Raw genomic sequence first — 111,767 nt, 5'->3', positions numbered from 1 at the left:
CGTTCTGTGCCCTGTCAGTCCTGCTCGGCGTGGCCGCTTGCGCTCTGGGAGGGTTCTCCCTGCGCCAAATGCGCCGCCAGGCAGGGATGTCCGGCAAGGGCATGGCGATCACGGGGCTCATCTGTGGCGGGGTCGGCATCATCGGGGCGATCTCCGGGCTGGCGCTGGCGATCCTGCTCGCCGCGCAAATGGCGTGATTACCCTCACCGATCCAAATTGCACGTGGGGTTAGCGCAATCACCGAGTAAACTGGCGTCTCAGAGTTGCCTTAACGACGGCTGCAAAGGTTGGCCAAGGCGGGATCGATAGCCCCGTTTTGACCAGCGGGCCGAAGGTTAGGTACTCTTTTCCCTCGTGCCCAGGCATGCCTGGGCTCCTCGTGCGTGCACGACGTACTGATGGGCTGACATCCGCCCTGACCAGGCGTGCAACACGACAAAGACGAAACATCCGACAGCTCGAGCAATCGAGCCGCCGGGCCCGTGTGCCGGACGACACGCCCGACCGCGGGGGTCGGCAAGCAGGTTTCTGCTTGCGGATCACAGCAGTTCGGGCCGCATGTGCGGCCATGGCCAAAAGAAGTTTCGCGGCAAAAGTGCCGCGGGAAGAACAGGGAGCGGAGACCCGGTGCCCACAATCCAGCAGCTGGTCCGTAAGGGCCGACAGGCTAAGACCGGCAAGACCAAGACGCCGGCGCTGAAGGGGAGCCCCCAGCGGCGCGGCGTGTGCACACGCGTGTACACGACTACGCCCAAGAAGCCGAACTCGGCACTGCGGAAGGTCGCTCGCGTCAAGCTGAGCAGCCAGATTGAGGTGACCGCGTACATCCCGGGTGTCGGCCACAACCTGCAGGAGCACTCCATCGTGCTCGTCCGTGGCGGCCGTGTGAAGGACCTGCCCGGCGTTCGCTACAAGATCATTCGTGGTTCCTTGGACACCCAGGGTGTCCGTAACCGTAAGCAGGCGCGTAGCCGCTACGGCGCGAAGAAGGAGAAGAAGAGCTAATGCCGCGTAAAGGCCCGGCCCCGAAGCGTCCGCTCAACGCGGACCCGGTATATAACTCTCCGCTGGTGACCCAGCTGATCAGCAAGATCCTCAAGGACGGAAAGCGTCAGCTCGCTGAGCGCATCGTCTACGGCGCCCTCGAAGGCTGCCGTGAGAAGTCTGGCACCGATCCGGTTGTCACGCTCAAGCGCGCCATGGACAACGTGAAGCCGACCCTCGAGGTCCGCAGCCGCCGTGTTGGTGGCGCGACCTACCAGGTGCCGGTCGAGGTTCGCCCCGCCCGGGCGACCACCCTGGGACTGCGCTGGCTGACGTCATACGCGGTTGCCCGCCGGGAGAAGACCATGATCGAGCGGCTCATGAACGAGTTGCTCGACGCGAGCAACGGTCTTGGTGCCGCTGTCAAGCGCCGCGAAGACACCCACAAGATGGCGGAGTCCAACAAGGCCTTCGCTCACTACCGCTGGTAATCACCAGCTGTGCCAATCTTTCTGAAGGGATCGTAAAGTGGCCGCCGTAGACGCCGCGCTCGCCAAGACTCGCAACATTGGCATTATGGCGCACATCGACGCCGGTAAGACGACCACGACCGAGCGGATCCTGTTCTACACCGGTATCACCTACAAAATCGGTGAGGTCCACGAGGGCGCGGCCGTCATGGACTGGATGGAGCAGGAACAGGAGCGGGGTATCACCATCACCTCCGCTGCTACCAAGTGTGAGTGGAAGGGCCACACGATCCAGATCATCGACACCCCGGGCCACGTTGACTTCACGGTTGAAGTCGAGCGGTCGCTGCGGGTGCTCGACGGTGCCGTAGCCGTCTATGACGGTGTGGCCGGTGTGGAGCCGCAGACCGAGAACGTCTGGCGTCAGGCTGACAAGTACAACGTTCCGCGTATGTGCTTCGTCAACAAGCTGGACCGTACTGGTGCGGACTTCTTCCGCTGTGTCGACATGATGGTCACTCGTCTTAACGCGACGCCGCTGGTGCTGCAGATCCCGATCGGGCTCGAAGGCGACCACATCGGTGTCGTGGACCTCCTGGGCATGCGCGCGCTGACCTGGCGTGGCGAGACCCAGAAGGGTGATGACTACGCGATCGAAGAGATCCCGGCTGGCCTCAAGGACCAGGCTGAGGAGTGGCGCGTCAAGCTGCTGGAGACACTGTCCGAAGCAGACGACGAGATCATGGAGAAGTATCTCGAGGGTGGCGAGTTCACCGTTGAGGAACTCAAGCCCGCGATCCGTCGCGCCACCATCGCTGGCAAGCTCAACCCGGTCGTGTGCGGCTCCGCCTTCAAGAACAAGGGCGTTCAGCCGATGCTCGACGCGGTGGTTGACTTCCTGCCGTCGCCTTTGGACATTCCGGCCATCGACGGAACGTTGATGGACGGTGAGACCAAGGTCGAGCGTCACCCTGACTCGACCGAGCCGTTCTCCGGCCTGGCGTTCAAGATTCAGACTGACAAGCACCTCGGCAAGCTCACCTACGTCCGCGTTTACTCGGGCAAGGTTGAGTCCGGCACCCAGGTCATCAACTCGACCAAGGACCGCAAGGAGCGCGTTGGCAAGATCTACCAGATGCACGCGAACAAGCGCGAAGAGCGCGAGTTCGCCAGCGCTGGCGACATCATTGCCGTGCAGGGCCTCAAGCAGACCACCACTGGTGACACGCTTTGCGACCCGCAGCACCCGGTGATCCTCGAGTCGATGACGTTCCCGGAGCCGGTTATCTCGGTTGCGATTGAGCCAAAGACCAAGGCTGACCAGGAGAAGCTGGGCACCGCGATCCAGAAGCTCGCTGAGGAAGACCCGACGTTCCGCGTCAAGCTCGACGAAGAGACCGGCCAGACCGTCATCAGCGGTATGGGCGAGCTCCACCTGGAGATCCTCGTCGACCGCATGAAGCGCGAATTCAACGTCGAGGCCAACGTCGGCAAGCCGCAGGTGGCTTACCGCGAGACGATCCGCCGCGCGGTGGACAAGGTCGAGTACACGCACAAGAAGCAGACCGGTGGTTCAGGTCAGTACGCGAGCGTGATCATCGGTCTGGAGCCGCTGCCGCTGAACTCCGAGGCGACTTACGAGTTCGCCAACGAGGTCACGGGTGGACGTATCCCGCGGGAGTTCATCCCGTCGGTCGACGCCGGTGCGCAGGACGCTATGCAATATGGCGTGCTCGCCGGGTACCCGCTGGTGGGTGTGAAGATGCGCCTCATCGACGGTAAGTACCACGAGGTTGACTCGTCAGAAATGGCGTTCAAGATCGCTGGCTCGATGGCGCTCAAGGAAGCGGCCCGCAAGGCCGACCCTGCCATCCTCGAGCCGATGATGGCCGTTGAGGTTGTCACCCCGGAAGAGAACATGGGTGACGTCATCGGCGACCTGAACTCACGCCGTGGAATTATCCAGGCGATGGAGGAGCGGGGCGGCGCTCGCGTCGTTCGTGCTCTTGTGCCGCTGTCAGAGATGTTCGGTTACGTCGGCGACCTGCGGTCGAAGACGCAGGGCCGGGCGAGCTACAGCATGCAATTCGACTCCTACGCGGAGGTTCCTGCGAACGTCGCCAAGGAGATCATTGCCAAGGCGACGGGCGAGTAATCGCCCGTCCGCCTCGGCGGTTAAATAAACAGCAAGGTCCTAAAGCGCCAGTTGGCGCCGTCGGGCGTATGAACCAAGACAGTCCACAGGAGGACACCAGTGGCGAAGGCGAAGTTCGAGCGGACTAAGCCGCACGTCAACATCGGCACCATTGGTCACATCGACCACGGTAAGACGACGCTGACGGCAGCTATCACAAAGGTCTTGCACGACAAGTTCCCCGACCTGAACCCTTACACGCCGTTCGACGAGATCGACAAGGCGCCGGAGGAGAAGGCTCGCGGTATCACCATCTCGATCGCTCACGTTGAGTACCAGACCGAGAGCCGGCACTACGCACACGTCGACTGCCCCGGGCACGCCGACTACATCAAGAACATGATCACCGGTGCCGCTCAGATGGACGGCGCGATCCTGGTGGTCGCCGCGACTGACGGCCCGATGCCGCAGACCCGTGAGCACGTGCTGCTCGCCCGCCAGGTTGGCGTGCCCTACATCGTTGTCGCCCTGAACAAGAGCGACATGGTGGAGGACGAGGAACTGCTGGAGCTCGTCGAGCTTGAGGTTCGCGAACTTCTCTCCGCTCAGGAGTTCCCGGGCGACGACCTGCCGGTCGTTCGCGTTTCGGCGCTGAAGGCGCTCGAGGGTGACGCCAAGTGGACCGAGGCTCTGCTCGGCCTGATGGACGCGGTCGACACCGCGATCCCGCAGCCAGAGCGTGAGACCGAGAAGCCGTTCCTGATGCCGGTTGAAGACGTGTTCACGATCTCTGGTCGTGGCACCGTCGTTACGGGTCGTGCCGAGCGTGGCGTTCTCAAGCCGATGGAGGAGGTGGAGATCGTCGGCATCAAGGAGAAGTCGATGAAGACGACCGTCACCGCCATCGAAATGTTCCGCAAGGTCCTCGACGAGGCCCGCGCCGGTGAGAACGTCGGTCTGCTGCTTCGCGGTATCAAGCGTGAAGACGTTGAGCGCGGCATGGTTGTGGTGAAGCCGGGCACGAACACCCCGCACACGGAGTTCGAGTCGCAGGTTTACATCCTCTCCAAGGAGGAGGGTGGCCGCCACACGCCGTTCTTCAACAACTACCGTCCGCAGTTCTACTTCCGGACCACGGACGTTACCGGTGTGGCCACTCTGCCCGAGGGCACCGAGATGGTCATGCCCGGCGACAACGTCGCCCTGACGGTCAAGCTGATCCAGCCGATCGCTATGGAGGAGCAGCTCCGCTTCGCCATTCGTGAGGGTGGACGCACCGTCGGCGCCGGCCGGGTCACCAAGATCCTGAAGTAACACCTAAGGGCGCCTTGCCTCCGGGTAAGGCGCCCTTACGCTGCACGTCTATGAAGTGCGGCACCCTGATTTCACATTGCTGCACCTAGTGCGGCATAATGAACAGGTTGCGTTGCGAACGGCTGTGTTCACTTGCCGTTTCGTGGGCGCCGGGCTCGAATCTTTCGAGACTGGCGCGAGCCTCTGTGATCGGGCGCGACGCCTGCTGAGCCAAGGAATCCGACAAGGGTTAATTCTGGTTCAGCGCGCGACACGCCCGACCGCGGGGGTCGGACAGAGCGGTAGCGGAAAACGCTACCGCTGCAGGTAGCGGCTTGAGAGAAGGAACGAGAAGCGATGGCGGGACAGAAGATCCGCATCCGGCTCAAGGCCTACGACCACGAGGTCGTCGATTCCTCGGCACGGAAAATAGTCGAGACGGTGACGCGGACTGGAGCGCAGGTTGCTGGCCCGGTGCCACTGCCAACGGAGATCAACCGTTTCTGCGTTATCCGTTCGCCGCACAAGTACAAGGACTCGCGCGAGCACTTCGAGATGCGCACACACAAGCGTCTGATCGACATCATCGACCCGACCCCCAAGACGGTTGACTCGCTTATGCGGCTCGACCTACCGGCTGGCGTCGACATCGAGATCAAGCTGTAGGGACCGGACACATGGACAGGCAAGTAAAGGGCATCCTGGGCGCCAAGCTCGGCATGACCCAGGTCTGGGACAACAACAAAGTTGTTCCCGTGACTGTGGTTCAGGCCGGCCCTTGCGTCGTCACCCAGGTTCGCACCAATGAGACGGACGGCTATTCGGCAGTCCAGCTGGCGTACGGCGCGATCAACCCGCGCAAGGTGAACAAGCCCCGTTCGGGCCACTTCGCCAAGGCAGGTGTCGCACCCCGTCGCCACATCGTTGAGCTGCGCACGACTGACGCGGCCGACTACGAGCTGGGCCAGGAAGTCACTGTTTCGACCTTCGCCGCGGGCGAAGCGATCGACGTGACAGGCAAGACCAAGGGCAAGGGCTTCGCCGGTGTTATGAAGCGCCACGGCTTTAAGGGCCTGGGCTCAGCACACGGTGTGGAGCGCAAGCACCGCTCCCCGGGTTCGATCGGCGCCTGCGCCACCCCGGGTCGCGTTTTCAAGGGCGTCCGCATGGCGGGCCGCATGGGTGGCGTGCGCTACACCGCGCAGGGCCTCACCGTCCAGGCTGTGGACGTTGAGAACAACCTGATCCTGGTGAAGGGTGCTATCCCGGGCCCGAAGGGCGCGCTGGTGCTCGTTCGCACGGCTGCGAAGCAGAAGAAGAAGGGCGGTGTGGCGAAGTGACGAAGATTGACGTTATCGACGCCTCCGGCAAGAAGAGCGGCTCGGTTGAGCTGCCCGCCGACATCTTCGACGTGCAGGCCAACATCCCGTTGATGCACCAGGTCGTGGTGGCCCAGCTGGCCGCCGCGCGCCAGGGCACTCACAAGGCCAAGACTCGCGCCGAAGTGGCGGGTGGCGGTAAGAAGCCGTACAAGCAGAAGGGCACCGGCCGGGCTCGTCAGGGCTCGATCCGCGCTCCTCAGTTCACCGGTGGTGGCGTCGTGCACGGTCCCGTGCCGCGCGACTACAGCCAGCGGACCCCCAAGAAGATGAAGGCCGCCGCTCTGCGCGGTGCTCTGTCGGACCGGGCCCGCAACGGCAAGCTGCACGTGGTTTCCAGCTTCGTTGGTGCCGACGCGCCGTCGACCAAGGCCGCCCTGGCTGCCTTGAAGGCGGTTGCCGGTGAGGCGAAGCGGGTGCTGGTGGTGCTGGGTCTTGAGGACGAGCTCAACTGGATCAGCCTGCGCAACCTGCCCCAGGTGCACCTGCTTGAGGCCGGCCAGCTGAACACCTATGACGTTCTGGTCAGCGATGAGGTCGTGTTCACTGCCGACGCGCTGAACGAGTTCCTCGGTATCAAAGCCGTGGAGACCGGAGGGACCAAATGACGACCGTTGCCGATCCGCGCGACATCATCATCGCTCCCGTGGTCTCTGAGAAGAGCTACAGCGAGCTCAACCGCAACTGGTACACGTTCCTCGTGCACCCGGATGCGAACAAGACCGCCATCAAGATCGCCATCGAGCAGATCTTCGATGTCCGAGTCCTGACCGTCAACACGCTCAACCGCGAGGGTAAGCGCAAGCGCACCCGTACCGGCTGGGGTCAGCGGAAGGCCACGAAGCGCGCCATGGTGAAACTTGCCGATGGTGACCGCATCGATGCCTTCGGCGGACCGGTGAGCTGAAGGGTATAGACGAAAATGGGTATCCGTAAGTACAAGCCGACGACGCCCGGTCGCCGTGGCTCCAGCGTCGCCGACTTCGCCGAGGTCACCCGGTCGACGCCGGAGAAGAGCCTGGTTGTTCCGCTGCCCAAGAAGGGTGGACGTAACTCCTACGGCCGTATCACCACGCGTCACCAGGGCGGTGGCCACAAGCGCCAGTACCGTCTTATCGACTTCAAGCGGGTGGACAAGGACGGCGTGCCGGCGAAGGTCGCGCACATCGAGTACGACCCGAACCGCACCGCACGCATCGCGCTCCTGCACTACGCGGACGGCGAGAAGCGTTACATCGTTGCGCCAAAGGACCTGAAGCAGGGCGACCGCGTGGAGTCCGGCCCGGGTGCTGACATCAAGCCGGGTAACAACCTCCCGCTGCGCAACATCCCGGTCGGTACGACCATCCACAACGTGGAGCTGAAGCCGGGCGGCGGTGCCAAGCTGGCCCGTTCCGCAGGCGTCGGCATCCAGCTGCTGGGCCGTGAGGACGACTACGCCACGCTGCGTATGCCGTCAGGCGAAATCCGCAAGGTTGATGTCCGTTGCCGCGCAACGGTTGGCGAGATCGGCAACGCCGAGCAGTCAAACATCAACTGGGGTAAGGCCGGACGTATGCGGTGGAAGGGCAAGCGCCCAACCGTCCGTGGTGTGGCCATGAACCCGGTCGACCACCCGCACGGTGGTGGTGAGGGTAAGACCTCCGGTGGTCGCCACCCGGTTAACCCGCAGGGTAAGCCGGAAGGCCGGACCCGTAAGAAGGGCCAGGCCAGCGACAAGCTGATCGTCCGCCGCCGCTACGCGAACCGCAAGCGCGGGTAAAGGGAGCTAGGAAAATGCCTCGCAGCCTTAAGAAGGGCCCGTTCATCGACGACCACCTGCTCAAGAAGGTGGAAGTCCAGAACGAAAAGGGCTCCAAGAACGTCATCAAGACGTGGTCGCGTCGTTCGACGATCATCCCCGAGATGCTCGGGCACACGATCGCCGTGCACGACGGTCGCAAGCACGTTCCAGTCTTCGTGACGGAGGCGATGGTCGGGCACAAGCTCGGCGAGTTCGCCCTGACCCGGACGTTCAAGGGTCACGAAAAGGACGACAGGAAGAGCCGCCGTCGCTGACGGTGGACCGAAGGATTTAGGGGAAACACGATGCCAACAAAGGAAGCGCAGACCGCGCCGGGTGCCCGTGCGGTTGCCCGCCACGTGCGTCTGTCTGCAACCAAGGCACGCCGTGTGATCAACCTCGTCCGCGGTCTACCCGCGAAGGAGGCTCTCACGGTGCTGCAGTTCGCGCCGCAGGCGGCCAGCGAGCCCGTTTACAAGGTGCTGGCGAGCGCTATCGCCAACGCTGAGAACAACGAGCGGCTCGACCCGGACGCCCTGCTGGTCAGTGCGGCCTATGTGGACGAAGGCCCGACGATGAAGCGGTTCCGGCCGCGCGCCCAGGGCCGGGCTTACCGCATCCGCAAGCGGACCTGCCACATCACGATCGAGGTCGAGGCCGTTCAGGTGAAGGCCCGTCCGAAGAAGACGGTCGCTCCGAAGGCGGCGCCCGCGCCGGTCGAGGAGCCAGCGGCCGAAACCAAGCCGGCCAAGAAGGCTGCGGCTAAGAAGGCGGCTGCCCCCAAGGCAGAGGCTGCTGAAAAGGCTCCGGCGAAGAAGGCCGCTGCCAAGAAGGCGCCAGCTAAGAAGGCTGCCGAGCAGGAGGAGACCGAATAATGGGTCAGAAAGTCCACCCGATTGGGTTCCGGCTCGGCATCTCGACCGACTGGAAGTCCCGCTGGTACGCAGACAAGGCCTACAAGGAGTACATCGGCGAGGATGTCAAGATCCGCCGCATGATGGCCAAGGGTCTTGAGCGCGCCGGTATCTCCAAAGTGGAGATCGAGCGCACCCGCGACAAGGTGCGCATCGACATCCACACCGCCCGGCCGGGCATCGTCATCGGCCGTAAGGGCGCGGAGGCCGACCGTCTGCGCACGGAGCTGGAGAAGCTCACGGGCAAGCAGGTTCAGCTGAACATCCTCGAGGTCAAGAGCCCCGAGTCGGATGCGCAGTTGGTCGCACAGGGCGTTGCCGAGCAGCTGAGTGGTCGTGTGGCGTTCCGTCGCGCGATGCGTAAGGCGATGCAGTCGGCGATGAAGAACCCGCTCGTGCGCGGAATCCGGATCCAGGTGTCGGGCCGCCTCGGCGGTGCCGAAATGAGCCGGACCGAGTTCTACCGCGAGGGCCGGGTGCCGCTGCACACGCTGCGGGCCAACATCGAGTACGGCTTCTTCGAGGCTCGTACCACCTTCGGCCGCATCGGTGTGAAGGTTTGGATTTACAAGGGTGACGCCGTGCCGGGTCGTGAGATCCAGCAGGACGCGGGCCGTCCGCGCCGTGGCGAGCGTCCCGAGCGGGGAGACCGGCCGCGCCGGGGCCGTTCGGGTGCGTCAGGCACGACGGGCGCAGGCACCGAGGCTGGCCGTGCGGCCGCCGCGGAGCTCACCAAGGAAAGCACCGACGCGGTTCCGGCCGCGGCCGCTGCTGAGACGCAGGAGGGCTGACAGATGCTGATGCCGCGTAAGCCCCCGAAGGGCTTCCGCAAGCCGCATCACCCGGATCGTTCGGGTAAGAGCAAGGGCGGCAACCGGGTGGTCTTCGGCGAGTTCGGCATTCAGGCGCTCGCGCCTGCATATGTCACCAACCGCCAGATCGAGTCGGCGCGTATCGCGATGACCCGGCACATTCGGCGTGGTGGCAAGGTCTGGATCAACATCTTCCCGGACCAGGCCATCACCAAGAAGCCTGCCGAAACCCGTATGGGTTCCGGTAAGGGTTCGCCGGAGTGGTGGGTGGCGAACGTCAAGCCGGGACGGATTCTCTTCGAGATGACGTTCCCGAACGAGGCGGTCGCTCGCGAGGCCATGCGCCGCGCGATCCACAAGCTGCCCATGAAGTGCCGAATCGTGAAGCGTGAAATAGGTGAGGCGTGATGGCAACGGGTAGCAAGCCAGCAGAGCTGCGTGAGCTCTCGGGCGAGGAACTCGTCACCCGGCTGCGGGAGTGCAAGGCGGAGCTGTTCAACCTCCGCGTGCAGGGCGCGACGGGGCAGCTGGACAACAACCGGCGGCTCCAGGTCATCCGACGTGACATCGCCCGGATCTACACGATCATGCGCGAACGCGAGCTTGGGCTCTCGGCCGCGCCGACTGAGGTGGCGTAGGGAACATGAGCGAGACCAACGAGAACGCAGTCGAGCGGAACCGGCGTAAGGTACGTGAGGGTCTGGTCGTCAGCGACAAGATGGACAAGACCGTTGTCGTGGTGGTCGAAGACCGCGTCAAGCACCCGCTGTATGGCAAGGTTATGCGCCGCACAGCGAAGCTGAAGGCGCACGACGAACAGAATTCGTGCGGCATCGGTGACCGCGTGCTTCTGATGGAGACCCGTCCGCTTTCCGCTACAAAGCGGTGGCGCGTCGTGGAAATCCTCGAGAAGGCTAAGTAAAGCCAAGTTCCGCCAGGCTCCGGTTTGGACTGGAGAACCGGCAGACATTAGGAGATTGACGTGATTCAGCAGGAGTCGCGACTTCGAGTCGCCGACAACACGGGTGCCCGGGAAATTCTGTGCATCCGCGTGCTCGGTGGCTCGGGTCGGCGCTACGCGAGCATCGGCGACGTCATCGTGGCCACTGTCAAGGACGCCATCCCCGGCGCCGGTGTGAAGAAGGGCGATGTCGTCAAGGCAGTCGTCGTCCGCACGGTGAAGGAGAAGCGGCGGCCGGACGGCTCGTACATCCGCTTTGACGAGAACGCCGCTGTCATCATCAAAGATGGCGGTGACCCTCGCGGCACTCGTATTTTCGGCCCGGTTGGGCGCGAGCTGCGGGACAAGCGGTTCATGAAAATTATTTCGCTTGCTCCGGAGGTGCTCTAGCTCATGAAGATTAAGAAGGGCGACACCGTTCGGATCATCGCTGGCAAGGACAAGGGCAAAGAGGGCAAAGTCCTCGCCGCCTACCCGCGCCTCGAGAAGATCCTGGTTGAGGGCATCAACCGGGTGACGAAGCACGAGCGGGTGCAGACCAGCCAGCGTGGTTCCAAGACCGGTGGCATCACGACCAAGGAAGCTCCCATTCACGTGTCTAACGTGATGTACCTGGAAGACGGCATGCCGGTCCGGGTGGGCTACAAATTCGGCGAGGACGGCCGCAAGGTCCGCATCTCGCGTAAGTCCGGCAAGGAGATCGGCTGATGTCGACCGCGACCGAAGCTAAGACCATGCCGCGCCTCAAGGAGCGGTACCGCAGCGAGCTCGCCGGCGAGATGCAGAAGCAGTTCGGTTACACGAACGTCATGCAGATCCCGGGCCTGGTCAAGATCGTGGTCAACATGGGTGTCGGTGAGGCTGCCCGTGACTCGAAGAAGATTGACGGCGCGTTGAAGGACCTGACCGCGATCACGGGCCAGAAGCCGCTTGTCCGCCGGGCGACCAAGTCCATCGCGCAGTTCAAGCTGCGTGAGGGCATGCCCATCGGAGCTAAGGTGACGCTGCGTGGCGACCGGATGTGGGAGTTCCTGGACCGGCTGCTGTCGATCGCGCTGCCGCGTATCCGTGACTTCCGCGGTCTGGACGGGCGCAAGCTCGACGGCCACGGCAACTACACGTTCGGTCTGACTGAGCAGTCGGTCTTTCACGAGATCGACCAGGACAAGATCGACGCGGTTCGGGGCATGGACATCACGCTCGTGACGACCGCAAAGACCGACGACGAAGGCCGGGCGCTGCTTAAGCTCCTGGGCTTCCCGTTCAAGGAGAACTGAGCATGGCCAAGAAAGCGCTGATCATTAAGGCTGCGGCCAAGCCGAAGTTCGCCGTACGGGCTTACACCCGCTGCCAGAAGTGCGGCCGGCCGAAGGCGGTCTACCGCAAGTTCGGTCTCTGCCGCGTCTGCCTGCGGGACATGGCTCACAAAGGCGAGCTGCCCGGTGTATCCAAGGCATCCTGGTAATTCACAAGCTTCCCCTTCGCCGAAGGCCCGGACGGGCTCCGCGGAACCGCGGCGAGAAAGGCTGATTTAACAATGACCATGACCGACCCAATCGCAGACATGCTGACGCGTCTGCGCAACGCCAACCAGGCGTACCACGAGCAGGTGAAGATGCCCTACTCGAAGATCAAGGCGAACGTCGCCGAGGTCCTCAAGGCCGAGGGTTACATCGCCTCGTGGGCAGTCGAGGATCCCGAAGAGGGTGTCGTCGGCAAGAAGCTGGTCGTCGAGCTGAAGTTCGGACCGAGCCGGGAGCGGAGCCTCGCTGGCATCCGCCGCGTCTCCAAGCCCGGTCTACGGGTTTACGCCAAGTCTCAGGAACTGCCGCGTGTTCTCGGCGGCCTGGGTGTGGCGATCATTTCGACGTCTCAGGGACTGCTCACCGACAAGCAGGCCCGCAAGCGAGGGGTGGGCGGGGAAGTCCTCGCCTACGTCTGGTGAGGAAGGTCTGCCATGTCGAGAATTGGACGTAAGCCGATCACGGTGCCGAGCGGCGTCGAGATCAAGATCGAGGGCCAGACTGTAAAGGTCAAGGGCCCCAAGGGCGAGCTGCAGCAAACCATCCGCGAGCTGATCAAGGTCGCTCAGGAAGGTAGCGAGCTGGTAGTCACCCGGGTCAACGACGAGCGCGAGGCCAAGGCCCTGCACGGTCTGTCCCGGACGCTGGTCGCCAACATGATCGTTGGAGTGACCGAGGGCTACAAGAAGAGCCTGGAAATCAACGGAACTGGTTACCGTGTTGCCGCTAAGGGCAGCGACCTGGAGTTCGCTCTGGGGTTCTCGCACCCGGTTGTCGTGCAGCCCCCGGCCGGGATCGCTTTCTCCGTGGAGAAGCCGACCCTGTTCCACATTTCCGGGATCGACAAGCAGCTCGTGGGTGAGGTCGCCGCGAACATTCGCAAGATCCGCCCGCCGGAGCCGTACAAGGGCAAGGGCGTCAAGTACGTCGGTGAAGTGATCCGCCGGAAGGCTGGTAAGGCCGGCGGTAAGGGAGGTAAGAAGTGACCGCCAAGCTGCTCAAGCGCAGTGGTGGTGGCGATGTCGCCGCCAAGCGCGTGGTTGGCCGGGCACGTCGGCACTTCCGCATCCGCAAGAAGGTCAGCGGATCCGCCGAGCGTCCCCGCCTGGTTGTTACCCGTTCGCTGCGCCAGATCACGGCCCAGATCGTCGACGACACCAAGGGTCACACCCTCGTGTCGGCGTCGAGCCTGGACGCCTCGATCCGGACGACGGACGGTAGCAAGAGTGACATCGCTGGAAAGGTGGGTTCGCTCCTCGCGGAGCGCGCCAAGGCCGCCGGCATCGACAAGGTCGTCTTCGACCGTGGTGGTAACCGCTACGCAGGCCGCATCGCGGCGCTGGCGGATGCTGCTCGCGGCGCTGGACTCGAGTTCTAGGAAGGGTGGCTGGGAATATGCCAGGTCCACAACGCCGGGGCACGGGTTCCGGTACAGGTAGCGAGAGCAATGATCGCGGCGAAGGCCGCGGCCGCGGCGAGCGCCGGGGTCGTGGCGAAGGCCGCGGCAACGCGCCCGCTGAGAAGACACCGCATCTTGAGCGCGTGGTGACGATTAACCGCGTCGCCAAGGTGGTCAAGGGTGGCCGTCGCTTCAGCTTCACCGCGCTGGTCGTGGTGGGCGACGGCGAGGGCACCGTTGGTGTCGGCTACGGCAAGGCGAAGGAGGTGCCCGCGGCGATCGCCAAGGGTGTCGAGAACGCCAAGAAGGCCTTCTTCAAGGTTCCGAGGATCGCCGCCACCATTCCGCACCCGGTTCAGGGTGAGCGGGCCGCTGGTGTCGTTCTGCTCAAGCCGGCGTCGGCTGGTACCGGTGTTATCGCCGGTGGCCCGGTGCGTGCCGTGCTGGAGTGCGCGGGGATCCACGACGTGCTGTCCAAGAGCCTTGGTTCGTCCAACCCGATCAACATCGTGCACGCGACCGTGGCCGCGCTCAAGATGCTGGAATCCCCGGAGGCCATCGCGGCCCGCCGTGGGCTTCCCGTCGAGGACGTCGCGCCGCAGCGGCTGCTTGAGGCGCGTGCGGGAGCAGGTGCGTAATGGCTCGTTTGAAAGTCACCCAGGTCCGGTCCAACATCGGTGCCAAGCACAACCAGCGTGAGTCGCTGCGTTCGCTGGGCCTGAAGCGGATCAACGATGTGGTGGTGCAAGAGGACCGTCCCGAGATTCGGGGCATGATCTTCAAGGTGAACCACCTCGTGAAGGTCGAGGAGGTCGAATAATGACGATCAAGGTCCACCACCTGCGTCCCGCGCCCGGGGCCAAGACCGAGAAGACCCGTGTGGGTCGCGGTGAAGGCTCAAAGGGCAAGACGGCAGGCCGCGGTACCAAGGGTTCGAAGGCCCGTAAGAACATCTCCGCCGCGTTTGAGGGTGGGCAAATGCCCCTCCACATGCGCCTGCCGAAGATGAAGGGCTTCCGGAACAAGTTCAAGGTCGTGTTCCAGGTCGTGAACCTGGACCGGCTCGCCGAGCTGTTCCCGAACGGTGGCCAGGTTGGCCCGCTGGAGCTCGCTGAGGCTGGTGCGGTCCGCAAGGGCCAGCCGGTCAAGGTGCTCGGCACCGGCGACCTGAACGGCGTCAAACTCCAGGTGTCGGCGCACGGTTTCAGCGCCTCCGCCAAAGAGAAGATCGCCGCTGCCGGCGGCTCGGTTACGGAGCTGTAGCAATCGCATAGCATGGCGCCTTTACCCGAACGGGGAGGGCGCCATGCTTTTCGATAGGGTGGCACAGATATATGTCCACCAGACCTGACCGATACGGGTCCGGACTGTTAGAGTCCGAATCCAGCTACGCGTGAAATCGCGCCGTAGCTGTTAGTCACGCCCCCCGAAGTTGCCACCGGCCCCCGGTGCCCTCGCGCAGGAGGAAAGAGTTGCTCTCCGCGTTTCTCAGTGCGTTCAAAACGCCTGACCTGCGCAAGAAGATCCTTTTCACTTTAGGGATCATTGCGATCTATCGCTTTGGCGCCACGCTGCCTAGCCCTGGTGTTGCCTATGGCAACGTCCAGCAGTGCATCGCGGTAATGCAGGAGGGCGATACCAACGGGGTCTTCACTCTGCTGAATCTCTTCTCCGGCGGCGCTTTGATGTCGCTGTCGGTCTTCGCGCTGGGCATCATGCCCTACATCACCGCGTCGATCATCTTGCAGCTGCTAACCGTGGTCATCCCGCGTCTAGAGCAGCTCCGCAAAGAGGGTCAGGCCGGCCAGGCGAAGATCACGCAGTACACCCGTTACCTGACCCTGGGTCTGGCGATCCTGCAGTCCTCGGCCTTCGTGGCCCTGGCGCGGTCCGGCCAGCTGTTCCAGAACCAGTGTGACGACTACCCGATCGTTCCTGAGACCTCGCTGCCGACGTGGGTCACCCTGACCGCTCTGGTCACCACCATGACCGCCGGAACCGGTGTGGTCATGTGGCTTGGTGAGCTCGTGACCGACCGTGGTGTCGGTAACGGCATGTCGGTCCTCATCTTCACCTCGATCGCCGCCCGCCTTCCTTCAGAGGGCTGGACGATCCTGAAGAACCAGGGCGCCTGGGGCTTCGCCGGCATCATCGCCGTCGTGCTCGTGGTCATCGCGCTCGTGGTTTACATCGAACAGGCTCAGCGCCGCATTCCGGTGCAATACGCCAAGCGCATGGTGGGCCGCCGCATGTATGGCGGAACGTCGACCTACATCCCGATGAAGGTAAACCAGGCTGGTGTTATCCCGGTGATCTTCGCGTCGTCGCTGCTCTACATCCCGCGCTTGGTGCTCGACTTCCTGCGCAGTGACAACCCCAGCTCGACCTACATCTTCGTCGAGAAGTACTTCGCTGACCCGACCTCGTGGAGCTACATCACGCTCTATGGTCTGCTGATCATCTTCTTCACTTACTTCTACGTCTCGATCACGTTCAACCCGACCGAGATCGCGGACAACATGAAGAAGTACGGCGGGTTCGTGCCGGGCATTCGCCCAGGCAAGCCAACCGCTGACTACCTCGGCTTCATCTCGTCGCGGATCACCGCGCCTGGTTCGCTCTATCTCGCGGCTATCGCGGTACTGCCGAACCTGTTCTTCATCGCGCTCGACAGCCAGCAGTATCAGAACTTCCCGTTCGGTGGAACGGCTGTGCTGATTATGGTTGGCGTGGGCTTGGAGACCGTGAAGCAGATCGAGAGCCAGCTGATGCAGCGCAGTTACGAAGGATTCCTGCGATGAAGCAGGGCACTTTCGCCCAAAGCGAGGGGCCTTAAATATGCGGTTGGTTCTGGTAGGTCCGCCGGGTGCGGGCAAGGGAACCCAGGCGGAGTTCATCGCCGCCCACCTCTCGGTGCCCAAGATTTCGACGGGGGACATCTTCCGGGCCAACGTGTCGCAAGCAACGCAGCTTGGGCTCGAGGCTAAGCGCTACATGGACGCTGGCGGGCTCGTGCCGGACGAGGTCACGATCAACATGGTTCGTGGCCGGCTGGCTGAGCCCGACGCCCTCGATGGGTTCCTGCTCGATGGGTTTCCGCGCACGGTGCCGCAGGCGGTCGCACTCGACAAGATGCTGACCGACAGCGGCTCCACGCTCGATCTGGTGCTGGAGCTCGTCGTGGACAACGACGAGGTCATCCGGCGGCTGTCCGGGCGCAGGACGTGCCGTGGCTGCGGGAAGATCTGGCACGTGGAGTTTGACGCCCCGAAGAACGAGGGTGTCTGCGATCGGTGTGGCAAAGAGCTTTACCAGCGTGATGACGACAAGCCGGAGACGATCGCCGAGCGCCTCAAGGTCTACGCGCGTGACACCGCGCCTCTGATCGATTACTACGGTGCTCAGAGCAAGCTCGTCGGGATCGACGCTGAGGGACCGGTTGAGGATGTGACCGAGCGCGCAATTGACGCACTGCGGTCATATAGCGCGTAACTTTGCTTCCGTGAGTATCGAGCTGAAGTCCCCTGAGCAGCTTGGCCTGATGCGCCAAGCCGGGCTTGTCGTGGCCGCCGCCTTGGAAGCGACGCGGGAGGCCGTCAAGCCCGGTGTCTCCACGGCTGATCTCGATGCGATCGCCGAGGAAGTGATCCGGTCACGCGGGGCGATTCCGAGCTTCAAGGGCTATCACGGATTCCCGGCGACGATCTGCTCCAGCGTCAACGAGCAGGTCGTGCACACTATCCCGAACGCTAAGCACGTGCTGCAAGAAGGCGATCTGATCTCCATCGACTGTGGTGCCATCCTCGATGGCTGGCACGGCGATGCCGCGATCACGGTGCCGGTCGGCGAGGTCAAGCCCGAGCTGATCCGCATGACCGAGGTGGCTGTGGAGTCCCTGTGGGCGGGCATTATGGCTGCGGCGAAGGGCGTGAAATCAGGCAAAGGAAGACTCACTGACATCTCATACGCCATCGAATCCGTGATCGTGAAGGCACCGAAACTGAGCTCATCGCTTTCCGGCGCAAGCGCCGGAAAGTACGGCATCGTCAAAGGCTATGGCGGACACGGCATCGGGACCGAGATGCACCAGGACCCGCACATCCTCAACCATGGCCGTCCGGGCCGAGGCCCAGCGCTCATCCCCGGCATGGCGCTCGCGATCGAGCCGATGATCACCTTCGGTTCGCCGAAGACCATCGAACTCAGCGACGGCTGGACGGTCATCACCCAGGACCGGTCAGTGGCCGTGCATGTGGAGCACTCGATCGCCCTCTACGAAGACGGCGTCGTCGTGACCACGGCCGAAGACGGTGGCGCCGAGCGTCTCGGTGATCTGCTGAGCAGCGCTTTTAAGGGCTAGGACCACCTTTTTCGCCGGCCCGCCGTGGTCCAGACCGCGAGCTCCCGCGCGGCACGCCATGTCCGCGCCGCTCCTGCCAAACCCTCGGCCAGTCGAGTAGATCCACATCCCCAGAGACGTGATCAAACTGCCTCTTGATCACGTCCGGCGGGCTGTGGATCACCTATATGGATGTGGATCACGATGAACCACCAAGGGGCAAGGGTCGCAAAAGTAGCCGAAGCCGCGAGGTGGGGGTGGGCATCGTGGCGATCGCGAGCCAGGGACGCGCGGAGTTTGACGGCCTCGCGGGAGGCGCGGTCGCGCCCACGACGGACATCGGAAATAAACGATCTAATCGTGTGGTCTCGCGGCTGGTCGTTTACCGGCATAATTCAAAGCCCGCGCCCTGCGGATTGAGTCGCTGGCAGAGACTCGCGCCACACGAGATGGCGAAGTAACAGCCCAGTTTGTATTCACGTTGGTGCGCGGCGTAGACTGGCCAACCGGCGCACCGCGTCCTCTCTGTCATGCCGTCCGCGCTTCGGCGGGCTGACAGACCGCGGCTGGTTTGGGAGCAATCCCGAGACGGGCAACGTGAGCCGAACTATCCACCCGACGTCAGGTAGCGGAGGACATGCCAAAAAAGGATGGGGCCATCGAGATCGAGGGCCGTGTAATCGAGCCACTCCCGAACGCAATGTTCCGGGTTGAGCTCGCGAATGGTCACAGGGTCTTGGCCCATATCAGCGGAAAGATGCGTCAGCACTACATCCGCATCCTGCCCGAGGACCGGGTTGTTGTGGAGCTTTCTCCCTACGACCTGAGCCGCGGGCGCATCGTCTATCGCTACAAGTAACTGAGAAGGCGAGCCGTGAAGGTCAAGCCGAGCGTTAAGAAGATCTGCAACAAGTGCCGCGTCATTCGACGGCACGGCCGGGTCATGATCATTTGTGACGACCCGCGCCACAAGCAGCGCCAAGGCTGATTGCAGACACCTAGTAATCGCTCGTCCCGGCCGCGGGGACGTCCCTAAAGGGGAAACTCCTGTGGCCAACCCCTGGTCTCCAGGCCAGGGCTTTATCTGGGCAGATAAAGGCAGGGACGGGTTCAAACCTGGAGCCGACACAAGGAGAACAGCCCACTTATGGCACGTCTCGTTGGTGTGGATCTGCCGCGCGAAAAGCGCATGGAGATCGCACTCACTTACGTCTTCGGCATCGGCCGGACTCGTGCTCAGGAAACCCTGAAGGCGACCGGCATCGACCCGAACAAGCGCGCTAAGGACCTCACGGACGAAGAGGTCGTGCAGCTTCGGGATCACATTGAAGCTAACTACAAGGTTGAAGGTGACCTACGCCGCGAGGTCGCCGCTGACATCCGCCGCAAGGTGGAGATCGGTTGCTACGAGGGCATCCGGCACCGCAAGGGCCTGCCTGTCCGTGGACAGCGGACCCGCACCAACGCCCGCACTCGCAAGGGTCCGAAGCGGACGGTGGCCGGTAAGAAGAAGGCCGGCAAGAAGTAGCAACGTCAGATCTCTTTAAAGGAGCGCACTAAGCAATGCCACCTAAGGCACGCACAGGCGCCGCGGCCGTTAAGAAGGTCCGGCGTAAAGAACGTAAGAACGTCTCCCACGGGCAGGCGCACATCAAGAGCACCTTCAACAACACCATCGTGTCCATCACGGACCCGACCGGTGCCGTCATTTCCTGGGCTTCCGCCGGTCAGGTGGGCTTCAAAGGATCGCGTAAGTCGACTCCGTTCGCCGCGCAGCTGGCCGCTGAGGCCGCCGCTCGCCGGGCGATGGAGCACGGCATGCGCAAGGTTGATGTGTTCGTTAAGGGTCCGGGCTCTGGCCGTGAGACCGCTATCCGTTCGCTGACCGCTGCTGGTCTCGAGGTCGGGCAGATTTCCGATGTCACGCCGCAGCCGCACAACGGATGCCGTCCGCCAAAGCGCCGCCGGGTCTAAGGGAGATAGAGAACTATGGCTCGTTATACAGGCGCTGACTGCCGCCGTTGCCGTCGCGAGAAGCAGAAGCTGTTCCTCAAGGGCAGCAAGTGCGATGGGCCGAAGTGCCCATTCGAATCACGTCCGTTCCCTCCGGGACAGCACGGCCGTGGCCGCACCAAGGAGTCCGAGTACCTGCTGCAGCTTCGTGAGAAGCAGAAGGCCCGCCGCATCTACGGCGTGCTGGAGCGGCAGTTCCGTGGCTACTACGAGGAAGCCAACCGTAAGTCCGGCAAGACCGGTGAGGTTCTGCTGCAGATCCTCGAGTCGCGTTTGGACAACGTCGTTTACCGCGCCGGCCTGGCGAAGTCGCGTGACCACGCGCGTCAGCTCGTCAAGCACGGTCACTTCATCGTTAACGGCAAGAAGGTCGACATCCCGTCGTACCGCGTGCACGCCCACGACATCGTCGAGGTGCGGGAGAAGTCGCGCGAGATGACCCCGTTCATCGTCGCGCAGGCCGAAGCCGGTTCGCGCATGGTGCCGGCGTGGCTGGAGACCATCCCAAGCCAGTTCAAGGTGCTGGTGCACTCGATGCCAGTCCGTGGAGCCATCGACACCCAGGTGCAAGAGCAGCTGATCGTCGAGCTCTACAGCAAGTAGTAATTCATTTGGGAGGGCGTCATATAGCGGGCGCCCCAAACCAAGGAGTAATGAATGCTCATCACGCAACGGCCTTCGCTGACGGAAGAGTCCATCAGCGAGACCCGGTCCCGGTTCACCATCGAGCCGCTGGAGCCTGGCTTCGGGTACACGCTGGGTAACTCGCTTCGGCGTACCCTGCTCAGCTCCATCCCCGGTGCCGCGGTCACCAGCATCAAGATCGACGGCGTCCTGCACGAGTTCACCACCATTCCTGGCGTTAAGGAAGACGTGGTTGAGCTGGTCATGAACGTCAAGGAGCTGTGCACCTCGTCGGAGCACGACGAGCCAGTCAGCATGTACCTGCGCAAGCAGGGCCCTGGCGACGTGACCGCGGGCGACATCCAGCCTCCGGCTGGCGTCACCGTGCACAACCCGGATCTGAAGCTCGCCACGCTCAACGGCAAGGGCCGGCTGGACATGGAGCTGACGGTCGAGCGGGGTCGTGGCTACGTCACGGCCGCCCAGAACAAGAACGCTGGCGCCGAGATCGGCCGGATTCCGATCGACTCGATCTACTCGCCGGTGCTCAAGGTGACCTACCGCGTTGAGGCGACCCGTGTCGAGCAGCGCACCGACTTCGACCGTCTGATCATCGACGTCGAGTCGAAGGCGTCGATCTCGCCGCGGACCGCTCTGGCGAGCGCGGGCTCGACCCTCGTGGAGCTGTTCGGCCTGTGCCGTGAGCTCGACGAGACGGCTGAAGGTATCGACATTGGACCGTCGCCTCAGGACGCTCAGCTCGCCGCCGATCTGGCTCTGCCGATCGAGGAGCTGGACCTGACGGTCCGTTCGTACAACTGCCTGAAGCGGGAAGGTATCAACTCGGTTGGCGAGCTCATCGGCCGTACCGAAGCGGATCTTCTCGATATAAGGAACTTTGGCCAGAAGTCGATCGATGAGGTCAAGATGAAGCTGGCCGGGATGGGCCTGGGGCTGAAGGACTCGGCTCCAACCTTCGACCCGGCGAACGTTGTGGACTCCTTCGGTGAGTCTGACTACGACAATGACGACTACCGCGAGACCGAGCAGCTCTAAGCAGTTGCCGGCCTGAACAAGGAGTACCAATGCCTACGCCCACCAAGGGTCCCCGCCTCGGGGGCAGCCCCGCGCACGAGAAGCTGATCCTGGCGAACCTCGCCCGGGAGCTTTTCAAGCACGGCCGGATCCAGACGACCGAGACCAAGGCCAAGCGGGTTCGCCCCCTGGCTGAGCGTCTGATCACCAAGGCCAAGCGCAACGACCTGGCGGCCCGCCGCGAGGTTCGTAAGACGATCAACGAGAAGGACGTTTTCATCGCCCTTTTCGAGGAGATCGGCCCGCGCTTCGCCAACCGCGATGGTGGCTACACCCGCATCGTGAAGACCGGCCCCCGCAAGGGCGACGCCGCTCCGATGGCGATCATCGAGCTGGTCGAGGAGCTGGTGGTGGAGCAGCCGAAGAAGGCGGCCAAGGCCGCTGCCAAGAAGGCTGCGCAGAAGGACAAGGTTGCCGTTCTTTCCGGCGAGGCTGACGAGACGACTGACGCCGCCGACGAGGCGAAGGCCTAAGTTTGCTCGAGCACGACACTGGGCCGGTTCCCGAAAGGGAATCGGCCCGCATTCGTTTGGACGTCGCCTATGACGGGACAGAGTTTTCCGGCTGGGCGATTCAGCCTGCCCGGCGCACGGTGGCCGGCGAGATCACGGCTGTCCTGCAACGGATCTTCCAGACGGAAGTCAGCCTGACGGTCGCAGGGCGTACCGATGCGGGCGTCCATGCAACGGGTCAGGTTTGCCACGTTGACGTCCCAGCGGAGCGCTGGGAGTCGTTAAAGGACACTCTGGTGCGGCGGATGGCGGGATTGCTGCCGCTGGATGTGCGGATCTCCCGGGCTGTGCGCACGAGTCCCGATTTCGATGCCCGGTTCTCCGCGCTGTGGCGCCGGTACGAGTACCGCGTGACCGATGACCCGGCAGGTGCCAGCCCGCTGCGACGGCTCGACACCCTCGCCTGGCCACGCCAGCTCGACTTGGCCCGGCTCAACGAGGCAGCCGCTGGCCTGCGCGGTGAGCACGACTTCGCCGCCTTTTGCCGTCGCAAGGAGATGGCGACGACGATCCGTGAGGTGACCCGGCTCGATTGGCGGCACGAGGAGCCGAACCTGTTCGTGGCCACGGTTCAGGCGGACGCGTTTTGCCAGCAGATGGTTCGCAGTTTGGTTGGCGCGATGCTGGCCGTGGGCGAGGGACGCCGTCCTGCCCAGTGGCCGGCCAGCTTGCTGCATCTGACGGAACGTTCTAGTGATGTGCCTGTCGCGGGGGCGCACGGCTTGACGCTGGTCGCGGTCGGCTACCCGGAGGAAGCCGCGTTCGCTGAACGGGCCGGCGCCACGCGACAGCTAAGGACTCGGCGTTCCTGACGGGGCCGGTGTCGCCGCCCCTTCGGTCACGGGATCGAAGGCGCGCTGTTCCAGCACGATTCCCTTGAGGTAGGTCTTCACGATGTCGAACATGATCTGCTCGGCATAGGGGTCGTCGTTCTTCACCGCTTGACCGTCCTTGCGAGCGATCACGCAATAGGCGAGATAGTGACCCTTGATCGTCCAGCCCACCGCGGTCGAAGACAGCGCCAGGTTCTTGGTGCGTTCCTTGTCCGCGGCCGGTGAGTTGATGACGTATCCGACGAAGCGGCCCTTCTTGTCTTTGACAATCGGGTTGATCTGCTCGTAGGCCTTCTCCGCGCCCTCTTCGTTTTCGAGGTTCATGATCCCGGCCGTGACGACGTATCCCGGGATCGACTCGGGCGTGGCCATCGTGGCGCGAATGACCTGGCTGCAGTTCAGGCCGCCGATGAGCTTGTTGATCTCGCCGTCGGTGGCTGAGTTGCAGTTCGTGAGCTCCTGCGGGGCACCGATCATCGTGTAGACGAGTTCGGGCCGGGCGGGATCGAGCACGATCGTGCCAGCGGGGAAGACCTCAGCGGTGGTCAGCGGATTCGGGTCGACGTTGCGGTTGGAGATGTCGACCGGCGTGGCTGTCGGCTTAGGACCGGTGTTGTTTGCCTGTGCCTGCACACCGCGCTGCTCGTCGAGCACGATCATGTAAGAGCTGATGCCACAGATCGCCAGCACGAGGAAGACCCCGAGGACGCCAAGCCCGGCGCGCCAACGCTTCGACAGGTGCGGGTTCAGGTGGATGCGCTGCCAGCGGCGCCCGGTCGGCCGCGGACGCGGCGGGCCCTGAACGCCGACGGGTCCGGGACGGCGTCCCGGAGGTGGTGACTGCGGAGCGATTCCGGGACGTCCCGGCACGGGCCGGGGTCCGCCGGGGCTCACGGGTGGTGGCGCCTGGGTGACGCGGTTGCCAAACGTTCGGGTGCCATTGCGGCCTGCCGGAGACACCGGGCTCGCCGGGGGTCCACCTTGGACGGTGCCGCCCGGTCCGCCGGGGCCGAAGCCAGGCCGAGTGCCGGCGGGTGAGCCCAAGCCAGCGCCGCCGCGAGGGGCGCCAAAGCCGGAGGCCCCGCCGGGACCGAAGCCCGGGCCGCCTTCGGGAGCGCCACGCGTCCCACGGCCGAAGCCGTTTGCGGCGGCGCCGGAAGAGCCAAATCCTGAGCCGGAAGCCGGGCCAGGGGCGCCGCCAGACGTGGGCCCGGCGGGTGAGCTGGAGCGGCGGCCGAAGGCCGAACGCAGGCCGCCGCCGGGCGCGCCCGCGCCACGGCCGGGCGCGGCAGGGCTGCCAAAGCCGGAACCGGAAGCGGGTGATCCCGCCGCGCCAGGGCCGGGCTCAGCGGAGCGGCGGCCGAAGGGGGAGCGGGAAGCGGGAGGAGGCGGCTGAGTGGGCGGGATGGGCTGCCGGCCGCCGCGTGGCCCGGCAAGCATTCCGTTGCGGGCGCCTGGTGGTTCTGGAGTGGACGCTGGGGGGCGTGTGGATTGTCCTTCGGCGAAACCGTTGAAGCTGTCTTCGGATGGATCGTGCGCTCTTCGGCGCCCGCCACCCCGGGTGGAACTGTCACGGGGTTCACGCCTAGGCGGAGGTGGCCAGTCGCCATTGCCGCCGCTATACCCGTGAGCCATGTCGCACAGCGTAACGGACGTCATGCTGCGATTGACCCACCGGCTGTGTGATCCGACCGAACGGGGGAGAATATCCCGGTGGCGGACCACTATTTTTCTGCAGATCCCGAGTCTTCGGCGAAGACCCAGTCCATTGACTTCAATGTGCGAGGGCGCCACTACACATTGTTAGCGAGCACTGGCGTGTTCAGTGCCGGGCGGCTTGATCCAGGAACAGCGGTGCTGCTGAAGAAAAGCGACCTTCCTGGACCGGAAATCGCTGGCCCACTCCTCGACCTGGGTTGCGGTTATGGGCCAATCGCGGTGGTACTAGCCGATCACGCGCCAAACGCCGAGGTGTGGGCGGTTGACGTCAATTCCCGCGCGCGTGAGCTGGCCGAGCGAAACACCAACGGGCGCAAGGTCAAAGTGAGTGCGCCTCACCTCGTACCAGCGGAAATCGAATTTGAGCAGATCTGGTCGAATCCACCGATCCGCATCGGCAAGCAGGAGTTGCACGAACTGCTGCTCCTATGGCTGCCGAGGCTAAAAGCCGACGGTGTGGCATGGCTTGTCGTCGCCAAGCACCTGGGCAGTGATTCGCTGCAGAAGTGGCTCATTGAGCAGGGCTGGCCGACGGAGAAGCACGCCAGCGGCAGTGGCTACCGGGTTCTGAAAGTGAGTCGCGGCCAAGCCAGTTGATCAGGCACTATTCGCGGCGTGGGTTATGTAGACGTAGCAGGTGTCGGGCACACGCTGCCCGATGGACGGCAGTTGTTCGAAGACGTGTCGTTCCGGGTCGGCGAAGGGGCCAAGGTGGCTCTGGTCGGCCCCAACGGCGCGGGCAAGACGACGCTGCTGCGGATGGTGGCCGGGGACCTGCCGGTCAGAACCGGTGCGGTGAGCCGGTTTGGCGGCCTCGGCGTCATGCGCCAGTTCATTGGCATGGTCGCTGACGAAACCACGCTAGCCGAACTCGCCTTCTCGCTTATGGAACCGGCTCTGCGTCAAGCGGGAGAGCGGCTCGTCAAGGCGGAGCACGCGATGCACGCGAGCGGGTCGGAGAAGGACCAGTTGCGGTACGCCGAGGCGCTGACGCGGTTTGGGGAAGCGGGTGGCTATGACGCGGAAGTCCTCTTCGACACCGTGTCCACGCTGATTCTCGGCCTGCCATGGGAGTCCACAAAGGACAGACTGACGCGGACGCTCAGTGGCGGCGAGCAAAAGCGGTTCGCCCTAGAGCTTTTGTTAAGAGGCACTGACGAAGTGCTGTTGCTGGACGAGCCGGACAACTTCCTTGACGTGCCGGCGAAACGCTGGCTGGAACAGCGTTTGAAGGAGAGCAAGAAGTCGATTCTCTATGTCAGCCATGACCGTGAGTTGCTGAACCAGACCGCCGATCGCGTGGTGGCCGTGGAAGGCGGGAGTGCCTGGACGCATGTCGGCAGCTTCAAGTCTTGGCATGACGCGCGCGTGGCCCGCCACGAGAACATGGAAGAACGCCGCAAGCGGTGGGACGAAGAGCACGAGAAGCTGCGCCAGCTTATGTTGATGTATAAGCAAAAGGCCGCGTACAACAGCGATATGGCGTCGCGCTATCACGCCGCGGAAACGAGGCTGCGCAAGTTTGAGGAAGCGGGCGCTCCGCCGTTGCCGCCTAAGGATCAGCAGATTCAGATGCGTCTGCGTGGCGCGCGCACGGGCAAACGGGCTGTGATGATTGAGCAGCTTGAGTTGACTGACTTGACGTTCCCGTTCGATCTGGAGCTGTGGTACGGCGACCGCCTTGCCGTGCTGGGCGCTAACGGGACGGGCAAGTCGCACTTCCTGAGACTGCTTGCCGGTGACCAAACCGTTAGGCACGAGGGGGTCGCGCGGCTGGGCGCCCGTGTCGTGCCCGGACACTTCTCGCAAACCCATGACCGGCCAGAGTTACTGGACCACACGCTCATCGACATCCTTTGGCGTGGCGCGCACGATAGGCCGTCGCTAGTGCGGGAAGCCGCGTACAAGTCGCTGGACCGATACGAACTGTCCAAACAGGGGGAGCAAAAGTTTGGCACGCTCAGCGGTGGCCAGCAGGCGAGGTTCCTGATTTTGTTACTGGAGTTAAGCGGCGTAACGCTGTTGCTGCTTGACGAGCCGACAGACAACCTCGACTTGGCGAGTGCGGAGGCGCTGGAGCTAGGGCTGGAACAGTTCGAAGGCACGGTCATCGCGGTGACGCATGACCGCTGGTTCAGTCGTTCCTTTGACCGGTTCCTGCTGTTCCAAAATGACGGCGAAGTTAAAGAAACGCCGGAACCAGTATGGGATGTACGTTGAGATAGGTGTAGATTCATCGATACGTAGCAACAGAACCTCCATACCCCCGAGGAGGAAAAATGCGTCGTATCATCACCCTGGTCGCCGCTACCGCATTGGCGACCATCGGTCTCTCAGCGCCGGCGCAGGCGGCTGATCTGAGTGGCCTGTCAGGCCTGGCTGACGCCGGCACCTACTACAGCGACGGCAAGCTTGTCGCCGCCGTGACCAGTCCTGAAGCCGCGGCACAGATCCGCGCCAAGGGCGGCACGGCCAAGGTAGTAGCGCGCACGCTCGGCCAGCTCAACAGCATGGTGACGGACCTCGACCCGCACATCGCGGGCACCGCCTGGTCAGTGGACCCAGCCACGAACCAGGTCGTCATCGACATCGACATCTCCGTCACCGGAGCCAACTACGACTCGCTGCACGCGATCGCCGCCAAGAGCAACGGCGCGATCCGCATCGAGAAGATGAACGGTCTGCTCACGCGGCTGATCCGCGGCGGCAACGCCATCTACACCGGTGGCTCGCGCTGCTCGCTCGGTTTCAACGTGCGTTCCGGCAGCGTCTACTCGTTCATCACCGCCGGCCACTGCACCAACATTGGCTCAACGTGGAACGACGGCAGCACGACGCTCGGCAGCCGCACCGGGACCAGCTTCCCGACCAACGACTACGGCATCGTGCGCTACAACACGAGCTACACCAACCACCCTGGCTCCATCGCCAACGGCCAGGACATCACGTCAGCTGGCAACGCCTCTGTGGGCCAGTCCGTGCGCCGTCACGGCAGCACCACCGGTAACCGCGGCGGATCCGTGACCGGCCTCAACGCGACGGTCAACTACGCCCAGGGTTCCGTTTACCAGATGATTCGCACCAACGTTTGCGCCGAGCCTGGCGACAGCGGCGGCCCGCTCTACGCCGGCACCGTAGCCCTCGGCCTGACGTCTGGCGGCAGTGGCAACTGCAGCTCCGGCGGCACGACGTTCTTCCAGCCCGTGCCTGAGGTCCTGAGCCGCTACGGCGTAGCGGTGTACTAAGACACATTGCAAATGATCTGGTGGCAGCGTTAGTCTGCCACCAGATTGAACGTACCCACGGGAGTCCGGTGCACCGGGCTGAGAGGGGGCTTGGTAGCCCCGACCGTCGAACCTGATCCGGATCATGCCGGCGCAGGGAGGAGACAGCCTTGCTGGGCAGAGTGCATCTCATCACCGACAGCCGTCCCGGTGCCGATCCGGTCGCTCAGGTTCGTTCGCTGCTTCCGGTGGCCACGCCTGACCTAGTCATCCAATACCGCCCGGCCGATTCGTGGACCGACCGTCTCGCGTTTGAACACGCCAGCGCTATCAAGGCGCTTGGGCTGCCCCTGCTCATCAACGATCGCGTGCACATCGCGCTGGCTGTGGACGCTGACGGCGTACACGTCGGGGAAGAAGATCTTCCAGCGGCGCAAGCACGGCGGCTGCTGGGTCCATCCAAAATCGTTGGTGCGACGGCCCGTTCGGTGACCGATGTGCCGGCGGAGGCAGACTACGTTGGCGTCGGCCCTTGCTACCAAACGTCCACGAAAGAGGGTCTGCCTGCGCCGCTTGGCCCCTCGGCGGTCTCGGCTTTCAGCGGGATTCCCGTCATCGCGATTGGCGGCATCACGCTCAAGCACGTGCCGGAGCTGTTAGGCCAAGGCGCGCACGGGATCGCGGTCATCGGTGCGGTGGCCAACGCCGTCAATCCGCCGCAAGCCCTTGCCGCGCTTTTGGAAGCGGTCCGCCGGTGAAGGTTTGTGTCATCGGCGGCGGCATTATCGGCCTGTCCGTCGCGTGGGAGTGCCAGCGCCGCGGCCACGCGGTTGTGGTGGCTGACCCGGCACCCGCATCAGGTGCTTCGCGTGTCGCGGCCGGAATGCTCGCTCCCATCAGTGAAGCCTATTTTGGTGAGGAAGAGCTAACGCGTCTGCTAATGGCCGCCGCTCAGTCCTGGCCCGCCTTCGCCTCCGCTCTTGGCCCTTGTGGGTACTCCGAAAGCAGCACCCTCCACGTTGGGCTGACCGCCGACGATCAGGCGGAGCTGCGCCGGCTGTGGCAGATCCAGCCGGTGGAACGTGTTGTGCCGCAAGAACTTGAGCCGTCGCTGTCGCCGCGCGCCCGGGGTGGGCTGGTGCGCTCGGATCACCAGGTGGACCCGCGCCAAGTCATGCGGGAGCTGCTAAAGCACGTCACCATCGTCCCGTCGGCGCAAGAAGCCGACGTCACCGTGATCGCCGCTGGTTGCGGGAGTGCCGCATTCGGGCTGCCGGTGCGGCCCGTCAAGGGAGTGCTGCTGCGCCTGCACGGTCCGCGGGTGTTGTCGCATGTGATCCGGGGGTACGCCGACGGGACTCCGGTGTATCTAGTGCCCCGCGCGACGGGTGAAGTCGTTGTGGGAGCGTCTGTTTCGGAACGTCAAGGCGAGCTGGCCGAAGCAGGGGCGGTCCGTGATTTGCTCCGGGCGGCCACGGATCTCGTGCCCGACTTGGCCGAACATGACTTGACCGAAGTGTGCGTGGGGTTTCGTCCGGGCACCCCTGATAACGGTCCTCTCGTCGGCTGGATCCGGCCGGGAGTGCTTGCGGCGACAGGGCATTACCGACACGGTGTGCTCGCCGCGCCCCTGACCGCGTTGGCTATCGCCGACGCTGTTGATGGCAAACCTTTGCCGGACATCTGGGAACCGTTCAGTCCTGGGAGGTTCGCATGATTCTGCTCAATGGCGCGCCAGTGTTGCCGCGCGAGACGGTCAGTTTGCTGTTGTCCACTATGGACCTTCCACCGCGTGGCGTGGCTGTCGCCGTCAATGGTGAGGTCGTGCCGCGCTCAGCGTGGGAGTCGCATCTGCTCGCCGATGGCGACAGCGTCGAGGTGCTCACGGCGGCCCAAGGTGGCTGAAACGTTTGCTATCGCTGGGGTTTCTTTAAGCAGTCGCTTGATCCTGGGCACGGGTGGCGCTTCTTCGCTGCGCGTGCTGGAGGAAGCGATCGTCGCGAGCGAGACGTCTCTGGTGACGATCGCCTTGCGACGTGTCGAGTCCACCGAGCACGGCTTGCTGGACATGTTGACGCGCTTGGGAGTCCGGGTGCTGCCCAACACGGCGGGCTGTTACACAGCGGCTGACGCGATCCGCACGGCCCGTCTGGCACGGGAAGCTTTCGAGACGTCGTGGGTCAAGCTCGAAGTGATCGGTGATGAGCGCACGTTGCTGCCTGACGCGGTGGAGCTGTTGAAGGCCGCGGAAGTGCTTGTGGACGACGGGTTCACGGTGCTGCCATACACGACGGATGATCCCGTGCTGGCACGCCGTCTGGCCGACCTCGGCTGCGCGGCCGTCATGCCGGCCGGGGCACCGATCGGCTCGGGTCTTGGCATCAGCAACCCGCACCACATTTCACTCATCCGTGAGTCCGTGACCTGTCCCGTGATCCTCGACGCCGGCGTGGGCACAGCCAGTGATGCCGCTCTCGCGATGGAACTCGGCTGCGACGCGGTGCTGTTGGCCAGTGCCGTGACCCGGGCCAAGGACCCGGCCGCGATGGCCACCGCGATGCGTCACGCGATCATCGCCGGTCACCTAGCTGCGGGCGCGGGGCGGATCCCTCGTCGCACATTCGCCCTAGCTTCCACTCCCGACCTCGGCCTCCCGGCATGGTGACCCCCACCCCGCCCGTGCTCTCTTTCATGATCCACATCCATGCAGGCGTGATCAACGGGCGGTTTGATCACGTCTGCATGGATGTGGATCACCGATCGGAATGTGGATCACGACTCGGCGAAGCGGCGGGGGCGAGTACGGCGAGTACGGCGAGTGCGGCGCGCCAAGGCAAGCATGAGTGAAACCAGGCTGATCGTGGTGACGGATCGTTCACTGGCGACGAGGCCGCTGTTGGACGTGGTCAAGGCGTGTCTTGATGGTGGCGCGTCGACGTTTCTGTTGCGGGAGAAGGACTTGCCGCGCGAGCAACGCCTTGGCCTGGCTGAAGCCATGCGTGACCTTGGCGCCTTCGTCATCGCTGGGGGGACTGATCCACTGAACGGTGAGGCCATACATCTCAGCGCAAAGGATGAACGGGTCGCTGCCAAATTGACAGGGCGCTCCTGCCATAGCAAGGCTGAAGTTATGGCATCCACTGAGGACTATGTCACCCTTTCGCCCATCTTCCTGACGCGCAGTAAACCCGGTTACGGGCCTGCTCTTGGCACGAAAGCGCTGGCCAGCAAGGGCAATATCGTCGCGCTAGGCGGCATCGAAACAGCTGAGCAAGCGCGCCAGTGTCTGGATGCGGGCGCCAGTGGCGTCGCTGTTATGGGCGCGATCATGCGGGCGGAAGATCCAAAGACTGTCGTCAAAGGACTGCTGTCATGACGACTCCTCCCGTGACGTTGACGATCGCCGGGTCGGACTCCGGTGGTGGGGCCGGAATCCAGGCCGACCTGAAGACCTTCGCCGCCCTTGGCACGTTTGGCACGTGCGTGATCACGGCGGTGACATCGCAGAACACGCGTGAAGTCAAGGACGTGTTCCCCATGCCCAGCTCGGTGGTCGGGCTGCAGCTCGCCACCGTGCTCGAAGACTTTCCGGTTAGAGCGGTGAAGGTCGGCATGCTCGCCGGAGCGGAGATCGCCGCCACGGTCGCGGCTAAGGCACGCGCGGGGGAGTTGCCCAATCTGGTGCTCGATCCCGTGCTGATGGCGAGCACTGGACGCCGTCTGGGGATCGCCAGCGCGGTGGAGAGGTTGCTGCCGCACGCGACGGTGATCACGCCGAACACGGAAGAAGCCAGCGCCCTGCTCGGCTGGGAGGTGTCAACGCCAACGGATATGGCGGGAGCGGCCGCGCAACTGGCCGCGCACGGGGCCAAGTGTGTCGTGATCACGGGGGGAGACCTAGGTGGCGATGAGTCCGTCGACGCGATGTGGACGGCGCGCGGGGTCCGCTTTCTCAAGGCACCAAGGGTGCAGACCCGCAACACGCACGGCACGGGATGCACCTTCTCCGCCGCGATAGCCGCGCGACTCGCTCATGGGTACTCCATTGAGGACTCGATTGATTTTGCCAAGAGATATGTGCGCGCGGCACTGGTGAGCGCGCAGGAATGGCAGCTGGGCACCGGATACGGGCCGATAAACCACTTCATTAGGGGACAGGATTATGCGACGTAAAGTCTATGTTGGTGAACTCAAGGTGCCGTTCGCGGCCGTGGATCTGACTGGCGACAACGAGCCCGTGTTGCTTTATGACACCAGCGGCCCGGACAGTTTCGACGACTTGCCACGCAAGCAGTGGGTGGCCAACAGAACTCCGGTCACGCAACTTGGCTTGGCACGTCAGGGAATCATCACGCCCGAGATGGAATTCGTGGCGATCCGGGAAAATGTCAGCCCGGAGCTTGTCCGCGATGAGATCGCCGCCGGACGTGCCGTGCTGCCCGCTAACGTGAACCATCCCGAAGTCGAGCCGATGATTATTGGTAAAGCGTTTCTCGTGAAGGTCAACGCCAACATCGGCACCAGTGCTGTCACGTCCAATGTGGACGAAGAGGTCGAGAAGCTGCGCTGGGCCACCAAGTGGGGCGCTGACACGGTGATGGACCTGTCGACGGGACCGCGCATTCACGAGACTCGTGAAGCCATCATGCGCAAGTCCGCCGTACCCATTGGGACTGTTCCCATCTATCAAGCCCTGGAGAAGGTCAAGGGTGACGCGATCAAGCTGACGTGGGAGATCTATCGCGAAACCATTATCGAGCAAGCGGAACAGGGCGTTGACTACATGACGGTGCACGCGGGTGTGCTGTTGCCCTATGTGCCGCTGGCGGCGAACCGGGTTACCGGCATCGTCTCGCGCGGTGGGTCCATCATGGCGGCGTGGTGCCTGGCGCATCACGAGGAGAACTTCCTCTATACGAATTTCCGTGAGCTGTGCGAAATCTTCGCCAAGTACGACATCACCTTCTCCCTTGGCGATGGTCTGCGGCCTGGTTCCATCGCGGATGCCAATGACGAGGCACAGTTTGCCGAACTCCGCACCTTGGGTGAGCTGACGAAGATCGCGTGGGAATACGACGTGCAGGTGATGATCGAAGGTCCCGGTCACGTGCCGATGCACAAAATCAAGGAAAACGTTGACCTGCAACAGGAAATCTGTCACGAGGCGCCGTTCTACACGCTTGGCCCGCTGACGACGGACATCGCCCCGGCCTATGACCACATCACGTCGGCGATTGGGGCGGCGATGATTGGCATGTTCGGCACCGCGATGCTGTGTTACGTCACGCCAAAGGAACACCTGGGCTTGCCCAACCGCGAGGACGTGAAGGCGGGCGTGATCGCCTACAAGATCGCCGCTCACGCGGCCGATCTCGCGAAGGGTCACCCCGGCGCGCAGGCGCGGGATGACGCGCTTTCCAAGGCGCGCTTCGAGTTCCGCTGGGAGGACCAGTTCAATCTGGCGCTCGACCCGGAGACCGCTCGTGAGTACCACGATGAGACGCTGCCCGCCCCGGGTGCGAAGACGGCTCACTTCTGCTCGATGTGTGGACCGAAGTTCTGCTCGATGAAAATCAGCCAGGACATCAAAGAGCGGATGCAGGAGAAGTCTGAAGAGTTTGTCGCGAATGGATCTCGGGTATACCTCCCCGTAACCGCGTGATCACTCTCCGCGTTGTTTCAATGTGCGTCTATTTGCGGTAGCAGTCATCGCCGGTGCGCTCCTGTTCAGCGCACCGGCCACGGCCAAACCTGGAATACAGGTTGTTGGCGGCGAGGTAAGCCAGGACAAGTACCAGTGGATCGTCTCGATTGAAGGCACGCCGCAGCGCGGCGGCCAGCCGGCTCACGTCTGTGGCGGATCCCTGATCGCCGCCCGCTGGGTGCTGACCGCGGCACACTGCCTCGACCTCGCGCAGAGCGCGGGCTATCCGGTGCGTATCGGTGACCGCGACGCGGTGGCAGTCAAGGCGCGGCAAGGGATTCGCCATCCGGCCTATGACCCGCTGACGCTGAGCAACGACATCGGACTGCTCGAACTAGCCGAGCCGGTCACCGGCATCACGCCGGTCGCGTTGCAGAACTTCGACATGTGGGAGACCGCCGCGGCGCGCACCCTTGGCTGGGGTGTCCACGACAACGTGACCGCTGACGGCTCCACGCAACTGCGCCAGGCCGACAGCGAAGTGATCCAGCCAGCCAGTTGCGCCTGGGCGGCGGGTGTCTTTCACGCCGACCAGATGTACTGCTTCTCTTCGGAACGGGGATCGCCTTGCCTGTTTGACTCGGGTGGCCCGGTGCTCAGCAAAGACCCGGCGACGAGCCGCTGGCGGCTGACCGCGATCGTCGCGGGCGGCGACACCTACTGTCCACACGGGACGGACTACCCGTGGTTCGGCATCAACGTCGGCCAGTTCCGCAGCTGGATCACCTCGATCACGGGACTGCTGCACGCACCCGGGCCGTTCTAGACAAACGTGAACATGCGCTCGCCGGCCTGCAATGCCAAAGCGGGCCGACGCAAGCGATGCACCCCAACACCGGTGATGAAGCCGGGTTCGGAGAGCCAGATCTCTTCGAACCCGGCTTCTTCGAACTCGGTCGAAATCCACGGCACCGCATCGGGCGCCTCCCGATGGCGGGTCCAGATGACGAAGCCATCTTCGCGGCACAGCTGAGCACAGAAAGCGATGGTGCGCTTGATGTCCGCGTCGCTGATGTTGCCGAAAACCCCGCACATCAACAGCAGATGGGCCGGGGCACGCCCGGCGTAGACATCGGTCAGCCCCGCGTCTCCGGTTAGGACGGTCACTCCGCCGGGGGCGTGCTCACGGGCGATGGCCGCGTTGCGCTCATCTAGCTCGACGAGGAGCGCCTGCACATCGCCAGCTCGTGGGTGCCCGTCGAGAGCGCCGATCAGGTCGCGGCCTTGGCCGGCGCACACGCTGATGACGCTCAGCGGACCGGGCGGCAGTGCGTCAAGCGCTGACCGGATCTGGTCGCGCACGTGCGCTAACCGTTGCGTCAGCGTGCTTCCCGGACGGTCATAGGCGTCATGCCAAGCGTGCCAGTCGGTCATGCCAGTCCGTTCGATGCCGAGCCGGATGCTCCAGCGTCGTCCGCTCCCGGCCTGCCGGCCGCCGAACCGCCAGCGGTGGGACGCGTCACCACAGGGCCCGGTGGCACGTAGCGCGTGGACGCGGGGCGCGGCAGGAAGGCGATGATGGCGGCCGGGATCAGCCCAGCGACCACGGCGATCATCGCGCCGAGGTACGCGTCTGCTTGGTACGACACGTCTTTGGGCCCCGGCCCACTGAGCAGATAGGCGATCGCGATGAGCAGCGGACCGGCGGCTCCCGAAAGCGCCACCTGAATCCGCGGGCGGCTCTTGAGGTGACCCGTTAGCGCCACGATGATGCCGAGGGCGACCGCCAGCGCCGGCATGCTGAACGAAGCACGCGGGATCGGTTGCAGCGCACCGATATCGAGCACCCCTAGGCGCACGCGTTCGAGGTAGAGCACGCTCGTCCACGTCGCCGAGTCCACAAACGACACGATCGCCAGCACCCACGCCGCGACCGTGAACACGATCAGGCTGGTGCTCATCGGCGGAAACGCGACCGTCAACGCGGCCAAAGCGATGCCAGAAGCGACGGCCGCCGTGACCAAGATGCCCACGGTTACCGCAGGGATGGTCGCCGATAACTTCGCGTTAATGGCTGGGTAAACGGTCAGCGGAACCATCGCGAAGAACACGCCGAGCCCCGAGGCCACGGCCGCGACGACGCGCACCATCACCCCACCGCGCCAGTCGACATGCTTGGCGCGATTGACCGCGAAAGCTGCCCCGGCCACGACGGCGACCAGCGTGAAGAAGGCGATCCAGGTCAGCTGAAGGGCCCACTCCTCCTCCGCGTTGGCGAAGTTGCGGTCGAGCTTGACCATTCCCAATCCGTAAACCACACCTAGCTGACCGGCGGCGGCGAGTGCGCCAGCGCCAAAACCTGCTCCGAAGACGCGCAGCCAGAACCTCACGCCGGCAGGCTACAAGCTATTTGGCGGCACGTCGACACCAACCGCGTTTACCCTGAAGGCATGGCCGAGGCGGCGGGCGTCATCAACCGCGCTGGCCCGCGCGATAAGGAGACGTTCGATAGCGTTGTCGCGGGCTCGCCAGGCGACATCCAGGAAGTCGCTCACGCCGTACGCAACCTTGTCTATGAGGTTCTTCCCAAGACCGTCGAGGTCGTCTGGCCCAAGCAAGGGTCCGTCGGGTGGGGGATCGGGCCGAAGAAGTTCAGTGAACAGTTCGCCTATTTGATGCCGTTCAAAGGACACGTCACGCTCGGATTCTATTACGGCGGCGAACTGCCCGATCCGGCCGGTCTGTTGCCCACTTCAGGCGGCAAGCAGGTGTCCGGGCGCCTTTCGATGCGCAGCCTGAAGCTCAGCACTGTCGCCGAGGTGAAACAGCCCGCGCTCAAGAAGCTGCTGCAAGCGGCCGTTAAGCACCTAGTCGACCGGTAACCGGTAGCCGCGCTTCACCACCGTCTGGACGAATCCAGGATCGCCAAGCCCGGCCCGCAACCGGGCGACAGCCATTTCGACCGCGTGTTCATCAGCGCCGCGGGGAAGCGCCGGCAAAAGCGATGCCCTGGACCTAACCTTTCCTGGTACTGCCGCGAGCGCGCGCAAAACCGCCATCGGTGCCGGAGCTAGTGGCCGCAGCTCGCCGTCGACGATGGCCGCGTGACCGCGCATGACGAGTTCGTGCCCGGCGACGTTCAGCGACACGGCCCGTTGCGGCAACTCATCGACGATCGCCCGCACGAGGGCACCGAGCCGGGCCCGCGCCGGGGCGACGACCGGAATCCCCTGCCGGATAAGCGGTGCCGCGGTCACGGGTCCGACACAAGCCGCCAGCACGTCGGAGCGCATCGCGTCGAGCATGCCGTCGGCACCTGTGCCAGCAGCGGCCAGCAATGCCGCGACCGCCGGCGCACTCGTGAAGGTGATGGCGTCCACAAGACGTGAGGACACGAGGTCCACCAAACGGTGCAGTGGTGCGGAATCCAGTGGGGGAGCCCACCGGTACACAGGCACCTCAATGACCTCGGCGCCTGACGCACGCAAAGCGGCGGAGAACTCGGGCTGCTGCTCGCCGTGCAACTGAACGGCGATCACCTGTCCGCTGACCCCGCGGCGCAGCAGGTGTGCCAGGCACTCATCGCAACTTTCCGCGTCAGGCGACCACTGGTCCTGCAACCCCGCCGCGCGCACGGCACCGCGCGCCTTCGGCCCACGCGCGACGATGTAGGCGTCGCCGAGCACCATCCTGAGTGGATCGGCCAGTCCCCAGCCCTCGGCGGCCTCAAGCCAGCCGCGCATGCCGATGCCGGTATTGGCGACCACGACATCGGGCGGGTTATCGAGGCACTGCCGAGTCGCCTCGCGCAGTTGAGAATCATCGTGCAACGGAACGATTCGCAAGGCCGGGGCGATGACCACTCGTGCACCCCGCCGCTCCAGCAACGCGGCGAGTTCGTCGCGGCGCCGGTCAGCGGTCACGCCCACGGTATAACCACTTAGTTCGCTCATGTGCTCAGCGCCACTTCGACGATGCCATTTTCACAGCGCACCGGGAACGTCGGCAGGCGAACCCCTGGCACATCAAGGCATTCGCCCGTGCGCAGATCGTAAACCTGTTTGTGCAAAGGCGACGCCAGCGTGGGGGTCTCGCCACGGGTGCCCACGATTCCCCGTGACATCACCTGCGCGCCCGCGAACGGATCCTTGTTGCCGACCGCGAAAAGGGCGCCGTCATAGGTTTTGATGAGTGCGATCTGCATGTCGTCCACAAGCGCGGCGACGCCCCGCTCCGGCTGGATTTTCTCTACTGTGCAAACGGAAAACCACTTCATGACGGCACCTTCTGTCCACGTTCGACAATGAATTTGAGGGAGGGGTCGGCGACATCGGGCGCGTTGACGAAGGACACGAACCGTTCCAGGCGCGCCGGGTCGTCGATCGTCGCCTTCCATTCGTCGGCATAGGACGCCACGTGGCTGGCCATCATCGCGTCGAGCTCTTCGCACAGCCCGAGCGAGTCGTTGATGATGACGTCGCGCAAGTGCTCCAGCCCACCGTCGAGCGACTCGATCCAGGAAGCGGTGCGCTGCAAGCGATCCGCCGTGCGGACGTAGTACATCAGGAACCGGTCGATCGCCCGGATCAGCTCCTCCGTCGAGACATCAGTGAGGAACAGGTCGGCGTGCCGGGGGCGGAACCCGCCGTTGCCGCCGACGTAAAGGTTCCAGCCGTGCTCGGTGGCGATGATGCCAAAGTCTTTGCTGCGGGCTTCGGCGCACTCGCGGGCGCAACCGCTCACGGCTGACTTGATTTTGTGCGGTGCCCGCAGGCCCCGGTAGCGCAACTCAAGATCAACAGCAAGACCAACACTATCTTGTACGCCGTAACGGCACCACGTCGAGCCAACGCAGCTCTTCACCGTGCGAAGGGCCTTGCCGTAGGCGTGACCGCTCTCAAAACCCGCCTCCACGAGACGGCGCCAAATCTCGGGCAACTGCTCAACACGAGCGCCGAACAGGTCAATCCGTTGCCCGCCAGTGATTTTGGTGTAGAGCCCGAAGTCGCGTGCCACTTCACCGATGACGATCAGCTTGTCTGGCGTGATCTCACCGCCGGGAATCCGGGGCACCACCGAATACGTCCCGTCACGCTGAATGTTGGCGAGGAAGTGGTCGTTGGTGTCCTGCAGTGCCGCTTGCTCGCCATCGAGAATGTATTGCCCCGTCAGCGTTGCCAGAATCGACGCGACGGCGGGCTTGCAGATGTCGCAGCCACGGCCGGTGCCGAAGTCACCGATCAGTGCGTTGAACGAGGTGATGCCCCGCACCTTGATGATGTCGAACAGTTCCTGCCGCGAATAGGTGAAGTGCTCACAGAGCGCCTTCGACTGCTTGACCCCTGCCTCGTTCAGCAGTTGCTTGAGCAGCGGAACGCAAGAGCCACAACCGGTTCCGGCCTTGGTGCAGGTTTTGAGCCCCGGAACATCCGTGCAGCCCGTGCTTATCGCTTCGGTGATGTCGGCCTTCGTGACCGCGTGACAGGAACAAACCTGAGCTGTCTCTGGCACGCCGACGCTCTGACCACTGAGGATGGACAGCGGTGTGGCCGGCAGCGGGCCGCCGAGGGAGGCGCGCAGCGCCGGATAGGCGGCCGCGTCGCCAACGAGGATGCCGCCCAGGAGCGTCTGCGCGTCGTCTGTCAGCAGGAGTTTCGCGTACACCCCGTTCACCTGATCGGACAGCACGACATCGAGACCTTCGCCGAACGGGCTGCCGAAACTAGCCACGTCGACGCCCAGGAGCTTGAGTTTGGTGGAGGTGTCTGGCGTGGTCATCGTCGCCTGACCGCCACACAGCCGGTCGGCGACCACTTCAGCCATCGCATAGCCCGGTGCCACGAGCCCATAACAGACACCCCCGAGCGACGCACACTCTCCGATCGCGTAGATGTCGGGGTCTTCCGTGCGGCAGGCGTCGTCTACGGCGTACCCGCCGCGCGGCCCCTTCGCGAGATCGGTGATCTCGTCACGGGGCCGGATGCCGGCCGCGATGACGACGACGTCAGCTTGCATCGTGCCGCCGTCGGCGAAACCCATCTCGGTCTCGGTGATCGAGGCACAGGCCCGTCCAGTGTGGACAGTTACGCCAAGCGCTTCGATGTGCCGCTTGAGAACAGCGCCACCGCCCTCGTCGATCTGCATGGGCATCAGCCGCGGCGCGAACTCCACGACATGCGTTTGCAGGCCGAGACCCTTCAGTGCGTTGGCCGCCTCCAGCCCGAGCAGCCCACCACCGAGCACGACACCCCGGCGCACGCTTTCCGCCAGCGCTTTGCCTTCACTTGATAGCGGCGCCGGAAGAAGTGCTTGCGCGAAATCCTTGATGGCAGCAAGGTCTTCGATCGTGCGGTAGACGAAGACGTGGGACAGATCCTTACCAGGAATCGGTGGCACGAACGCCTTTGAACCGGTAGCCAGAATCAAAGTGTCATAAGGGATGTGGCCGTTGACGAGTTTGCGTTCCCGGTCAACCGACGTGACCGGGTGCCCGAGCCGCACGTCGACTCCTGCCGGAGCGCCCCCGAGATCCAGGTCGGTTCCTTCGAACCATGACGTCAGCCGCACCCGGTCATAGGCTGAGCGGGTTTCTTCGCCCAGCACCGTGACGTGCCAGTCCTGGATGCCGCGCTCCGACAGCGCCTCAAGAAACCGTTGTGCCACCATGCCGTATCCGGCCACAACTAGTCGTTTCATTACGCCGCCACCAGCCAATCCACTATTCCGCTAACCGCGTCCTTACAGCTGCCGCAGCCGGTCGTGGCACGGGTTCCGGCGATGACCCCGTCTAGGCTGCGCGCCCCATCGCGCCAGCACCTAACCAGCTGTCCCTTGGTCACCGTGTTGCACTGACACACCGTCGCCGCGTCCGGCATGAGCGCTGGACTGTCCACTTTGGCCGGCTCACCGCCAAAAGCCCGCCCGAGCAACAGCGCCCGGCGGTCACTCGGCACGGCCGCCCGGCGATCGAAAAGCTGAATGACCTGACCGACCGACGGGTTGTCGCCGAGGAGCACCGCTCCCGTGAGCTTGCCGTCGCGGATCACCAGCCGCGCATACGTTCCGCGGGCGGGATCGGTGAAACTGAGCTCTTCGTCAGCGCTGTCGAGGCTGCCCATCGCCGCCAAGTCGATGCCGTCAGCCTTAAGCCTGGTAATGGGTTCGGGTGCCAAGTACACGGCCGCGTCGTCACCGTCGAGGCGCCTGGCGAGCACGCGTGCCTGCTCCCACGCCGGGGCGACCAGTCCGCCAACGGTGGCGCCAAACTGAGCACAGTCCCCGATCGCGCTGATGTGCGGGTCGCTTGTGCGCAACCGGTCGTCCACGACGATTCCGCGGTCAACGGTCAGTCCTGCCTCGCGCGCCAGTGTCGTCTCCGGACGGACACCACACGCCACAACCAACAGGTCCGCCGTGAGCACCCGCCCATCACTGAGCGTCAAGCTCGCCGCGTCTTCCACGCTTTCCGGGCGGACCGACGCCGACACGGCCGCCGCGGAAAGGTGGACGGTGATACCGAGGCCGTCGAGGGTGCGTTCGAGAACCCGCGACGCGCCTGGGTCGAGCTGCCGCTCCATCAAGTGGCCGACCGCGTGCACGACCTCGACCCGCAAGCCGCGTAACGCCAGTCCCCGTGCGGCCTCCAGCCCGAGCAAACCTCCGCCAAGGACGATCGCTGAGGCTGCCCCTGACGCCGCGGAGACGATCCGTGAGCAATCGTCGAGCGTGCGAAACGTGAACGCGGCGTCCAGCCCGGGCAGCGGCGGCACTAGCGCTTGCGAGCCGGTGGCCAGGACCAAGTGGTCGTAGGGGAAGACTTCGTCCACAGTGGACACTGTTCGCAGTACCGGGTCGATGTTTGTCACGGCCACGCCGGTGCGGGCCTTCGCGCCGCGGGTCAGCAGAGCGACATCGCCCGACTGGTACTTCCCGGCAAGCACCGACGACAGCAGAATCCGGTTGTACGCCGGGTGCGGCTCCGCGCCCAGGACGGTGACTTCGTGCTCCGAAAGCGATAGCTCATCGGCTAGCCGTGCACCGGCCATGCCATATCCGACAACGACGATCCTCATACTCGCTCCACCCTGACCGCGCAGACTTTGAATTCCGGCATCCGGGAGATCGGGTCCAACGCGTCAACGGTGAGCGAATTGGCGCGCCCGGCTCCGGGGTAGTGAAACGGGGCGAAGATGGTGTCCTGCCGGATCGTGGGTGACAACCGCACAGGGGCGTCCATGCTCCCGCGGCGGCTGATCACCCGCACCATCTCGCCTTCGGCGAATCCAAGATCGGGGTGCAGCTCGACGAAAACCTTGCCGGGCAAGATGCGGCGCGTCTGAGCACCAGACTGGTACTGCGCCAGCACCCGGCCGGTCGTGAGATAGAGCGGAAACTCAATGGATATCTCTTCGGCCACGGGCCGGTGCTCGACGGCCACGAAGTTGGCGCGGCCGGAGGCGGTCGGGAACGTTGATTCGAAGAGCCGCGGCGTGCCAGCCCGGTCCACTGCGGGGCAGGGCCAGAAAACGCCGTCCTCGGCGTCAACCCGCTCCCAAGTGACGCCTGCGTAATCGGCCACCCCTCCAGCGGTGGCGCGCCGCAGCTCTTCGAAGACGGTGTGCGGCTCGGAATCGAACCGCACACCGCTGCCAAGCCGGGAGGCCAGCTCGGCAATCACCGCCAGATCCGTCCCTATCCCCGGCGGTGGTCTGCGGAGAGCGCGCCTGCGCAGGACGCGACCCTCCAAATTAGTCATTGTGCCGTCTTCTTCCGCCCATTGTGTTACGGGGAGGACAACATCTGCGATCGCGGCTGTTTCACTGAGGACAAAATCACACACAACAAGCAGATCGAGACTCTTCAATCGTTGTGTGACGTGCCCGGCGTTCGGCGCCGACACGACGGGGTTGGAACCGAACACCAGCAGGGCTTTCGTGCTTGTCCCGAGGGTGTCGAGCAACTCGTAGGCGGACACTCCCGCCCCCGGAATGTCCCCGGAATCCATGCCCCAGATCGCGGCCATGTGCTCACGGGCGACCGGATCGTCAATTTTCCGATAGCCGGGAAGCTGATCTGATTTTTGGCCGTGCTCGCGGCCGCCCTGTCCGTTGCCCTGCCCAGTGAGACAGCCATAGCCCGACCCGGGACGGCCCGGCAAACCAAGCGCCAGGGCGAGATTGATGAACGCGGTGACCGTGTCGACGCCTTTGCTGTGCTGCTCCGCCCCGCGCGCGGTCAGGATGATCGACCGTCCGCGCGCTAGCGACCGTGCCGTGAACTCCAAGTCGCTTACCGGTACCCCCGTGATTTGCTCCACCCGGGCGGGCCAATAGGCCGAGGCCGAGGCGCGGACCTGATCCCACCCGGTCGTCCGTGCGTCCACATAGGACTGGTCGACCAGTCCTTCAGCGATGACGATGTGCAGGAGTCCCAGTGCCAAAGCGAGATCGGTGCCAGGGGTCGGCTGCAGATGCAACGTGCCGGCGCGCGCGGTCGCGGTGGCCCGTGGGTCGACGACGATCTGGACGCCACCGTCTTGGCGCTGTTCCGTGAGATAGCGGGCGAAGGGCGGCATCGTCTCGGCGACGTTGGCTCCGACGACCAAAAGCGTGTCAGCCGTGGAGATGTCAGCCATCGGAAACGGGAGCCCGCGGTCGATCCCGAAGGAGCGATTGCCAGCGGCCGCGGCCGAGCTCATGCAAAACCGGCCGTTGTAGTCGATGTTCCGTGTGCGTAAAGCCGCTCGAGCGAACTTGCCGAGCTGATAACACTTCTCGTTGGTCAGCCCGCCGCCGCCGAACACTGCCACGGCGTCGCGGCCGTGCGAAGACTGAATGTCCACAATTTTGCTGACGATCAGTGCGTAGGCCTCATCCCACGTCGCTGGCTCACCGTTGATCAGCGGAGTGCGCAGCCTGTCCGGGTGATCCAGAAGCTCCGCTGACGTCCAGCCTTTCTGGCATAGGCCGCCCCGGTTTGTCGGAAAGTCCCGCGCGCCTACCTCCACCTTGCCGCTGGGCAGCTCGCGCAGCGTCATCCCACACTGCAAAGCGCAGTAGGGACAATGCGTTGCGACTGCTAGGGCCATGCGAACAAGCGTGTGGGTAGTCGGTTTCGCCTGCGCGTCCCATGTGTTTCAGGAGTGATACGTGGCCCGCACGTTCGACCGGCGTCGTTGTGCCCGAACGGAGGAGGCCCCACATCTTCACAAACGGTCATGAGCAACTTACTGTGGGTGAAAGGGTGCGAAATCACTCACGCTTGTGGTGGAGATGGCACGTAGAAAGGGATGACCAATGGTCATACCGAGCGTAATCTTCTCAGCATGACTGCCAAGGTGACCCTGTCCTTCACGGACGAAACTATCGAAGATGCGCGGCGTTACGCCGAGCGGGACGGCATGTCGCTGTCAGCCTGGATAGATCAGGCAGCTCGGGAGAAGGCGCTGCGCGAACTCTTCAACGCACATGCCGATGTGGTTCGGCGTGCCGGTCATGACCGGCTGGAAAAGCATGCGCTCGACGACGCGCGTGAAGTAGAGATGGTGCGCTCGGAGTTCCGGGGGCGGCGTGCTGCGCAGAGGTGAAATCTGGCGGATCGAGGGGGCCCGGGAGCGGCTCGGCCTCGTAATCAGCTCTGATGTCTACAACAGCACCGATGTTCCTATCGTGCTCGTAGCAGAGGTGGTCGAGGAAGAAGAGCTTCGCGACTCCCCGCTGGCGGTGCCAATGGGTGAGTTGATCATTATGCCCGACCGGGTCTCTTCCCCGATGAAGCGCTGGTTTACCGACATGGTGGAAGTGGCTGACACGGACACGATGAACCGAGTCGGGCGGGCCCTGCGCATCATCCAGGATCTGTAAACCCTTAAAGATCCGCCTCTTCGGCCTTTGGGCAGCGTGAACGGAGATCTTCCGCCATTGGGGCGAAGATCTCCGTTAATGTTTGAACCTGCTCCGGATTCAGCCGGTCAATGAAATAGGCGCGCACCAGATCGACATGGTTCGGCGCGACCCGCTGGATCGTCTCCCAGCCCTTTTCCGTCAGCACAGCGAACTGTCCCCGCCGGTCTCCCGGGCAGCTCTCCCTGGCCACCAGCCCAGCCCGCTCCATCCGCGTGATCTGGTGCGACAGGCGGCTTTTCTCCAGCAGCGTTCCCTTGGCTAGCTCCCACATGCGCAGGCGCTTCCCCGGCGCCTCGGACAGGTGCACCAGCACCTCATAGTCAGAGCTCGACAGCCCATCGCGTTGGTGACCCTTTTCCAGCTCCAGCATGAGCAGACGGTTAGCGGCCAAGAAAGCCCGCCACGCGGTCTGCTCGGCTTCCGTTAGCCAGCGGGGGGTGGTTTGGGTCATGACATCCACTCTAAAGGGAGTTTCCCCATACCCACGATGGTGTGCGCCCCCAGGAAATCCCTTCTCCGCCTGCCAACATTGGTCACGGACAGTATTTGTGTTCTGCATCACGGATTTACCTTCGGCCATAAGACCATTTATGTCCGATCACCGCCGTGGTCCCGGCCGTCCCTCCCGTGAGGCCGCCACCTCCGCGCTTCCCCGGCCAACCCCGCTTCTACCCACCTCTTCGCCCCGATGCCGCGCTCCCTCGCCGTTCCCGCCCGGCTTCCCCACCGCTCCCGCCCCGGCTTCCCGCCGCCTCCGCTCCTTTGCTTGCGCCGCCTCCGCTTCTTTGCTTGCGCCGCCTCCGCTTCTTTGCTTGCGCCGCCTCCGCTTCTTTGCTTGCGCCGCCCCGCTTCCGCGCTAGCGCGGCCCGCTTCGGCTCCCGCCCGGCTTCCCGCCACCCCGCCCTGCCTCCACTTTCGCGTCGGCTTTCGGGGCCACCCGTTTCGCCCCTGTTTCTTTGCCGGGCGCCTTCCTCCGAGCCCCCTTTTCGTGCCACAGCCGGTCAGACGTGATCCACAGGCGGTTTGATCACGTCTCTAGGGCTGTGGATCACGGGAATGGATGTGGATCACGATGAAGACCGCCGCCGTGACGAGAAATGGGAAACGCCGATGGGATGTGGATCAGCTTGGCTGATCCACATCCCAAAAGGTGTGCCCAGTCCGCCTATGGATCACCCTTTTTCGGGCTGTGGATCACGCCAGAAGATCCAATCGACGCGAGCCATGAAACGCAACGGGCGGAAAGTGGAGCGCGGGAGTGTCCTAAACGGACGCGTGGGCGAGGCTGGGGACCTGTGCGATGAGGACCCGCCTACGGAGGTAGCAGAACCACGTCACGGTCAGGCAGGCCACGTATAGAACGGCGAACCACGTGAACGCTGTCCCGATGCCACCGGTGGCCTTGATCGAGTCGCTGATCGCTCGCGGGAGGTAGAAGCCGCCGAGGGCGCCGACCGCTCCGGCGATGCCGAGGGTTGCCGCTGACTCGCGTTTGGCGGTGGCCAGATCAGGTGACTTGGCCGCGAAGATCGCCGGGATCATGCGGTACGTAGACCCGTTGCCAGCTCCAGCGGCGGTGAACAGCAGCCAGAAGCACAGCAGGAACAAGGGCATTGAGTGCGCGGCAGTGGAAGCGACCACGCCGTAGGACCCGAGTCCCATGATGACGAAGCAGACCGCCGTCACCCGGGCGCCGCCAACGCGGTCTGACAGCCAGCCGCCCAGCGGCCGGGCGAGCGAGCCGATCAGTGGGCCGGTGAAGGCCAGCGTAATGGTGGCCGTGGCGCCCAGTTTCCAGACGGGAGCCTCCGGGAACTGGAGTTTGAGCACCAGCGGGAACGCAGCCGAGTACCCCAGAAAAGAACCGAATGTTCCGATGTAAAGGAAAGACATGATCCACGTGTGGGTCCGTTTGACGGTCGCGAACTGGGCCTTCAAGGGCGCACGGGTCACGGCGAGGTTGTTCATGAAGAAGTAGGCACAAACGGCGGCACCGATGATGAAAGGCAGCCACATCAGCCCGGCGTAGACGAGACCTGCCGAGATCGCCAGCGGTACGAAGAACTGCATCGTGGAGATGCCGATGTTGCCGCCGGCGGCGTTGAGTCCGAGCGCGGTGCCTTTTTCCTTCTCGGGGAAGAAGAAGGAGATATTAGTCATCGATGAGGCGAAGTTCCCGCCGCCCAGGCCCGCTAGCGCGGCGCACGAAAGCACCACCCAGTAGGGAGGCTGTGCTGAGACGGCATAGATCAGCCCACTGACCGGCAGCAGGAGGAACAGCGCGCTGACGACCGTCCACGTGCGGCCGCCGAAACGGGTCACCGCAAACGTGTAGGGGATGCGGATGAGGGCGCCAATGAGGTTTGGCAGGGCGACGAGCCAGAACTTCTGGTCGAGCGTGTAAAGCGGGAGAGCGACCACGACGACGCTCCACAACGTCCACACTGAGAAGCCGATATGCTCAGCGAAGATTGAAAAGATCAGGTTGCGCCGGGCGATCCGCCGGCCAGTCTGTGCCCAGAAGGTGGCGTCTTCGGGATCCCAGTGCGTGATGGTCATAGTGGCGATCGTGCTTCTGGGACATTGCCGGTATGTTCCGTGATCTGTACCGGCTACGTGAAAACCACATCACAGCGTGCCACCGGTATGCTGTGAGGCGGGCCTCCTCACCCCGGTTTTGCTCTATTTCCGGCTCCCGGGTATCGTGGTCTGCTGTTGCGTTTGCGCAACCTTTCTTCTTCATGTCCGACGAAAAGACAAGGCAAACCTGTGCGTACGTTCAGCCCGAAGCCGGGTGACATCGAGCGTCAGTGGCACGTCATCGACGCTTCTGACGTCGTGCTGGGCCGGCTCGCCTCCCACGCCGCGACTTTGCTCCGCGGCAAGCACAAGCCCACTTTCGCGCCGCACGTTGACACGGGCGACTTTGTGATCGTCATCAACGCTGCCAAGGTTGCCCTGACCGGCAACAAGCGCGCGACCAAGTTCGCCTACCGCCACTCGGGTTACCCGGGCGGTCTGCGTGCGACCTCCTACGAGGAACTGCTCACCAAGAACCCCGAGCGTGCAGTTGAGCTCGCGGTTAAGGGCATGATCCCTCACAACAAGCTCGGCCGTCAGGTCATCGGCAAGCTGAAGGTCTACGCCGGTGCCGAGCACCCGCATGGCGCTCAGCAGCCGAAGCCGTTCGAGATTAAGCAGATCGCGCAGTGAGCGCGGGCGAAGGAAACACCATGACCGACACTGCTGTCCCGTCCCCGGCGGCCGTCGCCGAGGCCGCTTCCGAGACCGTCGCGCCCGCGCCAGCGGCCAAGCCGGCTCCTAAGTTCCGTGGCGAGCGCCCGATCCAGACCGTTGGCCGCCGCAAGGAAGCCGTCGTCCGGGTCCGCTTGATGCCCGGCACCGGCAAGATCACGTGCAACGGCCGTGAGCTTTCCGAATACTTCCCGAGCAAGGTCGCGCAGCAGTCGGTGCGCGAGCCGCTCGTCATCGCCGAGAAGGCCGAGCAGCTCGACGTTGTCGCCAACCTGCGTGGCGGTGGCATCACCGGCCAGGCTGGTGGCCTGCGCCTGGCCATCGCTCGCGCGCTCTGCGAGCTCGAGATCGACGACCGTCCGGCGCTGAAGAAGGCCGGCTTCCTCACTCGGGACGCACGGGTCAAGGAAAGCAAGAAGTACGGTCTCAAGAAGGCCCGTAAGGCTCCGCAGTACTCGAAGCGTTGATCTTCAACAGCTAGCACATCAGCCGGGTTTCCCCGCACCTATGGGGCAGCCCGGCTGTTTGCACTCACCCCGGCGAACAGGAAGGTGCGGCAATGGGTCGTCTCTTTGGGACAGATGGCGTACGAGGCCTGGCGAACGCCGATCTCAGCCCTGAGCTGGCGATGTCCATCGCGATGGCAGCCGTGCGCACGCTGGCCAAAGACCGCACCGAGGCACCGCTCGCCTTAGTTGGCCGCGATCCGCGGGCGAGCAGCGAGATGCTGGAAGCCGCCGTGATCGCCGGGCTCGCGAGCGCTGGGGCCAACGTCGTACGCGTCGGTGTCCTGCCGACGCCCGGGGTGGCGTTCTTGACCGCTGAGGTGAAAGCCGACCTGGGCATCATGTTGTCGGCGAGCCACAATCCCATGCCGGACAACGGAATTAAGCTCTTCGCGCCCGGTGGGCACAAGCTTACTGACGAGGTCGAGGACGCGATTGAAGCGCTCCTGAAGACAAAGAACGACGGCTGGACCAGGCCGACCGGTGCGCGGATCGGTCGCGTGCACGAGTTGATGGACGGCCACGAGCACTATCTCGCGCACCTGGTCAACGCCGCGTCACACCCGCTCACTGGGCTAAAGATCGTGCTTGACTGCGCCAACGGTGCGGCGAGCGAGATCGGCCCTGAGGTGTTCCGTCAGGCGGGCGCTGAGGTTATCGCGATCCACGCCGAGCCCGATGGCCTGAACATCAACGACAACTGTGGCTCGACCCATCTCGACTCCATCAAGGCTGCCGTGCTGGAGCACCAGGCTGATTTCGGGCTGGCCGTTGATGGTGACGCTGACCGCTGTCTGGCGATCGCGCACGACGGGTCCGAAGTTGACGGCGACCAACTGATGGCGATCCTGGCGCTGGCGATGAAAGAGGCCGGCACGCTGACGGAGGACACGCTCGTCGCGACGGTCATGAGCAACCTCGGGCTGAAGATCGCGATGCGGGAAGCCGGGATCACGCTGGTTGAGGCGAAGGTCGGTGACCGTTATGTGCTCGACGAGTTGCGGGGCCGCAATCTGGCGCTGGGCGGCGAGCAAAGTGGCCACGTGGTGATGCCTGCTTTTGCGACGACCGGCGACGGCGTGCTCTGTGGGCTGATGGTCGCCTGCAGGATGGCAGCGACCAGCAGCAGCCTCAAAGACCTGGCTGGCGTCGTCAAGAAGCTGCCGCAGGTGATGATTAACGTCCGTGTAGGCGACAAGAAGGTCGCGAGCGCAGCGAGCGTCCTGGCCGCCGTGAACGCGGCTGAGGCACAGCTTTCCGGTTCGGGACGGGTGCTGTTGCGTCCGTCGGGGACCGAGCCGCTGATCCGGGTGATGGTCGAGGCTGGCACCGAGGACGAGGCGATGAAGATCGCCGAAGGGCTCGCCGCCGAGGTGCGGTCAGCGAGCCCGGCCTAAATCACTTCGATACGTAGACGAAACTGCACGTCAGCGTCTTGCTGGAGAATTTGGCTGTCTTCTTCTCCACGCCGTCGATAAAGATCTTGCAGGTGTCGGGCTTGGCGTCGGCACCCTTGGGGACCGCGATGACCTGTGCGCCAAAGTTTGGCGCGTCAAGGACGAACTCCTTCGACCACGGCAGGTCGACTTCGCCGTTGCCCTGGCCAACGTGCACTTCAGCCCAGATCAGCGTGGCTTTGCCGGTGCCGGTCACCTCATAGCGAACCGTATGTGTCGAGCCGGTGCCACCACCGGTCGGGAAGTTCGTGGGGAAGTCGGTCGGGATGTTGTCGACGATGTCTTCGGCCGTTTCCTTGGCCCACCACAGTGAGTATGCGGCGAATCCGGCACAGCCCAGGCAAACCAGGAGCACAACGGCGAGAATCGCGATGATGATCGGTGTCGCTTTGCTTTTCTGCACCACAGGGGGCTGTGGCTGGAAGGGAGGTTGCTGCGGAGGGGGGTAGCTCATGCGCGCATCCTAGGAACTGCCAGCCCTCATGTCCCTGACCTGTCGGAAAGCGGATCACGGCATACCAGTGCGCAATCTCTCTGCTTGAAAGTTAGGCTTTCACGCACGGGCTTTGCGCGATATGGTGCCTGCATGTGTGGAATCGTGGGTTACGTAGGCGGGCAGACCGCACTCCAGGTCGTGCTCGACGGACTCAGGCGGCTGGAATACCGCGGCTATGATTCAGCCGGGGTGGCGATCCTTACCGAGGACGAGATCCGCCTCGCCAAGAAGGCCGGCAAGCTGTCCAATCTGGAGAAAGAACTCCAGGAGCGCGGAGACCAGGTCATGGCGGCCGGCAACTGCGGCATCGGGCACACCCGCTGGGCCACGCATGGCGGGCCGACCGACCGTAACGCGCATCCCCACTTGTCCGCCGATGGACGTGTCGCCGTCATCCACAACGGCATCATCGAAAACTTCGCCAAACTGCGTGCCGCCCTTGAGGCTGAAGGCATCGAGTTCCGCAGCGACACCGACACCGAGTGCGTGTCCCACCTGCTTTCCCTCGAACTGCGCAAGACCGATGACCTCGCCGCCGCGATGCGCAACGTCTGCACGACGCTCGAAGGTGCCTTCACGCTTTTGGCCGTCGATACCCGTACCCCCGGAAAGGTTGTCGGGGCCCGGAGAAACTCGCCGCTGGTGGTGGGCCGCGGACAGGGAGAAAACTTCCTCGCCAGCGACGTCAGCGCTTTCATCGCGCACACCAGGGACGCGATCGAGCTGGGCCAAGACCAGGTGGTGCTGATTACGGCCGATTCCATTGAGATCACAGACTTTTCGGGGGTACCGGTGGAAGGCCGCCCCTATCACGTGAACTGGGATTTGGCGGCGGCAGAGAAGGGCGGCCACGAGTGGTTCATGTTCAAGGAGATCGACGAGCAGCCGCGTGCCGTGGCCGACACACTGCTGGGCCGCGTGGGTGAGCACGGCGAGATTCTGCTCGACGAGGTTCGCTTGACGGATCAGGATTTGCGCGACATCGACAAGGTGTTCATCGTCGCGTGTGGCACGGCTTATCACGCGGGTCTCGTGGCCAAATACGCCATCGAGCACTGGACACGGATTCCGTGTGAGGTCGAGCTCGCGAGCGAATTCCGTTACCGGGACCCGGTTTTGGACCGGTCCACGTTGGTCGTCGCGATTTCGCAGTCGGGTGAAACGATGGACACGCTGATGGCCTTGCGGCACGCGAAGGATCAGAAGGCACGGGTCCTCGCGATCTGTAATACCAACGGTTCCACGATTCCGCGCGAGTCTGACGCGGTGCTCTACACGCACGGTGGGCCGGAAATCGCTGTCGCCTCAACGAAGGCGTTCCTCACCCAGCTGGCCGCCTGCTTCCTTGTCGGGCTGCATCTCGCGCAGGTGCGCGGGGTTAAGTACGCCGATGAGGTTGGGGCCGTGGTGGATCAGCTGCGCGCGATGCCGGAACTCATCAAGAAGGTTCTGTCCGAAATGGACGCTGTCCGCGAACTGGCGCGTTCGCTGGCTGAAGAGAAGACATTTATCTTCCTGGGACGTCACGTCGGGTACCCGGTGGCGCTTGAAGGAGCCTTGAAACTCAAGGAACTCGCCTACGTGCACGCGGAAGGTTTCGCGGCGGGTGAGCTAAAGCACGGCCCGATCGCGGTGATCGACCAAGGGACTCCCGTGGTTTGCATCGTTCCGTCACCCGCTGGGCGCGGTGTCCTGCACGACAAAATCGTTAGCAACATTCAGGAAGTGCGCGCCCGTGGCGCCCGCACGATCGTCATCGCGGAAGAGGGCGACGAAGCTGTCGTGCCCTACGCCGATCACCTGATCCGGGTGCCGCGGACGCCAACGCTGCTGGCTCCTTTGGTGACAACGGTTCCGATGCAGGTGCTGGCCGCCGAGATCGCGCACACGCGCGGCTTCGACGTCGACCAGCCGCGTAACCTCGCCAAGTCAGTCACCGTGGAGTGACGGGCGTTTTCATCCTATAAAGGGATATCTGAAAAAGATTTCTTTGTTTTGTGGGCATTGGCGCTGGCGGATTCACGCTGGCAGGTCCACTGTTGCGCTTGTGACGCAAACACTGCACCAACGCGATCAAGACTTGCACGACGCCATCACCGAGGAGCTGCATTACGACCCCAGGGTCGACGCCGCGAACATCACCGTCCAGGTGAACGACGGGGCGGTGCGGCTCTCGGGTGAGGTGGCGAGCTTGCCACAAAAGCTAGCCGCGAGCCGGTCCGTCATGCGCGTTCGTGGGGTTAGGGCCGTCGCTGAGACGATGACGGTGAGTGTCGCCGGTGCGAGCGATGACGATTTGGCACGCCTGGCAAGCACGATGCTGACCTGGTCGGCTGACGTGCCAAGGGATTCGGTGAAAGCTGAGGTCCGCAACCACGTCATCACCCTGACGGGAACCGTTGCCTGGCAATATCAGCGCGACGCCGCGGTTCGTGTGGTCATGAACCTGCGCGGGGTTACCGCCGTAAACAACCAGATCGTCCTGCACCAGCCAGAGGGAACAGTATCGGCGGCAGAGGTGATCACTTCAGCGCTGAGCCGCAATGCCTTGATCGACCCAAAAGCGATCGTGCTTGAGGTCGACGGGAGTGAAGCGGTGCTCAGCGGCGAGGTGAATTCGCATGCGGCCGCGAGGCAAGCTGAGCACGCGGCGTGGGCCGCGCCCGGCATCACACGGGTCCGCAACGAACTCATAGTTGTCATCTGAGGCGTTAACCGCCGGTGAGGCGCGGGCGATGGCTCGCTAGCCCCTGGGGGCTGTGGCCAGCGCCACTTAGGCGCTGGCCGCGCTCGTGAAGCCAGCATTGGCACGGGCCAGATGCCAGCTTTCGCGTGTCTGAGGGCTACGATGAAGGCATCCGGGAGACGACATCGCCACTCAAGGTGCCAGCCAAGCCGGCTCTGCGAGGAGTTGCGATGTCAAAGCCTTATTATTCGCCGAATCTGATGATTCTCGTGCCGGCGACCGCACGCGGTGTGACCCAGCGTCTGTGGCTAGCCTCGACAAGTGTCCACAGTGGAATGCTTGATGGAGCATGGTGGCCGCGGTCTAGGAACGCCATAGCGGAGCTTCCCGGTCTGCTCGCGATCCTTGATGGTGCTCGCGGTTGCGTGATTCGCTTGGCTTTGTCCGCCGATGGCTGGGAGAACCATCCTCGCCGGTTACCCGTGGCGGGCCGGTCGCCTTCTATCGACTACTACGCGACGCAGCCCACGTCACTGCTGACCGCGAGTTGCGCTGACGGTGACCGAATCGATCTGCTTGTGGTGCCACCCGACACTGACCCGGGTGACGCGCATGCCGCCATGATGATGGTGGCTGGCAGTTCCAACCGCCTGGTCGCGCCACGATGAACGTTGGCCTCCTGAGCACTTACCCGCCAACGCAATGCGGTCTCGCCGAGTTCTCGTCTTCGCTGCGCGAGGGTCTTCTTGCCGGCCAGCCCGGTCTGCAAGTGGACATCGTCCGGATTGGACACACCGCGCCGTCGGAGCACGATGAGGATGTCGTGCACGTGCTGATGTCTGAATCCGAGGCGGAAAGTCTCGATGCGGCAAGGGTTCTGAACAAGTTTGACGTGGCGATCATCCAGCATGAGTACGGCATCTACGGCGGAGCCGATGGCGATCAGGTGCTCGACATCGTGGAAGCGCTGCACGTTCCTGTGGTTGTCGTGGTGCACACGGTTCTCGCGCAACCCACGCCACACCAGCGTTTTGTGCTGGAGGTGCTGACCCAGTCGGCCGACGCCGTGGTGACGATGTCGCAAACCGGCCGGCGCCGGTTGCTCGACTACTACCGGGTCGATCCACGCAAGCTGCTGCTCATCCCGCACGGGGCTCCCGCTTCAGCACCCTCGCGGCGAGCGTCAGCGCCCCGGCTGCGGCCGGTGATCCTCACGTGGGGATTGCTGGGCCCGGGCAAGGGAATCGAATGGGGCATCAAGGCATTGTCCGCTATGGACATCCGGCCCCAGCCGACCTATGTCGTTGCCGGGCAGACACATCCGAAGGTCGCCGCCCGCGATGGCGAACGCTATCGCGACTCGCTGATCGAACGAGCTGAACGCCAAGGCATCCCGCATCTCGTGCAGTTTGAGCCCGGCTTCATCAGCATGGAACGCCTGCACGTGCTCCTGCGCGAGGCAGACGTCGTGCTGCTTCCTTATGACTCCCAGGAACAGGTCACTTCAGGGGTGCTCACGGAAGCTATCGCGGCCGGGGTGCCGGTCGTGGCAACGGCTTTCCCGCACGCGGTTGAGCTGCTCGCCGACGATCGGGGCGGACTGCTTGTCCCCCAAGGGGATTCGGCGGCTATCGCGACAGCCCTCACCCGGGTGATCACGGAACCAGGCCTCGCTCAGGAGATGTCGGCGCACAACGCGAGCTTGACGACCTCCGTGATCTGGCCGGCGGTGGCGAGCCAGTACAGGCAGTTGTTCGACTCTTTGCTCAGCTCGTAGCCAGCTCCGCGATTGCCTTGTTCATCTGCTCGATCTCCCGGACGGCGTTGACCCGGCGATAGATGCGCAGAGCGGCACGCGCGTGGGTGAGGGCGTTTTCCGGCTCGCCAACGCGCATGAAATGGCGGTAATAAGCCTCGTGCACGTGCGCGGTGACATCGTGCTGCGAAACCTCGGTCGCCAGCGCGAGCGCCTCGTCGAGGGCAGCACGAGCCTGCGCGGGCGGCCAGATGTCGGCGAGGCGGTGCAGGTTGGTGACGATGCCCGCGCGGTACTTGATGGCTCTGGTCGCCGCCAGGTTCTGCACGAGCAGCTTTTCCGCCTCGGCTGGCAGGCCAAGCTTGGTGTAGACGAAAGCTAGGCCCGAGCTGATCTGTGCGTACTCCCGGCTGGCTGGATCATCGGAAACCAAGCTGAACGCTCGCTCCAAATGCTGTCTCGCGCCAGGAAAGTCGTCGAGATAGGTGCGATGGATAACGCCAAGCGATTGGCGTGCACCAGCTTCGGTGACCGTGTCGCCGAGTTCTTCGCAGATCTCGATGAGCTGTTCGTTGATGGCGATCGCCTCGTCGACTCGCCCGAGCCGCCGCCGATAGAACTGCAAGTGATATAGCATCTGGGCCTCGCCGTGCCGGTCGCCCAGCTGGCGGAAGAGCCCAAGTCCACGCTCAGCGATGACCACCCCATCGGCAAGGCGTGCCAAATGGATGTGTATGCGGGCCGCCGCCTCATGCGCATACGCCAGCGCGAGCGGATCGTCATCGATCGCCATTGCCAGGGCGGCACACTCGCTGTACTCACTCGTGAGGTCTTGCATGATCAGATAGGGCAGGGTCACGTTCATGAGACCGACCGCCAGGCGCGAGTGCCGGTGCCGGATCGCGTAGCGGAAAAGGTCGAGGAGGTTCACCCACTCCCGGGCAAACCACCCGTGCGCGTCGTCTTGCAGCTGGCTCAGTCGCGGTGGCGAAAGGCGTTTGATGCCAAGGGAAGTGGTCTGCAGCCGACGCTTCACGAGCCGCGGGACGGCTTGCTCGGCCAGCCAGAAGTATTGAACCGCGAGGTCGACGGCGACTTCGGCGTCGCCGGGTTCGGCCTTGTCGAGTCCAAACAGCCGCACCAGATCGTGCATCGCGTAATGCTGGTCATGGCGGGCGGTCGATCCGCGTGCGTTCACGAGGTGGGCATTCACTAGTTCGGCGAGCGAAGCGTTGTCGGCGGTCCAATAAGGAATGTCAGTGATGGGCAGATGCGCGAGCGAACGCAACGCTTTCTGTCCCGCGGCGCTCAAGCTGCCATAGGCGGACTCCAGGCTGCTGTTGACCGCGAGTTGCCCGCTGTGCAGCTCGCTGAGCCTGCCGCGCTCATCGCTGAGCACTTCTGCCACTTGCGTGAGTGTCGTCCCCGTGTGGACGCGGCCGGCCGCGACGTTAAGGGCCAGCGGCAAGCCCGCGCACAGCGCCGCTAACCGGGCCGCGGCCGACGGCTCGACGGCCTCGTCGTTCGGCAGAAGCTGGTTGAGCACTGACAGCGATCCGTCCAAAGTGAGCGGTTCCACCCGGTGGCGTGTCAAGGGAAGTTCCGTGAGCGGACTGCGGCTCGTCACGAGCGCGGCGTTGCTGCTGTCAGAAGGCAACAGGGGCAGGAGTTGCATCGCCGACGGAGCATCATCAAGCACGATAAGCACGCGTTTGCCGGCGAGGCTGGTGCGCAACGCGGCCGACCGATCGGCCAAACTGTCCGGGATCTGGGTGACCGGCACCCCCAGCGCGCGCAGGAAGCTGGCCAGAAGGTGCGCGGGGTTGGCTGGCTCGGGCCGCTCGCCTTGCAAGTCAGCGAAAAGCTGTCCGTCCGGGAAGTGGTGCTTGATGCGATGCGCGAGATGCATCGCGAGCGCGGACTTTCCCACGCCCGGCATCCCGTGCAGGACAAGGATTCTTGGCGCTGGAATCTCTCCGGCGCGGGCCGGCCCGGTCAGGTGCGAGATGAGCCGCGCGGTCTCCTCATCACGGCCACCGAACAACGGCGACGCGGCCGGAAGCTGAGCCGGGCGCGGAAGATGCGATAAATCGTTGCTGGGCAACGTGTTTAGCTCAATCAGCTGGCGATAGACACCCTGCGTCTCGGAGGTGGGATCAACACCCAGCTCTTCGCCGAGCCGTTGCGACAGCTCACGATAGATGCCTAGCGCGCGATCCTGTTGACCCGACGCGGACAGGGCGAGCATGAGCCGGGCGTGAATCCCTTCGTGCAACGGTTCCTCTTCGGCGGCTGTCTGCAACCACAGCAGCGCCTGATCGGTCTGCCGGATCTTGGTTGCGGCGTCAGCCAGCCCAAGGGTCGCCGTCACCTTGGCGCGCCGCAACGCTTCCGCACCGGGCCGCCCCGATAGCCGCCCGTCATCGCCCGCGAGCACCTGCCCACGCCAGCAACCCAGGGCCTGCTGCCAAAGCCGCACCGCTTGCGCTGGCTCGGCCGTCTCCGCCTCGGCTGTCAGGCGGCGGAACTTCGCCGCATCCAGCTGATCGTCGGGCAGCGTCAGCCGGTAGCCACGGCCGTTGCTCTGCAGCACCTCGCCCTTCTCCCGAGGCTGGCGATCGGGCTCGATCAGTTGCCGGAGCCGGTTGACATGCAGATGCACCCGATTGCGCCAGCCACTCGGCGGCGTTTCGCCCCAGAGCACCTCGCCGATTTCGTCGAGCGTGACGAACCGGTCGGCTTCCAAAGCCAGCAACCCCAAAATCATTTCGTGGGTACGCGAGGAGAGCTCAAGCGGCACGCCAAGGCGGCTAATCCGCAGGGGCCCGAGGATGCCGACGGAAACTTCCGGTGTTTGCTGCCCGAACAGTTCAGCCCGCTCATCGGGCGACAGGGCGAGCGCGGCGGCCAGTCGCTCCATCGACCCTGGATGCGGCCGGGCGACCTTGTTCTGCTCAATATCGCGCAGCGCCCGCTCACTGATCCCCGCCCGTTTAGCCAGCTCAGGCTGGGTCAATCGAGCACGCTGCCGGAAGGCGCGCACGAGGTCACCACGGACCTTGCCGCTTGCTTCCATGGGGTGGGCTCCTCGCTAGCTGCCGCCGAAACTGCCGGTTGACAGGCTAGCCGCTGCCGCCAAATTCTCACAGACCGTAATTGTGGCCGCTCAGAGGCGGTGTAGTGCACCGGCAGTTTCCCGGTCTGTCGATGAAAGTCGCAGCGCACAGCCGGTTCTTAGGCTGTGGTCCTGCCTAACGGAGGCGCTGCGCGAAACCCCTTCGCAGCGTGGGCAAGAGGACTGCACGGGGAACGGGAAACCGCACCCGGTGCAGTCCTAAAAGTCGTCGAGCAGCTCCGCGAGCGTGGGCCGCAGCGCTTCGGCGACGTCGACCGCCGTGGCCGGGCCACTCAGCGCGGCGAGGTGTCCTGCCTGTCCGTGCACGTAACAGGCCATCACCGCGGCACGAACCGGCGAGATCCCGGCCGCGAGCAGCGAGCCCATCAGCCCGGCAAGAACATCGCCCGTGCCGCCCGTCGCTAGCGAGGCGTGACCGGTCGGGTTCACCCAAGCCTCGCCGCGTGGTGACGCGACAACCGTGCGGTGTCCCTTTAGGACGACGACGGAATTGGTCCAGGCGGCCAGTTTCAGCGCGGCCGCAGGACGGTCAGCCCCGGGGGCTTCCCCGGCCAGCCGGGCGTATTCACGATCGTGCGGGGTGAGGATCGTTGGTGCGTCGCGCCTTCTCAGATGCCCCGACAGCGAACCGTCCACGAGCATCGTGATGGCGTCCGCGTCGAGGACCGCCGGCACCGGTGATGCGATCACCGATCGCAGTTCAGCTTGCGAGGTGTCGTCCGTGCCCAGGCCGCAGCCGCAGACCCAGGCCTGCACGCGCTCGGCGTCGGCCACACGTGGGGCGACGACAACGCTGGGGTGGTGCGCTGACACGAGTTCGTAGGAGCTGCCCGCGTAGCGCACCAGGCCGGCGGGTCCGGCCAGGGCGCCCATCACGGACATGAGGGCGGCTCCTGGGTACCCATATGATCCGGTTGCCAGCCCGACGACCCCGCGCGTGTACTTATCCGAAGTGGAACCGGGCACGGGCCACCAAGCCGCGATATCCGCCGCGTCGGCGATCCGCAACACGGGTGGCGCGTTGAACTCGAGCCCGATATCCACAAGCTCAACTTGGCCGGCGAACTCGGCCGCGGCACCGGTGACGAGCGCCGGTTTCAAGGCCCCGAAAGTCACCGTGATATCGGCTTTCACCGCCGCGCCTGGCACATCACCCGTGTCAACGTCCACTCCGGACGGAACATCAACGGAGATCACCGGTGCTGGGGGCAGCTGTTGCAGCAGCGCGGCCATGTTTTCGCGCAACGGTCCAATAGCGCCGATGCCGACGAGCCCATCGACAATCAGGTCAACATGTTTCGGGAAACTTGGCACGACCCGGCCACCCGCGGCGCGAAACGCCCGGAGCCCATCTTCGTGCGCTCGTCCCGTGAGCAGCGCGCTCACCTGAACGCCCCGCTTAGCTAGCAGCGCACCGGCATACAACGCGTCGCCGCCGTTGTCCCCGGCGCCGATGAGCAGGAGCACCCGCGAGCCATAGACCGGGTTGAGCGACAGCGCACAGCGCCGCGCCAGCCCGACCGCGGCCCGCTGCATCAGCGCCCCTTCGGGCAGCGTCTGCATCAGCCGCTGCTCCGCCGCCCGCACCGCCGCCACTGAATAGACCGGTCTCATGCCGCCTCCCCGCTTCTGGCGCACATCGCTTCCGCTGATGCCTTCATCAGAGGCCGGCCTCCGCGATGACCACGGCAGAGGCTATCCCGCCGTCGTGTGACAGCGATAGATGCCAGCGTTGAATCCCACGTTCCTTGGCCGCGGCCGCCACGGTTCCCGTCATCGTTAGCCACGGCCTTCCGTCGGGGTCGACGACGATTTCGCAGTCGTGCCAATGCAATCCGCTCGGTGCGCCCAACGCCTTGGCCACGGCTTCCTTAGCCGCGAACCGCGCCGCGAGCGACTCCGGCGGGCGGGGATTGCCCGAGCTGGTGCGCCGCTCGGCCTCGGTAAACAGCCGCTCCGCTAGCAGCGGCGTGCGTTTCAGGGCGGCGATGAACCGCTCGACTAGTACCACGTCGTTTCCCACTGAAACAATCACGAGCTGACCTTAGCGGGTTATCCACAGGGCGATGTGGTCTTGGGGTGTTGCGGCGAGACTTGGGTTGTGCGGCTTAGTGTTTTGCCTGGGGCTCTGTTCACCATCGCAGACCGGCTGGAGGCACTGGCCGTCACCTTAAGTGTTCCGGGGTTAAACCGGTGCTTAGCTGATCTTCAAGATAACTGGTCAGGGCCATCCGCGTCGGCCGCTGTGGTGGCGCTGCGGTCGCTGATCGCGCGTGTTACCGACGTTCGGGTGCTTAAGGCAGCTGACGGGCGATTGATTGTGGCGCTCGGTGATCCCGTGACGAGTCCCTGTGTGGCGACCTACATTCCAGGCGCCGGCACGACGGTGGCCTCCAGCGGCGACGAGCTGTCGCGTGCTGCCGCCCTGCGCGCGGCGGCTGGACCTGACACGTGCGTCATCATGTGGCTGGACTATGAGGCGCCTTCACTGTTGCAAGCGGTCTCGTCGCGTCATGCTGTCGCGGGCGCTGCCGCTTTGCGCTCGTTCCAAGAGTCACTCGTGTCCAATCACGACGGCCCGATCCGTCAGCTGACCGTGATCGGCCACTCTTACGGCGCCGTCGTGGCCGGAATCGCGGAACGCGACGGCACACTGCTGTGCGACGACATTGTCGCGCTCGGCAGCCCGAGCCTTGGCGTTCGCTGGGCGTCAGAGTTACGTGATCCCACTCAGGTCTGGGTCAGCACCGCCGCCAACGATCCCATTCGTCTCGTGCCCGGCCAGTTGCGCGGTGCCACGTCGTTCGCCTCCGCTCCCTTCGGTCACGGCGGCTACTTCCACCCCGACAACCCAGCGCTAGCAACCCTCGCCGGCCTCGTCTCCGCCCAATGCCCCCGCGTCCCCTGACCCCTCGCCGCCACCCCCTCGCCGCCACCCCCTCCCGCCCCCCTCCCGCCCCGCTTTCCGCACTGCCGTCCCGGCCTTTGCCCCGCCCTTTTTGTGATCCACATCCGTTGGGACGTGATCGAATGGCGGTTTGATCACGTCTGGCGGGATGTCGATCTCGTTTAGGGCTGTGGATCACGATGATGTCTGTCGGGAGTGGACCGTTAAACTGCTGCAATGCGGCATCCGACGGGATACGAGTTCCTCGGCCAGCCCGCTACCGGAGCTGGTGGGGGATGGAACATGAGTCCCGATCTGTTCGCCAGGTGTGCCCATTGCGGTGAGATGCTCTCGCTGGATCCGAACGAAATGGCCTCATGCTCGTGCGGTGGCCTGTGCAAGGATGCCGACGCTGGCCGCTTCGGAAGCCGGCATGGCGATGCTTCGGTCGCCATCTATCGCAAGCATTCATAAACCGGAGGTCCCCATGCTCGTTGCCTTCTCCGTCGCTCCAAGCGGCACCGGCCGCGCCGATGGTTCGGTGTCCGACGCGGTCGCCGCAGCGGTTCGCGTCGTGCGGGAATCGGGTCTGCCAAACCGAACTGACGCGATGTTCACCACGATCGAAGGCGACTGGGACTCGGTCATGGATGTCGTGAAGCGAGCGACAGAAGCGGTCGCTCCCTTCGGCTCACGGGTATCCCTGGTCCTGAAAGCAGACATCCGCCCCGGCTACGAAGGCGAACTCGACGCCAAACTCCACCGCCTAGAGTCAGCACTCGCTGACTGACCCGCGCCGGTCGAAGCGTCGCGAAGCGGAGATGAAGGCTCGCTGGGAGGCGACAAAGAAGGCTAGTGAGCCAGGTCTTTGAGGCGGTCAGGCCAGGTGCCGCCGTGGGCGTTCAGGGTGACGACACGCGTATCGTCGGGCTCGCGGTCGATGATGATCTCCAAGAAGGAGTCTGACAACCGTTCGACGACGCCGTGGCCCCACTCGACAACGGTGACGGAGTCTTCTAGTGACGCGTCGAGGTCTAGGTCGTCGAGCTCGACGGTACGCAGACGGTACGCGTCGACGTGCACCAGCGGCAGCGGTCCGCGGTGCACCCGTGAGATGACGAAGGTCGGCGAGGTGACATCGCCGGAGACGCCGAGGCCTATGCCGATCCCTTGGGTGAGAGCGGTTTTGCCCGCGCCTAACGGTCCGTTGAGGATGATGAGGTCGCCTGGGCGAAGGACGGCGGCCAGGCGCACGCCGAAGGCGCGAGTTTCAGCGGGCGTTGCGAGCGTTATCACCACTGCTCCAAAAACGTCTTTATAGCTTCGTTGACCTCGTCGGCACATTCGAGCATGACGACGTGGCCGCTATTGGGGATCCTCAAATACTGCGCCTTGGGCAGCAAGCGGAAGATCTCTTCGGAGTGGGCCAGGGGTGTGACCATGTCCTTCTCACCCGAGATTAGCAGCACCGGAATATTCTCCAGCGCACGTAAGGCCGGGTAGCGGGCGTGGCTGTAAAGCGTACGCAAATAGCGGGCGACCGTGTCGGTGGAGGTGCGCGAGTTCATCAGCTCCACATAGGACACTAATGCAGGTGATGGCGAAGAAGACCCGAAGCCGTACCGCTTGGTCAACACCCAGGCCAAGTCGGTGGAAGCCTTGCGCGCCTTGTCGATTAGCTTTCCGCCGTAGCGCGTCGCGCCGTTCATGACGGCTACGACGCCTGGCGTGGCACGGGAAAGCAGCTCCGGAACGCCGAAAAGCCCCGAGCCGTTGATCTGTCCGCCTGAGGTGGCGATCAAAACGACGCCAACGACCCGTTCGCGGAACAGCTGAGGGTGCTGCTCGGCGCACGCCATGATGGTCATGCCGCCCATCGAGTGTCCAATGAGGATGACCGGTCCGGTGGGTGCGGCGGCCGCGATGACGTCGGCCAAGGCATCACCGAGGGCGGGCAACTCGTACTCGCCGTCGGAAAGTGATTGCGACAAACCATGTCCCGGCTGATCGTAGAAGACCAGTCGATGCGTGCCGAGGGAGTCCAAATACGAACGCTGGAAGTGGAATGTTCCCTGATCGAGACAGAACCCGTGCACGAAAATCAGCGTCGGCTTGTCCGTGGGTGACATGGGCTCAACGATTTCCACATGCAGCGACAGACCGTCAGCCGTGGTCACGGAAGCCGTGTCGTCGTAGGGGAGTTGGCCGAACGGTTCGTCAGCGAGCGGGTCGTCGCGGCGATTGCGGCGGACCAGAGCGCGCTCGACAGCGACACCGGCGGCAATACCAGCGGCCGCCACGCCGACGACCGCTCCGATGACTCCCGCGCGCTTGCGGCGCGACGGGCCAGGCTTAGACGTAGATTCGGCTGACACGGGAACTTCCGAATCTGGTCACGATTTCATAGTTTATTGTGCCCGCCGCACGAGCCCAGTCGTCGGCCGTTGGTTCGCCGTGATCGCCGGGTCCAAATAGGATGGCCAGATCTCCTTCGTGCACATCGGCATCACCGCAGTCGACCACGAACTGGTCCATGCAAACGCGGCCAGCGATAGTGAAACGGCGCCCGTTAATCAGCACCGGCCCCACCGATGACGCACTGCGCGGCACGCCGTCGCCATAACCGAGCGGGACCACAGCGAGCGTGGAAGGAGCGGAAGTCACATACGTGTGTCCATAAGAGACACCCTGGCCCTCCGGAACCCGTTTGGCGGTAAGGATTCTGGCCCGAGCCGTCATGGCAGGCCGTAAGCCAAACTGTGAACCCTCGATGGGCGACAGGCCGTAAGTCGCGATCCCGGCCCGCACGAGGTCGAAGTGACTGTCTGGCCGCGTCAGCAGCGCGGGGGAGTTGGCCATGTGACGCAGCTGGGGCTCAATGCCGAACCGCCGTGCGACCGTTAGCCCGTCGTCAAACGCGGCCAGCTGGCTGTCGATGCTCGGGTGCCCGGGCGTGTCAGCGCACGCGAAGTGACTCCAAACGCCCGTCACCTCGATGAAGCCGTCGGTTTGGGCTTTGGCCGCGACCTCGACCAGCACCGGCCAGTCGGTCGCTCCAGCTCCGCTGCGGCTCAAGCCCGTGTCGATTTTCAAGTGGGTACGCAGTGAGCGCCCCGCCTCACGCGCCGCGGCGATGACGGTGGCGAGCTGCCCCAGCGTGGACACGCCGAGGTCGATGTCGCCTTCAACGGCGGCGGTGAGCGGAGTGCCAGCGGTCCAGAGCCAGGCCAAGATCGGCGCACGCAGTCCGGCGGCGCGCAAGACGGCAGCTTCGCCCAGCGTGGCTGTGCCCAGCCAGGTGGCCCCGCCTTCAAGGGCGGCCCGTGCTGACTCCACGGCGCCGTGCCCGTAACCGTCCGCCTTGACCACAGCCATCACTTCGGCGGAAGTTCCGCGCTTGAGCAGGGCGGTGTTGCCCCGGATGGCGTCGAGGTCGACGGAGATTTCGGCCTGCCACATGTCACCACGATAGCTGGAGCCTCCGCACTGTCAGATCAAGTGACCCGCGTGCTGATCAGTTGGGAAGTGAGCAGTGCGGTGGTTTAGGCTGAAGCACGTGCTCTTGCTGGTTTTGGACACGGCCACGCCGGCGATCACGGCGGGTCTCGCCGAGGTCTCCGTTGATGGCGAGCACCTCCTGGCCGAACGTGTCACCATCAACGCCCGCGCGCATGGCGAGCTGCTGGCCGCCCAGATTCAGGACCTGTTCGCGAGCACGGGAAAGAGCGTGACCGGTCTGTCAGCGATCGCTGCCGGGGTCGGGCCTGGGCCTTATACCGGGTTGCGGGCGGGTCTCGTGACCGCGGCGACCTTCAGTCTGGCCCTCGATATTCCCACCTATGGCGTGGGCACTCTTGATGCCTTAGGCGCCGCGACCAGCGGTGATGTGCTCGTCGCGACCGACGCGAGGCGCCGTGAGGTCTACTGGGGTCTTTATCGGGACGGCTCACCGCGTACCCCCGCGGGTGTGGAAAAACCGGCGGACCTCGCGCCCCTTCTCGTGGCCGAGGGGATCGCGGCCGGGGTGGGCGAAGGGGCTCAGCGTTATGCCGACGTCCTGGGTGTGAGCGTGAGCGATCCGCTTTATCCACCCGCGCTGCAGCTGGCCCGGCTCGCGGCGGACCGCGTCCGGCGGCAGGCGCCCAGCGAACAGCTGACTCCGCTTTACCTGCGTAAGCCGGACGCTGTCGAGCCGTCCACCCGGAAACCGGTGCTCACATGAACATTGAACGCCTGCGCTGGTGGCAGATCGAAGATCTCTTGCCGATCGAGAACGATCTGTTCGGCAAGGAAGCCTGGTCAGCGCCGATGTTCTGGAACGAGCTGGCCAACGGGCATCACTACCTGGTCGCGACGGAGGATGACGGGGCGATCCTCGGCTACGCGGGGCTGGCGGTTGGCCAGGACGAGGCGTGGATTAACAACATCGCGGTACGGCGCGACGCGCAGCGGCGAGGAATCGCCCGTGCGCTGATGGATGTGCTGCTCGCGGAGGCACGACGCCACCGGGTGCACGAAGTGCTGCTCGAAGTGGCGGCGGATAACGTTGCGGCGCAAAAGCTTTACGCCGCTTATGGGTTCGAGGTTGTCGGCGTGCGGCGGGGCTACTACCAGCCGACCAACACCGACGCGTTGGTCATGCAGCTGGAGCTAAGGGATGCCTGAAGAGCCGCTCGTCCTCGGGATAGAGACGAGCTGTGACGAAACCGGGGTCGGCATTGTGCGGGGGCATACCCTGCTCGCTGACGCCCTAGCGTCCAGTGTGGACGAACACGCGCGTTTCGGCGGGGTGGTGCCAGAGGTCGCGAGCCGGGCACACCTGGAAGCCATGGTGCCGACCATCAGGCGGGCCTTGAGCGACGCGGGCGTGACGCTACACGACGTCGACGCGATCGCGGTGACCGCCGGGCCTGGGCTGGCGGGCGCTCTGCTCGTCGGCGTCGCCGGAGCCAAAGGGCTAGCGCTGGCGGCGGAGAAACCCATCTACGGCGTGAATCATCTCGCGGCTCACGTCGCCGTGGACACGCTCGAACACGGGCCGATCACGGAACCGGCGATCGCGCTTCTGGTCTCGGGTGGCCACTCGTCGCTGCTGCGGGTCGATGATCTGACCAAGGGCGTGGAACCGATGGGTGCCACCATCGACGATGCCGCCGGCGAGGCGTTCGACAAGGTGGCCCGCCTGCTGGGCATGCCGTTTCCGGGCGGGCCGGTTATCGACCGGGCCGCGCGCGAAGGTGTTGCCACGATTGGCTTTCCGCGCGGACTGACCGCGACACGTGACTTCGCCGAGCACCGGTTCAACTTCTCGTTCTCCGGGCTTAAGACAGCGGTCGCGCGCTGGGTCGAGAGCCGGGAGGCGGCCGGAGAGCCGTTGCCCATCAACGATGTCGCGGCGTCATTCCAGGAAGCGGTCTGTGACGTGCTGACCATGAAAGCCCTGGACGCGTGCCGTTACACCGGCATCAACACGCTCATCATCGGCGGCGGCGTGGCCGCGAATTCCCGGCTGCGCGCGATGGCCGAGGAACGGGCCGCCAAGCACGGCATCACCGTCCGCGTGCCGCGGCCGAAGCTGTGCACCGACAACGGAGCGATGGTGGCCGCGCTCGGCTCCCACCTGGTCGCGGCCGGTGCTCCACCGTCGCGAATGGACTTTCCTGCCGATTCAGCTCTCGGTGTGGGCACAATAGCCGTGTGATGGTTCGAATGTGGGAGGTGCGGGGCTATCCGCGCACCTTCGAAGCGCTGCTGCACTGGGTTTGCGACGTTGCCGTGCCGGCGCTGCGCCACGAGCTCAACCACGTCAGCACGGAGGTGTTCTCCTCGACGGATCATCGGGTCGTGGTGATTTCCCGCTGGCATGGCGCACCGGCTTCCATGCCGGATATCCCGGCGGGATTAGAGGCCCGGTCGGCACACGCCTGGGATTTCACTCCAGTAGATCTATGAGATCGGTGAGCCGCCTGATGGATTCGCCTGCCCAGGCGGGTCCGTCGCGGTGCTCGGTGGTGCGCAGGGCACGCATTCCCAGTGATTGCGCTCCGGCGAGTTCTTCGTCGGCGTTGTCCCCGACATAGATGCAGTTCTCGGGCTTCACGCGCAGGTCGGTGCACGCGACTTTGTAGATCGCGGGGTCGGGCTTGAGGAGGCCGACGTCACAAGAGAAGACGGTGACCCGGAACCGGGCTGCCATCGGCTGTTTCGGCCACAGCAGGGCGGACTCTTCACTGGCGTTGCTGACGAGGCCGAGTTTGAGTCGCTTGGCGCGCAGAGTGTCCAATAACGACAGCGTCGCCGGGGTGGGCCACAGCACGTCGTGATGCATGCGCTGCCACATCACTGCGGCGAACCTGATCGCGCTCTCGGTGGGTGTGCTGCCGAGGCGAAGAGCCAAGGTGCGTAAGGTTTCTTCGACCGTGCCGAGTTCGCCGCGCATCCGTTCGCGTCCCGTCTGGGCGAACAGCTGGCGGAAGTCCTCGGGGTCCACACCGAGCGCGGCGCCCATGTCTCGCGACACCTGCGCGAAGCGTTTCGGCCCGGAGCTTTTGATGAGGGTGTCATATAGATCAAAGAGCACGGCCCGTAAGATCACCCTCGCACCCTAGCGGCCGAAATTCAGTGGCGGGACCCCCAAACGGTGGAGTAAGTTCGCCTTCGCTATGCGTCCCTTACCTGTTGCCGATCCCGGCATTCCCGATGACAGATCAGCTACCAGGTATCTGTGGTGGCTCGGTAAACAGCAGCTAGGCACGATCTCGCTGGGCGTGGCCTTCGGCATTATGTGGATGGTCAGCGGCGCACTTTTGCCGATCGTGCTGGGCAACGGCATTGACGCCGTTGCCGTGCAGCGGGACCCCGAAGCTCTGGCCTGGTGGGCTGGAGCTTTTATCTTGCTGGCACTCGTCCAGACGTTGTCGGGTGTGGCCCGGCACCGCAACGCGGTCTTCAACTTCTTGTCGGGCTCGTTCCGCACCGTGCAGGCGACGATCAAACGCACCAACGACCTGGGTGCGACTTTGCCCAAACGGATGGCCACGGGTGAAGTCGTCGCGATTGGTGCCTCCGACACCAGCCACATCGGCAACGCGCTCGACATCACGGCCCGGTTTTCCGGCGCTGTCATCACCGTCGTCACGGTCGCGATCATTTTGCTCAGCGCTTCGCTGAAACTTGGCCTGGTGGTTATCCTCGGCGTTCCCGTCGCGCTGCTGATCATCGGAACGCTCGTCAAGCCAATGCATCAGCGGCAGGTGGCCTACCGGCACCAGCAGGGTGAGCTGACGGGCCGCGCGGTCGACATCGTCTCCGGACTGCGCGTGCTGCGCGGCATCGGTGGCGAACTCGTGTTCTCGCAACGCTTCCGCGAGGAGTCGCAGAGGCTGCGGGAGAGCGGCGTGCACGCGGCGAAGGTGACCTCACTGCTGGAAGCCGCGCAGATGCTGGTGCCCGGGTTGTTCATGACTCTCGTGACTTGGCTCGGCGCTCGTGAAGTGATCGCCGGTGCCATCACGCCCGGTGAGCTGGTGTCGTTCTACGGCGTCGCCATCTTCCTTGTCGTTCCGCTTAGGACGTTTGGCGAAGCGCTGGACAAGTTCACGCGTGGCCACGTCGCGGCGAGCCGCGTGCTGAAAGTCTTGCGGCTTCAGCCGGAAATCAACGATCCACTGGACCCGGTGCCGCTGCCCTCAATTCCAGCGACGCTAGTGGATGTCAAGTCCGGCTTGACGATCCGTCCCGGGATCATGACCGCACTCGTCACGGACCGCCCCGAGGACGCCGCGGAGATCGCCGACCGCCTGGGCCGCTACACCGACGGCGAGGTAACCCTCGGCGGCGTTTCGCTGGCGGAAGCCACGCGTGCGGCGGTCCGCGAGCGGATTCTGGTGTCCGACAACAACTCCCGGCTCTTCACGGGCGTCCTGCGGGAAGAACTGGATCCGCGGGCGACCGGCGACGAGGAACGGATCATGGAAGCGATCCACACCGCGAGTGCGGGTGAAATCATCGACGCCCTGCCGGAAGGCTTGGACGCGTGGGTCGCCGAACGTGGACGCGAGTTCTCCGGTGGCCAGCAACAGCGGCTGCGGCTCGCCCGTGCGCTCATGTCGGACGCGCCGACACTCATCCTGGTCGAGCCCACGAGCGCGGTCGACGCGCACACCGAGGCCCGCATCGCCAGCCGCCTGGCGGGTTTCCGGGCGGGCAAGACCACGCTCATCACCACGACCAGCCCTCTCGTGCTCGATCAGAGCGCGTGGGTGGCCTACGCCGAAGACGGCAAAGTGATCGCCGAAGGCACGCACAAGGAACTGCTGGCTTCCGAGCCCCGTTACCGTGCGGTCGTCACGCGAGAGGAGGACTGACATGGCCCGCGTCGCGTTACCCATCGCTGACGGTCCCGAAGTTCGCCGCTATGCCCGGCAACTGATGCGCCTGCATGCGCGGCCGATGACCGCCGTGGTGGTGCTGCACGGCTTGGCGGCCGTGGCTGGCATGGGCGCCCCGGTCCTGCTCGGCATGATCATTGACGCGGTGTCCTCGGACGAGGGTGCTCAACTGTCCACTGTGGACAACATCGCCCTGGGTCTGGCGGCATTCGTTGTCGTACAAGCGGTTCTGACCCGGTTCGCCGCGATGGCGTCAGCCCGCATGGGCGAGCGCGTGCTGGCCGACTTGCGTGAAGATTTCGTTGACCGGGTGCTGGCGATTCCGCTGTCCACCGTGGAACGCGCGGGCACGGGCGACCTCGTCACGAGAACCAGCCGCGACGTCAACCAGATCGCGCACAGCGTGCGGCGCGGAGTGCCCGAGACCCTGATCGCCATCGTGACGATCGTGCTCACCGCTGGCGCGCTGGCGCTGTTCACCCCAAAGCTCGCGTTGCCGTGCCTCGTCGGTGCGCCGATCATCATCTTCGCCACGCGGTGGTACCTGCGCCGCGCGACTCCGGCCTACTTGCGGGAAAACGCGACCAACTCGGAACTGCTCGACGGGCTGACCGAGACGGTCGAGGGTGCCCGCACGACCGAGGCCTACGGTGCCGGAGAGCGCCGGATCGCCCGAACTATGCACGATTTGAAGGAGAACTACCGCGCTGAGCGGGCCACGCTGCGGCTGCGGTCGATCTTCTGGCCCATGGCTGACATGGGTTTCCAGATCCCCGTGGCGGCGACCCTGCTGGTGGGCGGCTGGTTCTTCATCGAAGGCTGGGTGACCGGCGGCCAGGTCGTGACCGCCGTGTTCCTGGTGCAGCAACTCATCGAGCCGGTTGACCGGCTGCTGATGTGGCTGGACAACCTTCAGGTCGCTGGAGCCTCGCTGGCCCGGCTGATCGGCGTCTCGCTCGTGCCCGACGACCGTTCGCCCACCGGGGTTAAGCCCACGAGCGAACAGCTCTCCGCCACAGACGTCCGCTATTCCTATGTGGACGGCCGCGACGTGCTGCACGGAGTCGACCTGACCATCGCGCCGGGCGAACGGCTCGCCATGGTCGGCCCGTCTGGCGCCGGAAAATCTACGCTCGGCCGCCTGCTCGCGGGAATCGATGGACCCCGGGTCGGCGAAGTGACCGTCGGCGACGCGCCACTGGTCGAATTGCCGCTGGATGAGCTACGCGGTCACGTCGCGCTCGTGACCCAAGAACACCACATTTTCCTGGGTACGCTCCGCGAGAACCTGATGCTGGCATCCCCGAGTGCGAGCGACGCCAAGTTGCGGGAGGCCCTGGCCGCCGTCGCGGCCCTGGACTGGGTCGAGGACCTGCCAGAAGGACTCGACACCGTGCTCGGTGGCGGCAAGCACGAAGTTTCGCCCGCCCAGGCGCAGCAGCTCGCGCTCGCCCGGCTCGTGCTAGCCGACCCGCATACCCTCGTGCTCGACGAGGCGACCTCGCTGATCGACCCCCGTGCTGCCCGTGACCTGGAGCGTTCGCTGGCCGCGGTGCTCGAAGGCCGGACGGTCATCGCCATCGCGCACCGGCTGTTCTCCGCGCATGACGCCGACCGCGTGGCCGTGGTCGAGGACGGCAAGATCGCTGAGCTGGGATCTCACCACGAGCTGGTCGCGGCCAATGGCTCTTACGCGGCGCTCTGGCGCTCGTGGCAAGCTTAGGGATCGTGGGGGTTACGCCGGGATCTGAGCTTGAGCGCGCACTGCGCCACGGGCCATTCTCGCGCGCCCTTCGGGCGGCCATCGCCGAACGAGGGGTGTCGCTCGACCGATTACGCCGCAAGCTCGCCGCCGCAGGGGTTCAGCTGAGCCCTTCGACGCTGAGCCACTGGCAGCGCGGCAAATCGCTGCCGACCCATGACGTTTCGGTGACCGCGGTCAAAATGCTGGAGCAGGTGCTCGCGCTCCCGTCAGCTTCGCTGACGACGCTGCTGCGCAAGTCCTGGGAGCGCACGTCCTACGCCGATACCCAGCTGTGGACCAATGTAGACAGCCTGTCGGCGATGCTGGAGGAGATCGACACCTCCACGGCCGACCAGCTGATCCGGCTCAGCGTGCACGACCTTTACGAGGTCGACGCCGATGGCCGCGAAGGGTCGAGCTGGACGCGCCTGGTCTTCCGGGCGGCGAACGACGGGATAGACCGGTTCGTCACCGTGTTCCGGGCCGACGAAGAAGACGGGCCGGTGCCCGTCCTCGACGAGGTCAAGTTCTGCCGGGTCGGTCAGTTCAAGCAGGACCCCAAATCGGGGTTCACGGCGGTCGAGTTGCTCTTCGACGAACCGCTCGCGGCCGGTGACACGGCGATCGTGGAATTCCGGACCGTGTATCCGGGGCCGGGACCCAGGGCACGCCACTTCGACCGGCGGTTCGCTCACCCGGTCGGGCAATACGTCCTTCAGGTGACCTTCGACCCCGATGCCCCGCCGGTGCGGTGCTATTCGTTTTCTCGCGACGCCGTCGACGCGCCTGACCGCGACCGGCGCGAGTTGCTGCTCGGCGCCTCCAACACGGTGCATCTGGTCGCCACCAATGTCACGCACGGCATCTGTGGCATCGACATCGAATGGGAGCAATGATGCTGGTTTACACGGTCCGCACCATGATCGATGACGAGAACACGCGACGGGCCTACTTCGCATGGCTCGTGAACGGGCACGCGGCCGAGGTCGTCAGCCTGGGCGGAGCCGTGCGCGCTGAAGTGTCCATATTGGACGATGGCGGGCTCGAGGCGCGTTACGTGTTCCCTTCGCGGGAGGCGTTCGCCGCATATGAGGCTGGTGCCGCCGTTCAGCTGCGTGCTGAGGGCGCGGCTAAGTTCCCGCCCTCGGACAGCATCCGGGTCTCCCGCTCGACCGGTGAGATCAGAGCGGCTTTTGCTAGCTGATTGACAGCTAACAGCTAGCTCATTCTTAGGCGGTTCAGCCACGGTCGGAAGCGTGCTGAAGAAACCGACGAAACGCACCATGCTTTGGGCCGCCACCGGCGTTCTCGCCGTCGGCATCGCTGTCCCCACCGTCGCCTACGCCGCCGATCCCACTCCCAAGGGCTCCGCGGGTGCCCAGGAAAGAGTTCACAAAGGGCTTGATCAGCAGAAACTCGCCGCGGCGCTTGCCAAAGAGCTCGGGCTCGACGAGCAAAAGGTCGCCGACGCCCTGGCCAAGGTACGCGAGCAGTTGAAGCCGGAAGGTGGCAAGCCGGCGAAGCCGGGCGCAACCGACCGGATCGCAAACCTAAAAGAACGCCTTGCTCAGGCAGTAGCCGCGGGCAAGCTAACCCAGGCCGAAGCGGACGCGATCCTCAAGGCACACGAAGCCGGCGTCCTTAACGGAGGCGGACGGCGCTAACCCCAAGGGCACGCGAGGCCTGCGCTGTTAAGTCCCCGGGCGCGGGCCTCGCGCGTTTTCTAGCGCGCGATCGGCGCGAGCGTGGCCGACGTCAGGCGGACGAGGTCGTCTGGGGCAAGCTGAACCTGAAGCCCCCGTTTGCCCGCTGAGACAAAGACTTGCGGACCGTCCACAGCGGACTGGTCGATGATGGTGCGAAGCTTCTTGCGCTGACCGAGTGGGCTGATGCCGCCACGGACATAACCTGTTGTGCGCTCAGCCAGATCCCGGTCGGCGAGCGCGGCACGTTTGCCGCCCGCGGCGGCCGCCAGTGCTTTGAGGTCAATGTCCCCCGTGACCGGAACGACAGCCACACAAAGCGTCCCGTCCACTTCGGTCACCAGCGTCTTGAAGACGCGAGCGGGATCGGCCCCGATGGCTTCGGCCACGACCGCGCCATAGTTCGGGGTATCGGCATCAACGGAGTAGGTGTGCAGCGTGTGCGCGACCTTCTGTTTCACCAGGATCGCGGTCGCTGGAGTGCCCTGACTAGCCACGCCGCGGAGTGTATCCAGCGGCGTGGCTAGGAGGCCTGAAATATCGCTAAACGAAGAGGCCGCTGAAGGCGCCCGCGAAGCTCAGAATGATGTAGATGAGGCTGAGCCCGGCACCGATCAGACCGCAGATGAAGCCGACCTTGGCGTGCATGAGGTTGGCCTGGCCGTTTTGCTTGATTTGCTGCTGCGCGATGAAGCCCAGAACCGCGCCAACCGCACCCAGCAGGATGCCGAGGTAGGGGCAGCAGACAAAGACGATGGAGACAATGCCGACGATCATGGCCGCGAGACCCAGCGGATTGTTGCCGCCGCCGGCCGCCGGTGGCTGGCCGTATGGCTGCTGGTACGGAGGCGGCGGGGGCCCCGGCGGCATGCCGGGCGGCGTTGGGCCGTCTCCTGGGGGTGGTGGGTAGGTCACCTGCATCTCCTCTTCAAGATGTGTAGAAGAGGTGAAGATAACACCGTCAGTCGTTAGCAGGATCCAGGGTGGACAGCAGAGCGTCACCGGCGAGACAGCACACCAGGACCTGTGCCAGCCCGACTCCGAGGCTGAGGAGGGCGAATAGCCGGTCTGAACTGCTGCGCTGGTTACGGTTCGTGAGGGCGACAACGGCCATGACCAGGCCAACCGGCCCGCAGACGAACGCGGCGCCAAAGGCGGCTAGGCCCAAGCCATAGCGGCGCATGCGAGATGGCTGAACCGGACCGGCATCGGCACCCGGCTCTTTGATTGTCGTGACTGGAGAATCCATGACGCCGGAGGTGATGTCCTCATCATCCCAGGCCGAAGTGGACGAGGGCTCCAGAACGCTGCCGGTGTCGAGAAATCTGTTGTAGTCAGCCCGTTTCACCGGGTCGGTCAAGATGTCGCGGGCCAGGCCAAGCAGCTTGGCCTGCTCTTCGTCACCGGTCGGCAGATCCGGGTGGGCCAGTTTGATCAGCTTGAGGTAAGCCTGGGAAATGGTGGCCTGACTGGCTTGCCGGTCAACACCCAGCACCTCATAAGGATCGGCGCCGTCTAGATCCCGGATCCACGGCGGAATCAATGGCCCGCTCCCCGTGCCACCACCGCGCGCCAGCAGGTCATCTCCCAGTTGGACACGCCTTTGTGCTCCTGATAGCCATGGCCGATGCCAGCGCCGAAGGTCAGAGAACGCTTGTCCGTCATGTAAACCCAGGCATAGAGCAAGCCGCCGCCGATGCCACCGCGGCCGGGGGTGCTGTAGTAGTAGAAGTCGTATCGCAGCGGCTCGACCGAGACCTGAAACGGGTCTTGCAGCAGTTGCTGCGCTCGCGCCGGGAACTGGCCCAGGAATCCGGCCAGCTCGGGGTGCAGCCGGCGTGGCCCAGCCTCGGGCCCGGCCAGGCTTAGCCCCGGCACCGGTGTTTCCGGTGGCGTGCCGCTGACCCTGGCCGACCGGAACGATTTCTGCTCGATCGGCATTACCGTCAGGCGCGTGGCGTGAGCGCCCGTCTCATTCACCGTGGGGTCAAGAGAGATAAGCGCGCGGGTACCAAGCACGACCGCGCTGAGCCGGCCGCCATGCTCGGCCGCCCACCACTCCACTTTGTCGCCTGCGCGTTCGAGCACCCGGTGCCGGACCGCGTCGGTGAACCGTGGCCACAGCTCTTCCCGGCTGTCGCTTGTCCCCGCGAATGTCAGCTGCCCGGGGGTGTGCACCGGTGCCGGGCCGCCAATGCGGGTGAGGTCGCGCTCCACGGTGATCTGCGCTGGAAGTCTGTCGTCAGTCAAGGCCGCCTCCCGGCGGGCATCATCTCACGCGATCGCCGTCCTTGGTGGGCCCACCGGAACGGCAATAATCGAAACAGGTGCACCAGAGATCCGGGTGAGCAGGAGTGACGCGGCGTCGGAACCGTTGAGCCGCAAGTCTTTCCGCAGGGTCTCAATGTCCAAAGCGGACCCTCGCTTGAGGATTTCCAGGCGGCCGATGTTCTGTTCCCGCAGGGCCGATCGCAAGCGCTTCAACGAAAACGGCATAACCTCACGCACAGCGAAGCACCGGGCAAACGGTGTCAGGGTTGGCTGATCCGCCCATACATACGCAATGTCTGGATCAGCGAGCGTTCCGTTCACGGAAGTGGCGAACTCGGCGACAAGGTGTGACCGCACGACAGCACCATCGGGGTCGTACACATAGGACAGTGGTTTGGCGACCGCCGCTCTCACATCGCCGGTGCCGGTCAGTTCGTGTGCCACGCCGTCCTTGATGACCGTCGCCCGTCGCGGCACCTGTGCGAACGGACCGCACCAGGCTGCCGCCTCCACCACTTCACCGTCGACCGACACGAGTTCCAGTTCACTGCCCGCGGGCAGGAGATCGTGATCGATGCCGGGCGCCAGCTTCAGCACCGTGTGCGGCACCCGCTCGGGCAATGCCATCACCCAGTCCCACGGCGGGGAGTAGTCCGCGGGGCGAAACAGCCGCCGTCCGCCCGAGCGGCGCGCGGGATCACAGAAGACGGCGTCGACCTGTGCCAGATCGAAATCCTGGGCATCCCCGCAAGTCACGTGCGCGGTGGGCACGTTGAGTTCAGCGCACTTGGCGGTGACCGGGTCGGCTTCTACGGCGTACCCCCGAAGGTTTAAAGACACGAAGGCGCGCAAGTCGGCGCCGAGACCGCAACCCAGGTCGGCGATGGCCCGCACCCCGGCTTCGGCCACCCGTCGCGCGCGCCGCTGCGCCACTACTTGGCGGGTCGCCTGTTCCAGCCCCGGCCGCGTGAAATACATCGCTTCGGCCGCCGGGCCGAACTTGCCCACGGCTTTGGCGCGCAAGGTGGCTTGAGTCAGCGCGGCTGCCGCCAGGTCGGGCTCGAACCGCGCCCGCAACGCGCTCGCGGCGGCCAGCCGGTCGCCGTCGAGCAGGCGGGCCGCTTCCGTGAGCGCTTGCTGGCCGAGGGGTGTCTGCAAGGCTTCTAGCTGACTCAGGTCCACCGCGTCATTGTGCCCGTGAGCGGGGAGTGTCGGTTGGCACTCGCCTTGACGGAGTGCTAAAGGCGACCTAGTCTGGCGATTAGCACCCTGCCTAGTAGAGTGCTAATGACACCGCCTAGTGCGAGGCCGACACCCGCGACGACGGCCCTGCTCCAGGCGGTTTAGCCAGACAATTCCGATACCCCAGGAGGGTATGCTCGTGACTACCGCGACGAAGGTTGCGATCAAGCCGCTCGAGGACCGGATCCTGGTCCAAGCGAATGAGGCTGAGACCACCACCGCGTCGGGTCTTGTTATTCCCGACACCGCCAAGGAGAAGCCGCAGGAGGGCACCGTCCTCGCTGTGGGCCCGGGCCGCATCGATGACAAGGGCAACCGGGTTCCGGTTGACGTCAAGGTGGGTGACACTGTCATCTACTCGAAGTACGGCGGCACCGAGGTTAAGTACGCCGGCGAGGAGTACCTGGTGCTCTCCGCTCGTGACGTGCTCGCGGTCATCGAGAAGTGACCTTGTAGTGGCCCGGCGATCCTTTGTGGACGCGCCGGGCCACTAACTGTTTCTAGGGAGAAAATGAATGGCGAAGATCATCAGCTTCTCCGATGAGGCGCGGCACCTGCTTGAGCATGGTGTGAACACGCTCGCGGACGCAGTGAAGGTCACGCTCGGCCCGAAAGGCCGCAATGTGGTGCTGGACAAGAAGTTCGGCGCCCCAACGATCACCAACGATGGCGTCACCATCGCCAAGGAGATCGAGCTGTCCAACCCCTACGAGAACCTCGGGGCGCAGCTGGTCAAGGAGGTGGCGACCAAGACCAACGACATCGCTGGTGACGGAACGACCACGGCGACCGTGCTGGCCCAGGCGATGGTTCGCGAAGGTCTGCGCAACGTGACCGCCGGGACCAACCCGTCCGGTCTCAAGCGTGGCATCGACGCTGCCGCCGCCAAGATCAGCGAGGCGCTGCTGGAAAAGGCTGTCGCGGTGGAAGGCAAGTCCGACATCGCGCACGTCGCCACGATCTCCGCTCAGGACGCCACCATCGGTGAGCTCATCGCCGAAGCCATGGAAAAGGTCGGCCGCGACGGTGTCATCACCGTTGAGGAAGGCTCCACCCTGGTCACCGAGCTGGACGTCACCGAAGGTCTTCAGTTCGACAAGGGCTTCATCTCCCCGCACTTCGTCACCGACGCTGAGTCCGGTGAAGCCGTGCTGGAAGACACATACATCCTCATCACCACGCAGAAGATCTCCTCGATCGAGGAGCTTCTTCCGCTGCTGGAGAAGGTGTTGCAGGCAGGCAAGCCACTGCTCATCGTCGCCGAAGATGTTGACGGTCAGGCGCTGAGCACCCTGGTGGTGAACTCGATCCGCAAGACCATCAAGGTCACCGCGGTGAAGGCGCCTGGTTTCGGCGACCGCCGTAAGGCGATGCTCCAGGACATGGCCGTCCTCACGGGCGGCGAGCTGGTGGCGCCAGAGGTCGGTTACAAGCTCGACGCGGTTGGGCTGGAGGTTCTGGGCCAGGCCCGGCGGGTCGTGGTGACTAAGGACACCACGACGATCGTGGAGGGCGCCGGTCAGGCTTCAGAGGTTCAGGCCCGGGTCTCGCAGATCCGCAAGGAGATCGAGGCTTCCGACTCCGACTGGGACAAGGAGAAGCTCGCCGAGCGTCTCGCCAAGCTCAGCGGGGGCATCGCCGTGATCAAGGTGGGTGCCGCGACCGAGGTCGAGATGAAGGAGCGCAAGCACCGCATCGAAGACGCGATCGCTGCCACCAAGGCCGCTGTCGAAGAGGGCATCGTCCCCGGCGGTGGCGCCGCGCTGGCACAGGTCGCGTCCGTTCTGGACGGTGGCCTGGACCTGGGCGCTGACGAGCAGGTCGGGGTGTCCATCGTCCGCAAGGCGCTGGCCGAACCACTGCGCTGGATCGCCCAGAACGCTGGCCACGATGGTTACGTCGTGGTTCAGCAGGTCGCGGCCGGCGACTGGGGCTATGGCCTCAACGCCGCCAACGGCGAGTTCGTCGATCTGGCCAAGGCCGGCATCGTCGACCCGGTGAAGGTGACCCGCAACGCGGTCCTCAACGCCGCGTCGATCGCCGGGCTGCTGCTCACCACCGAGGTTTCCGTGGTTGAGAAGCCGAAGAAGGCAGAGGCGGCCGCGCATGGGCACGGACATGGCCACGGTCATGGTCACGGGCACCAGCACGGTCCCGGGTTCTAGTCAGCTAGAGCTGGTCTAAACACGACAGTGGGGTCCATTTGGGCCCCACTGTCGTTTATGCTCCGGCCCGTGGTCGGGCGCAAACAGTTGCTCTGGGCGGCATTGGCCGCGGGTGGCATCCAGCTGATCGGCTTTGTCAGCAACTACCTCGTCGGGCTGGCGACGGGTGATAAGGGTTCTCCGACGCTGCTCGTGGTGGCCGGTGTCGTGAGTGTCATCGGCGGCACGATCACCCTCTTCCTCCAGCAAGCTATGACGCCTGTGTCTGGAACGCCGGCTCCTGCTCCGGCTGCGGCCGCGGCTCCGGTGCCGCCCAGGCGGTCCGGCAGCTCGGTGACCGTCGTCCTGGGACTGATCTTGCTCATTGTCCTTTGTGGAGTCGGCGGGACCGCGTTCAACACCGTGCTGAGTAACGTGCTCGCCCGCCCACAGAATTTCCCGGGAAACTTCCCCGACCCGTTCCCGTCAAGCCCAGCGCCCCCTGCGTTCAAGAACGTGCTCGCGAAGGAAGTGTCGGTCCGCTCAGGGGACCTGACGCTCAAGGTGACGGGGGCGGAAAGCAACGGCCAGACCATCCGGCTGCAGATCACGGCGGTCAACACCGACGACCGCAGCATGGACCTGCCGCTATTCAAGAACTGCACGCTGAGCATGGCGGGCAAGACCCTTGAAGCCGATCCAGGCAGCAGCCAGTGGGCGATCGTCGTGCCAGGCAACGGCGAGATCAGCGGGACGGTGGTGTTCGCCGGTGCGCTGCCGGCCGGCACGGCCAAGGTCAAACTGTCGTTCGCCACAGTGTTTCGGCTCGGCGGGGGCAGCGTCAGCCTCGACGTGCCACTCAACACCAATTCGTAAGAATCTTCCGCGCCCGGGTAGCGCAGACTTGAGGCATGGTCTCGCGTTGGCAAGCCGCGATAGCGGGAGTGGTCGCGGCTGCGGTGGCACTGGGCGTGGCGGAGTTGATAGCGATCTTTAGCGGTCCGCCGTCAGCGCCGCTCATCGCGGTGGGCGCGACGGTCGTTGACGCCGCTCCGGAACCAGCCAAGGATTTCGCGATCAGGCTCTTTGGCGTTCATGACAAAACCGCATTGCTCGTGGGTACCACGATCTTGCTGGCCGTCTTCGCCGCGTTGATCGGGCTGGCAGCAAGACGGTGGCGCTGGGCCGGGTTCGCGGGCATTGGTTTGTTCGCCCTGATCGGTGTCTCCGCCGCGGTGACTCGCCCGAACGCGTCTTGGACCGCCGCTTTGCCAACGTTGCTCGGCTCCGCCGCCGCTCTGTTCGTCCTGTTCGGACTGCTGTCGCCCACTCCCTTTGCTTTGCACCCATACAGGCAAAAATATGCGGCGCCCGACGCCGCTATAGGTGCAGAGCAAAGGGGCACGGACGGCACTGGCCGGCGGGGCTTCATGAAGCTCGCGGGTGCCCTTGGCCTGGGCGCGGTGGCGGCTGGTGTCGTCGGGCGGATGATCTCGGGGCGCAGGGGAGTTTCCGAGGCACGATCCGCGATCACCTTGCCACAGCCGTCTAGCCCGGCGCCGGCCGTTCCCGCGAACGTGGATCCGGCACCCGCGCCGCTCGCGCGTTACGTGACGTCCAATCGCGATTTCTACCGCATCGACACGGCTCTCGTGACGCCCCAAGTGGACCCGGCGGGCTGGTCGCTCAAGATACACGGACGGGTGAAAAACCCACTGACGATTACTTATGCCCAGCTCATGGCGATGCCCATGGTCGAGCGCTACGTGACGCTGGCGTGTGTGTCCAATGAGGTCGGCGGTGACCTCATCAGCAACGCCCGCTGGCTGGGTGTCCCGGTGGCCACGCTGCTCAGCCAAGCTCAGCCAGAGGCGGGTGCCGACCAGGTCGTGAGCACCTCGGCCGATGGCTGGACGTGTGGCACCCCGACCGAAGTCCTGCTCGACGGACGCGACGCGCTTCTGGCCGTAGGCATGAACGGCGAGCCGCTGCCGGTCGACCACGGGTTCCCTGTGCGCATGGTGGTGCCGGGGCTTTACGGCTATGTGAGCGCGTGCAAGTGGATCGTCGGGATGGAACTGACCAGCTTCGCTGACTTTGACGCCTACTGGATCCGCAAGGGATGGGCGGCCAAGGGCCCCATCAAGACCCAGTCCCGCATCGACGTGCCCCGCGGTGGGTCCACGGTGGAGGCCGGTGACGTCGTTGTCGCCGGCGTCGCGTGGGCACAGCACCGGGGGATCACCGCGGTCGAGGTCAACGTAGGCGACGGTCAGTGGCGCCCAGCGGAGCTAGCGGGAACAGTCGGCCCAGACACGTGGCGGCAGTGGAGCCTGCGCTGGAACGCCGCTCCCGGGACCTACACCCTGCAGGTGCGGGCGGCTGACACGACAGGTGAACTTCAGTCCAGCCGCAAGATCCCGATTTTTCCGGACGGAGCCGAGGGCTACCACTCGATCAGCGTGACGGTTCGCTGAGACGCTCTTCCAGTCCGCGAAGATCCAGCTCTCCGGCCCAGCCCTCGCGGATGAGCTGCAAGCGCTCATGCTCGGTAAACCCGCCCCAAACGCCATAAGGCTCCCGGGTCGCTAGCGCGTAGGCCGCGCACTGTGCTCGAACCGGACACTGCTCGCAGACGCGTTTTGCCGCTAATTCGCGGCGGCCACGGCTTGCGCCTCGTTCTCCATCTGGATGGAAAAACTGCGAGCTGTCACGGTCACGGCACGCACCCCGATGCTGCCAGGACCAAATGTCAGCTATCGGACCGGGAAGTCTATGGAAGTGAGCCACCTGACCTCCTAGGGGATGGGAGGCTTGTTTTGCGCAACGTACGCACGTTACTCCTCGTACGTCCAGTTGTCGTCACCCGTTGGATGATCAGGTAGTACTAGCCCAAGTTTTCGTACACATTCCCCGAAAGTGCGTAATGATCTGGCTATCTCGTGGTCTTCTTCGCAAGAGAGAGGGGGATCACCGTGCAAACCGTCCTCGTTTGCGTCAGGACAACGCAAAGCGCGGCGACCATAGCCTCAGCCGCTGAACGGCTGGGAGTGGGAGCAGGCGTCCGCACGGCGACCAGCGCGAATGACGCTGTCGCGCAACTTGGCACGTTCCCGGCAAGCATCGTCTTCGCCGACACAGCGGTGACCAAACCAGACACGCTGGGGTTCACCCGGCGAGTGCTGGCGGCAGCACCGCACACGCAGCTAGTGCTGTTCGGCCCGGAAGAACCAGCGGTCGCCCAGGCGGCCATCCGGGCCGGTGCCCGGGGCCTGATCGGGGGAACCGATCTCGACCCGGCCAGTGCGGCGGCGAAAGCACTCTTACTCGTGGCGAGGCTCGCGTCGCCAGCCCCGGCGTCACCCCCAACGCCGGTTCTGGTGCCCAAAGGGCGTCCCGGGCACGTCGCCACTTACCCAGCAACCGCCGTTGTCCCGGCACAGCGCGTCGACGTGCCCATCGTGGCGTCGCGACTGGGACCGCTAGCGCGGCCAGCCCGCTCGGTCACCCTCACCGAACGCGAGCTTCAGGTGCTGCGTGGCATGGCGGACGGGCAGAGCAACGCCGAGATCGGGCGCGATCTGTTCGTCTCCGAGGACACGGTGAAGACACACGCCCGGCGCCTGTTCCGCAAACTCGGCGCCCGCGACCGCGCACACGCTGTCGCTGCCGGATTCCGCGCCGGGTTAGTGAGCTAGCGCAGCGCACGGTGTCCCGGCCGCGAAATGGCCGGGACACCGTGGAAAGCGAAAGCTATTTGTCTTCGCCCAGGTCGTCGACAGCGTCGGCGTAGCCGCGGGCGTAGTCCCAGGTCACATAGTGATCTGGGTCCGGGTCATACGCGGGCTCGTGCACGCGTGGGCGGCCGGAGTCGAGCAGGTGCTTCAGGTTGCCGCGCAGGAGATCCCAGTCGAAGTAGTGGGGCTCCCGGCAATCCTCACAGTCGACCACGAGCCCACGGACTCCCTTGGGCCCGAGAAGGACCTGGTAGATCTCGAGTTCGGCGAGATCGGCCAGGAGATCCTCACGCTCCTGCGTGGAGAGCTCGCCGTAACCATCACCGTCCAGATCTTCAAGATCAGCGGTGGGGTCGGCGGGATCACCCTGGAACGGGTCAATCGGCTCGTCGTGCACCCCTTCACGTTAGTACCCAAATGGCTAGCAGTGAGAGTCACCTAGGTAGGATTCGGAAGATGGACGCAATCCCGCTTGGCCTTACCTTCGATGACGTTCTCCTGGTCCCGGCTGAGGCGGATCTGGCCCCGAGCCAGCTGTCCACGGCGACCCAGCTGACGCGCAACATTCAGCTGAACATTCCGATCGTTTCCAGCGCTATGGATACCGTGACCGAGGCCCGGATGGCGATCGCGCTCGCGCGCCAGGGTGGGATCGGCACGCTGCACCGCAACTTGTCGATCGAGGAGCAGGCGGCCCAGGTTGACCTGGTGAAGCGGTCCGAGAGCGGCATGATCACCAATCCGGTGACGTGCTCGCCCGAGGACACCCTGCGCGACGTCGACGCCCTGTGTGCCCGGTTCCGCATCTCCGGTGTGCCCGTCGTCGACGCGAGTGGCGAGCTGGTGGGCATCGTCACCAACCGCGATATGCGTTTCGTGAGCGACATGTCCGTCAAGGTGCGCGACGTGATGACGAAGGCTCCTCTGATCACCGCCAAGGTGGGAGTGTCCAAAGAGGAATCGCTGGACCTGTTGAAGAAGCACAAGGTGGAAAAGCTTCCGCTGGTTGACGATTCCGGCAAGCTGCGTGGCCTGATCACCGTCAAGGACTTCACCAAGAGCGACCAATACCCGCACGCCGCCAAGGATGAAGCGGGCCGCCTGCGCGTGGCCGCCGCCGTGGGCGTCGGTGAGGACGGATACAAGCGCGCCAAGGCTTTGGCCGAGGCCGGCATCGACGTGATCATGGTCGACGTCGCGCACGGGCACAGCCGGGCCGTGCTGGATCTGGTCGCCCGCCTCAAGAAGGAAACCTCCGCCGACATCGTGGGCGGCAACGTGGTGACGTTTGAGGGCGCCAAGGCTCTCGTCGACGCCGGTGCCGACGCGGTCAAGGTGGGCGTGGGCCCCGGCGCGATCTGCACCACGCGGGTCGTGGCCGGTGTGGGCATGCCCCAGATCACCGCGGTCATGGAGGTCGCCCGGGCGTGCACCCCGGCCGGAGTGCCTGTGATCGCTGACGGCGGCATCCAATACTCAGGCGACATCGCCAAGGCGATCGTGGCCGGTGCCAGCACGGTCATGCTCGGCGGCCTGCTCGCCGGCTGCGAAGAGTCGCCCGGCGATCTGATCTTCATGAACGGCAAGCAGTTCAAGGCCTACCGGGGCATGGGCTCGCTCGGCGCGATGATGAGCCGTGGCCCGGCCGCGCAGAGCTACTCGCGAGACCGTTACTTCCAGAGCGACGTGACCAGCAACGACAAGCTGATCCCGGAAGGCATCGAGGGTCAGGTTCCCTACCGCGGCTCCCTGGCGACCGTCGTCCACCAGCTCGTTGGCGGCATGAAGCAGGGCATGTTCTACAGTGGCGCCGAAACGATTAGCGAACTGCAGAGCAAGGGCAAGCTGGTACGGATCACCGCGGCCGGGCTCAAAGAGAGCCACCCGCACGACATCCAGATGACCGTCGAGGCGCCCAACTATTCATCGAGGTAGGACCTGTGCGAGACGTTGTCGAGATCGGGCTGGGCAAGACCGCACAACGCGGATATCACTTGGACGACATCGCGATCGTTCCCACCCGCCGCACGCGCGACGTCGATGACGTCTCGACCGCCTGGCAGCTAGACGCCTACAAGTTCGGCATTCCGTGCGTGGCTCATCCGTCTGACGCGACGATGAGCCCGGCGACCGTGGCCGAGCTGGGCAAGGCTGGCGGACTGGGCATTCTCAACGTCGAAGGTCTGTGGACCCGCTATGAGGATCCGTCCAAGCAACTGCTGTCGCTAAAGGACAGTGCGTCGCCCACGGCCACGCTGCAGGAGCTCTACTCCGAGCCGATCAAGCCTGAGCTGATCGCCGAGCGGGTGCGCGAGATCCGTTCACATGACGTCACTGTCGCCGTGCGCGTGTCGCCGCAACACACGCTCAAGCTCGCTCCGGTCATCCTCGACGCGGGCGTTGACCTGCTCGTCATCCAGGGCACACTGGTTAGCGCCGAGCACGTGTCCACTGTGGACGAACCACTGAACCTCAAAGAGTTCATCGCCGACCTGGACCTGCCCGTGATCGTGGGCGGCTGCACCAACTACCAGACGGCTTTGCACCTCATGCGCACCGGCGCCGCCGGTGTCATCGTCGGCATCGGCGCTGACGATCTGTCCAGCACGGACAACGTGCTCGGCATCCGGGTGCCGATGGCGACCGCGATCGCCGACGCCGCGGCGGCCCGCCGCGATTACCTCGACGAGACCGGCGGACGCTATGTGCACCTGATCGCCGACGGTGACGTGCACACGTCTGGCGACATCGCCAAGGCCCTGGCCTGTGGCGCTGACGCCGTCATGCTGGGCATGCCGCTGACCCTGATGGCCAACACGCCGGCTGGGGGACTGTGGTGGCACCCGTCAGCGAGCCACCCGAAGCTTCCGCGCGGGCATGTTGGCAGCATCGAGGACGCTCACCCAGTACCGCTGGAAAAATTGCTTTTCGGTCCTTCTGATGACGCCTCGGGCAGCCTAAACCTCTTCGGTGGCGTCAAGCGGGCGATGGCCAAATGTGGCTATCGGGATCTTAAGGAATTCCAGCGGGTTGGGTTGATGCTGGACCGCTGAGATAACTTCAGGGAATGGTCAACACGCGCTGGGCCGCCCTCGGAGTGGCAGCTGCTCTGGTCACCGCATGCTCGGTCGGCGGCACGCAGCCGACGAAGCCGTTGTTCACTCAGGCGCCAGCGCCACAGACCGGCGGGCCTAGCTGCTTGCTGCCGGATGTGCCCACGGTCGATGACGGCCGGGGCGATCCTTACTTCCCGAAGGACGGCGGCCCGGGTTACGACGTCACGCACTACAAGCTGAAGCTGAAATACGATCCGCCGACGGACACGCTGACCGGCACGGCGACGATCGAGGCGACGGCGCTGGAGCGACTGTCCGAACTGCACCTTGACTTTCACGGCATGAAGATCAGCAAGGCGACCGTTGGGGGCACCCTGGTGACGCCGACGCGCATTGATGACTCCCTGACCGTTCCATTGCCGGTGCCGGTCGAGAAGGACGCGAAGCTGTCCGTCCAGATCGACTACAGCGGTGTCCCACAGTCCTTGGACGAGGGAAATGCCTTTGGCACCAACGGTTTCCTGCACACCACTGAGGGCGCTTTCGCGATCGGTGAACCGCATTCGGCGACGACCTGGATCCCGGTCAACGACCACCCGCGCGACAAGGCACTCTACGACTTCGAGCTGACCGTCCCGGCCAACCTGGCCGCGATCACTAACGGCGTGCGCACGTCAGAGACTGTCGCGGGTGGACTGAAGACGTCGACCTGGAAGGTCACCTCGCCGATGGCGACCTATCTGGCGACGCTGGCGATCGGGGACTACCGGGTCACCGAGGGCACGCACAAGGGCCTGCCGGTGATCAACGCCGTTCACAACTCGATCCCGGCCACGACGCGCGTCGATGAGGACATCGCCCGCAACGGCGAGGTGCTCGACTTCCTCGTCGAGAAGTTCGGGCCATATCCCTTCGATGCGTTGGGCGGCATCGTCATCAACGACGACCGAATCTCCTTCGCCTTGGAAACCCAGACTCGGCCCATCTATGGCAACGGATTCTGGGGCGCCACCCGCTCCAACACCGACGTGATCGCGCATGAGCTGGCACACCAGTGGTTCGGCGACAGCGTCAGTGTCGACACCTGGCAGCACATTTGGCTCAACGAAGGCTTCGCCACCTATGCCCAGTGGATGTGGGCCGAGGACGAGGGCCGGGTCACCACGCAGCAAGAGTTCGACCGTCGTTATGCGACAGAGACGAGCCCGATCTGGTCTGTACCACCGGGTTGCCCCGGCCGGGCCCGCATCTTCGACTCGTCGGTCTACAACCGGGGTGCGATGACACTGCACATGCTGCGCGACAAGGTCGGTGACGAGAAGTTCTTCACCATATTGCAGACGTGGGTGAAGCAGAAGAAGGACAGCAACGCGACCACGCCGCAGTTCATCGCGCTGGCCGAAGAGATCTCCGGCCAGCAGCTTGATGACTTCTTCAATGCTTGGCTATTCGGGAAGTCACGACCCCGGATTTAGGGCCGCAGGTTCAGGGTCCAGGTGTTGATGTAACCGGTGTCGATGGAGGCGAGGTCCCGGGCGCGCAAGCGCCAGGTGCCGTTGGCCACCTCGGAGGACAGGTTCACGGTGTAGGTCTGCACGATGTTGTCGGCGCTGCCGCCGCTACGGTTGTGCAGGTTGTAGACCGTGCCATCGGGGGCGACGAGGTCGACGATCAGATCGCCCTTGTACGTGTGGACGATGTTGACCGCGACCGTGCTGTTGGACGCGGCGTTGCCCGCACAGCCCGAGATGGTGATGTTGCTGTAGACGCCCGTGCTGTTGTTGTCGGGAATGGACACGTCAGTGCCGTTCGTTCCCGAGCACGAGCCGCCCACCGGGTTGACCGTCCAGCTAAAGCTGGCGCTGCCACCACTTGCCGTGACGGTCGTGCTGTACGTGCCGGCCGTGGTAGGTGTGCCGGTGATTTGGCCCGTGCCAGAGTTGATGCTGAGCCCTGGGGGCAGGCCGGTCGCCGACCACGTGTAAGGCGGTGTGCCACCGGTGGCGCTGTTGTTCAGGGTGACGGCAGTCCCGACGGTCGAGGTCTGGTTGCCGGGGTTGGCCACGACAGGGGTGCCGGGCGCGCCACAATATTGCGACTCCTTGCCGATGGCCCGATAAGGACAGTCGGCGTATTCACTCAAGATGAGCACGGCTTCGCGGTTACGTGACGTCTGAGCCGGGATGACCTCATCGGGCGGGTAGAAGCCGCCGCCGCCCGAACCCGGGTAGAGCTCGAACGTGTAGGTCCAGATCTGCTGGTTACCCCACAGCCAGTCGGTGATGTCGCCATCGGTGATGTAAAGATCGCTGCCCTGCTGCGGGGTGTAGCCGTTCGTCGCCGCCATCTGCTGGCCGATGGTGCGGAACGTCGCTTCCTGGTCGACGCTCAGGCCAGGTGCCGTGTTCGCGGTGGTGTAGCCGTAGGGCCAGAGCACGAGTTCCGAATAGCTGTGGAAGTCGATGTTGGCCTTGATCTGCTGCACGCCACCGATGCGCCGGCTCAGGACGAAGTCCCGGATCCGCTGCGTTTCCGGAGCGGAGAAGGCGGCGGTTCCGCGATACGTCTCGGAACTTTGGGTGCCACTCGAACCGCCGCAGCAGCCCCACATGTAGCCGAAGTTGCGGTTGAGGTCGGTGCCAACGGACCCGCCGGAGTTGGGCTGACGGTTCTTGCGCCAGCTGCGGTACGAGCCGGTCGCCACGTCATACACCATGCCGTCCGGGTTCACGGCCGGGAAGATCCAGTACTCGCGGGAGTTGACCAGGTTGGTGATCCGCGAGTCGGAACCGTAGGAGTTGGTGAACAGGTTGGCGAGGTAAAGCGCCATTTCCGTGGTCAGGTGCTCGCGCGCGTGCAGCAGCGAGTTGATCAGGAATTCTGGCTCGTTCTCGTCGCTGGCCACGTTGTCGGAGATCTTGACGCCCCAGATGGTCCGGCCTTCGTAGGAAGTGCCGATGTTGACCTTCTGGGCGATCGCCGGGTGGTCAGCCACGATCTGGTTGAGTTCGGCGTTCATCTCGTCGTAGTTGTGGTAGTTCGAGTCGGCCGGCGGGAAGTCCATGATGCTGACATCGCCGGAGGTGTCTGCCTGTGGAAGCAGCTGCACTTCCAGCCCGAAGCCGAGCCGCTGGATCTGCGCCGCCTCCGCGGTGGTGGCCGTGATGTAGATCTTGCCGTGCTCGACGAGATCGACCGCCGCCCCGGTGCGGGCGATAGCGTTGCGGTCGGCCCAGGTCTTGGGCCCGATCACGAGATATTGCTTGGTCTCCGTCGGCTGTGCCGGCGCCGCTGTGGTCGGCGCGCTCGACAGTATTGCCGCCCCTAGTGCGAGTGTTGAGATGACTAGCGCGACTGGTCGTCGTCGCATAGAGCCCTCCCTATGGGTCTCATGGTTCCCCAAAGGAGAGCACGGGCTTAAAGGGATCGCAATACATGAATTTAGTTACGGCACTGGTGTGAAGTTAACTGGCCAGTAATAATGCGGCATGGCTCGTTATGACGTTGTGGTCATCGGATCGGGGTTCGGCGGAAGTGTCGCCGCGCTCCGGCTTGCCGAAAAGGGATATTCGGTCGCTGTGCTCGAAGCCGGACGCCGCTTCGCAGACCAGGACTTCCCGAAGACGAGCTGGCGGTTGCGCAAGTTTCTGTGGGCACCCGCGATCGGCTGCTACGGCATCCAGCGGATCACGCTCTTGCGCTCCAAGAATCGCCGAGGCGGATCAGTGCTGGTGCTCGCCGGTGCCGGGGTCGGCGGAGGCTCACTCGTTTACGCCAACACGTTGTATAGGCCGCTTCCCGCGTTCTACGACGATCCACAGTGGAAGGACATCGCCGACTGGAAGTCCGAGCTGGCACCCTTCTATGGCACCGCCGAGAAGATGCTCGGCGTGACGGTCTATGACCGCTCGACTCCCATGGACGTCGCCATGAAGAAGGTGGCTGAGCGGATGGGTGTGGGAGACACGTTCCACCCGACGCCGGTGGGCGTTTTCCTTGGTATGCCGGGGGTTGCCGCTAAAGACCCCTACTTTGACGGCGCGGGGCCCGACCGCAACGGCTGTCTCCACTGTGGAGAGTGCATGACCGGCTGCCGTCACAACGCCAAGAACACCCTGGTCAAGAACTACCTGTACTTCGCGGAGAAACTGGGCGTCAAGATCTACGAGCGCACTCAGGTCACCGCGGTACGCCCAGGTACCAACGGTTACGTCATCGAAGCTGGACGCCGGCGATTTGAAGCCTCCGAGGTGGTGTTCGCGGCGGGAGCCCTTGGCACACAACGCCTTTTGCACAAGATGAAAACTCGCGGGGTGCTATCAAAGCTGTCCGATCGCGTGGGATTCCTAACGCGTACCAACTCCGAATCCCTTGTGGGCGCGACGGTTCCGCGTTCGGCTGCGCGTAAACGGGGCCTGGACTACACCGAGGGCGTCGCCATCACCAGCTCGTTTCACCCTGACGCGCGCACGCATATCGAGCCCGTGCGCTATGGCAAGGGCTCAAACTCCATGGGGCTCCTGCAATCCGCCCTGACCGACGGGGGACCGGGCCGATTTGGGCGCTGGCTCAAAGCCATGTTCAGCTGGCCGTTCCCTTATCTGCGCGCGATCTCGGTACGAGGCTGGTCACAGCGGACCATCATCGCGCTCGTCATGCAGTCGCATGACAATTCGCTCACGACACACTGGGTGCGCGGTGGACTGCGCTCCACCCAAGGGCACGGGGCGCCGAACCCGACCTCGATTCCCGAGGGCAACGAAGCTGTCCGGCTGCTAGCCGAGGAGATCGGGGGCATCCCGGGCGGCTCGCTGACGGAGATGTTCGACATTCCGATCACGGCACACATCTTGGGTGGTGCGGTGATCGGCACCTCGCCGTCAGACGGCGTGATCGACAAATATCACCGTGTCTTCGGGCACGCCGGGCTGCACGTCGTCGACGGCGCGGCGGTCAGCGCCAACCTGGGCGTCAACCCCTCGCTCACGATCACGGCTCAGGCCGAGCGCGCCTTCTCGCACTGGCCCCGCAAAGGCGAACCCGATCAGCGCCCAGACCTGATGTTTACCTGAGCGTGACCTTCAGGCCTCAGCCTCTGGGGCGTGGATACGACATCGAAGGCCAGCGTCGTCTTCGTCTTGCTGCTCGTGCAGGCCGGCACCATTCTGCTGGCCACCATCGGGGAGCTGCTGTTCATGGGCGGCCTGCCGTTTTACCTCATCGTGCCCGTGATCCGGGTGACACTGCTGCTCTTCTTCGGCGTCATGATGCTGCGCGGCTCGCGCACGGGACTCGTCGGAATCATTGTGCTGCAAGCACTTTCGCTTGCCGGATTGATGTTTTCGATCGGGGTCGGGCTGCTGCCCCAGGTTGACTTCACGTTGACGCTCACAGGTTTGGCCACGACCGTCGTGCTTCCCATCGTCGCCGGTTTCTATTGCGTTCAAATGCTTTTGGGGGTACGCCGTGAGCCGCGCCCCTCTGCTCTAGGTGCCCAGGCCGGACCGCCGGATCCCACGCTCCCGCTTGCTCCCCAGCCCATCAGCGGTGGACGCGCATGAGCACTTTGCTGATTGGCATCGCTCCCGAGCATGCGGCCGGGCTGGTCGCTGGCCTTCTAACCCTGGTCGTTGGTGCCATGTGGCCAGGTGGTTCACCGTCGCTTGTGGACAAATGGGCGCGCGCGTTGCTGGCGTTTTCCGGTGCGCTGCACCTGTTCTTGCCGTTCGGTCACCCGGCCGGCGCCCTCATGGTTAGCGGTTATGTGCTCAGCGGCTTGGCGTTTCTCGTCTTGGCTTGGCGGGCGCATGTCGGCCGCGGCTGGCGGATCGGCACGGCGATCCTGGCACCCGTCACGGTGGTGGCCTACTTGATAAACGGCGAAGACCCCGATCAAGTGGGCATCCTGACGATGCTCCTGGAGCTGACCGCCTTCGGTCTCGCTGTCGCGACGACCCGTCGTGTGGGCCGCGTTTTCGGTTCGGTAGCAACGGTTTTCACCGTCTTCCTCGCCGGTGCGGTGGTGTGGATCGCCTCGTTCGTGGCACACCAAGCCACCTCAGCGGACTCTCAAAACCCATCCGTCGGGCACAGTCACGAAGGCGAGCATGAACATTTAGCTCGCGCTCAGGCGGGCGTCATCATGCGCCCACTGCCCTCACATCACGCCACCCCTGCGGAGGTCTCGGCCTCCATCGACCTCGCGGCGGCGACTTCCCGTGGCGTCAAGCGGTTCGCCCGGCTCGAAGACGCGCTCGCGGCGGGATACCAGTTCAACTTCGGGCAGGACAAAGGACTGAACGTCCACCTGGAACACAAGGAATACAAGAAGGACGGACGTGCTCTCGACCCGGAGAAGCCGGAGTCCCTGGTTTACGTGATCGAGGACGGCAAGGCGACATTGCTCGGCGTGGTTTACGTCATGGAAAAGGCGGGCGACCCTGGTCTCGCGCCCGGCGGGCCGATCACGCGATGGCACGCGCACAACCTGTGCGTCTCGATCATGCCGCCCGGGCTGGGCATCGTGACTCCCTACGGCGGCTGCCCCGCTTTCTCCGTGCAGATCACCATCTCCGAGATGATGCACGTGTGGGTCGTCGATCCGCCCGGAGGGCCATTCGCCGAGAACATCCCGGACGAGTGGGCCCGCTCATACCACCGTGAACACGGCCTTCCCAGCTAGGTAGGCTGTAGTGCATGACCTTGCCGCGGCCTGTCCTTGTTGTTGACTACGGAGCCCAGTACGCGCAGTTGATCGCGCGACGCGTACGCGAGGCGCGGGTTTACTCCGAGATCGTGCCGCATTCGATGCCCGTGGCCGAGATGCTCGCCAAGGACCCGGCCGCGATCATCCTGTCTGGCGGGCCGTCCTCGGTTTACGAGCCGGGCGCACCTCAGATCGATGCCAAGCTATTCGATGCGGGCGTCCCCGTTTTCGGGATCTGCTATGGCTTCCAGGCCATGGCCTCAGCCCTCGGCGGCACGGTCGCGCACACCGGCTCCCGCGAGTTCGGTGGCACCCAGCTGCAGTTGGTCGAGCCGGGCGTTCTCTTCGCGGCAACGCCCACTGAGCAGAGCGTCTGGATGAGCCATGGCGACTGCGTGACGGCCGCTCCGGCTGGCTTCACCGTGACGGCATCCTCGCCTGGAGCCCCGGTCGCCGCCTTCGAACACGTCAGCCAAGGTTTCGCCGGCGTCCAGTTCCACCCCGAAGTCGCGCACACTCCTTATGGACAACGCATCCTGGAACACTTCCTTTACAAGGTCGCCGGGATCGAGCCGACGTGGACGATGGGCAACATCATCGACGACCAGGTGGCCCTGATCCGCGCCCAGGTCGGTGACGCGCCCGTGGTTTGCGGACTGTCCGGTGGCGTCGACTCAGCGGTGGCCGCAGCGTTGGTACACAAGGCAATTGGCGATCAGCTCACGTGCGTTTTCGTCGACCACGGCTTGCTGCGTGCGGGAGAGGCCGAGCAGGTTGAGCGCGATTACGTCGCGGCCACCGGCATCAAGCTGATCGTCGCCGATGAGAAGCAGCGCTTCCTCAACGCTCTCGCCGGAGTCACCGATCCGGAGGAGAAGCGGAAGATCATTGGCCGCGAGTTCATCCGGGCATTCGAGGCGGCCGTTCCGGCGGAGACGCGTTTTCTCGTGCAGGGCACGCTTTATCCCGACGTCGTCGAGTCTGGCGGGGGCACCGGCACGGCAAACATCAAGAGCCACCACAACGTTGGCGGCCTCCCCGAGGACATGCAGTTCCAGTTGGTGGAGCCGTTGCGCACCCTGTTCAAAGACGAAGTGCGTTCCCTGGGCGAAAGCCTTGGCCTGCCTGACGCGATGGTCTGGCGGCACCCGTTCCCGGGACCAGGCCTCGCGATCCGCATCATCGGCGCCGTCGACGAATCACGGCTCGAGATTCTCCGTGCCGCCGACCTGATCGCGCGTGAAGAGCTGACCGCCGCAGGCCTCGACCGCGACGTGTGGCAGTTCCCTGTCGTGCTGCTCGCCGACGTCAGATCCGTTGGCGTGCAAGGAGATGGACGCACCTACGGCCACCCGGTCGTGCTGCGGCCAGTGTCCAGTGAGGACGCCATGACCGCCGACTGGTCCCGCCTGCCCTACGACGTGATCGCGAAAATCTCCACGCGCATCACCAACGAGGTCCGCGAGGTCAACCGAGTCGTCCTCGACGTCACCTCCAAGCCCCCGGGCACCATCGAGTGGGAATAGCCACCACTCACGTCTGCCCTTCACCGCTCGCCCTACCTCGTGATCCACATCCCTCCAGACGTGATCAACAGGCCGTTTGATCACGTCCCAGGGGATGTGGATCAACCTTGGGGCTGTGGATCAAGCCCAAGTCAACAACGTCGCCCACGCCACCCTCGTACCAAGCGCGAGATGCGCGGACGCTGCCGGAGGCCGGCCTTTGCCGCCCGCCGGAAAGCGCGGGCCGCTGGCGCGGGGCGGGTGGCCGGAAACCTTGCGGGCCATGGTGTGTGGACCGTGATGTCCTAAGGCGCTTCGCCTTGCAATATCGTGCGGCGCCGAAGCAGCTTCGCCGCCGTCGCCGGGAGTAACGGCCGCAACCCGGCGCGGCGTCGGAAATGGGTGTTGGAAGCGAGGGCATGCGCTGAAGGCTCAGGGGAAACCGGACGACCGACGTGAAGGCGCAGTTATTGCCCTGATCTCGCTGCTCAGGGAGAATGATGTTCTGTGACCGCGATCGAGCCTTCGGAGGTACTGCGGCGCATCGCAGCGTACGCAGTGATCACTGACGCATCACATAAGGTGCTGCTCGTCAGGGCGTCATCGCTGTCAGCGACCCCCAATGTGTGGTCGTTGCCGGGTGGAGCGGTGATGCACGGGGAACATCCACAAGAGACGGTGGTGCGGGAAACCGCGGCGGAATCGGGCCTCAGCGTTGCGGTGACCGGTCTGCGAGACGTATTGGCCGACATGCGGGCGCTTCCGCATCGTGGCCTGACTATTCACACTGACCGGGTTCTTTACGCTGCCCGGGTGCGCGGTGGCACCCTGCGTGAACGCACCGGTCAGCCAACGGACATCGCCCGATGGCTGTCGGTCGATGAAGCCTCTGAGCTGCCGCTACGGCCGTTCACCTCGATCGCGTTAGGACTGCCACCGTCCGAAGAAGAGGTTCCCGGCGAGGTGCCGGAGTTTCCGTCGTTCTTCGCGGCGCCTGGTCCTGACGGGTTGCACCGGGCGCAGCGGTTCGCCGCTTACGCGGTCGCGACCGATCCTGATTCACGGGTGCTGCTGACCCGGATCGCCCCCAATTACCCGGGTGCCGGGCGCTGGCACTTGCCCGGGGGCGGCACGGACTACGGCGAGCAGCCGGGCACGGCTCTGATCCGTGAGCTACACGAGGAAACCGGGCAGCGGGGGCGGCTCATCGCATTGCTCGGGGTCGGATCCACTCGTGATCCAGCATCGCTGGGTCCCGAGGGCTATCCGATCGACTGGCATGGCGTGCGCGCGTTCTACCGGGTTCAGGTGGACCAGGCGACCGCGCCGACCGTGCACGATCACGGTGGCTCGACTTCTGAGGCACGGTGGGTTCCGGCGTCGGAAGTTCAGGCGTTCGGTCCCGACGAGGTCACCGAGGTCACGGCTGAGGCGATCCGGGTGGCCTTCACCCAGTAGTGTTGCGGCCGTGGAGAAACGGCGGCGCGTAGGGGCTTACGGCATTGTTCACGACGAACAGGGCCGGGTCTTGCTCGTGCGTTCGTCGGAGCGTTCGAATCACCCCGGCGTGTGGTATCTGCCGGGAGGCGGGCTAGACCATGGGGAAGATCCCAACGCCGGGGTGATCCGTGAGCTGAAAGAGGAGACGGGTCTCGACGTCGAGATCGTCGGCCTGCGCAGCGTGTCTTCTGATCTCGTGGAGTTCCCCTGGCGGAACGTTCTGTTGCACCACGATCGCATTGTGTTCGACCTGGCGGTCACTGGCGGCACTCTGCTGTCCGAAGTGGATGGCACAACAGACTTGCCCAAGTGGGTCAGTCCAGAAGAGTTGCCTGAGCTGATCCTGGTCCCCTTCGCGGCCAGTGTTTTCGGCCTTCCAGCGCGCCCAGAGGCGAACCAGACGGTCCCTCCGTCCGTCCCAGACGAAGCAGGTGAGGTCGCCGCGACGGGCGCTTCGCTGACGGTCGCGCGCAAGACGATGCGGTTCGGCGCCTACGGCGTGGTGACCGATGCGGACGGCCGGGTGCTGCTGTCCCTGATTAGCGACGGTTACCCGGGCGGTGGCAACTGGCACCTGCCCGGCGGAGGCACCGACTTTGGCGAGTCGCCGCAAGAGGGACTGGTCCGCGAGATCTTCGAAGAGACATCCCAGCACGGCACCGTGGGCAGACCGTTGCGCGTGGGCCACAAGCACCATCCGGTCGCTATGGGGCCTGAGGGCGAGCCCTACGACTGGTACACGGTGCGCGCGATTTTTGAGGTTTTTGTCCCGGAACCGACCGCTGCGGTGGTGACGGAGGCCGCAGGCGGATCGACGGCCAGGTCAGCGTGGTTCACGCGGGACGAGCTGGGACAATTGCCCCTTAGCGACCTAGCTCGCGGTGAATTGCAACACATCGATCAATAGACCCGATCGGGTAAACTTTGCAACTGGGTGTATTGCCCCGAGAGTAATTCGCTGCCCGGAATGTCGGTTACTTGGGTATCGCCAAGGCACATGTTCTTGTGCGATGGTATTGCCGCAAGAGCCGGACGGTCCGCTGAGGCGGCGGAAAGGAACCGAACCGGCGTGGAGGGACGACACGTGCCGAGAGCCATATGGCGTCGGCGTCGATCGACGGATAGTCCGCGACCCGCGGGACGGCTAACCGGCCGCCTCAGGGCTAGCGGGACGAAGGCCCGGCAGATGTTGCTGGTCCCAGTGGGACGGCTCCGCCGTAACCACGCCGTTGCGACGCCAAATGCACTGCCCGGCCTTGACCCGAGCGAAATCCGTGCCATTGAAGCCGCTGCGGTGGCTCCAGAGGCAGATGTAGCCACTCCAAGCACGATTCCACTTCTGCCTGGCGAGCGCACCAACGCCCGCAGGCTGAAGTTCGCGCTGGTCCAGGCATGCACACTGAGCAGCCTGCTGCTCGGGATGACCGCGATCTTCCTGGCGATCAACGGGTTTGACCCGCGCTGGGGAGCGCTTTGCTTGCTCGCTTGCATCACCTTCGACGGCCTCGACGGCGCCCTCGCCCGAAAGTTTGGCGTGGCCAGCCCCTTCGGGGTCCAAATGGACTCGCTCGGCGACATGGTTTCGTTCGGCGTCGCCGCGCCCGTCGTCATCTACTCAGCCCTCAACGGCAAGGTGGCGATGCCTCTGCTGATCGGAGCCTGTGCTCTGGTCGCCGCGTGCGCGGCGGTCCGCCTGGCCCGGTTCAACGTCTCACCCAAGGACGGCCGGTTCTTCTGCGGCGTCCCGACCACGATGGCAGCCACCGTGCTCGCGATCAGTGTGCTGCTCGGGCTGAACCTTCCGCCCGCGATGATCGTCACTGGCGTGGTGCTGCTGGCCTTCGCCATGGTGTCGAGCTTCCCCTACGCCAAGCTGGCCAAGGTGATGAAGCTGCACCCGATCCTGCTAGCTGTTCCCGTGCTGGGCGCGCTCGCCAATCACGAGATCGCCTTCGGCCTGATCGTGCTGACCTACTTGGTCAGCGGCCCGATCCTGTGGGCAAGGCAGCGCCGCACGGCGTAAAACTTGGTTCTCCTTCAAAGCAAAAGGGGCCCTACCCGGGCCCCTTTTGCTTTGGCTGATTACTTCCAGCGAGCGATCACGGTTGACCCGCCCACGACCCGGTCACCCGGGCTGACGACGGCTTCGGCGAGGCTGGCCGGCAAGTAGACGTCGGTGCGTGAGCCGAACCGGATCAGGCCGAACCGCTCACCCTTGGCGAGCAAAGCACCGATCGGCGCGCGCTGCACGATCCGGCGGGCGATGAGGCCGGTGCGCTGGGCGACGACCACCTTGTGGTGTTCCGGCGTCTCCAGCACGGTGTAGGCGGCGACGTTGTGCTCAGCAGCCGCGGTCATCGCGTTGGCATAGCCGCCGTCTTCGACAAAATAATCAACAACCTTCCCTGGTACGGGAGAGCGGTTGACGTGCACGTCGAGGACCGACAGGAAGACCGCGATGCGCAGGAACTCTTCGTCGGCGAAACGCTCGTCGACCAGGTGTTCCACGCTGAGCACCTTGCCGTCGCTAGCGGCCACGATCGCGCTCGGGTCGGAGGGGATTTCCCGCTCCGGGTCCCGGAAGAACGCGGCGACCGGTCCGGCCAGCAACGCGGGAAGAACCCAGGCCTTCGACTTCGGGCGGACCAGCTTCAGCATGGCGGCGGCACCGAGCGCGATTCCCGCGGCGGCGACACCGTTAGAGTCGATGTTCATCGATCCGGCTACGGGCACGCTGGAGGGCCGGTAAGCGGGCTTGAGCTTGGCCGCGGTCGCGGCGTCAGCCTCGGTGAACCGCAGGCGGTGCACCCGTACCGGCGGCGTGTTGCGCAGCACGAGATCCGATCCAGCGCCCTGGCGGGCGGCGATGCGGTCGAGTTCGTCGGAGGCGCCGCTGGACAGGCCGGGCAGGGCCACAGCCGACACGATGAGCAGACCGCCCTCGCCGACCAGCTTGCTTAGCTGGTCAACGGTGTTGCGGGCTTCTTCGCCCGAGCCGACCAGAGGCTCGGCGACGATCACGAAATCGGCTGGCTCGGCGGCCGCGATGTCATCGACGACCTTGACCCGGTCGCGGATGAAGGAGCCCATCGTGGCCACTTCACCGGCCACGGAGCTGTCGGCCGCGACGACCGTCAGCCGGTCGCCTGGCAGCAGCGCGTCTAGTGATTCGGCCAGCACCAGCGAGTGGGCACCAGCACCAACCAGCACGGCTGACTTAGGCCCGGTGTGGCGGGCAAGTTCCGCGGTGAGCGTCTTGGCGGCACGGTCGCCGATGCTGACCTGGCCGAGCGGGCCCAGGGGAGTGGTGGAAAGCTGGCTCATGCGCCCCAGCATAAACTCCTGCTCCCCTGGGCTAGCTGTCACGGTTGCGTGGCCTCGTCAGTCGGTGCCGGTGCTGGTTCTTCTAGCTTCTTTTCGGGGACGAGGGCGCCGATGGCGACCACGACACCGATGAGAATCAGCCCGCCAGCCACGAACCAGCCGACCTCAGGCAGCTGAATCTCGCGGTAGGAATCCAGGAGGAATCCGCTGGCGACCATAACGAAGATCAGTCCAAACACGAGCGAAATCGTGTCAGTCCTATGCGTTTTCACGGGCCACCACCGCATCCCCAGCCCGAACATTGAGCCGGATTTCAAGTTTTCCGCCGCCTGCGCCGTCTTCACCTAGATCAGTACGCGTGTCCCCGACGTTCACGCCGTTGATGTCATGGCCGAACACCGAAGCATTTCCGAGGCGCACATCCGTGCGGATGGTGACGTCCACGTTGTCGGGAACTATTACCCGCAACGTGCCCGCGCTTACCTCAACCTGCAAAGATTCTTCGCGTCCGGTGAAGTCGAGCTGTGTCAGGTCGAGGGTGGCGTCGCCAAGCCGGTGTTCATATGTGGAACCCAGCTCGTGGAAGGTCACCGGCACCCAGTAAACGGAACGTTCCGGGTAGCCCGACCGATCCCGGTTCTCCTCGTCAGCCACGATCGGCAGCGCGATGCTCAGCACGACACCGAGCAGGATCAGCGACCGTGCCCGGCCGAACCAAGCGGCGACGATCAGTCCAATGCCGACGATCAGCAGAGCGGCGGCGACATAGGCGGTCATCGGGACCGAGACACCGGCCAGATCGGCGATGCCTAGTACACCGGTCGCCACGAGTGCCAGACCAACGACGAAGCGGCCAAGGCGGGACCGTTCGCGTTTGGGCTTAGGCATTTTCACAGGCGCGACGGGAGGCATCGGTGCGCTCGCGTAAGGCCCGTGCGGCGCGAACGGAGGCTGATATCCCGCCTGGGGGACGGCTGTCGGCACCTGTCCCGGGATCGGCTCGGTGACCGGTTCCGGGCCAGGCACCCGGGCAGGCAGCACAGGCCCTGTCCGGGTTCGTGGATTAGCCAGGGCGACCACGACCAAGGCCACGATCGCGATGACGGGCACCACCCAGCTTTCGGTGATGGCACCGATGCAAAGCACGGCAACGATGCCCAGGGCGATGGTGAGCCCCGTTGAGGTGCTGGACTGCCCACGCCCTATGAGCGATTCCACCGGCGAGGCGGTGTCGCCCTCGGCTGGCGTGAGCAGCCAGGCCCCGAGGTAGAGGAACACGCCGATGCCAAAGACCGAAAGCACGCCGATGAGCACGCGCCACAGGAGCGGATCGGTGTTAGTGGCACGGCCAATCCCGGCGCAGACCCCGGCGACCAGGCGGCCGTGACGGGGGCGAACCAGTCCCAGGCGGGCGGCCCAGGGCTCGTCACCACCGTCGCCGCCAGGAGCCGGTGCCGGAGGTGCTTGTGGCCCCGGTGGCGGTGGGGGTTCGGGTTTCTCGTCGGTCATGTCTTAGATATTGCTGCCCAGCGGCTCGTTCCGCCTCAGGACCTGACCCTGAGCGGACCCTGATAAAAGAAGTCCGGGGCTTACCTGTGGGCGGCACCTGACCCTCATGGAACGATCTATTTGTGCCTCAAGCCTTGCCCAAGCCCCGGTTAGCCCGCTCACGTGACGACCGCCTCATCGCTGGCGTCGCGAGCGGCATCGCGGCGCACTTGGGCATCAAGCCCACCTTCATCCGGGCTGGCTTTGTCCTGCTGATGCCTCTTAACGGGCTTGGAGCGCTGCTCTACGCGGTGTTCTGGGTTTTCCTTCCCAGTCAGCAGGGCCCGGGCAAACCGGCCCGCCGGGACCTTCTCAAGCTTCTCCCTTACCTAGTCGTGGCCGCGGCCCTAGTGACGCTGGCCGCCCTGTTCAGTCAGGGTGATCCGTTCTCGCTCGGGGTGGGGTGGCTTGTGGCCCTCATCGCCGCTGGTGGCGGCATCATCTGGCACCAGGCCCAGCGGCAGACCACGCCCGCGAACGCGGCTAAAGGCTGGCTCGGCGCGCTAACGAGTTCCGGAAACCAGCGCCTCTACCTGCTGCAGTTCCTCGCCGGCGCCGTGCTCGTGGTCGCCGGGGTGATCGGGCTGCTCATCGTCTACGCCCCGGTGCGCGACATGAACTTCGACGACCTGTGGAAGGCGCTCGCCTTCGCGCTCATCGCCGTCGCTGGGGTCGCCCTCGTCGCCGCGCCCGTGCTGTGGCAGACCATGGTCGAGCTGCGCTCCGAGCGTGTGGTGCGCATCAGGGAGCAAGAGCGCGCGGAACTCGCCGCGATGATCCACGACCAGGTGCTGCACACCCTCGCCCTGATCCAGCGCAACTCAGCCGACCCCGCCACCGTGCAACGGCTGGCCCGTGGGCAGGAGCGCTCGCTGCGCAACTGGCTCTATCAGCCCACAGGCTCGCCCAACGAGCACTTCGCCGCGGCTCTCGAACAGGCCGCCGCCGAAGTCGAAGACACCTATGGCATCGCGGTCGAGTCGGTCGTGGTCGGCGACCGCACGTTTGATGACAAGGTCGGTGCCTTGGTGGCCGCGGCTCGCGAAGCTATGGTCAACGCCTCGCGCCACGCCGGGGTCAAAACCATTTCCTTGTACGCCGAAGCCGAGCCCAGCATGCTCAGTGTCTTCGTGCGCGACCGCGGCGCCGGGTTCGACCTGGACAGCATTGAGGAAAACCGGCACGGTGTGCGCGGCTCGATTATCGGCAGAATGGACAGGCATGGTGGCACGGCGGAAATTCGCAGTGTCAGCGGTGAAGGCACGGAGGTCCGGCTCATGATGCCCGTGACCACGGCGAAGCAGGAGGAAGTGTCGTGACCGGACGGTTGAAAGTGTTCCTTGTGGACGATCACGGCATGTTCCGCGCTGGAGTTCGCGCCGAGCTGGGCGCGCACGTGGACGTCGTGGGAGAAGCGGCGACGGTCGCGCAGGCGATCTCGATGATTGGGGCGACACAGCCCGACGTCGTGTTGCTGGACGTGCACATGCCTGACGGTGGTGGCCGGGCGGTGCTCGAAGGGGTCCGCCGCACCCACCCGCAAGTCAAGTTCCTGGCACTGTCCGTTTCGGACGCGGCCGAAGATGTCATCGGCCTGATCCGCGCAGGCGCAAGGGGTTACGTCACGAAGACGATTTCGCCCGATGACCTGGTGGATGCGATTCGCCGCGTGGCCGACGGTGACGCCGTCTTTTCGCCGCGGCTGGCGGGTTTCGTGCTCGACGCCTTCGCCGCGCGCCCCGACACCGCTGTCGCGGACCCCGAACTAGACCAGCTGACGAACCGTGAACGTGAAGTCCTGCGGCTGCTCGCGCGTGGCTACGCGTACAAAGAGATCGCCAAGGAACTGTTCATTTCCATCAAGACGGTGGAAACCCACGTTTCCAACGTTTTGCGCAAACTTCAGATGTCCAACCGGTACGAACTTTCGCGCTGGGCGGCCGACCGCCGGTTGCTTTAGAGTGGACGCGCGTGGCGGGTGACAGGCCGGGTGAGCCTCCGGCTGAGTTACCCGCCATCGCCCTGCGCGGTTGGGTGTTTTTCTTTACCCACCAAGCGGTCCCCGGCCCGCCCGCAGAATCAGCAGCGCCAGTTGAGTGCCGTCAGGGCCGAGCTCGGCGCGGAACCGGTCCATGATTTCGCGCTCCCGGCTGAGCACCAGACGGGTGCCGCCTGAAGCCACGCGGGTCTTGCCTACCTGTTGAGATATCGCCGCCCTTTCCTGCCAGAGGGCGATCAAGGTGGCATCAATCTCGTCGATGCGTGTCCTTAAGCTGGCGATCTCCATTGATGCTTCAGCTTCGCTGGTTCCGGTGTTCGTCGGCTGAACGGTCATGATGGTCATCACTTTCTCCTTGGGCTGATTCTCGCTCCTGGCGGGCCCGGGAGAAGGCGAAAGGCCCCGGGCTGAGGAGCCCGGGGCCTTTCTAGGTCTGTTGCGATCAGCGGCGACCTATGACTGCCGGAACTCCGGAGCCATAAAAATAAAAGCCGCGTACGTGCTGGATCACGTGGCAAGTATGCCCCAGGACCATCGAGTTATCAACCAACCTTCGTGATGCGGTTGGCTGGCCCGGGCGCGATGGAGCCCGTGCCGAGGTAGGCCACGAGAGCGTCAACGTCGAATCCGGGCGCGGTGACCCGGTCCGTTCCGGCGGTCAGGGTGGTGAAACCGTCGCCACCGTTGGCCAAGAAGTCGTTGGTCGTCACGCGGAAGGTAGCCGCTGGGTCGAGGGCCACTCCGTTGAGCTTGATGTCGGAAACCCGGCTACCGAGCGGCAGCGTGGAGTTGTAGGTGTAGCTGAACCCGGCCGAAGGCTGCAGGATGCGCGTGGCGATCTGCCCCGCGTGCCCAGCGAACTGCTGCTCCAGCACCGCGTCGATCTGCGCCCCGGTAAAGGTTTGCGTCACCACGAGGTTGTTGAACGGCTGCACCGTGAAGCACTCGCCATAGGTGACGTCACCGGCCGGTTCGCCGCCCGGAGAGTTGGCGAACGTTAGCGGGGCCCGGATGCCGCCGGGGTTCATGAGGGCGATCTGAGATCCCGCCGACGTGGTGTAAGCCAGCTGAGCGTCGGCGATCACGTCACCGAGCGGGCTCTCGCCGTTGGGCAATACGTCCCGGACGATGTCGGCGGTGATCTTGCCGACGACCCGGTTAGCGATCGGCGCCACGGCGGTGCGGTACTTGTCTGCGATGACCTTGGCGCTGGCGTCGATGAGAGCCGGGTTGCGCAGGAAGTTGCCTGCCGCGTCCCTAGCCCAGGTGCCATCCGCGTTGCGGATGCCGTTTTCGACGATGACGTTGCGTGCGCTGACCGCGGCGAACTGACGGGTCCGCTTGTCCAGCGTGAAATCGATGTCCGTTACCAGCGTTCCGTTGCTTCCGGCGCTGGTGACGGCCACGGGAAGGCCGGCCGAGTTGAGCATCGAGCACGAGTAGAAGCGGTGCGTGTGTCCGGACACCACGATCCCGAACTCTTTGCGCAGGCCCGCCACGATGTCGGTGATCGGCCCGGCGAACCCGGCACACGTGGACGGTTCACCCGTGCTGGCCTGCTGCCCACCTTCATGAATCAGCAGCACCTGTGCCTTGATCCCGAGGAGGCTGAGGATCCGCGACCACCTGTTGGCGGTCTCGATCTCATCCAGGAACTTAACTGAACTGTTCCCCGGGGCGCCCGGGTTGATGATCGTCGGGGTGCCTTCGAGGGTCATGCCGATGAAGCCGACCGGTACCCCATTAATGATTTTGATGGTTGCTGGCAACAGAATCGGCAGGCCGGTCTCCTTGCTGACCACGTTGGCGGCCAGGTAGGGGAAGTCAGCGCCATCGAATCCGTCGCCGTCGGCGCAGCCATCTACCGGGTGGCAGCCACCGAACTGGAGCCGCCGCAGCTCGACCGTTCCTTCGTCGAACTCGTGGTTGCCAACCGAGCTGATGTCCAGGCCGAGCGAGTTGAGCAGCTCGATCGAGGGTTCATCGTGGAATGCGGCGCTGACCAGAGGCGTTGCCCCAACCAGGTCGCCGGCTCCCACCGTGACAACATCGCTTCCCGCCGCTTCGCCTTCGGCGCGCAGCCGTTTAACCCAGGTCGCCAGGAACTCCGAACCGCCGGCGGGGGCACCGGTAACGAGACCGCCACTGCCGGTTGGAGGATCGATGGCGCCGTGGAAATCGTTGAAGGCAAGCAAACTGCCAGACGCCGCCTGCCCTTGCGGAACGTCGGTCAGCTGTAGCGAAACCGGCGTCATCGGGGTCCACGCGGCATCCTGTTGGGGCGCTGGGCTTGCGGCGAACGGAAGCGCGGCCACGACTGCCAGTGCTAAGACAGGCAGCGCCAGATGGCGGGCGCGTGCGAAGGGGGATAAAGACATGTACGTATCTTTGCAACAGTCACTCACTCGTTCCACTGCCAGTGGGTGACGGTTGCGTGTCATACCCGCCGAATAGAATCGCTGTTCGATGAACGCATTGCTGGAGGGGCTCAACGAGCCTCAGCGCGCAGCCGTGACCCACGTTGGTGCCCCGCTACTGATCGTCGCGGGGGCGGGGTCTGGCAAGACTCGCGTGCTCACGCAGCGCATCGCCTATCTTCTGTCCGAGCGCAAGGTTCATCCAGGCGAGATCCTGGCGATCACCTTTACGAATAAGGCGGCCGGTGAGCTCAAGGAGCGCGTCGGGCACCAGGTCGGTGCTCGCGCCAGGCTCATGTGGGTGTCCACATTCCACTCTTCCTGCCTGCGCCTCCTGCGGGCCGAGCATGAGCACGCCGGGCTGAAGTCCAGCTTTTCCATCTACGACGCTGACGACTCACGCCGCCTCATGCAGATCGTGGCGCGTGAGCTAGATCTCGACCCGAAGCGCTATCCCGCCCGTGGGCTGGCCGCTCAGGTCTCCAACCTCAAGAACGAGCTCATCGGCCCCGATGATTTTGAGCCACACGGCCCCATGCAGCGGGCCCTTGGCGAGGCTTACACCCTTTACCAGCAACAGTTGCAGCAGGCGCACGCCCTCGATTTCGACGACCTCATCATGCGGACCGTCCACTTGCTACAGGGCAAGCCCGAGGTCGCCGAGAAATACCGGCGCCGGTTCAAGCATGTGCTGGTCGACGAATACCAAGACACCAACCACGCGCAATACGTGCTAATCAAAGAACTCGTTGGCGAGACCGGCGAGCTTTGCGTCGTGGGTGACGCTGACCAGTCGATCTATGCGTTCCGCGGGGCGACGATTCGCAACATCCTGGAGTTCGAGCGCGACTATCCAGACGCTAAAACCATTCTGCTGGAACAAAACTACCGCTCGACGCAGACCATTCTCTCCGCCGCCAACGCGGTGATCGACCGCAACAGCGACCGCAAACCCAAGCGGCTGTGGAGTGACCAGGGCACGGGTGAGAAGGTCACCGGTTATGTCGCTGACAATGAGCACGCCGAGGCTGACTTCGTCGCCCGCGAGATCGACCGGCTGAGCGACAGCGGCAAGGCCCGCCCAGGTGACGTGGCAGTCTTCTACCGCACTAACGCGCAATCGCGAGTCTTTGAAGATGTGTTCATTCGCCACGGCTTGCCGTACAAAGTCGTTGGCGGCGTTCGCTTCTATGAGCGCCGTGAAGTCCGTGACGCCCTGGCCTACCTGCGTGCTGTCTCCAATGAGGACGACACGGTCAGCATGCGGCGCATTTTCAACACGCCGAAACGGGGATTGGGCGACCGGTCAGAATCGATCATCGAGGCGTTCGCCTCCCGGGAAAAGATCTCGTTCGGGGCGGCGATGCGCCGCGCGGGCGAAGCACCAGGCATCTCGTCGCGGGCGGTTAACACCATCGGTGAGCTGGTCGCCATGCTCGACGACTGCCGGGAACGAGCCACCTTCGCCCCGCCCGAAGAGGTTCTGGAGCTGGTGCTCACCCGCTCTGGCCTGCTCGCCGAACTCGAGGAAAGCCTCGATCCGCAAGACGAAGGCCGAGTGGAAAACCTTCAGGAACTCGTGAGCGTCGCCCGCGAATATGCCGAGCGCGCTGCCGCCGCCGACGAAACGGCCAGCCTCGCCGGATTCCTGGAGCAGGTGGCGCTGGTGGCTGACGCCGACGAATTGCCGGAAGACGATCCTGAGCATCAGGGCGTCGTGACCCTGATGACGCTGCACACCGCTAAGGGGCTGGAGTTCCCGGTGGTGTTCCTGTCCGGCCTTGAAGACGGGGTCTTCCCACATTTGCGGTCGCTTGGTGACGTCAAGGAGCTGGAGGAGGAGCGGCGCCTGGCCTACGTCGGGATCACCCGGGCACGCCAGCGGCTCTACATCTCGCGTTCGGTGACCCGCTCGGCTTGGGGGCAGCCGCAGTACAACCCGGCTTCACGGTTCCTGGAGGAACTGCCGCCTGAGCTCATCGACTGGCAGCGCACAGCCGATGCCTACACCTCGTGGAGCGGGGGCGGCATTGGCAGCCGCGAGCGTGGCGCTGAGCGGGCCGCTAGCACTTTCGTAGGGGGCACCAGCAAGGCCGCCGCACTGGCCGCCAAGATCGGGGTGGATCCGAGCAAGCTCGCCACCGCGAGCGACCTGCTCCCGAAGGGTGCGTCTGTGGAAGTCGGCGACCGGGTCAACCACCAGCGCTATGGGCTCGGCCGGGTGCTGGCCGTCCAGGGAGCCGGCCCGCGCGCCCAGGCGCAGGTCGACTTTGGCGACCAGACGCTGTGGCTGGTGCTGCGGCACGCGCCGCTAGAAAAGATCTAGAGACATCTGTGACCTGGATCGGGCAGAGATCCAGGTCACAGATGTTTTTTATGGGGATGGGTATTGCTTGTGTTGGCTTCTTAGCAGCCGCCGAGGTCAACTCCGCGGTCGCGTAGCCACTGCGCCGGCTCGATCTGGTTCCACATGCCCGCGTGCACTTCGAAGTGCAGGTGCGGCCCGGTGGAATCACCGGTGGAACCTTCGTAGCCGATCAGGGTTCCGGCTCCGACCTCGTCACCAATGCTCACAGCGGTCTTGTTCATGTGGGCGTAGTGGGTCAGGAAGCCGTTGTGGTGGTCCACGACCACCGAGATGCCATAGCCGCTGTAGGCCCAGCCTGCGGCGACCACAGTGCCCTTGCCGACCGACTGGATCGGCTCGTTCTCGTCGGTGAACAGGTCGACACCGGCGTGCATGGTGCCCCAACGGGGGCCGTAGCAGGAGCTGATGTCACCGGCGGGCATGGGGTCAACCCACGCGGGAGCTGCTTTGGGGGCGGCTTCGGGGGTTGCTGCCTGAGCGGCGGGGGTTTCAGTCGCTGTGGATGGGGTATCCGTAGCGGTGGCTGTGGGGGTAGCTGACTCGGTTGCCGCGGGGGTCTGCGACTCACGAGTGGAGCGGTTGGCTTGGAAGGCGGCTTCCGCCCGCTGACGCTCGGCGGTGGCCGCGGCGTCGCTGGTGTTGGGGGTGTCTTCGAGAGCGGCGGCAACGAGGCCGAGGCTGGCAACTCCGGTGAGCGCTGCTACCGCGATGACCTGCCGGGAGCGACCGGCTAGTCGAGTGCGAATCCGGCTTGAGGCGGCGTTGGCGCCGTCGCGGCCGGTTTTTAGCAATTCATCGATCTTTGTTTTCAGCACGAGGTAAACCCTCCGTAGTCCCCGTTGACACGGACGAGCCATAGTGCCTGGTCATTTGGTAGGTAGCCAACCGCCGGCGAAAGTAGGAGACGACAAAACGGTCAATTCGACGTTCGCTTATGTCCTACTTTCGTAGTGGTATCTCCGGGTGTCCCCTAGGGGCAGCTCGTGATCTGAGTCACGATGAGCGCTCACGAAAATCGGGCAGAAACGACAATGGCGCCCGCTTCAAAACGAAGCGGGCGCCAAAGCGAAGATTGCTAACCGTTGACCCCGTAAACGGCCTCAGTTTCGAGGTAGAAGTCCACACCGCGCTCCTTGAAGAACGGGATCGGGTTCACTGGCGAGCCGTTGACGTGGATCTCCAAGTGGAGATGGTCGCCAAAGGAGTGCCCGGTGTTGCCCACAGCAGCGATGAGCTCGCCAGCCTTAACCTGCTGGCCCTCTTTACAGAAAAGCTTGCTCGCGTGGCCGTAAACGGTGACTAGGCCGCCGCCGTGATCGATTTGCACGTTGAGCCCGTAGCCACCGTTGGCCCGGCACAGGATCACGGTGCCGTCTTTGACGGCGTAGATCGGGGTGCCGGCACGGATGCCACCGAGGTCGATCCCGGCGTGCAGCCGTCCCCAGCGCTGGCCGAACGGCGAAGTTAGCCGGTAGCCACGCAGGGGGAGTAGCCAAACGTCTTCAGGAGCTGAGCTGATGGAGCTAGCGACGTTGCGGTCGACGCTGCGGTTGGGGGCGCCAGCGGCGTAGTCACGCTGCGAAGAACTTGCTTCGGCGACGGAAGTGTCGGCAACCAAAGCGTCCACTTTGGCGTCTTTAATACCAGCACCCGCTCCAAAAGCGACGATGCCGGCCCCGACGAATGCGGTGGTGAGGACCGCGGCGTAGCGGCCCCGTGCCGGGGTAGGAGCCCTTCGGCGCCCGCGATAACGGTCGCTTTCACGCATTGGCTCTGGCCGGTATTGCACGCACACCCTCCGTAGTTGTCGGCCCCGTTGTTGGTGCCGTTTGAGGAGCACTGCCGGACAACGTAACCAACCCTTAGGGGTCGGGGCAAGTTCCCCGTCCGTAAGCGAGTCATTACTCGTGCGACTGTCCGATGCAGATTGCCCGGTTGCGTCACTAATCGCAGGCATATGCGTTAAGCACGCTCTGTAACCAGGGGATGTTAGGCAAGTAACCCAGAACCCTGCATCGCTACCCGGCCCTGGTGGGTTACCGTTCGTTAAGGAGATCCCGAAAAGATGAGGGCATATATATGAGCACCAGAATTCGTGTGGTGGTTGCCAAGCCTGGTCTTGACGGCCATGACCGTGGCGCGAAAGTAGTGGCTCGTGCCCTGCGGGATGCGGGTATGGAGGTCATCTATACCGGCCTGCACCAGACGCCGGAGCAGATCGTCGAGACCGCAATCCAGGAAGACGCGCACGCCGTTGGCCTGTCGGTTCTTTCTGGTGCTCACATGACGCTTTTCCCCAAAGTGGTGGCGATGCTTCGTGAGCGCGGGGCGGGTGACATTGTCGTCTTCGGAGGCGGAATCATCCCGGACGCCGATATCCCGGAGTTGGAAAAGCTCGGTGTGGCCAAGGTCTTTACGCCTGGTGCGACCACACATTCGATCGTTGACTGGGTGCGCAGTCACGTTTCACAGCCGGCGTAAATAACGACAAAAGCCGCAGTCACCGACTGCGGCTAAATTAGGGAGGAGCCGGACTCACCCCTCACAAGCCCGGCTCCTCTATGCACGATGCCCCGCCGCCACCCCTCGACCGACAGGGCATCGGCCGTTTGTGTCAACCGCCTCAACCTTTCGGTCTGTAGCAGCCTGACACCACTCTCAACGACGGCTTCTGCCGAGGGTTACGGACGAATCTGCGAATCGCTTCCCGTGTGAGTTGTGGCCTCCTGCACAAAGCTCGGCCGAACGTCCGTTCGGGTGAGTCGTGCCCGCTAGGCTGCGGCCATAGGCCCCGCCGATCCAATGTCGGGTGCGGGAGTTGAGCGAAGAGGTACTAGTGGACCTGTACGAATACCAGGGGCGCGATGTCTTCGAAAAGCACGGATTGCCCGTGCTGGCCGGTGGCATGGCCGAGACCCCCGAGGAGGCCCGAGCCATCGCTGAGCGGGTCGGCCGCGTTGTCGTCAAAGCGCAGGTGAAGGTCGGCGGCCGCGGTAAAGCCGGTGGCATTCAGCTCGCCGACACCCCCGACGAAGCGTTCGCGAAGGCCAGCCAAGTTCTCGGCATGGACATCAAGGGGCACACCGTTCACAAGGTGATGCTCGCCGAGACCGCGGATATCGCTGAGGAGTACTACTTCTCCTATCTGCTGGACCGGGCGAACCGCACGTTCCTTTGCATCGCCAGTGTCGCGGGCGGCATGGAGATCGAGCAGGTGGCCGAGGAGTCGCCGGAGAAGGTCGCCAAGGTCGCGATCGACGCGGTGAAGGGCGTCGATGAGGCCAAGGCACGCGAAATCGTTGCCGCGGCTGGTTTCCCGGCCGAGGTCAAGGACCAGGTCGTCGACATCGCGGTGAAGCTGTGGAAGACGTTCGTCGCCGAGGACGCGACGCTCGTTGAGGTGAACCCGCTGGCCAAGACGGCTGACGGCCGGGTGCTATGCCTGGACGCCAAGGTGACCCTCGACGAGAACGCCGGTTTCCGGCACCCCGACCACGAGGCGCTTGAGGACAAGTCGGCGGTCGACCCGCTGGAGCAGGCCGCCAAGGCCAAGGACCTCAACTACGTCAAGCTCGACGGTGAGGTCGGCATCATCGGTAACGGTGCCGGGCTCGTGATGTCCACTCTGGACGTCGTCGCGTATGCCGGTGAGGCCTACAACAACGTCAAGCCGGCGAACTTCCTCGACATCGGTGGTGGCGCGAGCGCCGAGGTGATGGCCAACGGTCTGGAGATCGTGCTGAGCGACCCCGCCGTGAAGAGCGTGTTCGTCAACGTCTTCGGTGGCATCACCGCTTGCGACGCTGTGGCCAACGGCATCATCAGCGCGTTCGCCCTGCTCGAAAGCAAGGGCGAGACGGTGAACAAGCCGCTGGTCGTGCGGCTCGATGGCAACAATGCTGAGGCCGGCCGGGCGATCCTCGATGGCGCCAACAACCCGCTGGTGGAGCGGGTGGACACAATGGACGGTGCGGCAAAGCGCGCCGCCGAGCTTGCGGCAGCGGGAGCATAACCATGGCAATCTGGCTTACCAAGGACTCCAAAGTCATCGTGCAGGGCATGACCGGCTCGGAGGGCTCGAAGCACACCCGCCGCATGCTCAAGGCCGGCACGAACATCGTCGGTGGCGTCAACCCGCGCAAGGCGGGCACGAGCGTCGACTTCGATGGCACCAGCGTCCCGGTCTTCGGCTCGGTCCAGGACGCGATGAAGGAAACCGGTGCTGACGTAACGGTTATCTTCGTGCCGCCGGCGTTCACCAAGGACGCCGCGATCGAGGCGATCGACGCGGGCATCGCGCTCGCCGTCATCATCACCGAGGGCGTTCCGGTGCACGACACCGCCGTTCTGTGGGCACACGCCGTCGCGACCGGTAACAAGACGCGCATCGTCGGGCCGAACTGCCCCGGCATCGCGTCTCCGGGCGCCAGCAACGCTGGCATCATCCCGGCCGACATCGCCGGCCCGGGCCGCATCGGCCTGGTGTCGAAGTCGGGAACGCTTACCTACCAGATGATGTACGAGCTGCGCGACATCGGCTTCTCGACCTGCGTCGGTATCGGTGGTGACCCGATCATCGGCACCACTCACATCGACGCGCTCGCCGCCTTCCAGGACGACCCGGAGACGGACGCCATCGTGATGATCGGTGAGATCGGTGGGGACGCTGAGGAGCGCGCCGCCGAGTTCATCAAGGCCAATGTGACCAAGCCGGTCGTCGGCTATATCGCTGGCTTCACGGCCCCGCCCGGCAAGACCATGGGTCACGCTGGCGCGATCATCTCCGGCTCATCTGGTACCGCCGAAGCCAAGAAGGTGGCGCTCGAAGCCGCCGGCGTCAAGGTGGGCAAGACCCCGTCGGAGACCGCTCGCCTCATGCGGGAAGTTATGAGCGGCAACTAAGTCCGTAACAAAGGGGAACTCCACAACGGAGTTCCCCTTTTGCTTTAGCGGTTGCCCCACATCATGCCGGCGCCGCCCAGACACGCCCAGGCAACGGCGGACAGTAGCCATCCGGCGGTGACGACGATGCCGGCCCAGAAGGCGACCTTGCCCAGCGTGTCATCGCGGCCAAGTTTTTTCGCCTCTGTCATCGACATCCATCCAAAGAGGATGCCGAGCGGCGGGCAGCAGATGAACGCGGCGATCACGCCGATGATGCCGTAGAGCTGTGCGTTGTCCTTCGGCTTGGCCATGGCCGCGTCCGAGGGGTGGGAGACGGGGTTGACCGGCTCGCTTCCAGGCGGTGGTGCATCTGTCATAGAAGTAGATTAACGGCGCATTTCGGGCACAGGGCTTAGTTCGTGGTTTCCGGGACGGGATTGTGGTTAGGTAACGCCTGATGACCACCCCGCACGAAGACACGTTCATTGGGC

Annotated in this window: 124 protein-coding genes, 1 pseudogene and 1 riboswitch (2 of these 126 running past the window's edge); of the genes and pseudogenes, 91 read left to right on the top strand and 34 right to left on the bottom strand. The window is 64.5% G+C overall.

The genetic code is table 11. From position 1 onward, the window contains the following. The 37 genes and pseudogenes from A3E1_RS0109295 to truA all read left to right on the top strand — a co-directional run. Nucleotides 1-197, top strand: the 3' portion of a protein-coding gene (locus A3E1_RS0109295) for a DUF4190 domain-containing protein (protein ID WP_157631413.1). The gene continues 394 nt to the left of window position 1, outside the view; only the last 197 of its 591 coding nucleotides appear in the window; the start codon falls outside the window, past its left edge; its stop codon occupies nt 195-197. A gap of 430 nt (nt 198-627) precedes the next feature. Further along, nucleotides 628-1,005, top strand: coding sequence for a 30S ribosomal protein S12 (gene rpsL, locus A3E1_RS0109290; protein ID WP_020520486.1), 378 nt, complete (start codon nt 628-630; stop codon nt 1,003-1,005). Then, nucleotides 1,005-1,475, top strand: a complete 471-nt coding sequence (gene rpsG / locus A3E1_RS0109285; RefSeq protein ID WP_020520485.1) for a 30S ribosomal protein S7 — start codon at nt 1,005-1,007, stop codon at nt 1,473-1,475. The genes rpsL and rpsG overlap by 1 nt, the downstream gene beginning before the upstream one ends. 37 nt (nt 1,476-1,512) lie before the next feature. Further along, nucleotides 1,513-3,609 carry an elongation factor G gene (fusA, locus tag A3E1_RS0109280; protein WP_020520484.1) on the top strand — a complete coding sequence of 699 codons (2,097 nt, stop codon included), beginning with the start codon at nt 1,513-1,515 and terminating at the stop codon, nt 3,607-3,609. A gap of 99 nt (nt 3,610-3,708) precedes the next feature. After that, complete coding sequence (gene tuf / locus A3E1_RS0109275) at nt 3,709-4,902, top strand: elongation factor Tu (RefSeq protein ID WP_020520483.1); 1,194 nt, start codon at nt 3,709-3,711, stop codon at nt 4,900-4,902. 336 nt (nt 4,903-5,238) lie between these two features. After that, the gene (gene rpsJ / locus A3E1_RS0109270) at nt 5,239-5,547 is read left to right on the top strand and encodes a 30S ribosomal protein S10 (RefSeq protein WP_007073037.1); all 309 of its coding nucleotides are present in this window, start codon (nt 5,239-5,241) and stop codon (nt 5,545-5,547) included. Nucleotides 5,548-5,558: 11 nt separating this feature from the next. After that, complete coding sequence (gene rplC / locus A3E1_RS0109265) at nt 5,559-6,221, top strand: 50S ribosomal protein L3 (RefSeq protein ID WP_020520482.1); 663 nt, start codon at nt 5,559-5,561, stop codon at nt 6,219-6,221. Beyond that, nucleotides 6,218-6,868, top strand: coding sequence for a 50S ribosomal protein L4 (gene rplD, locus A3E1_RS0109260; RefSeq protein ID WP_020520481.1), 651 nt, complete (start codon nt 6,218-6,220; stop codon nt 6,866-6,868). Before rplC ends, rplD begins: the two co-directional genes overlap by 4 nt. Next, on the top strand, nt 6,865-7,167 hold the full coding sequence (gene rplW / locus A3E1_RS0109255) for a 50S ribosomal protein L23 (RefSeq protein WP_020520480.1): 303 nt from the start codon (nt 6,865-6,867) through the stop codon (nt 7,165-7,167). Before rplD ends, rplW begins: the two co-directional genes overlap by 4 nt. Before the next feature lie 15 nt (nt 7,168-7,182). Continuing rightward, nucleotides 7,183-8,022, top strand: a complete 840-nt coding sequence (gene rplB / locus A3E1_RS0109250; RefSeq protein ID WP_020520479.1) for a 50S ribosomal protein L2 — start codon at nt 7,183-7,185, stop codon at nt 8,020-8,022. A gap of 14 nt (nt 8,023-8,036) precedes the next feature. After that, entirely contained in the window at nt 8,037-8,318 is a 282-nt protein-coding gene (rpsS, locus tag A3E1_RS0109245; RefSeq protein ID WP_020520478.1) for a 30S ribosomal protein S19, read from the top strand. A 30-nt stretch (nt 8,319-8,348) separates the two neighbouring features. Next, a pseudogene (rplV, locus tag A3E1_RS39585) lies at nt 8,349-8,804 on the top strand (50S ribosomal protein L22); the annotation flags it as partial. Between the two features lie 113 nt (nt 8,805-8,917). After that, nucleotides 8,918-9,748, top strand: coding sequence for a 30S ribosomal protein S3 (gene rpsC / locus A3E1_RS0109235; RefSeq protein WP_020520476.1), 831 nt, complete (start codon nt 8,918-8,920; stop codon nt 9,746-9,748). 3 nt (nt 9,749-9,751) lie between these two features. Continuing rightward, nucleotides 9,752-10,177: a 50S ribosomal protein L16 gene (gene rplP / locus A3E1_RS0109230; protein WP_020520475.1), complete on the top strand. Its 426-nt coding sequence runs from the start codon at nt 9,752-9,754 to the stop codon at nt 10,175-10,177. Then, entirely contained in the window at nt 10,177-10,407 is a 231-nt protein-coding gene (gene rpmC / locus A3E1_RS0109225) for a 50S ribosomal protein L29 (RefSeq protein ID WP_020520474.1), read from the top strand. The genes rplP and rpmC overlap by 1 nt, the downstream gene beginning before the upstream one ends. 5 nt (nt 10,408-10,412) lie before the next feature. Further along, complete coding sequence (rpsQ, locus tag A3E1_RS0109220) at nt 10,413-10,691, top strand: 30S ribosomal protein S17 (protein ID WP_020520473.1); 279 nt, start codon at nt 10,413-10,415, stop codon at nt 10,689-10,691. A 60-nt stretch (nt 10,692-10,751) separates the two neighbouring features. Next, nucleotides 10,752-11,120, top strand: a complete 369-nt coding sequence (gene rplN / locus A3E1_RS0109215) for a 50S ribosomal protein L14 (protein ID WP_020520472.1) — start codon at nt 10,752-10,754, stop codon at nt 11,118-11,120. A 3-nt stretch (nt 11,121-11,123) separates the two neighbouring features. Next, nucleotides 11,124-11,438: a 50S ribosomal protein L24 gene (gene rplX / locus A3E1_RS0109210; RefSeq protein ID WP_020520471.1), complete on the top strand. Its 315-nt coding sequence runs from the start codon at nt 11,124-11,126 to the stop codon at nt 11,436-11,438. Next, a complete protein-coding gene (gene rplE, locus A3E1_RS0109205; protein WP_020520470.1) occupies nt 11,438-12,007 on the top strand; it encodes a 50S ribosomal protein L5 in 570 nt (189 codons plus the stop codon). Before rplX ends, rplE begins: the two co-directional genes overlap by 1 nt. 2 nt (nt 12,008-12,009) lie before the next feature. Beyond that, nucleotides 12,010-12,195: a type Z 30S ribosomal protein S14 gene (locus A3E1_RS0109200; protein ID WP_020520469.1), complete on the top strand. Its 186-nt coding sequence runs from the start codon at nt 12,010-12,012 to the stop codon at nt 12,193-12,195. 72 nt (nt 12,196-12,267) lie between these two features. Continuing rightward, nucleotides 12,268-12,675 (top strand): 30S ribosomal protein S8, encoded by a 408-nt coding sequence (gene rpsH / locus A3E1_RS0109195; RefSeq protein WP_020520468.1) that lies wholly within the window; start codon nt 12,268-12,270, stop codon nt 12,673-12,675. 12 nt (nt 12,676-12,687) lie between these two features. Continuing rightward, entirely contained in the window at nt 12,688-13,239 is a 552-nt protein-coding gene (rplF, locus tag A3E1_RS0109190; protein ID WP_020520467.1) for a 50S ribosomal protein L6, read from the top strand. Beyond that, nucleotides 13,236-13,631: a 50S ribosomal protein L18 gene (gene rplR / locus A3E1_RS0109185; protein WP_020520466.1), complete on the top strand. Its 396-nt coding sequence runs from the start codon at nt 13,236-13,238 to the stop codon at nt 13,629-13,631. The genes rplF and rplR overlap by 4 nt, the downstream gene beginning before the upstream one ends. A gap of 17 nt (nt 13,632-13,648) precedes the next feature. Further along, nucleotides 13,649-14,290 carry a 30S ribosomal protein S5 gene (rpsE, locus tag A3E1_RS0109180; protein WP_020520465.1) on the top strand — a complete coding sequence of 214 codons (642 nt, stop codon included), beginning with the start codon at nt 13,649-13,651 and terminating at the stop codon, nt 14,288-14,290. After that, nucleotides 14,290-14,472 (top strand): 50S ribosomal protein L30, encoded by a 183-nt coding sequence (rpmD, locus tag A3E1_RS0109175; protein ID WP_020520464.1) that lies wholly within the window; start codon nt 14,290-14,292, stop codon nt 14,470-14,472. Before rpsE ends, rpmD begins: the two co-directional genes overlap by 1 nt. Then, on the top strand, nt 14,472-14,915 hold the full coding sequence (rplO, locus tag A3E1_RS0109170; protein WP_020520463.1) for a 50S ribosomal protein L15: 444 nt from the start codon (nt 14,472-14,474) through the stop codon (nt 14,913-14,915). Before rpmD ends, rplO begins: the two co-directional genes overlap by 1 nt. A gap of 209 nt (nt 14,916-15,124) precedes the next feature. Further along, nucleotides 15,125-16,453, top strand: coding sequence for a preprotein translocase subunit SecY (gene secY, locus A3E1_RS0109165; RefSeq protein ID WP_020520462.1), 1,329 nt, complete (start codon nt 15,125-15,127; stop codon nt 16,451-16,453). Between the two features lie 37 nt (nt 16,454-16,490). After that, nucleotides 16,491-17,144, top strand: coding sequence for an adenylate kinase (locus A3E1_RS0109160; protein WP_020520461.1), 654 nt, complete (start codon nt 16,491-16,493; stop codon nt 17,142-17,144). A gap of 10 nt (nt 17,145-17,154) precedes the next feature. After that, on the top strand, nt 17,155-18,012 hold the full coding sequence (gene map, locus A3E1_RS0109155; RefSeq protein WP_020520460.1) for a type I methionyl aminopeptidase: 858 nt from the start codon (nt 17,155-17,157) through the stop codon (nt 18,010-18,012). 616 nt (nt 18,013-18,628) lie between these two features. Beyond that, nucleotides 18,629-18,850, top strand: a complete 222-nt coding sequence (gene infA, locus A3E1_RS0109150) for a translation initiation factor IF-1 (protein ID WP_020520459.1) — start codon at nt 18,629-18,631, stop codon at nt 18,848-18,850. 15 nt (nt 18,851-18,865) lie between these two features. Next, the gene (gene rpmJ / locus A3E1_RS0109145) at nt 18,866-18,979 is read left to right on the top strand and encodes a 50S ribosomal protein L36 (protein ID WP_020520458.1); all 114 of its coding nucleotides are present in this window, start codon (nt 18,866-18,868) and stop codon (nt 18,977-18,979) included. Nucleotides 18,980-19,138: 159 nt separating this feature from the next. Next, a complete protein-coding gene (gene rpsM / locus A3E1_RS0109140; protein ID WP_020520457.1) occupies nt 19,139-19,519 on the top strand; it encodes a 30S ribosomal protein S13 in 381 nt (126 codons plus the stop codon). A gap of 35 nt (nt 19,520-19,554) precedes the next feature. Continuing rightward, a complete protein-coding gene (gene rpsK, locus A3E1_RS0109135; protein WP_020520456.1) occupies nt 19,555-19,965 on the top strand; it encodes a 30S ribosomal protein S11 in 411 nt (136 codons plus the stop codon). Between the two features lie 15 nt (nt 19,966-19,980). After that, entirely contained in the window at nt 19,981-20,607 is a 627-nt protein-coding gene (gene rpsD, locus A3E1_RS0109130; RefSeq protein ID WP_020520455.1) for a 30S ribosomal protein S4, read from the top strand. Between the two features lie 54 nt (nt 20,608-20,661). Then, a complete protein-coding gene (locus tag A3E1_RS0109125; RefSeq protein WP_020520454.1) occupies nt 20,662-21,684 on the top strand; it encodes a DNA-directed RNA polymerase subunit alpha in 1,023 nt (340 codons plus the stop codon). A 29-nt stretch (nt 21,685-21,713) separates the two neighbouring features. Further along, complete coding sequence (gene rplQ / locus A3E1_RS0109120; RefSeq protein ID WP_020520453.1) at nt 21,714-22,196, top strand: 50S ribosomal protein L17; 483 nt, start codon at nt 21,714-21,716, stop codon at nt 22,194-22,196. Nucleotides 22,197-22,198: 2 nt separating this feature from the next. After that, nucleotides 22,199-23,047, top strand: coding sequence for a tRNA pseudouridine(38-40) synthase TruA (gene truA, locus A3E1_RS0109115; protein WP_020520452.1), 849 nt, complete (start codon nt 22,199-22,201; stop codon nt 23,045-23,047). Here the strand turns inward: truA and A3E1_RS0109110 are convergent. Further along, complete coding sequence (locus A3E1_RS0109110) at nt 23,027-24,703, bottom strand: hypothetical protein (protein ID WP_157631412.1); 1,677 nt, start codon at nt 24,701-24,703, stop codon at nt 23,027-23,029. The genes truA and A3E1_RS0109110 overlap by 21 nt on opposite strands. Before the next feature lie 78 nt (nt 24,704-24,781). Between A3E1_RS0109110 and A3E1_RS0109105 the strand changes: the two genes are divergently transcribed. From A3E1_RS0109105 to A3E1_RS0109055, 11 genes are all read left to right on the top strand, one after another. After that, nucleotides 24,782-25,384: a class I SAM-dependent methyltransferase gene (locus tag A3E1_RS0109105; RefSeq protein ID WP_020520451.1), complete on the top strand. Its 603-nt coding sequence runs from the start codon at nt 24,782-24,784 to the stop codon at nt 25,382-25,384. An 18-nt stretch (nt 25,385-25,402) separates the two neighbouring features. Further along, the gene (locus A3E1_RS0109100; protein WP_020520450.1) at nt 25,403-27,007 is read left to right on the top strand and encodes an ABC-F family ATP-binding cassette domain-containing protein; all 1,605 of its coding nucleotides are present in this window, start codon (nt 25,403-25,405) and stop codon (nt 27,005-27,007) included. A gap of 59 nt (nt 27,008-27,066) precedes the next feature. Further along, nucleotides 27,067-28,032: a S1 family peptidase gene (locus A3E1_RS0109095; protein ID WP_020520449.1), complete on the top strand. Its 966-nt coding sequence runs from the start codon at nt 27,067-27,069 to the stop codon at nt 28,030-28,032. Between the two features lie 47 nt (nt 28,033-28,079). Next, a riboswitch (TPP riboswitch) is annotated at nt 28,080-28,188 on the top strand. Further along, entirely contained in the window at nt 28,182-28,769 is a 588-nt protein-coding gene (locus A3E1_RS0109090; protein WP_040390634.1) for a thiamine phosphate synthase, read from the top strand. Its footprint overlaps the riboswitch before it by 7 nt. After that, nucleotides 28,766-29,728, top strand: coding sequence for an FAD-dependent oxidoreductase (locus tag A3E1_RS0109085; RefSeq protein ID WP_020520447.1), 963 nt, complete (start codon nt 28,766-28,768; stop codon nt 29,726-29,728). Before A3E1_RS0109090 ends, A3E1_RS0109085 begins: the two co-directional genes overlap by 4 nt. Continuing rightward, nucleotides 29,725-29,916, top strand: a complete 192-nt coding sequence (thiS, locus tag A3E1_RS0109080) for a sulfur carrier protein ThiS (protein ID WP_020520446.1) — start codon at nt 29,725-29,727, stop codon at nt 29,914-29,916. The genes A3E1_RS0109085 and thiS overlap by 4 nt, the downstream gene beginning before the upstream one ends. Next, nucleotides 29,873-30,676 (top strand): thiazole synthase, encoded by an 804-nt coding sequence (locus tag A3E1_RS0109075; protein ID WP_051104912.1) that lies wholly within the window; start codon nt 29,873-29,875, stop codon nt 30,674-30,676. The genes thiS and A3E1_RS0109075 overlap by 44 nt, the downstream gene beginning before the upstream one ends. 174 nt (nt 30,677-30,850) lie before the next feature. Further along, complete coding sequence (locus A3E1_RS0109070; RefSeq protein WP_020520444.1) at nt 30,851-31,387, top strand: thiamine phosphate synthase; 537 nt, start codon at nt 30,851-30,853, stop codon at nt 31,385-31,387. Next, nucleotides 31,384-32,184, top strand: coding sequence for a bifunctional hydroxymethylpyrimidine kinase/phosphomethylpyrimidine kinase (gene thiD / locus A3E1_RS0109065; protein ID WP_020520443.1), 801 nt, complete (start codon nt 31,384-31,386; stop codon nt 32,182-32,184). The genes A3E1_RS0109070 and thiD overlap by 4 nt, the downstream gene beginning before the upstream one ends. Next, complete coding sequence (gene thiC / locus A3E1_RS0109060; protein WP_020520442.1) at nt 32,174-33,673, top strand: phosphomethylpyrimidine synthase ThiC; 1,500 nt, start codon at nt 32,174-32,176, stop codon at nt 33,671-33,673. The genes thiD and thiC overlap by 11 nt, the downstream gene beginning before the upstream one ends. A gap of 22 nt (nt 33,674-33,695) precedes the next feature. Beyond that, a complete protein-coding gene (locus A3E1_RS0109055; RefSeq protein WP_020520441.1) occupies nt 33,696-34,481 on the top strand; it encodes a S1 family peptidase in 786 nt (261 codons plus the stop codon). On the opposite strand, the gene A3E1_RS0109050 is transcribed toward A3E1_RS0109055, so the two are convergent. After that, nucleotides 34,478-35,089, bottom strand: a complete 612-nt coding sequence (locus A3E1_RS0109050) for a hypothetical protein (RefSeq protein ID WP_020520440.1) — start codon at nt 35,087-35,089, stop codon at nt 34,478-34,480. The two genes, A3E1_RS0109055 and A3E1_RS0109050, sit on opposite strands and share 4 nt — an antisense overlap. Next, a complete protein-coding gene (locus tag A3E1_RS0109045) occupies nt 35,086-36,045 on the bottom strand; it encodes a hypothetical protein (protein WP_020520439.1) in 960 nt (319 codons plus the stop codon). The genes A3E1_RS0109050 and A3E1_RS0109045 overlap by 4 nt, the downstream gene beginning before the upstream one ends. Before the next feature lie 60 nt (nt 36,046-36,105). Here A3E1_RS0109045 and A3E1_RS44580 point away from each other — a divergent pair, with 60 nt between their 5' ends. Beyond that, complete coding sequence (locus A3E1_RS44580) at nt 36,106-36,537, top strand: DUF1801 domain-containing protein (protein WP_020520438.1); 432 nt, start codon at nt 36,106-36,108, stop codon at nt 36,535-36,537. On the opposite strand, the gene A3E1_RS0109035 is transcribed toward A3E1_RS44580, so the two are convergent. The 5 genes from A3E1_RS0109035 to A3E1_RS0109015 are packed head-to-tail and all read right to left on the bottom strand — an operon-like array spanning nt 36,523 to nt 43,742. Beyond that, nucleotides 36,523-37,608, bottom strand: coding sequence for a uroporphyrinogen-III synthase (locus A3E1_RS0109035; protein WP_020520437.1), 1,086 nt, complete (start codon nt 37,606-37,608; stop codon nt 36,523-36,525). The genes A3E1_RS44580 and A3E1_RS0109035 overlap by 15 nt on opposite strands. Further along, nucleotides 37,605-37,931, bottom strand: a complete 327-nt coding sequence (nirD, locus tag A3E1_RS0109030; RefSeq protein ID WP_020520436.1) for a nitrite reductase small subunit NirD — start codon at nt 37,929-37,931, stop codon at nt 37,605-37,607. Before nirD ends, A3E1_RS0109035 begins: the two co-directional genes overlap by 4 nt. Further along, complete coding sequence (gene nirB, locus A3E1_RS39575; RefSeq protein ID WP_040390633.1) at nt 37,928-40,351, bottom strand: nitrite reductase large subunit NirB; 2,424 nt, start codon at nt 40,349-40,351, stop codon at nt 37,928-37,930. The genes nirD and nirB overlap by 4 nt, the downstream gene beginning before the upstream one ends. Beyond that, nucleotides 40,351-41,727 (bottom strand): FAD-dependent oxidoreductase, encoded by a 1,377-nt coding sequence (locus tag A3E1_RS0109020; protein WP_020520434.1) that lies wholly within the window; start codon nt 41,725-41,727, stop codon nt 40,351-40,353. Before A3E1_RS0109020 ends, nirB begins: the two co-directional genes overlap by 1 nt. After that, nucleotides 41,724-43,742 (bottom strand): molybdopterin oxidoreductase family protein, encoded by a 2,019-nt coding sequence (locus tag A3E1_RS0109015; protein WP_051104909.1) that lies wholly within the window; start codon nt 43,740-43,742, stop codon nt 41,724-41,726. Before A3E1_RS0109015 ends, A3E1_RS0109020 begins: the two co-directional genes overlap by 4 nt. Nucleotides 43,743-43,979: 237 nt before the next feature. Between A3E1_RS0109015 and A3E1_RS0109010 the strand changes: the two genes are divergently transcribed. Both A3E1_RS0109010 and A3E1_RS0109005 read left to right on the top strand, forming a co-directional pair. Then, nucleotides 43,980-44,240: a DUF6364 family protein gene (locus tag A3E1_RS0109010; protein ID WP_026208249.1), complete on the top strand. Its 261-nt coding sequence runs from the start codon at nt 43,980-43,982 to the stop codon at nt 44,238-44,240. Further along, complete coding sequence (locus A3E1_RS0109005; RefSeq protein WP_020520431.1) at nt 44,224-44,517, top strand: type II toxin-antitoxin system PemK/MazF family toxin; 294 nt, start codon at nt 44,224-44,226, stop codon at nt 44,515-44,517. The genes A3E1_RS0109010 and A3E1_RS0109005 overlap by 17 nt, the downstream gene beginning before the upstream one ends. Before the next feature lie 4 nt (nt 44,518-44,521). Here the strand turns inward: A3E1_RS0109005 and A3E1_RS0109000 are convergent, their stop codons facing one another. After that, nucleotides 44,522-45,010, bottom strand: coding sequence for a MarR family winged helix-turn-helix transcriptional regulator (locus tag A3E1_RS0109000; protein WP_020520430.1), 489 nt, complete (start codon nt 45,008-45,010; stop codon nt 44,522-44,524). A gap of 812 nt (nt 45,011-45,822) precedes the next feature. After that, the gene (locus A3E1_RS0108995) at nt 45,823-47,118 is read right to left on the bottom strand and encodes an MFS transporter (protein WP_020520429.1); all 1,296 of its coding nucleotides are present in this window, start codon (nt 47,116-47,118) and stop codon (nt 45,823-45,825) included. Nucleotides 47,119-47,328: 210 nt separating this feature from the next. On the opposite strand from A3E1_RS0108995, the gene rplM reads away from it, so the two are divergent. From rplM to glmM, 3 genes are all read left to right on the top strand, one after another. Continuing rightward, nucleotides 47,329-47,772, top strand: a complete 444-nt coding sequence (gene rplM, locus A3E1_RS0108990; protein ID WP_020520428.1) for a 50S ribosomal protein L13 — start codon at nt 47,329-47,331, stop codon at nt 47,770-47,772. A gap of 20 nt (nt 47,773-47,792) precedes the next feature. Next, nucleotides 47,793-48,281: a 30S ribosomal protein S9 gene (rpsI, locus tag A3E1_RS0108985; RefSeq protein WP_020520427.1), complete on the top strand. Its 489-nt coding sequence runs from the start codon at nt 47,793-47,795 to the stop codon at nt 48,279-48,281. 92 nt (nt 48,282-48,373) lie between these two features. Next, nucleotides 48,374-49,717: a phosphoglucosamine mutase gene (gene glmM / locus A3E1_RS0108980; protein ID WP_020520426.1), complete on the top strand. Its 1,344-nt coding sequence runs from the start codon at nt 48,374-48,376 to the stop codon at nt 49,715-49,717. A 1-nt stretch (nt 49,718) separates the two neighbouring features. Here the strand turns inward: glmM and A3E1_RS0108975 are convergent, their stop codons facing one another. Next, nucleotides 49,719-50,231 (bottom strand): hypothetical protein, encoded by a 513-nt coding sequence (locus tag A3E1_RS0108975; protein WP_020520425.1) that lies wholly within the window; start codon nt 50,229-50,231, stop codon nt 49,719-49,721. A 132-nt stretch (nt 50,232-50,363) separates the two neighbouring features. Between A3E1_RS0108975 and glmS the strand changes: the two genes are divergently transcribed. The 4 genes from glmS (at nt 50,364) to A3E1_RS0108955 (ending at nt 54,736) form a co-directional block, all read left to right on the top strand. Continuing rightward, nucleotides 50,364-52,220, top strand: a complete 1,857-nt coding sequence (gene glmS, locus A3E1_RS0108970) for a glutamine--fructose-6-phosphate transaminase (isomerizing) (RefSeq protein ID WP_020520424.1) — start codon at nt 50,364-50,366, stop codon at nt 52,218-52,220. Between the two features lie 100 nt (nt 52,221-52,320). Beyond that, the gene (locus A3E1_RS0108965; protein WP_020520423.1) at nt 52,321-52,980 is read left to right on the top strand and encodes a BON domain-containing protein; all 660 of its coding nucleotides are present in this window, start codon (nt 52,321-52,323) and stop codon (nt 52,978-52,980) included. A gap of 209 nt (nt 52,981-53,189) precedes the next feature. Beyond that, nucleotides 53,190-53,627, top strand: coding sequence for a DUF5994 family protein (locus A3E1_RS0108960; protein ID WP_157631411.1), 438 nt, complete (start codon nt 53,190-53,192; stop codon nt 53,625-53,627). After that, nucleotides 53,624-54,736, top strand: a complete 1,113-nt coding sequence (locus A3E1_RS0108955; RefSeq protein WP_020520421.1) for a glycosyltransferase — start codon at nt 53,624-53,626, stop codon at nt 54,734-54,736. Before A3E1_RS0108960 ends, A3E1_RS0108955 begins: the two co-directional genes overlap by 4 nt. On the opposite strand, the gene A3E1_RS0108950 is transcribed toward A3E1_RS0108955, so the two are convergent. The 3 genes from A3E1_RS0108950 to A3E1_RS0108940 form a co-directional block, all read right to left on the bottom strand. Next, entirely contained in the window at nt 54,726-57,791 is a 3,066-nt protein-coding gene (locus A3E1_RS0108950) for a BTAD domain-containing putative transcriptional regulator (RefSeq protein ID WP_020520420.1), read from the bottom strand. The genes A3E1_RS0108955 and A3E1_RS0108950 overlap by 11 nt on opposite strands. A 258-nt stretch (nt 57,792-58,049) precedes the next feature. Next, the gene (locus A3E1_RS0108945) at nt 58,050-59,465 is read right to left on the bottom strand and encodes a bifunctional ADP-dependent NAD(P)H-hydrate dehydratase/NAD(P)H-hydrate epimerase (protein ID WP_020520419.1); all 1,416 of its coding nucleotides are present in this window, start codon (nt 59,463-59,465) and stop codon (nt 58,050-58,052) included. 46 nt (nt 59,466-59,511) lie between these two features. Continuing rightward, on the bottom strand, nt 59,512-59,886 hold the full coding sequence (locus A3E1_RS0108940) for a holo-ACP synthase (protein ID WP_020520418.1): 375 nt from the start codon (nt 59,884-59,886) through the stop codon (nt 59,512-59,514). Between the two features lie 33 nt (nt 59,887-59,919). On the opposite strand from A3E1_RS0108940, the gene A3E1_RS39570 reads away from it, so the two are divergent. Continuing rightward, on the top strand, nt 59,920-60,759 hold the full coding sequence (locus A3E1_RS39570; protein ID WP_322786255.1) for an alpha/beta hydrolase: 840 nt from the start codon (nt 59,920-59,922) through the stop codon (nt 60,757-60,759). A gap of 466 nt (nt 60,760-61,225) precedes the next feature. After that, complete coding sequence (locus A3E1_RS0108925; RefSeq protein WP_026208245.1) at nt 61,226-61,528, top strand: thiamine-binding protein; 303 nt, start codon at nt 61,226-61,228, stop codon at nt 61,526-61,528. A 62-nt stretch (nt 61,529-61,590) separates the two neighbouring features. On the opposite strand, the gene tsaE is transcribed toward A3E1_RS0108925, so the two are convergent. The 3 genes from tsaE to alr are packed head-to-tail and all read right to left on the bottom strand — an operon-like array spanning nt 61,591 to nt 64,197. Then, nucleotides 61,591-62,082, bottom strand: coding sequence for a tRNA (adenosine(37)-N6)-threonylcarbamoyltransferase complex ATPase subunit type 1 TsaE (gene tsaE, locus A3E1_RS0108920; protein WP_051104907.1), 492 nt, complete (start codon nt 62,080-62,082; stop codon nt 61,591-61,593). After that, a complete protein-coding gene (locus A3E1_RS0108915) occupies nt 62,031-63,113 on the bottom strand; it encodes an alpha/beta fold hydrolase (RefSeq protein ID WP_020520414.1) in 1,083 nt (360 codons plus the stop codon). Before A3E1_RS0108915 ends, tsaE begins: the two co-directional genes overlap by 52 nt. Next, on the bottom strand, nt 63,091-64,197 hold the full coding sequence (gene alr / locus A3E1_RS0108910) for an alanine racemase (RefSeq protein WP_020520413.1): 1,107 nt from the start codon (nt 64,195-64,197) through the stop codon (nt 63,091-63,093). Before alr ends, A3E1_RS0108915 begins: the two co-directional genes overlap by 23 nt. Nucleotides 64,198-64,294: 97 nt before the next feature. Here alr and tsaB point away from each other — a divergent pair, with 97 nt between their 5' ends. From tsaB to A3E1_RS0108890, 4 genes are read left to right on the top strand one after another with little or no spacing between them, the layout of a single operon-like run. Beyond that, nucleotides 64,295-64,960: a tRNA (adenosine(37)-N6)-threonylcarbamoyltransferase complex dimerization subunit type 1 TsaB gene (tsaB, locus tag A3E1_RS0108905; protein WP_020520412.1), complete on the top strand. Its 666-nt coding sequence runs from the start codon at nt 64,295-64,297 to the stop codon at nt 64,958-64,960. Further along, complete coding sequence (rimI, locus tag A3E1_RS0108900; protein WP_020520411.1) at nt 64,957-65,403, top strand: ribosomal protein S18-alanine N-acetyltransferase; 447 nt, start codon at nt 64,957-64,959, stop codon at nt 65,401-65,403. Before tsaB ends, rimI begins: the two co-directional genes overlap by 4 nt. Next, nucleotides 65,396-66,439, top strand: a complete 1,044-nt coding sequence (gene tsaD / locus A3E1_RS0108895) for a tRNA (adenosine(37)-N6)-threonylcarbamoyltransferase complex transferase subunit TsaD (protein ID WP_020520410.1) — start codon at nt 65,396-65,398, stop codon at nt 66,437-66,439. Before rimI ends, tsaD begins: the two co-directional genes overlap by 8 nt. Continuing rightward, complete coding sequence (locus A3E1_RS0108890; RefSeq protein ID WP_026208243.1) at nt 66,436-66,690, top strand: hypothetical protein; 255 nt, start codon at nt 66,436-66,438, stop codon at nt 66,688-66,690. Before tsaD ends, A3E1_RS0108890 begins: the two co-directional genes overlap by 4 nt. Here the strand turns inward: A3E1_RS0108890 and A3E1_RS0108885 are convergent. Then, on the bottom strand, nt 66,671-67,333 hold the full coding sequence (locus A3E1_RS0108885; protein ID WP_020520408.1) for an HAD family hydrolase: 663 nt from the start codon (nt 67,331-67,333) through the stop codon (nt 66,671-66,673). The genes A3E1_RS0108890 and A3E1_RS0108885 overlap by 20 nt on opposite strands. 67 nt (nt 67,334-67,400) lie before the next feature. On the opposite strand from A3E1_RS0108885, the gene A3E1_RS0108880 reads away from it, so the two are divergent. Genes A3E1_RS0108880 through A3E1_RS0108860 form a run of 5 tightly spaced genes read left to right on the top strand, consistent with a single transcriptional unit; the run spans nt 67,401 to nt 72,536 of the window. Beyond that, a complete protein-coding gene (locus A3E1_RS0108880) occupies nt 67,401-69,104 on the top strand; it encodes an ABC transporter ATP-binding protein (protein WP_020520407.1) in 1,704 nt (567 codons plus the stop codon). Between the two features lies 1 nt (nt 69,105). Beyond that, the gene (locus tag A3E1_RS0108875; RefSeq protein WP_020520406.1) at nt 69,106-70,851 is read left to right on the top strand and encodes an ABC transporter ATP-binding protein; all 1,746 of its coding nucleotides are present in this window, start codon (nt 69,106-69,108) and stop codon (nt 70,849-70,851) included. A 5-nt stretch (nt 70,852-70,856) separates the two neighbouring features. Beyond that, complete coding sequence (locus tag A3E1_RS0108870; RefSeq protein WP_157631409.1) at nt 70,857-71,768, top strand: hypothetical protein; 912 nt, start codon at nt 70,857-70,859, stop codon at nt 71,766-71,768. Further along, nucleotides 71,768-72,076, top strand: a complete 309-nt coding sequence (locus A3E1_RS0108865) for a DUF4286 family protein (RefSeq protein ID WP_157631408.1) — start codon at nt 71,768-71,770, stop codon at nt 72,074-72,076. Before A3E1_RS0108870 ends, A3E1_RS0108865 begins: the two co-directional genes overlap by 1 nt. A 52-nt stretch (nt 72,077-72,128) precedes the next feature. Further along, nucleotides 72,129-72,536 (top strand): hypothetical protein, encoded by a 408-nt coding sequence (locus A3E1_RS0108860; protein ID WP_020520403.1) that lies wholly within the window; start codon nt 72,129-72,131, stop codon nt 72,534-72,536. A 59-nt stretch (nt 72,537-72,595) separates the two neighbouring features. Here A3E1_RS0108860 and ybaK read toward each other — a convergent pair whose 3' ends face one another. Genes ybaK through A3E1_RS0108835 form a run of 5 tightly spaced genes read right to left on the bottom strand, consistent with a single transcriptional unit; the run spans nt 72,596 to nt 76,028 of the window. Beyond that, the gene (gene ybaK, locus A3E1_RS0108855; protein WP_020520402.1) at nt 72,596-73,072 is read right to left on the bottom strand and encodes a Cys-tRNA(Pro) deacylase; all 477 of its coding nucleotides are present in this window, start codon (nt 73,070-73,072) and stop codon (nt 72,596-72,598) included. A 46-nt stretch (nt 73,073-73,118) separates the two neighbouring features. Further along, nucleotides 73,119-73,490 carry a DUF4190 domain-containing protein gene (locus A3E1_RS39565; protein ID WP_157631407.1) on the bottom strand — a complete coding sequence of 124 codons (372 nt, stop codon included), beginning with the start codon at nt 73,488-73,490 and terminating at the stop codon, nt 73,119-73,121. Nucleotides 73,491-73,536: 46 nt separating this feature from the next. Continuing rightward, a complete protein-coding gene (locus A3E1_RS47020) occupies nt 73,537-74,118 on the bottom strand; it encodes a J domain-containing protein (RefSeq protein ID WP_020520400.1) in 582 nt (193 codons plus the stop codon). After that, entirely contained in the window at nt 74,115-74,825 is a 711-nt protein-coding gene (locus A3E1_RS47015) for a hypothetical protein (RefSeq protein ID WP_020520399.1), read from the bottom strand. The genes A3E1_RS47020 and A3E1_RS47015 overlap by 4 nt, the downstream gene beginning before the upstream one ends. A gap of 24 nt (nt 74,826-74,849) precedes the next feature. Next, entirely contained in the window at nt 74,850-76,028 is a 1,179-nt protein-coding gene (locus tag A3E1_RS0108835) for a class I SAM-dependent methyltransferase (RefSeq protein WP_020520398.1), read from the bottom strand. A gap of 193 nt (nt 76,029-76,221) precedes the next feature. Between A3E1_RS0108835 and groES the strand changes: the two genes are divergently transcribed. From groES to A3E1_RS0108815, 4 genes are all read left to right on the top strand, one after another. Next, nucleotides 76,222-76,536, top strand: a complete 315-nt coding sequence (groES, locus tag A3E1_RS0108830) for a co-chaperone GroES (RefSeq protein WP_020520397.1) — start codon at nt 76,222-76,224, stop codon at nt 76,534-76,536. Nucleotides 76,537-76,603: 67 nt separating this feature from the next. Continuing rightward, complete coding sequence (gene groL, locus A3E1_RS0108825) at nt 76,604-78,253, top strand: chaperonin GroEL (protein WP_020520396.1); 1,650 nt, start codon at nt 76,604-76,606, stop codon at nt 78,251-78,253. Nucleotides 78,254-78,322: 69 nt separating this feature from the next. Then, entirely contained in the window at nt 78,323-79,108 is a 786-nt protein-coding gene (locus tag A3E1_RS0108820; protein WP_026208239.1) for a hypothetical protein, read from the top strand. 35 nt (nt 79,109-79,143) lie between these two features. Then, nucleotides 79,144-80,709, top strand: coding sequence for a molybdopterin-dependent oxidoreductase (locus A3E1_RS0108815; RefSeq protein WP_020520394.1), 1,566 nt, complete (start codon nt 79,144-79,146; stop codon nt 80,707-80,709). Here the strand turns inward: A3E1_RS0108815 and A3E1_RS45975 are convergent. Next, nucleotides 80,690-81,022, bottom strand: a complete 333-nt coding sequence (locus tag A3E1_RS45975; RefSeq protein WP_020520393.1) for a WhiB family transcriptional regulator — start codon at nt 81,020-81,022, stop codon at nt 80,690-80,692. The genes A3E1_RS0108815 and A3E1_RS45975 overlap by 20 nt on opposite strands. 185 nt (nt 81,023-81,207) lie before the next feature. Here A3E1_RS45975 and A3E1_RS0108805 point away from each other — a divergent pair, with 185 nt between their 5' ends. After that, nucleotides 81,208-81,930 carry a response regulator transcription factor gene (locus A3E1_RS0108805; protein ID WP_026208238.1) on the top strand — a complete coding sequence of 241 codons (723 nt, stop codon included), beginning with the start codon at nt 81,208-81,210 and terminating at the stop codon, nt 81,928-81,930. 55 nt (nt 81,931-81,985) lie between these two features. Here the strand turns inward: A3E1_RS0108805 and A3E1_RS0108800 are convergent, their stop codons facing one another. Then, nucleotides 81,986-82,366, bottom strand: coding sequence for a DUF5319 domain-containing protein (locus A3E1_RS0108800; RefSeq protein WP_020520391.1), 381 nt, complete (start codon nt 82,364-82,366; stop codon nt 81,986-81,988). 59 nt (nt 82,367-82,425) lie between these two features. Here A3E1_RS0108800 and guaB point away from each other — a divergent pair, with 59 nt between their 5' ends. The 3 genes from guaB to A3E1_RS0108785 are packed head-to-tail and all read left to right on the top strand — an operon-like array spanning nt 82,426 to nt 86,500. Beyond that, a complete protein-coding gene (gene guaB / locus A3E1_RS0108795) occupies nt 82,426-83,904 on the top strand; it encodes an IMP dehydrogenase (RefSeq protein ID WP_020520390.1) in 1,479 nt (492 codons plus the stop codon). A gap of 5 nt (nt 83,905-83,909) precedes the next feature. Next, nucleotides 83,910-85,022 carry a GuaB3 family IMP dehydrogenase-related protein gene (locus A3E1_RS0108790; protein ID WP_020520389.1) on the top strand — a complete coding sequence of 371 codons (1,113 nt, stop codon included), beginning with the start codon at nt 83,910-83,912 and terminating at the stop codon, nt 85,020-85,022. A 14-nt stretch (nt 85,023-85,036) separates the two neighbouring features. Beyond that, nucleotides 85,037-86,500 (top strand): M1 family metallopeptidase, encoded by a 1,464-nt coding sequence (locus A3E1_RS0108785; RefSeq protein ID WP_020520388.1) that lies wholly within the window; start codon nt 85,037-85,039, stop codon nt 86,498-86,500. On the opposite strand, the gene A3E1_RS39560 is transcribed toward A3E1_RS0108785, so the two are convergent. Then, nucleotides 86,497-88,395: a M14 family zinc carboxypeptidase gene (locus tag A3E1_RS39560; RefSeq protein WP_051104901.1), complete on the bottom strand. Its 1,899-nt coding sequence runs from the start codon at nt 88,393-88,395 to the stop codon at nt 86,497-86,499. The two genes, A3E1_RS0108785 and A3E1_RS39560, sit on opposite strands and share 4 nt — an antisense overlap. A gap of 118 nt (nt 88,396-88,513) precedes the next feature. Here A3E1_RS39560 and A3E1_RS0108775 point away from each other — a divergent pair, with 118 nt between their 5' ends. From A3E1_RS0108775 to A3E1_RS0108745, 7 genes are all read left to right on the top strand, one after another. Beyond that, entirely contained in the window at nt 88,514-90,097 is a 1,584-nt protein-coding gene (locus tag A3E1_RS0108775) for an FAD-dependent oxidoreductase (protein ID WP_020520386.1), read from the top strand. A 30-nt stretch (nt 90,098-90,127) separates the two neighbouring features. Then, the gene (locus A3E1_RS0108770) at nt 90,128-90,586 is read left to right on the top strand and encodes a hypothetical protein (RefSeq protein ID WP_020520385.1); all 459 of its coding nucleotides are present in this window, start codon (nt 90,128-90,130) and stop codon (nt 90,584-90,586) included. Continuing rightward, nucleotides 90,583-91,707, top strand: coding sequence for a ZIP family metal transporter (locus tag A3E1_RS0108765; protein WP_020520384.1), 1,125 nt, complete (start codon nt 90,583-90,585; stop codon nt 91,705-91,707). The genes A3E1_RS0108770 and A3E1_RS0108765 overlap by 4 nt, the downstream gene beginning before the upstream one ends. Before the next feature lie 14 nt (nt 91,708-91,721). Continuing rightward, a complete protein-coding gene (guaA, locus tag A3E1_RS0108760; protein WP_020520383.1) occupies nt 91,722-93,257 on the top strand; it encodes a glutamine-hydrolyzing GMP synthase in 1,536 nt (511 codons plus the stop codon). A gap of 486 nt (nt 93,258-93,743) precedes the next feature. Continuing rightward, nucleotides 93,744-94,694, top strand: a complete 951-nt coding sequence (locus tag A3E1_RS0108755) for an NUDIX hydrolase (RefSeq protein WP_020520382.1) — start codon at nt 93,744-93,746, stop codon at nt 94,692-94,694. A gap of 10 nt (nt 94,695-94,704) precedes the next feature. Then, nucleotides 94,705-95,643 (top strand): NUDIX hydrolase, encoded by a 939-nt coding sequence (locus A3E1_RS0108750; protein WP_020520381.1) that lies wholly within the window; start codon nt 94,705-94,707, stop codon nt 95,641-95,643. Between the two features lie 279 nt (nt 95,644-95,922). Beyond that, nucleotides 95,923-96,759 (top strand): CDP-alcohol phosphatidyltransferase family protein, encoded by an 837-nt coding sequence (locus A3E1_RS0108745; RefSeq protein WP_020520380.1) that lies wholly within the window; start codon nt 95,923-95,925, stop codon nt 96,757-96,759. Between the two features lie 59 nt (nt 96,760-96,818). Here the strand turns inward: A3E1_RS0108745 and A3E1_RS0108740 are convergent, their stop codons facing one another. From A3E1_RS0108740 to A3E1_RS39550, 3 genes are read right to left on the bottom strand one after another with little or no spacing between them, the layout of a single operon-like run. After that, the gene (locus tag A3E1_RS0108740; RefSeq protein WP_020520379.1) at nt 96,819-98,060 is read right to left on the bottom strand and encodes a phosphatidylserine decarboxylase; all 1,242 of its coding nucleotides are present in this window, start codon (nt 98,058-98,060) and stop codon (nt 96,819-96,821) included. A gap of 38 nt (nt 98,061-98,098) precedes the next feature. Further along, nucleotides 98,099-98,332, bottom strand: coding sequence for a hypothetical protein (locus A3E1_RS39555; RefSeq protein WP_157631406.1), 234 nt, complete (start codon nt 98,330-98,332; stop codon nt 98,099-98,101). Further along, complete coding sequence (locus tag A3E1_RS39550) at nt 98,319-99,569, bottom strand: PspC domain-containing protein (RefSeq protein WP_020520377.1); 1,251 nt, start codon at nt 99,567-99,569, stop codon at nt 98,319-98,321. The genes A3E1_RS39555 and A3E1_RS39550 overlap by 14 nt, the downstream gene beginning before the upstream one ends. 122 nt (nt 99,570-99,691) lie before the next feature. Between A3E1_RS39550 and A3E1_RS0108725 the strand changes: the two genes are divergently transcribed. Together A3E1_RS0108725 and A3E1_RS0108720 are read left to right on the top strand one after the other, a co-directional pair. Then, nucleotides 99,692-100,927, top strand: a complete 1,236-nt coding sequence (locus A3E1_RS0108725; protein WP_020520376.1) for an ATP-binding protein — start codon at nt 99,692-99,694, stop codon at nt 100,925-100,927. After that, nucleotides 100,924-101,568 carry a response regulator gene (locus A3E1_RS0108720; protein ID WP_020520375.1) on the top strand — a complete coding sequence of 215 codons (645 nt, stop codon included), beginning with the start codon at nt 100,924-100,926 and terminating at the stop codon, nt 101,566-101,568. The genes A3E1_RS0108725 and A3E1_RS0108720 overlap by 4 nt, the downstream gene beginning before the upstream one ends. A gap of 84 nt (nt 101,569-101,652) precedes the next feature. Here A3E1_RS0108720 and A3E1_RS0108715 read toward each other — a convergent pair whose 3' ends face one another. Further along, a complete protein-coding gene (locus A3E1_RS0108715; RefSeq protein ID WP_020520374.1) occupies nt 101,653-101,952 on the bottom strand; it encodes a chorismate mutase in 300 nt (99 codons plus the stop codon). Between the two features lie 197 nt (nt 101,953-102,149). Next, nucleotides 102,150-103,985, bottom strand: a complete 1,836-nt coding sequence (locus A3E1_RS0108710) for a bifunctional metallophosphatase/5'-nucleotidase (RefSeq protein WP_026208237.1) — start codon at nt 103,983-103,985, stop codon at nt 102,150-102,152. Nucleotides 103,986-104,073: 88 nt separating this feature from the next. Here A3E1_RS0108710 and pcrA point away from each other — a divergent pair, with 88 nt between their 5' ends. Further along, nucleotides 104,074-106,350, top strand: coding sequence for a DNA helicase PcrA (pcrA, locus tag A3E1_RS0108705; protein ID WP_020520372.1), 2,277 nt, complete (start codon nt 104,074-104,076; stop codon nt 106,348-106,350). An 80-nt stretch (nt 106,351-106,430) separates the two neighbouring features. Here the strand turns inward: pcrA and A3E1_RS0108700 are convergent, their stop codons facing one another. Beyond that, nucleotides 106,431-107,207 carry a M23 family metallopeptidase gene (locus A3E1_RS0108700; protein WP_020520371.1) on the bottom strand — a complete coding sequence of 259 codons (777 nt, stop codon included), beginning with the start codon at nt 107,205-107,207 and terminating at the stop codon, nt 106,431-106,433. A 260-nt stretch (nt 107,208-107,467) separates the two neighbouring features. Next, complete coding sequence (locus tag A3E1_RS0108695; RefSeq protein WP_020520370.1) at nt 107,468-108,160, bottom strand: M23 family metallopeptidase; 693 nt, start codon at nt 108,158-108,160, stop codon at nt 107,468-107,470. Between the two features lie 311 nt (nt 108,161-108,471). On the opposite strand from A3E1_RS0108695, the gene A3E1_RS0108690 reads away from it, so the two are divergent. From A3E1_RS0108690 to sucD, 3 genes are all read left to right on the top strand, one after another. Next, nucleotides 108,472-108,873 carry a cobalamin B12-binding domain-containing protein gene (locus tag A3E1_RS0108690; protein ID WP_020520369.1) on the top strand — a complete coding sequence of 134 codons (402 nt, stop codon included), beginning with the start codon at nt 108,472-108,474 and terminating at the stop codon, nt 108,871-108,873. Nucleotides 108,874-109,228: 355 nt separating this feature from the next. After that, nucleotides 109,229-110,404 (top strand): ADP-forming succinate--CoA ligase subunit beta, encoded by a 1,176-nt coding sequence (gene sucC, locus A3E1_RS0108685; RefSeq protein WP_020520368.1) that lies wholly within the window; start codon nt 109,229-109,231, stop codon nt 110,402-110,404. 2 nt (nt 110,405-110,406) lie between these two features. After that, nucleotides 110,407-111,294 carry a succinate--CoA ligase subunit alpha gene (gene sucD / locus A3E1_RS0108680; protein WP_020520367.1) on the top strand — a complete coding sequence of 296 codons (888 nt, stop codon included), beginning with the start codon at nt 110,407-110,409 and terminating at the stop codon, nt 111,292-111,294. A gap of 44 nt (nt 111,295-111,338) precedes the next feature. On the opposite strand, the gene A3E1_RS39545 is transcribed toward sucD, so the two are convergent. Next, complete coding sequence (locus tag A3E1_RS39545) at nt 111,339-111,653, bottom strand: hypothetical protein (protein WP_026208235.1); 315 nt, start codon at nt 111,651-111,653, stop codon at nt 111,339-111,341. Nucleotides 111,654-111,733: 80 nt separating this feature from the next. On the opposite strand from A3E1_RS39545, the gene A3E1_RS39540 reads away from it, so the two are divergent. Next, a protein-coding gene (locus tag A3E1_RS39540; protein ID WP_020520365.1) for a cell division protein PerM crosses the window boundary here: on the top strand, nt 111,734-111,767 show its 5' portion. The gene runs 1,301 nt beyond the window's last position; the window shows 34 of its 1,335 coding nt (coding positions 1-34); the start codon lies at nt 111,734-111,736; its stop codon lies off the right edge, out of view.

Origin of the sequence: Catelliglobosispora koreensis DSM 44566 (genome assembly GCF_000379685.1) — a bacterium.
GTDB lineage: Bacteria > Actinomycetota > Actinomycetes > Mycobacteriales > Micromonosporaceae > Catelliglobosispora > Catelliglobosispora koreensis.
Note: the sequence above shows the minus strand (reverse complement) of the source record. Positions and strands in the feature narration are given on the sequence as shown.

Coding starts and splice junctions, on each gene's coding strand:
- A3E1_RS0108960 (WP_157631411.1), top strand. CDS start 53,190: ATGTCAAAGCCTTATTATTCGCCGAATCTGATGATTCTCGTGCCGGCG.
- nirB (WP_040390633.1), bottom strand. CDS start 40,351: ATGAAACGACTAGTTGTGGCCGGATACGGCATGGTGGCACAACGGTTT.
- pcrA (WP_020520372.1), top strand. CDS start 104,074: ATGAACGCATTGCTGGAGGGGCTCAACGAGCCTCAGCGCGCAGCCGTG.
- sucD (WP_020520367.1), top strand. CDS start 110,407: ATGGCAATCTGGCTTACCAAGGACTCCAAAGTCATCGTGCAGGGCATG.
- A3E1_RS0109125 (WP_020520454.1), top strand. CDS start 20,662: ATGCTCATCACGCAACGGCCTTCGCTGACGGAAGAGTCCATCAGCGAG.
- rplQ (WP_020520453.1), top strand. CDS start 21,714: ATGCCTACGCCCACCAAGGGTCCCCGCCTCGGGGGCAGCCCCGCGCAC.
- rpsG (WP_020520485.1), top strand. CDS start 1,005: ATGCCGCGTAAAGGCCCGGCCCCGAAGCGTCCGCTCAACGCGGACCCG.
- nirD (WP_020520436.1), bottom strand. CDS start 37,931: ATGAAGTGGTTTTCCGTTTGCACAGTAGAGAAAATCCAGCCGGAGCGG.
- rplP (WP_020520475.1), top strand. CDS start 9,752: ATGCTGATGCCGCGTAAGCCCCCGAAGGGCTTCCGCAAGCCGCATCAC.
- A3E1_RS0108815 (WP_020520394.1), top strand. CDS start 79,144: ATGGTCTCGCGTTGGCAAGCCGCGATAGCGGGAGTGGTCGCGGCTGCG.
- A3E1_RS0108745 (WP_020520380.1), top strand. CDS start 95,923: ATGTTGCTGGTCCCAGTGGGACGGCTCCGCCGTAACCACGCCGTTGCG.
- A3E1_RS0108925 (WP_026208245.1), top strand. CDS start 61,226: ATGCTCGTTGCCTTCTCCGTCGCTCCAAGCGGCACCGGCCGCGCCGAT.
- A3E1_RS0109000 (WP_020520430.1), bottom strand. CDS start 45,010: ATGACCCAAACCACCCCCCGCTGGCTAACGGAAGCCGAGCAGACCGCG.
- A3E1_RS0108995 (WP_020520429.1), bottom strand. CDS start 47,118: ATGACCATCACGCACTGGGATCCCGAAGACGCCACCTTCTGGGCACAG.
- A3E1_RS39550 (WP_020520377.1), bottom strand. CDS start 99,569: ATGACCGACGAGAAACCCGAACCCCCACCGCCACCGGGGCCACAAGCA.
- tsaD (WP_020520410.1), top strand. CDS start 65,396: ATGCCTGAAGAGCCGCTCGTCCTCGGGATAGAGACGAGCTGTGACGAA.
- rpsM (WP_020520457.1), top strand. CDS start 19,139: ATGGCACGTCTCGTTGGTGTGGATCTGCCGCGCGAAAAGCGCATGGAG.
- rimI (WP_020520411.1), top strand. CDS start 64,957: ATGAACATTGAACGCCTGCGCTGGTGGCAGATCGAAGATCTCTTGCCG.
- A3E1_RS0108875 (WP_020520406.1), top strand. CDS start 69,106: ATGGCCCGCGTCGCGTTACCCATCGCTGACGGTCCCGAAGTTCGCCGC.
- A3E1_RS0109095 (WP_020520449.1), top strand. CDS start 27,067: ATGCGTCGTATCATCACCCTGGTCGCCGCTACCGCATTGGCGACCATC.
- thiC (WP_020520442.1), top strand. CDS start 32,174: ATGCGACGTAAAGTCTATGTTGGTGAACTCAAGGTGCCGTTCGCGGCC.
- rpsH (WP_020520468.1), top strand. CDS start 12,268: ATGACCATGACCGACCCAATCGCAGACATGCTGACGCGTCTGCGCAAC.
- rpsE (WP_020520465.1), top strand. CDS start 13,649: ATGCCAGGTCCACAACGCCGGGGCACGGGTTCCGGTACAGGTAGCGAG.
- rpsJ (WP_007073037.1), top strand. CDS start 5,239: ATGGCGGGACAGAAGATCCGCATCCGGCTCAAGGCCTACGACCACGAG.
- rplC (WP_020520482.1), top strand. CDS start 5,559: ATGGACAGGCAAGTAAAGGGCATCCTGGGCGCCAAGCTCGGCATGACC.
- tsaE (WP_051104907.1), bottom strand. CDS start 62,082: ATGTGCCGACGAGGTCAACGAAGCTATAAAGACGTTTTTGGAGCAGTG.
- rplF (WP_020520467.1), top strand. CDS start 12,688: ATGTCGAGAATTGGACGTAAGCCGATCACGGTGCCGAGCGGCGTCGAG.
- A3E1_RS0108950 (WP_020520420.1), bottom strand. CDS start 57,791: ATGGAAGCAAGCGGCAAGGTCCGTGGTGACCTCGTGCGCGCCTTCCGG.
- A3E1_RS0108710 (WP_026208237.1), bottom strand. CDS start 103,985: ATGTCTTTATCCCCCTTCGCACGCGCCCGCCATCTGGCGCTGCCTGTC.
- A3E1_RS0109050 (WP_020520440.1), bottom strand. CDS start 35,089: ATGACCGACTGGCACGCTTGGCATGACGCCTATGACCGTCCGGGAAGC.
- glmM (WP_020520426.1), top strand. CDS start 48,374: ATGGGTCGTCTCTTTGGGACAGATGGCGTACGAGGCCTGGCGAACGCC.
- A3E1_RS0108740 (WP_020520379.1), bottom strand. CDS start 98,060: ATGAGCCAGCTTTCCACCACTCCCCTGGGCCCGCTCGGCCAGGTCAGC.
- A3E1_RS39560 (WP_051104901.1), bottom strand. CDS start 88,395: ATGCGACGACGACCAGTCGCGCTAGTCATCTCAACACTCGCACTAGGG.
- A3E1_RS0108955 (WP_020520421.1), top strand. CDS start 53,624: ATGAACGTTGGCCTCCTGAGCACTTACCCGCCAACGCAATGCGGTCTC.
- infA (WP_020520459.1), top strand. CDS start 18,629: ATGCCAAAAAAGGATGGGGCCATCGAGATCGAGGGCCGTGTAATCGAG.
- A3E1_RS0108690 (WP_020520369.1), top strand. CDS start 108,472: ATGAGCACCAGAATTCGTGTGGTGGTTGCCAAGCCTGGTCTTGACGGC.
- rpmD (WP_020520464.1), top strand. CDS start 14,290: ATGGCTCGTTTGAAAGTCACCCAGGTCCGGTCCAACATCGGTGCCAAG.
- A3E1_RS0108975 (WP_020520425.1), bottom strand. CDS start 50,231: ATGAGCTACCCCCCTCCGCAGCAACCTCCCTTCCAGCCACAGCCCCCT.
- rplB (WP_020520479.1), top strand. CDS start 7,183: ATGGGTATCCGTAAGTACAAGCCGACGACGCCCGGTCGCCGTGGCTCC.
- rpsI (WP_020520427.1), top strand. CDS start 47,793: ATGACCGACACTGCTGTCCCGTCCCCGGCGGCCGTCGCCGAGGCCGCT.
- A3E1_RS0109110 (WP_157631412.1), bottom strand. CDS start 24,703: ATGGCTCACGGGTATAGCGGCGGCAATGGCGACTGGCCACCTCCGCCT.
- A3E1_RS0108775 (WP_020520386.1), top strand. CDS start 88,514: ATGGCTCGTTATGACGTTGTGGTCATCGGATCGGGGTTCGGCGGAAGT.
- A3E1_RS0109015 (WP_051104909.1), bottom strand. CDS start 43,742: ATGGCCCTAGCAGTCGCAACGCATTGTCCCTACTGCGCTTTGCAGTGT.
- A3E1_RS39545 (WP_026208235.1), bottom strand. CDS start 111,653: ATGACAGATGCACCACCGCCTGGAAGCGAGCCGGTCAACCCCGTCTCC.
- A3E1_RS0109020 (WP_020520434.1), bottom strand. CDS start 41,727: ATGAGGATCGTCGTTGTCGGATATGGCATGGCCGGTGCACGGCTAGCC.
- guaA (WP_020520383.1), top strand. CDS start 91,722: ATGACCTTGCCGCGGCCTGTCCTTGTTGTTGACTACGGAGCCCAGTAC.
- guaB (WP_020520390.1), top strand. CDS start 82,426: ATGGACGCAATCCCGCTTGGCCTTACCTTCGATGACGTTCTCCTGGTC.
- rpsC (WP_020520476.1), top strand. CDS start 8,918: ATGGGTCAGAAAGTCCACCCGATTGGGTTCCGGCTCGGCATCTCGACC.
- rpsD (WP_020520455.1), top strand. CDS start 19,981: ATGGCTCGTTATACAGGCGCTGACTGCCGCCGTTGCCGTCGCGAGAAG.
- A3E1_RS0108715 (WP_020520374.1), bottom strand. CDS start 101,952: ATGACCATCATGACCGTTCAGCCGACGAACACCGGAACCAGCGAAGCT.
- rpsS (WP_020520478.1), top strand. CDS start 8,037: ATGCCTCGCAGCCTTAAGAAGGGCCCGTTCATCGACGACCACCTGCTC.
- alr (WP_020520413.1), bottom strand. CDS start 64,197: ATGTGGCAGGCCGAAATCTCCGTCGACCTCGACGCCATCCGGGGCAAC.
- A3E1_RS0108865 (WP_157631408.1), top strand. CDS start 71,768: ATGCTGGTTTACACGGTCCGCACCATGATCGATGACGAGAACACGCGA.
- A3E1_RS0109010 (WP_026208249.1), top strand. CDS start 43,980: ATGACTGCCAAGGTGACCCTGTCCTTCACGGACGAAACTATCGAAGAT.
- A3E1_RS0108695 (WP_020520370.1), bottom strand. CDS start 108,160: ATGCGTGAAAGCGACCGTTATCGCGGGCGCCGAAGGGCTCCTACCCCG.
- rplX (WP_020520471.1), top strand. CDS start 11,124: ATGAAGATTAAGAAGGGCGACACCGTTCGGATCATCGCTGGCAAGGAC.
- thiS (WP_020520446.1), top strand. CDS start 29,725: ATGATTCTGCTCAATGGCGCGCCAGTGTTGCCGCGCGAGACGGTCAGT.
- rpmC (WP_020520474.1), top strand. CDS start 10,177: ATGGCAACGGGTAGCAAGCCAGCAGAGCTGCGTGAGCTCTCGGGCGAG.
- A3E1_RS0108880 (WP_020520407.1), top strand. CDS start 67,401: ATGCGTCCCTTACCTGTTGCCGATCCCGGCATTCCCGATGACAGATCA.
- A3E1_RS0109070 (WP_020520444.1), top strand. CDS start 30,851: ATGAGTGAAACCAGGCTGATCGTGGTGACGGATCGTTCACTGGCGACG.
- groES (WP_020520397.1), top strand. CDS start 76,222: ATGCTCGTGACTACCGCGACGAAGGTTGCGATCAAGCCGCTCGAGGAC.
- A3E1_RS0109160 (WP_020520461.1), top strand. CDS start 16,491: ATGCGGTTGGTTCTGGTAGGTCCGCCGGGTGCGGGCAAGGGAACCCAG.
- rpsQ (WP_020520473.1), top strand. CDS start 10,413: ATGAGCGAGACCAACGAGAACGCAGTCGAGCGGAACCGGCGTAAGGTA.
- glmS (WP_020520424.1), top strand. CDS start 50,364: ATGTGTGGAATCGTGGGTTACGTAGGCGGGCAGACCGCACTCCAGGTC.
- groL (WP_020520396.1), top strand. CDS start 76,604: ATGGCGAAGATCATCAGCTTCTCCGATGAGGCGCGGCACCTGCTTGAG.
- A3E1_RS0108945 (WP_020520419.1), bottom strand. CDS start 59,465: ATGAGACCGGTCTATTCAGTGGCGGCGGTGCGGGCGGCGGAGCAGCGG.
- rplO (WP_020520463.1), top strand. CDS start 14,472: ATGACGATCAAGGTCCACCACCTGCGTCCCGCGCCCGGGGCCAAGACC.
- A3E1_RS0109035 (WP_020520437.1), bottom strand. CDS start 37,608: ATGAGCGAACTAAGTGGTTATACCGTGGGCGTGACCGCTGACCGGCGC.
- A3E1_RS0108785 (WP_020520388.1), top strand. CDS start 85,037: ATGGTCAACACGCGCTGGGCCGCCCTCGGAGTGGCAGCTGCTCTGGTC.
- A3E1_RS0109075 (WP_051104912.1), top strand. CDS start 29,873: ATGGCGACAGCGTCGAGGTGCTCACGGCGGCCCAAGGTGGCTGAAACG.
- rplE (WP_020520470.1), top strand. CDS start 11,438: ATGTCGACCGCGACCGAAGCTAAGACCATGCCGCGCCTCAAGGAGCGG.
- thiD (WP_020520443.1), top strand. CDS start 31,384: ATGACGACTCCTCCCGTGACGTTGACGATCGCCGGGTCGGACTCCGGT.
- A3E1_RS0108765 (WP_020520384.1), top strand. CDS start 90,583: ATGAGCACTTTGCTGATTGGCATCGCTCCCGAGCATGCGGCCGGGCTG.
- A3E1_RS0109200 (WP_020520469.1), top strand. CDS start 12,010: ATGGCCAAGAAAGCGCTGATCATTAAGGCTGCGGCCAAGCCGAAGTTC.
- rpsK (WP_020520456.1), top strand. CDS start 19,555: ATGCCACCTAAGGCACGCACAGGCGCCGCGGCCGTTAAGAAGGTCCGG.
- A3E1_RS44580 (WP_020520438.1), top strand. CDS start 36,106: ATGGCCGAGGCGGCGGGCGTCATCAACCGCGCTGGCCCGCGCGATAAG.
- rplW (WP_020520480.1), top strand. CDS start 6,865: ATGACGACCGTTGCCGATCCGCGCGACATCATCATCGCTCCCGTGGTC.